The organism is Pelagibius sp. (assembly GCF_965227505.1).
Taxonomy (GTDB): Bacteria; Pseudomonadota; Alphaproteobacteria; order Kiloniellales; family Kiloniellaceae; genus Pelagibius.
Genome location: NZ_OZ245757.1, coordinates 1,687,636 through 1,802,978, shown reverse-complemented (window position 1 = coordinate 1,802,978; position 115,343 = coordinate 1,687,636). Strand labels below are relative to the sequence as shown.

Genomic DNA, 115,343 nt, shown 5'->3' with positions numbered 1-115,343 from the left:
GGTTGTCTTAATGGCGGGCGGAGAGGGTCTCCGCTTGCGCCCTCTCACCAACGAGACGCCAAAGCCCATGCTTCCTGTTGGCTCAAGACCGCTCTTAGAAACAATCTTGGAGAGCTTCATATCCGCTGGGTTCCGTCAATTCTTTTTCTCGGTTAACTACAAAGCAAAGCTGGTGGAGGAGTACTTCGGCGACGGCACTTCACGCGGCGTCGACATACAGTACCTACGCGAGGGTGCTGCTCTCGGTACCGCCGGCTCTCTGTGCTTGCTTCCCGAGATGCCATCCACGTCGTTCTTCGTAATGAACGGCGACATTTTAACGAATGCGAACTTTGGACATGTACTGGATTTTCATCGTGATCACGAAGCGGCAGCCACCATGTGCGTATACCAGTATAAGTTGCAGGTGCCATATGGTGTGGTTGCGATCGATGGTCATCGCTTAACTGCAATCGAGGAGAAGCCGACAATCCAACAATTCATCAATGCCGGTATTTATGTTCTGGAACCTCATGCCTTGAAGCTCGTTGCCGAGGGTGTACCCATGACAATGCCCAACCTGTTCGAAACTCTTATGTCGAACGGTCAATCCTGCAGCGTGTGCCCAATCAGGGAATACTGGCTCGATGTTGGACACACAGAAGACCTGCAACGTGCCAACACCGATTTTCAGTCTGTATTCGATGATTGACGGCCGTAGTGTTTTAGCTTTTATTCCTGCTCGCGGTGGTTCCAAAGGGCTGCCCGGCAAGAATTTATGCCGACTTGGTGGGCGCCCATTGCTCGAATGGACTGTTGCTGCAGCAAAGGGCGCAAAGGCCATTGACCACATCATTCTGTCGACAGAAGACGAGAGCATATTGGAATGTGGCAGAGCCCTTGGCTGCGACATTCCATTTCGCCGACCTCCGGCTCTCGCAACCGACACCAGCCGGACGATCCACGTCCTCCATCATCTCTTGGACAACATCGACACGCGATGGGATTATGTTGTGCAATTGCAACCGACTTCGCCACTTCGTTCTTCTATAGATATTGACGATGCCTTAGCACTGTGCATAGACGTTGCTGCGCCTTCTTGTGTGTCTGTTTGTCCTTCTGCAAAGAGTCCATCTCTAATCTGTACTGTTGATGAAGATTGTCGAATGAAGCCTGTTGTGTCGTTGCCACTGAACCTATCACGCCGTCAGGACGTTGGAGACTTCTATGAGATCAATGGCGCCATCTATATCGCCCGCACCGATTGGATTTCGGGACGCGAGAGCTTTCTCAGTGATAACACTGTTGCTTATGTGATGCCTCGCGACCGCTCCATTGACATTGATAGTGAGCTTGACCTTTTGATAGCCGAGTCACTTCTTTCCCGACGCTCCACACAGTGATGAGTCCTATGGCAGAAGATCCTCGCTCCCTGCTTTCCTCGGCGTTGTCCTTATGGTGGCTGCGCCCTGAGAACGGTCTCGCTATAGCTAGCTATATCCTCTACGGATACAACTTCGCCCCGAAGGCAGGACAGTGTGCAGCCGACTTTGCGTGCGGCGACGGCGTTAACACATTCTTCAAGGCAGGCGGGCGTTTTGATCCGGAGTTCGACATTTTTGGCTCCGCAGTGAGGCACGAGACAGCAAACCAAGTCGTTGGACAGAGTATCGACGTGTTCGATCATTTTGACGACAGCTACGGCCCGAAGACTGTGAAGCGTCCGTCGGAGCGGTTCCGATACGGAACAGATCGCAAGTCCAATCTTCTTCAGAAGGCGCGAGCACTAGATTACTATGTTGACCTTCTAGAAGTCGATTTAGCGGAGGAGCCAGCAATTGAGGATGAAAGCCTAGATATTGCGTATTGTAACAGTCTGTATTGGATTGCACAGCCTGAAGTGGCTGTTAAGCACATTTATCGGAAACTCAAGCCCAATGGCATAGGGGTTTTCGATGTCATGACCACACATCGCAGGGCTCTGCACTTCCAGAATCTGTTTCCGACGCTCCCTGCTGATTGGCATGATTTGATGAATCGGGGTCGGGACAGGAACAACCCGGGCCTCAGGTCAGGGAGCGATTGGCGTGCTCTGATTGCTGCCTGTGGTGATATCGTAATTGAGGATGAGCGGGACATATTTCCTTCAGCAATTGCGCAAGCGTGGAACTTTGGCCTGCGTCCTTTGTTTCCCGTTCTCAATCGAATGGCATCTGGACTATCTCTGATCAACCGAAAGGAAATCAAGGCCGAGTGGGTGGAGATCTGGACCAGAGTCTTGCTGCCTCTTCTGGTTGACCCGGCCCAGTTCTCCAACAACGGCGCACGCGTCCGCCTACAGTATGTTGTTCGGAAGAGGTGATCCGGTGGGCGGCTTTAAGATCGGGGAGCGCATGCTCGGACCCGGACATCCGCCTTTGCTACTGCCAGACATAGGCACTTTCTTTAACCAGGACCTTGCAGCGGCGTTCAGACTAGTTGACGGGCTTCAGGCCGCCGGCGCTGAGCTCATAAAAGGAGAACTGCTGCACGATCCCGATGTTTGCCTGGATGATCAGACTTTTGAGACCTACTACGCGCCAAACAGACGTCACACTGTCTCTGAGCGCTATAGAGCTCTTATTGAGAGAAAGGTCCTGCCTCTGTCCAAGTACGAGGAGCTTTTCTCAGAGTGCAATCGGCGGCAACTTTCCTTTGTGGTTTCGGTATATGATTTTGTCGGTGCTGATTTTGCTTACGACTTGAAAGCAGCGGCACTGAAGATTGCTACCTCAAACGTGGTTCACGAACCTCTGATCAGATATGTCGCTCGTATGGGACTACCTATGATCATTGATACCGGCCGTTCAACGATGGCTGAAGTTACACGTGCTGTCGGTTGGGCTCGTGAGGAAGGAGAACTCAAACTGATCGTGGAGCACAGTCCTCCTCCCCCTCCTACCGAAATTGACCAGCAAAATCTCCGTGTTCTGGATGTGCTATCCAACACATTTGATTGTCTGGTTGGTTTGTCCGACCATCACGCCGGGCCTGAGATGATGTATGCAGCTGCCGCTCTCAATGCCAGCGTGTTAGAAAAAGGAGTATATCCGGATGGCACGTCAGATGATCAGGACGTCGCTCATGCGATCCCGGTCAGTCAGTTCGCGGAAGTGCTGAGAACATGCAATACCATCTTCCGCGGTCTCGGTTGTCCGCAATTGCCGCCGGTGCAGCAGAAGAAGCTTTCCCGCATGGGGCTCGTTGCAAAGCGCGAGCTGGCAGAAGGAGAACTCATCACGTTGGATACCGCAGGCTTTGCTTTTCCAGCGAAAGGCATAGGCGTAGAACACTGGGGCATCATTGAGGGCTGGCGTGTACGCCGGGCATTGCCGCCGGGAACACCCATCACATGGCGCGATGTCGAACCATTGGCTGCCTAGAGAGCCAGCTTTCGGTTCTTTTGAGGGTGATGTGCCCATCTTTGAGGAGGCCAATGCTGCTACGGCAGATTGGCTGAAGGAGGCCACTGGCATCACTGGAAGGGTCTCTCGGCTGACGACCGCCGCAAAGCATCCATATGGACATTTTCGCGTGATTGGCCCCTCCCGCGCGGCATTCCTCAAGGTTCTTCCTGCAGAAGAACTCCAACAACACCAGTTTGCTGACCGCTTGTCTGCTGCCGCATTTGCGGCTGGCGCCGCGGTGTTACCGCCGGCTGAATGGATGCTCACGCCAAGGGGGCCGGTTATCGGTATCTATTCGTATGTTCCGGCCCGGTATTGTAACGCTGGCCAGAACGACATGAGCCAGTTGGGTCGGGCCCTGGCTCTTCTACACTGTGCCTGGCGCAACACTTCGCTTGATCGACAAGTGGAGGCAGCTTCAGCGGAACGGATGAGAATGCTTTCAGTTCGCCATGCAGAGATCATCGCTGGCTCCGGCCCTCTTGGCCCTGACCCTGCTGAACTGCAAGCATTGGCGCTCAGCATTGGAGAACCCTTTGCAATTCCAGCCAACGGGCAAATCGTGCATGGTGACTTGAACCGTGGCAATGTATTGTTTGATAACGATACGGCCGCGCCAACATTCATCGATTTCGAAACAGCCGCTGTGAGCTGGCTTCCTCCCATGGTTGATCTTGTTATGATTGTCCAGCGAATTTGCTGCGATGGCGTTCACCGGCTGGAAGACGCCGTGCCAAGCGTCGCAGCGTTTTTGGAAGCCTACTTGGCAGAGGCAGGCCATCAAACACTGCGTTCAGTTCAGGAGCTTTCCTCTGGCATTCGCTGGATTTGCTTGCGGAATCTCTGCCTATTGGCCGAAGTTGAGAGCCGAGGTGGTTATGTTGCTGAAGATGAGTGGAGAAAATTTCTAGCTGCGGCGAACGACTCGAGCGCTACAGCATTGCATCTATCTGCGGCCTTCAAATGCTGAACCGCTTCCGCAGCAATCCAGAGAGGGCTCTGCGTCGTGCACCTCACCTGCACGCCACCTTGCAGATCGATCGAAATGCCTTGCGTGCACGCTACAATGGACAGCTGGTGTACGATCTACTGGAAAAGGACATCGTTTTTGCATTAGAGAATCAGATACTCACTAATAAGTGGCACAGAGTGCTGTGGGGTTGCTTGCCGCATCGGATAAAGCGGCTGCTCAGGCGAAAGTCCACCTCCCGACGGACTATGACTAGTATACATGGAAAGGTATTGTTTGTTGCGTCAATCGAGAACAATCTGAACTCGATGTTGCCAGCCGCCCGTGCGCTTAAAGCACGTGGGATAGAGGCCTGTTTCCTTGTTAAGGCTGCTTTCATGCGCACCATCGCCCGCTCGAAGAAAGACGTGCAGGGCTTGCGGTTTGTTGGCTTCGACGACATTCCGATCTTGCCGTCAGAGAGTGTGAAAGCCGCACTAAGAATTTGGAACCAAGATCTCCAAGTGATTTGCAGCGTTTTGGCTGATTCTGGTTACACCAGGACGCAGTGTTTTGCCTTCACTACCTTCGCACGACGGATGGCCGAGGCGCACCTTGGCGCGACCGAATGGCTAGTGTATCAGTTTCAAGCAACTGCACCCTTATGCGTAGTTGCCCCACGCCCGAAGTCCCGCCTCGTCGTAGCTCCGGTGATTGCAGCGCGTGCAGCAGGTATCGAAACCATCTTTATGGCTCATACCTCATGGTTCAGGGAACTTGGCGATCTTTTTAAGCTATACGACCTATCTTGCTTTGATTCCGCGATAGTCTATTCAAACCTTTGTGCAGCTGATGTAAGACGCCGGAACTCCGATACCTCGATCTATGTGTCGGGGTGGCCACAGCTTTCCCAAGAACCGCCTTTCAGCAACGAAAGGCACGGCAGTCTCATAGTAGGATATCCCTGCAACCGGCAGTATGACTTTCTCCAAGATCTGGCAAAGGTCGTCAATGAAGTGGGCGGATGCTTCCTCGTGAAGGGGCACCCTCCTGGAAATGATAAAGAGCACATTGCTCGCCACCTCGAGTCATTTAACAATGTCGTGCTTTGGGACCACAATGAGATTTCTCTGCGGGAGTTTTTTGCCAGCATTGACGTTCTAGTCTGCGGCAAGTCGAATGTTGGGGTTGAGGCTTCTTCTCTAGGGGTTCCTACGATAAGCCTCTACACAGACGCAGAAGAAGCCGTAACGCAAGTGCGGCGTCGATCCGTAGAGGCACGCGATGTGGCGCTATGGTCGGTATCTGACCTGACCGAACTCCGCGACTTGCTTAGTAGAATTGCCCATCAGTCGCGGGCGTCATTGGCCATTTACGCAAAGCAACAAGCGGAGAAGTGCGAGACAATCTTCCCGAAATACGATTCGGCGCTGGTGGCAGACTTCATCATCGATCGGGCATCCGGGATAAGGCCTGTCTCTGATCAGCCAATGACGTTGCCGTAAGTGTCACAGTGTTGAACGTTGCCAAGTTGGTAGTCGTACGCTTCAGATTTCTTCCTTTCCCTTTCCGCTCAGGCTCGAGATTCTTTGGGATAGGGGTGACTATCATCCCATGATTGTCGGGATGCCCCGAGGCCAAAACCACACTTCGCCTTGTTTGTCCTTCTTCGTTCCGTATGCTCTCTCATAGTCCGCAAAAGGTTTCCGAGTTGTTTGCTTAGGAGATTGCAGACGAAAGCTTTGCGGCTTTGGCTACTCCGGCTGGATTGCTTGTGTTGGGCTTTGAACGGCCTCAGTCGGTCGGTCGGTTGGTCTGAGGCCCAATGTTCGAGTTGCAACGCCTACCTTGAGTGCATTGAAGCCGCAGAATAACATGTCATGGCAGAAAGGGGAGGCTACTACATGTGTAGGCTCAACCTGCCTTGACAGACTTCGCCGGGATTGCGACCTAATCGAGTCAACATACGAGTGTTGCGACCACAAAGCTTGCTCGTAGGAGAATGTCGGCGCATTTGTCTTAGCGCATGGAGATGCTGCGGAAGATCCTAAGTCGACGAAACATGCGCTTGATGAGGTCTCTACCGCAATATGCAAGCTGAAAGCCAGCGTGGCTGAAGGGGGGATCGGATCTGGTGGAATGACGGCTTGGCATACGCTCTCGACTAGCTAACCCCGGACCTATTGAGCACTTAAGGTGGGACCTGTGATTGAGCACTTAAGGTGGGACCTGTGATCAACTGCCGGGGTGTTGAGATGTGCTTCAGCGCAGTCTTCGACACGGTTCTGGCGACCGTCACCAACGTCGCCGGCAACCTCGATCAGGGCGACCTGAACCTTGGGACGCTGGTGTAGCCAGGCGCGCGCGCCCGGCATCGCCGGACCTTTGCCGCAAAGCGGCCGCTAAGGGGCGCCTGAATCCGGCGGCGCTGGATCCTAGGAAGAATACCGGGTGGCGCCGCGGCGGCGTTCATCGACGGGGCCGGACAGCACAAGAGCATGGTGCGCGCGCTGATCGCAGTCGATGCGGGGGCAGACCCGGCAGTTGATGCCGATCTTCGTCGTGTGCGCGGCGGGAACGCCCAGTTGGTCCGCATAGCAGATTGACCCGATGTGCTCGGTGCCGCAGCCCATTGCGACGGCAAGGCGCACGTCCTGATGCTGGCGGGCGAAGCTCGGCCGGTCGACGGTTCGGGAAATCACGAAGTACTGGCTGGAGTCCGGCATCTCGACAAGCTGGGAAAGAATGCGGCCGGGCGTCCGAAAGGATGTATGGACATCCAGCCGCGGGCAGGCACCGCCGTACTCCGCAAGGTGGAAGTCCGTGGCGTTGAACCGCTTCGTCACGTTCCCGGCCTTGTCGATGCGCAGGAAGAAGAACGGCACGCCCCTTGCGCCCCGCCGTTGCAATGTGGTGGCGCGGTGACAGGCTTGCTCGAAGCTGACACCAAAGCGCGTGGCAAGATGATCGAAGTCATACTTGCTCTCCAGCGCCTCGGTCATGAACGGCCGGTAGGGCATCAGGACGGCCGCCGCGAAGTAGTTGGCAAGCTCCACCCGGCAGCGGGCAAGGCCGTTGGCATTGTCGAGCCTGGACTTCGACAAGAGCCCATCGATGACATCGCGCTGCTCCAGAAGGGCGGAGACATGAACAAGCTGGAAGACCCGGTTCGGATGGTCGAGGGCTTCCGACAACCGGACCTCCCGCCGCTCCTCATCGTACTCGCGCAGCGTGGCCGGCATCTCGCTCACCGGGACGAGGCGCACATGCAGGCCCAGTTGGTCCTGCAGGCGTTTTTTGACACCGGCATAGACATCGTCGGCGGTGACACGCTGCCCGCCCCAAAAGCCCTCTGCGGCCTTCTCAAGATCTTCGAAGTAGTTCTGATGCTGTCGGAAAAAGTTGAGGACAGCGGCCTCCGGCGAGGTCGCCTGGAGCGATTGGGCCGGTTCTCCGGCGCCCGATACGCTCATCAGCTGGTCGGTCGCCGCCAGATAGGCGCGATGGAGCCTGAGAAAGCTGGTCGCCAGGTCAGGGCTGTGGGTCAGGGCCGCCCGCAGCTGCGGCAGATCGGGCCGCCCCGTATCGAAAATGGGGTCCTGCAGGGCGCCACGAAGGTCGGCGAGGACCGCGGAGCTGTCGTCCTCGGCGATCTCGCGCCAGTCCACGTCATAGCTTTCCAGCAGCTTCAAAAGCACCGGAACGGAAACGCTGCGCTCGTTCTTCTCCAGCAGATTCACGTAGGACGTGCTGATCCCCAGCGCCTTTGCCATCTGCGCCTGGGTCTGCCCGTTCTCGACCCGAAGGCGCCGCAGCCTGGGTCCGATGAAAGTCTTGAGCATGGCCGGTTATACCGGAGATTCCACAATTTTACAAATTTGTAAATTTGTGGAATTTCGCATCCACAGCAAGACCCGTTTTTGTTTCGCGTTTCGGCCCGGCGCGGGCATCGTCCGGCTGATAACAAGGAGGAAACGCCGTTATGCAGACTGGCCACGCCCACCTTTTCATTCCCGGACCGACAAATGTGCCGGAAGCCGTTCGTCAGGCGATGAACGTGCCGATGCAGGACATGCGCGCCCCCGATTTCGGGGCGCTGACCCTGGGGTTGTTCGCCGACCTCAAGGCGGTTTTCAGGACCACGTCCGGATCCGTGATGATCTATCCCGGATCGGGCAGTGCCGCCTGGGAAGCGGCGATCACCAACACGCTGAATCCTGGGGACAAGGTGCTGATGTCCCGCTTCGGCCAGTTTTCGACGCTCTGGGTGGAAATGGCCGAGCGGCTTGGCCTGGACGTCGAGGTGATCGACGTCCCCTGGGGCGAGGGTGTGCCCCAGGCGGAGTACGCCCGCCGCCTGGCCGCGGATGTCGCGGACGAGATCAAGGCCGTCTTCGTCACCCACAACGAAACGGCGACCGGCGTGACCGCGAACGTGGCGGCGGTGCGCCGCGCGCTGGACGAGAGCTTTCACGATGCCTTGCTGTTCGTCGACGGCGTGTCCTCCGTCGCATCCATCGATTTCAGGATGGACGACTGGGGCGTCGACCTTGCCGTGACCGGCAGCCAGAAGGGGCTGATGCTGCCCGCCGGGCTCGGTATCCTCGCTGTCAGCGAAAAGGCCCTCCAGGCCTCGAAGACCGCCACGATGCGGCGCGCCTACTTCGAGTTTTCCGACATGCTGAGGATGAACGCCGACGGCTACTTCCCCTACACGCCGCCGACCCAGCTGCTGCACGGACTGCGCAAATCCCTCGACCGCATCCAGGCCGAGGGCCTGGACAACGTCATCGCGCGCCACCGGCGGCTCGCCGAGGGCGTGCGCCGGGGCATTGCCGCCTGGGGGCTGGGCCTCGTGGCGGAGCATCCGTCCCTCTACTCCGACACGGTCTCCGCGGTGCGAACGCCCGAACACATCGATGCGCGCGAGGTGCTGCGGATCGCCTATGAGGACTACAACACCTCCTTCGGGTCGGGCCTCGGGCTTCTGGCGGGCAAGGCCTTCCGTATCGGGCATCTGGGCGACCTGAACGAAGGCATGTGCCTTGCGGCCCTTGGGATTGCGGAGATGGCGCTGTCCCGTGCGGGCTGTGATCTGCAGCTGGGGTCCGGCGTAGGCGCCGCTCAGGAATGGTATGCCCATGGCGCGCAGTTCGAGCCCCAGGCCGCGCTGGCGGCCGCATAACCCTGACCGCAGCGGGCGGGAGGCGTTCCATGGACATTCATGAGTACCAGGCCAAGGAGATCCTGTCGGGCCTTGGCGTTCCGGTGCCGCGCGGCGGCCTGGCCTACAGCCCCGAGCAGGCAGGCTACCGCGCCCGCGAACTGGGCGGCGATGCCTGGGTCGTGAAGGCGCAGATCCACTCCGGCGGCCGCGGGGCGGCGGGCGGTGTCAGGTTATGCCGGTCCGAAGACGAGGTGCGGTCATATGCGGCCACGTTGTTCGGCAGGCAACTGGTGACGCGGCAGACGGACTCGACCGGAAAAGGCGTCTATCGCGTCTGGGTCGAGGCCGCCACGGGTATCCGCCAGGAACTCTACCTCGGCCTCGTGCTGGACAGGAAGTCCGAACGGATCATGATCGTTGCCTCGGCGCACGGCGGCATGGAGATCGAGGAGCTGGCGATGGAAGATCCCGACAGCCTGCGGCGCATGGTGGTCGATCCGGCAGTCGGGCTTGCGGAGTACCAGGCCCGCGAACTCGCCTTTTCGCTCGGCCTGAAGGGAGGACAGATCGCGCAGATGGTCGCGGTGTTGCGGGCCTGCTACCGCACGTACCGCGACCTCGATGCGCTCATGGTCGAGATCAATCCGCTGGTCATCACCGAGGCCGGCGAGCTCGTGGCACTCGATGCCAAGATGAGCTTCGATACCAACGCGGTCTATCGCAGGCCCGAAGTCGCCGCCCTGCGCGACCCGAGCCAGGAAGACCCGCGGGAAGCCATGGCCGGCGACAGCGGTCTGGCCTATGTCGGGCTTGACGGGGATATCGGCTGCATCACCAACGGTGCCGGCCTTGCCATGGCCACCATGGACATGATCAAGCTTGCGGGGGGAGAGCCGGCGAACTTCCTGGACATCGGCGGCGGCGCGAGCCCCGAGCGGGTCTGCCAGGCGTTCCGCACGGTGTTGTCGGACCCGAAGGTCCGCGTGATTCTCATAAACATCTTCGCCGGCATCAATCGCTGCGACTGGATCGCCAACGGGATCATTCAGGCCTATCGCGACCTGAACGTGACCGTACCCGTGGTCGTTCGTCTGGCCGGAACGAATGTTCGCGAAGGCCGCGCGATCCTGCAGGGGTCCGAACTGCCAATCGTTGCGGCCGCCACGCTGGGCGAGGCGGCGACGGCCGCCGTCGCGGCCTGCGACCAGTCCGCCGCCGCCTGAGGGAGATCCGCCATGGCCATCCTGGTTGACGAGACGACGAAGATCGTGGTGCAGGGGATCTCGGGGCGCATCGGGCAGTTCCACACCCAGGAGATGATCGAGGCAGGCAGCCGGGTCGTTGCAGGCGTCACTCCGGGCAAAGGTGGAACGACGGTGCTGAACCGTCCGGTCTTCGACACCGTGCGTCAGGCCGTCGAGGCAACCGGCGCGGAAGCCAGCCTGCTCTTCGTGCCGCCCCCCTTTGCTGCCGACGCCATCATGGAAGCGGCGGATACCGGCATCCGCACGGCAGTCTGCGTGACCGACGGAATCCCGGCCCAGGACATGATGCGCGTCAAACGGTTCCTGCGCCGCTACCCGAAGGAGCGGAAGATGCGGCTGATCGGGCCGAACTGTGCCGGGGTCATCTCCCCCGGCAGGGCCTTCATGGGCATCATGCCGCCCCACATCTATGCGCCCGGCCGGGTCGGTATTGTCGGACGGTCGGGGACGCTTGGCTATGAGGCTGCGAGCCAGATGCAGGCACTGGGCATCGGCGTGTCGACGTCGGTCGGAATCGGTGGCGACCCGATCAACGGTTCGTCTTTCCGCGACATCCTCGAGCTGTTCGAAGCGGATGCGGAAACGGACGCGGTCATGATGATCGGGGAAATCGGGGGGCCGCAGGAGGCCGAGGCTGCAGCCTTCGTCCGCGATCACATGACCAAGCCCGTGGTCGCCTATGTCGCCGGGTTGTCAGCCCCGAAGGGCCGCAAGATGGGTCACGCCGGCGCGATCATCTCCGCTTTCGGAGAGAGTGCGCAGGAGAAGGTCGAACTGCTGAGTGCCGTGGGCATCACCGTCGCCGCCAACCCTTCGGTGATGGGCGAGACCGTTGCCGCCGTTTTGGTGAAGCAGGCCGCGGCATGAGCGAGGCCGCAGCGCTCCGCCCCGATGCGATCACGCAGGACGCACAGGCCTGGGTGGGGCGCCGGGAAGAGCGCCGGGGCGCGCTCACGCCCGAACTGGCCGGCATGCTGGGCGCCGCCGTCGGCCATCCGACGTCGGCTCCTGTCGAGATCCGACCCGGCTCAGCCATGCCCTGGCTGTGGCACTGGGCGGCCTTTCCGGACTTCGTGCCCCTTGCGGAACTGGGGCGGGACGGTCATCCCGCGCTCGGAAAGTTCCTGCCGCCGCTGGGGTTTTCACGGCGGATGTGGGCGGCAGGCCGCCTGACGTTTTCGGGTGATCTCAGGATCGCTGAACCGCTGCATCGGCAGTCCGAAATCCTGTCGGTCACGGAAAAGGCGGGCGCGGCGGGGCCGATGGTCTTCGTGCGTGTCGGCCATGTGATCGAAGGCGAGCACGGCGGGAGGATCGAAGAAACACAGGACATCGTCTATCTGAACATTCCCGATCGCTTCCGACCGCCCAAGGCGGTTCCGTTGCCTGAGGACACCGTGTTCGACGAGACCGTGGCGATCAATGAAGCGCGGCTGTTCCGCTACTCCGCAGCGACCGCCAATGCCCATCGCATCCACTACGACCTTCCCTATGCCCGCGACGTCGAGAAGTATCCGGCCCTCGTCGTGCACGGGCCGCTTCAGGCGACCCTGCTGATCGAAGCCGCCTGTCGTCACACCGCCATGCGACCGGCAGGCTTCGCGTTCCGCGGTGTGCATCCGATGTTCAACGACGGACCTCTGCGCCTCTTGGGATCGCGCCTGCCCGGCGAGCGGGCGATCGCCCTCTGCGCCGGCGCTGCAGCGGGGCATCAAGGTCTGCAAGCGAAGATGGAGTGGGACTGATGAACGGTGTTCTCCATGGAATGCGGGTGATCGAGAGTTCGGCCTTCGTTGCCGTCCCGCTGGCGGGCATGACGCTCGCCCAGATGGGCGCGGACGTGATCCGCATCGACCGGCCCCAAGGCGGGCTGGACTACAGCCGCTGGCCGGTGACGAGGTCCGGGGAAAGCCTGTTCTGGGCAGGCCTCAACAAGGGAAAGCGCTCCGTCGCCATCGACATAAAGTCGCCGCGGGGACGGGAGATCGCCAGTGAGATTATCGCCGCGCCCGGAAGGGATGCAGGACTGTTTATCACCAACCTGCGGGTTCCCGGTTGGACGGACTACGAATCCCTTTCTCAGGCGCGCCCCGACCTGTGCATGGTGTCGTTGCTTGGCGACCGCCATGGGCGCCCGGCCGTCGACTATTCGATAAACCCGTCCATCGGCTTTCCCGATGCAACCGGACCGGAAGGCAGCAGTGAGCCGGTCGCTCACGCGCTGCCGGCCTGGGACTGTATTGCCGGAAACATGGTGGTATCCGGCCTTCTTGCCGCCGAACGCCGCCGGCTTCGCAGTGGCGAAGGCCAGGCCGTCGACCTGACGCTCAAGGACGTTGCGGCCGCCATGCTGGGCAATCTCGGGATCATCGCTGAGGTGGCCGTCAACGGTGAGAACCGGGGCAAGTGCGGGAACGCGCTCTATGGCGCCTACGGACAGGATTTCCTCTGCAGGGACGGTCGCCGGGTGATGGTGATCGGCCTGACCGAGCGGCAGTGGCGCAAGATCGTCGAGGTCACGGGCACCTCGGAGAGCATGGCCGCCCTAGAGCGCACGCATGGCGTGGACCTCAGTGACGAAGGGGTGCGCTGGAAGATGCGCCATGAGATCACCGGCATTCTCGGCCCATGGTTCGCCGCACGCAGGCTGGCCGATTTCGAGGACGCCTTCAATGCCGCCGGCCTGACCTGGTCGGTCTTTCGCAGCTTTGCCGAAGCGGTCGAACAGGACCCTGATCTGACGACCGAGAACCCGCTCTTTTCAGAGCTCGATCAGCCGGGGATTGGACGCTATCCCGTCCCGGGTTCGCCTTTGTCGTTCTCGTCGCTGGAACGCCAGCAGCCCAAGGCCGCACCCAGACTGGGTGAGCACACCGAGGAGGTCCTGGCTGACGTCGCAGGCTTGCCGGCCAACGAGATCGCGTCGCTCTTCGACGACGGCATTGCGAGCGATGCGGGCCGGATAGAGAGGCTGGCCTCCTAGGGCAGATCTTCGGGGGCGTGTTCCGAACCCGGCGGTCGGCCGCAGTTTCCTGTGCGGACTCGACAGGCAGACGGGACGCGCGGGTCCCTATCTCGACAGGACTGCGGCCATCCCCTGCGCCAGGTCTTCCATCAGATCGTCGACATGCTCCAGGCCGGCGTGGAAGCGCGCGGCCGGCCCGGCCGGAAGCCGGTGGCCGTCAAGCCGGCCTTTGCGCGGGTCGATCGGCAGGGCGAGGCTCTCGAACCCGCCCCATGACGTCCCGATGGCGAAAAACCGAAGGCGATCCAGAAAGCCGTTGAGCGGGAAGCCCTCTTTGAAGATGACCGAAAACAGCCCGTTGCAGCCTCTGGCATCGCGCTTCCAGAGCGCGGCGCCGGGATGGTCGGGCCGGCCTGGATGGAGCACCGACATCACCTCCGGGCGCTCTGCGAACCAGTCGGCCAGGTCTAGGGCATTGCGCTCATGACGTTCCAGGCGCAGGTTGAGGGTGCGCATGCCGCGCAGGGTGGCGTAGGCATCGTCGGGGGCAAGCGTCTGGCCCGTGGCGATCACCGCTTCACGCAGCCGTGCGGCAGCCCTGCGGTTTGCCGTGGCGGCGCCCATCATGACGTCGGCGTGACCGCTGAGATACTTCGTTCCGGCGACCACCGAGACATGGCAGCCGAGTTGCAGGGGCTGATAGAGCCAGGCCGATCCGTAGGTGTTGTCGGCGATGACAACCAGGTCCCGCGTGTCCGCCCAGCCCGTCAGCCGCGGCAGGTCCATCACTTCGAAGCTGCCGGAGCCCGGCGATTCGACGAGGACCGCTTTCGTCTCGGGCCGCGCCCAGGCGCTCAGGTCCGTGGCGCCTGCGGGGAAATAGTCGACGGTAACAGCATTGCGGCTGAGAACGCGGTCGCACAGCGTTCTCGTTGCGTGAAATGCCGTGTCAACGACGAGGAGGTGATCCCCGCTGCCCAGAAAAGCCGACAGGCTCGACGCCAGCGCCGCCACCCCGGTGGGGAAGAGATAGCAGGCCTCCCCGCCTTCAAGGTCGGCAATGGCGGCCATCAGTTCATGCGCCGTCGTCGTGCCCCGGCGCCCATAGGACAGCACATGGTCGTCGCTCTCCCGCTTGGAGCGGGTGTCGCTGAAGCTGCCGACCGTGTCATGCAGTATCGTCGAGGCACGCATGACCGGTGGGTTGGCCGGCCCCGGCAGAGGCGGACGCCCGTAGTGCAGGAGTCTGGTTTCGCGGCGCACGCTTCAGGCCGTTTCCGCGCGCCGCACGCGCCGGGGATTGAGAACGGCGCGTTCTTGCGGGTCGAGCTGATCCAGCAGGCCCAGTTCCCAGGCCAGGTAACGGCGCGACGCCTCGAAGTTGTCGTCATGGCGGTCATGGACGAAAAAGAGATGGTCGATGCAGTCCGCCTCGCTCGGGACGCCTGGCGTCTGGGCCAGTGCCAGGCCGGCGGCCTGCCAGGACTCGGGCGTTCCCTGCACGCAATCGAGGCTGTCATATCCCATGGCCGTGAGGTCTTTCATCACACCGGCCATCAGGGTTCGTGACCGGCCCGTCACGACAATCGGGGTTCCCTTCGGCAGTTGGAGCCGGTCAAGCCGGGCACGCGTCGCCCAAAGGGCTCCGTCGACATGGGCGCTGCGATAGTCCATGCCGCGCGAGGCATCGAGAAGGACTGCGCCTGCGGAAGTCGCTGTTTTCAGGTCGTCCAATCCCATCGTGTTGCCGATGCCGCCGTCTGCTTCCTCCGGCCCCCTGGCGCTGCCCTTCGAGGCGTCTTCGTCGAGGATCCAGACGCGATGGCCCATGCCTGTCAGCCAGAGCGCGCTTGTCGCGGCCCGCAGGCGGGTGTCGTCGCTCAGAACGATGCGTGCGCCGCGCACCGCTACTTTCTCGTCGGTTGCCTGCACGAGCTGGCCGCCGGGCGCATGACGCGCGCCGGGCAGGTGGGCCCGTTCGTACTCCTCCTGCGTGCGCACGTCGAACAGGTAGGTGGTTAGTTCGTCATCGGCCTGCCAGGCCTGCAGCGTGTCGCGGTCGACCGTGGCGAGGCCGAAATCCTCGATCAGCTTGTCCGCCTGACGCCGGGTCGCGGAAAGCTCCGCGGCGGTCGGAACGGGCAGAGCGTCGGGAGTCATACCCCGATCGAGCTCGAAGCCGGCCAGGCGCCAGCCCTGGGTTCCGTTGCGTAGGGCGAAGACCGGGTTTGCGGTCCCCAGTTCGCGCAGGGTCTGCGCGCCGATGATGGAGCGCGTGCGCCCGGCGCAGTTGACCACGATGGGGGTGGTGGGGTCGGCGACGATCTGCTTCAGCCGGTATGCGAGTTCCGCATTGGGGCAGGAGCGTGCGCCGGGCAACGACATCCTGCGGAACTCATCGGGCGCGCGGCCGTCCAGCACCGTCACGGGTTCCCCGCGTTCCTGGAGGCGCCTGAGGTCTTCCGCCGAAATCGACGGCGTCCCCAGATCGTGTTCGACCAGTTCGCCGAAAGCCTTCGAGGGCACGTTGACGCCCTTGAACAGCGTGAACCCCGCTGCCGTCCATGCGGCGGCGCCACCCTGCAGGACCTGGACACTGGAATAATCCATGGCGCTCAGCACACTGGCCGCCTTTTCCGCCGTCCCGTCGCCGTCATCGAGAAGAACGCAGCGCACGGAGCGGCAGGGTAACAGCGCAGCGATCCGCGCTTCGAAAACGCTGTAAGGGATATTCACGGAGAAGAAGGGGTGCCCCTCGCCGTACTGCCCGTGCTCGCGCACATCAATGAAAGCGATCTCGCCGCCATCGGTCAGCTGAGGTTTCAGGGTCTCTGCCGAGATGTACATGACTGCCGCTCGCCTCAGGTTTTGGTCTTCACGCCAATGTCCATGGTCTTGCAGGTGCCCTGCTCGAGATCGAAGGTGATCCGCTCCGTCAGCGTCTCGAGCGGGCGCCCGTAGTAGTGCAGATGCCGGATGATCCGCTCGCCCTTGATCTCAACGCTGTGAATGTCGTCGGGCATCATGGCGATGGCGTTCCCGGGCTTGAGTTCGATGACCTCCCGGGCGCGAAGCTCGGCCTTTCCCGGCAGAGAGCCGTCGTCGACCCGGTCATAGAGCGTGTTGTGCTCGGAGCCTTCGACGGCTGCGACGCAGGCCCAGGTGGTATGGTTATGCGGCGGTATCTTCTTGCCCGGCCGCATGACGTTCAGATAGAGCGAAATGCCCTCGCCGGGCTCCTGCGCGATGAGAAAGCGGTTCTGCTGTTCTCCTGCGTCCGGTGCGGGAAAGTCGGTCTCGCCCCAAAGTTCGCTCCGTTGCGCCAGGGTATAGAGGCTGCCCTTGATGGCGGCGAGTTTGTCCCGGGTCAGCGCACCTTCCTGCAGGCTGGAGCGCGTATCGGCGAGAAGTTGCGCGGTCAGTGCATTGCGTATGTCGGCATGCGTGCTCATGAGACGGTCCTCTGCGTCGATCAGGATGATGAAGGGCCACTTTGAGGCGGCGGCGCAATGGGCCGCCTCCTACTCTGCCGCCACCAGCCGTGAATGGCCAGAAGCCAGAACAGCAGTGCAAGGGCCAGCATCGCTGCACTGATCGGATGGTTTACCGGATCGACGAAGACGAGCCAGCTTCCGCCCGAGATCGACAGAGCGTTGGAGAGGGAGCTTTCCAACTGCGGTCCGAGAACCAGCCCCAGAATCGCCGGGCCGAGAGGGATCTGCGCAAGGCGCATCCCATAGGCGACGAAGCCGGCGATGAGGGCGACCCAGATGTTGAAGCTGTTGGCGCCGTCGGCATAGGCGCCGAGCAGGCAGAGAAGCGCGATCACCCCGACCAGGGCTTCTTTCGGGATCGCGAAGACCGATCGCGAGACCGACTTGATGACGATGAAGGCCGCAGGCCAGAGGAGGAGGTTGGCGATCAGGAAGGCAACGATGATCATCCAGGCGATATGGCCGTGCTGGGTGAAGAGCAGGGGGCCGGGCACCATGCCGTGGATGGCCAAGGCCCCGATGAACAGCGCCGATGTCGAGTTTCCCGGAATGCCCAGGGAGAGGAGCGGAACCATGGAACTGGCCGTCACGGCGCTGTTCGCCGCCTCCGGTGCGGCGATCCCTTCCGGCGCGCCCTCGCCCCAGGGCTTTTCGCCGGCCTTTCCAGCGAAGCGGCGTCGAAAGCGGCGGGCGGCCTGGTCATAGGAGAGGAAAATCGCCATCAGCATGCCCGCGCCCGGCAGGACGCCGATCAGGTTGCCGATGGTCGCGCTCAGGGACCAGACCGGCATCAGACGCCGGGCAAGCGCCCGTCCGAGGTTCAGTGAGTCGATGAGCGGGAGGCTGCTTACGGCCTTTCCGCTGCGCCGCTCGTTCCAGATGTCGACCAGAAGCTCGAACATCGCGGCGACGCCGAAAAGGCCGACGAGAAGCGGGACAAAGGGAATGCCTTCGATGAGATTGATGTTGTCGAAGGTATAGCGCGGATAGCCGGTTACAAGGCTGAAGCCGACGGTGGCCGTAAGAAGGCCGATAAGCGCAGAGATCACCCCTTTGAGCACATTGGCCGACAGCAGCCCGACAACGCTGGACAGGCCGAGGATCGCCAGGGCGAAGTTTTCCACATAGCCGAAGCGCAGCGCGAAGAGCGCCAGGGTCGGCGCGAAGACAAGCAGGACGAGGGAACTGGCGATGCCGCCGACCACCGACGACGTGACCGCGATGGAAAGCGCCTTGCCGGCCAGGCCCTGGCGCGCCATGGCATTGCCGTCCACGGCGGTGAGAAGGGCCGAGGCCGTTCCGGGAACCTTGATCATGATGGCGGGAATGGCGCCCCCGGCAGCGGCGGCGCAGTAAACGCCGACCATCAGGGCAAGGGCCTGTTCCGGCGGCATGGCAAAGGAAAAGGGGATGAAGACCGCAAAGGCGATGTTGTCGTTGATACCGGGAATGGAGCCGACGACGAGGCCCGCGAGAACGCCGGCCGCCAGCATCAGGACAACGCTGGGCGCAAAGAGCGTGGAGAACCCGAGCGCGATTACCTCCATCGCCAGCGCCCTAAATCAACCCGGGAACGCGGGACCGGGGCAGCGGGACTTCGAGCCCGGCGACAAAGAGGGCGTAGGCTGCAACGGTGATCAGGAGCGCGGTGCCGAGAATGCGCAGGACGCCCCGCATGCCGCTGAGCCAGAGCAGGCCGATCTGCATCAGCAGCGTCGGCAGAAGAAAACCGAGGCCGAAGCCGAGCGCCGCCGCCCAGGCGGCAATGATCCCGCCGGCGGGAAGCGCTGCCCGAAGCGGCGCGGCGAGCGCGACCGGCGGCGCGCCGCGCACCAGGCTCATCCCCGCGATGCCCGCGCCCGATGCTGCAAGCAGACCGGCGACGATCATCGGATAGGTGCTTGACCGCGCGTCGAAGCCGCTCGCTTCCCAGAAGGCCCAAAGGCCGATGCCGGCGAGCACTGCGCCGATCCAGAGATCGCTGTGAGGTCTCATGACACCTTGCGCGGTCAGAAGTCGTTAAGGGCAGAAATCGCCGATTGAAGAAGTCGCCGGCGGCGGAAACCGCTGACGAGCGACCCGCCAGTCCGGGTATCCGCCCAGAACCTGGCGGGTCGCGCCGCTTTGTGAGGGGTGTGCTTACTGCGCCAGGCCGCTTTCCTCGATGATGGTCGAGGTCAGAGTGGCGTAGCTGTTGACGATCTGCAGAAAGCCGTCGGCGCCCCGAAAGACGGGTTTGTATCCGGCTTCCGACATCTTCTCTTTGTAGGCCGGCGTCTCGTAAGTCTTCCGCAGCAACCCGGAAAGCGCGGTCACCACCTCCGGCGGCGTGCCCTTCGGTACGGACCAGCCGCGGAAGGTCGCCCAGATCTCTATGTCGATGCCCGCTTCCTGATAGGTGGGCACATCCGGGAAGGTTTCGTCGCGCGCGTCGGAGGCGATCGCCAGAATGCGCACACTGTCGGTCTTTGCATGGTTGGCGGCTTCGCCGAGCGGCCAGAGCGCGCCGTCGGCATGGCCGCCGAGAACCGCCTGCAGCTGCTGTCCGAAGCCCTTGGTCGGAACATAGTTGAACTGGGCATCGGTCACCTGCTGGATGGCGAGACCGCCCATGTGGTGGGAGGTGCCGATGCCGGCAATGACGATGTTGAGCGGTGCCTGTTTTGCTGCGGCGATGAACTGTTCGGCGGTCTCGAAGGGCGAACCGGCAGGCACGACGATGACGCTGGGATCGAGATTGTAGAGGCCGACCGGCACGAAATCGTCGATGGAGTAAGAGGCCCCCTTGAGCTTGGGGTTGGTGACGACCGAGCTTGTCATGGCCAGGACGGTGTAGCCGTCCGGCGCCGCTTTCGAGGCGAAGGTCTGCCCGACAACGCCGCCGCCGCCGGCCCGGTTCACGACATTGAACTCAGCCCCTTCAATCAAAGTATTCGCGGTCTCCACGATGATGCGCGATGTCGTGTCGACCCCGCCGCCTGGCGCGAACGGCACGATGAGATCGATGTCCTTCGCGGGAAAGTCCGACGCCGCCGCGGCACCGACCGTGCCGGCCATCAGGCATGATGCGACGAGCGCGATTGCTTTTTTCACCCTTCTTCCTCCCGTCTTCTGCGTTCTTTCTTGCTTTCTTGTCCGTCCAAGCGTCTGCAACCCGGCTCGGCGAGGGGACAGGGGAAGGCTTAGCACCTCACAATCATTAGAAATAGTTAGAAATAATAAGAAATATATCAGGTTTAGTGATATTTTGAACCGACCTAACGTGCATGGTGAGGACCCCCGCATGCCCCGGGACATTCAGGTGAGCCATTTGAAGGCGTTGATCGCCATCGCCGAGGAGAACAGCTTCGAAGCCGCTGCGGCGCGCGTGGGGCGTACGCAGTCCGCGATCACCCAACAGATGCAGAAGCTGGAAGAACGGGTCGGCAAGCCGTTGTTCGAGACCGTCGGCCGGCGGCGGGAACTCACCTCTGCCGGCCGCACCCTGGTGACTTACGGTCGCGAAATCGTTTCCCTGGTCGGTCATGCCCTGGCGGCGACCGACCGGGCAACGGAAAGCGGGGTTGTGACGATCGGCGCGCCGCAGGAGGTGGCCGAGGAACTGTTGCCGCGGATCCTGGCCGATTTTGCCGAAGACTGGCCCCATATCAGGGTGATGGTCTATGTCGACCGCAGTCCCGCCCTGATGGCCATGTTGGGGGAGGGGCGGCTCGACGTGACCCTTTCGACGCGTCGCAACGACAAGTACGACGGCGCTTTGATCGCGACGCTCCCCTCCCTCTGGATTGCGGGCGCAGGCTACCGGCACGATCCGAAGATGCCGCTGCCGCTGATCCTGGCGGACGAGCCGAGCATGTTTCGTCGCATCGCCCTTGCGGCGCTCGACCTGAGTGGAATCTCCCATGTCGAGCGCTTCACCTCCCCCAGCCTGGCCGGTGTCCGTCTTTGCGTAGCTGCGGGCCTTGGCGTCACGGTGCGCACCGAGAGCTCGTTCTTCGCGGAAACGCGCATTCTGGGTGCGGAGGAGGGGCTGCCGCCGCTTCCTGACGTCAATTACTACGCCTATCGCACGCCGACGGCAGCCTCGCCCGCCGCTTCCGCGCTCTACACGTTGATCCAGTCCACGGCTGATCCCAAGTCGGCGCAAGGCCGTTAGCAGGTCTCAGACATGCTCTCCATGCTGAGGACCGCGTGGATGCGGGTGTTCCGTTCCGCGTTGCCGGCGAGCCGGCTGGCGCTCGTGCTTACGATGAGAATCCTATTCCCAAAACTCAGGTTTTGAGGCGCGGTTTTAGAACCTTCCAGCGTCTGTGATCGACCCATGGGAACCCGTTGTCAGCAGGTCGCGGCAACATGACCAAGGGAGACCAACGCAATGACAAGAAGACATCAGCTACAGCGCGCCGTTTGCGCCATCGTTTTGCTCGGGGTGGGATTCGGGAGTCCGGCCGGTGCCAACGCGATCGGGCAGTACGCCGAGAGCATTTCCCTGCACCGGGGGCCGGGGCTCAACCCGAGCGTGGTTCTGGAGAACCTGGGAGTGGTCAAGACCGTCGCGGGCGCGAATGTGCAGCCGACGGCCACACACGTCTATTTCGACATGATCGGTGAAGTCAAATGCATCGAGGATGCGAGATACATCCGATCGGAACATCACTTCGGTACGGCAAAAGTCAATCCGGACTGGAGCCTCAACGAGACGGAGAGCCTGTACAAGGTGGGATTCGAGCATCACGGTTCGCCCAACAAGAAGACCGTCACCCATACCCTCAAGGTGCCCCTGAGCCAGATCGAGAACGGGCCCCCTTCCGTCGCCTTCGATGCGGCAGCGATCTTCCAGGAAAAGCTTGAGGAGTTCGTTGCGCAGGGCGGCAGCGCGGCGGTCTTCCTGCGTGAAGACCGCTTTTTCAAGGTCCCCGTGCAGCTGTCCTTCGTCGCCTGGTGCAGTGAGCCGGAGAAGAAGACGTTCGGAAAGGTCAACACCATGGGTCTGGGCCAGGGCCGTCCCGCGGTGGCGCACTGGGCGGATGAGATCACCGTCAAGTACAAGGGCGATCCGGCAGTCGCGGGGATGAACACTGCCCTGAAGGGCCACAACCTGGGCCAGCTCAATCATGGCCAGCCCTTCGCGCTGACCACTGCGCGCTTTCAGCCGAACATGCCGCACTACACCGGTAAGTGTCCGCCGGTGCAGGATCCGAAGATCCGCATCCACTACAGCGGCAATGGCGAGGGTGAGCTTCAGTTCATCGTCAAGGATGGCATGACGAAGGTCGAGATTTCGCCGGTGATTGCCTATCAAGGCGGCGGCGCGCCGGGTCTTTACGATTTCAAGTATCCGCTGAAAGCCCGTCTGGCCCACCCGCTGAACAGCGATTGGAAGACCTTGAACAAGAGCATCGAACATCCGCTGAGCCTCCAGGCGCGGGTCCGGACGGCGGGCAGCCCGGCCTGGGGGCCCTGGAAGACACTCGATGAGGCTGTCTGGAAGCATCGCTGCACACCGCAAGCCAATGTCACCTTCGGCGGTGGCGCCGGTGGCTTCAAGTCCGGCAGCGGTGAGCCGGAAGAAAAGGAGATGCAGGTGGTTCCCGGTCTGACGAAGCCGGCCCCGGCCAAGCCGTTGCGACTTCAGGTCCCGGCTGGCAAGCCGCCGCGTGCGAACTGAACCCAAGCGCAGCACTTTTCCCGGCAACGCCTTATCGGGGGCGCCTGCTTTGACTTGCAATCATCAGGTCGCCAGATCGCAGGGCCTGGAAGGCTTTTGTGCCCGGCCAGGGCGTTACAGCCCTGGCCGGGTGTGCCCGCAGAGCGTTACCGCAAGCCCGGAATCATTGCCGTCAGTTCGGCGCGGCGGTGAATGCCCAGCTTGGCGTAGATGCGTTTGCGGTGGGTCTTCACGGTGTTGAGACTGATGCCGAGGGCCTGCGCCACCTCGCCTTCGTCGCGGCTGCTGGCCAGCCTGCGCGCCACCCGCCACTCGCCGCGTGTCAGGCCGAGTGCCTTACCCCACTCGCTGAGGCTCTTGATCGGGCGCGGATCCGGGTCGTTGATGGTGATGAGCGCCGTCGCGGCGACCCCAGTACTCCAGAAGACCTCGAACTCAAAGGGCGTGACTTCCGCCAGGTAGGGGCGCGCACCCGAAGGACGCTCCACGGCGATGACCGTCGCTGCGCTCGGCTTGTTGTTTTCATCCTCCCCCAGCCGCTGGGCGAGAGCCTGCTGCAACGCGCGCTGCACCTGGCCGTCGAGTACCAGCTTCCCGCCGCGCACCGTCAAGCCATCGGCGGTGGCACTGAGAGACTCCGCCAGGGCGTTCATGCGCACAACCTTGGCGTTCCGGTCCACCAGGAAGGCGGCGCGGCCGATCTGGTCGAGCGCTTCGAAGGCGGCATCCATGGTTGCGCCCATCTGCGTGACGTGACGCTCCACCTTCAGCCCGCGCATGACATGCGTGGTGAGGGAGTCGAAGCGCGCGATCTCCAGGTCGTCCAGGGGGACGCCGGTCTCGCTCCGGTTCAACGCGAACTTCAACTGGAGCTTCGAATCCAGACGCGAGGTGAATCGCGCCAGGTGGAAGGATTCTGCCTGTCGGGCGAAGTCCCGATAGTACTCGCTCTTTGCGAAATCCCGCGGGTCGCAGACGTCCTGCAAGCGCTGGATCGTCGGCGAAAAGGCGATTGGCAGGCTGACGCGGAACGGGTCGAGACGATGGTAATAATCGTAGTAGCGGTCGATGAAGTCGCCGAGGTCTGCGGAGAGGTGCGCGGCAACCGGCACCGGCGTGATCTCCGACGGGTCGAGGCGAAGCTGGGAGAGCTCGCAACGCTCGAGCGCCAGCGCTGCAAAGGACGCGTCGAAAGCAGAAGCGATAGACCGCAAGGCCGCGCCCCAGGTGATCTCACCGGTCGAAGCGCGGTAGACCTGCTCGACGAGGTCATCGAAAGCTTGGCGATCGATTACCATGCGCCGATGGCCGGGACGGACGCAGGCGTGCCGCGCGCATCGGGGCGAGCGCGCGCTCCTTCCATACCAAGCCGGGCCTGCGGACCGAAGAATGCCGGGTACGGAGATGTCTGTCTTGGGGCGGTCCTCGGCTGGAAAACGCTACCCGCCGCACAGACCTGTCCGGCGCCGTCCATCCAGGGACGCGCCGGCCCATAAGCCTCTGCAACAAGTATCAAAACGTTAAATTCCAACCCTCTACTCCCCGCCTGAAAGCTAGCGGTCAGGGAAGGGTCGGTGCGTCACCCTCAAGGGTGATTAGCTTGGCGCTGATACAACTCCCCATAGTCTATGCGACTACGGTTAATTGCTTATGCGACCTTGTTTGTTTGGCGTTCGGACCGGGTAATGCAAGCCGCCAAGCCACTTTGTTGGCGCCGCCCGATCCGAGCTGCGGAGTTGCGATCAGTGGCTACGTCCCTTCGCCTGATCGCTGGATGCCCGTTCGATCGACCATCCAGTACCATTTATTGTAAGTGTTAAAGTCTCTCGTTTTAAGTGCGTTTTATGTAGATTTATAATACTATTGTGATTCTTATGTGCGTAAATCAGATGTTTTATGATTCAAAATTGCCCTAATAGGACAATAAAGCCGACATAACGCCCTAATAGGGCGTTATGTCGATTCATTCAAGAATATACATCACACTGCAAGGCTATAGGCGCGGTTCTTCGGCCGTCCGGTGACTTCTTGGACAATCCCCTCGCCAATGAGTTCTTGAAGAAGCCAGTTGGAACCTTGCGCGGTCAGTTCGAGCCGACGCTTGATGAAGCCCGTCGAGATGGCCGGATAGTTCAGGAAAAGCCAGGCCAGGCGGGGCAGGCGGGACCCCGCCCCGTGGCGGGTAAGCAGTTCCACCAAGCGGGCGCGCCCGCGCGCGATCCTGTGGTGCTCGTCCAGGCCCAGGTTCGCGGCAACCTGAACGGCCTCGCAGAACTGCCGGATCCAGGCATCCAGTGGTGCCTCGCTATCCAGGCTCCGCCTGGCCTCCTGCAGGCCCGCCGCAAGGCAGACGGTCATGCCCTTTGTCTTACCCCAATGCCAAAGCAGCAAGGGTGCCAGCAGCAGGCCGATTTCCGTGCAGTGACGATCCAGCGGCTTGATCCGTTGCCAGACGCGCAGGGCCATGGCGGCGGCGGGTACCGCCGGCGTCGACTCGAGTTCGCCGACCACGTCGAGCCAGCGCCGCAGGCGTTCCATGCTGGCGGCACTGTGTGGTTCTTCGAGCACCTCGGTGGTTTCGTTGCCGCCGTCGAGGATCGCGGTCAGGCGGTGTTCCAAGGCGAGGAGGTTCTCGGCTGTGAGCGTCTTCGCCGGCCCGGCCCTGCCGATCTGCCGTCTTAGCGACAGCAGAGCCTTGGCTTTGGTCCAGGCTGCTGCCGGCCGGTTCGGCTGGCTCTGGGCATCGACCAGGGCCAAGTCCTCCAGTGCGACCGCGCCCCCATCGAGAGCGACAAGGGCCGAGACTTCCTTGAAATCCGCGCGGCAGATCCAGGAGTGGCGCAGATCGCTGGAGAGAAGCTGCTGCTCCAGGCGCGCGAGGCGGTCTTCAGCCAGGCTCCAGGCCCGTGCGAAGCTCTCCCACGGCAGGCCCAGGGCGTATCGTCTGCCGCTTCGTTCCGGCCCGCGCAGCTTACGCTCGTACTGCAGCTCATGGGTCAGAGCGTTGCCATTAACGGTAGCGGCTTGGCGGGTGGCCTGCATGGCTTGGTCCTTATCGTTAGAGAGTTTTCTGGAGGAAGCCTCGGCGAGTCAGATGGTTGGTTTCGTCACCTAGGCCGGCTCAGTCGCGATGGTTCGCCACAGGGCAAAGGGGCTTCCCGGTTCCTCACGTGCGACCCAGCGATACGGCAGGGCGCGCCACGGCATGACGTCGGCGCGGCGGTTGTCGAGCGCATAGGTCCCGCGGCTGGTATGCGCCAGGAGCACTGCGTGTCCCTGGCCGGTTTCCGCACGACAGGTTGCCAGGGTGAGCGACCGCCGCGGCCAGGCGAAGCGTTTGACAAGCAGTTCCAGCTTGCGGATCGCGAAGTCCTCGCAGTCGCCGGCGGTGGTCGCAGGTCTCCAGTTCTCCCGATCATCCAGGCGAAACTGCACCTGTGCGTTGACCAGGCGGTTCACGTGATCCAGCTCGGCCTCGCGGACCCTCGACGACGCCGTCGCGGCCAGGCTCTGCTTGCCGGGATGCAGGGAAGGATACCGCTTGATCATGCGCAGCCAGGCGCCGGGCGCGTTGGTGAACGCACCGCTGCCGATCGGTGTCGAAGGCGGCAGAGGCTCCGGCAGGATCGCAAGCTTGGCCTGCGAGGGTTGCGGCAGAAGGGCGAGCGCCGCAGCGCTTGCAGAGATGGCGAGGAAGCGGCGTCTTGCCGGAAGGTGTCGTCTTGACTGCATCCTTGGCTCCTTTGCTCGGCCCGGCGGCCGCCTGGGTCGCTGGCAACAGCGCGCAGGCATCTGTGGCGCGACCCGTGGTCCCGCGTCCGCCGCTGCCGTTTCCGGCCGGCCGTGTCTGCTGTCTCTTTCTGAGCTGTCCGCCGGAGCGTCCTGCTCCCCCGACTGCGGCTCCTCCTGACGGTTCCTCCGACTGGGGAGCCGCTGCTTCAGGCAAGCGCGGGTGCAATCTATGCGTTCAGACAGAGACCTGACGTCGTTGTCGTGACCCTAGATTTACGCCTCTGCAGAAGCCTTGCTGTCACCCTGGAAGGTGACGATATCCGCCTGATTTGATTAGGTATGGCTGGACGATTCGGTGTGGTTGGTTCGTGGATTTCACCCGCCGGGGTGACGCCTGACAGCAACCCCTGGTCCTATCTTCAATAGACGGGGATTTGCTCGTTGTGGAGAAAAGGGGCACACCAAAATGGAGCGAGTTGATGGCCATGGGCGCCGTGATGGCGCCCAGGAACACGACGCTGCGGGCGCGCAGTCCGCGTCGCATAGCGGACAAGACCAACTGCTCGGGCAGGCGCAGGCCGTCGTCGAAGTAGCCCCACCGGCAGCCGGCGAGACTGTCACCGTCGCCAGCGAACCGGGTGCTGTCTACGTCCTAACTTTCCTACCGGAAGACGCACGCTTTGAGGTGGAAGGCGAGAACATTGTGCTTGCCTTCGATGCGGACGGAGACGGTACCGCGGACTCGCGGATCGTCTTTCTCAAGCTCGCCGGCATGGCCGAGGACGGCGATGCGCCGATGCTGCAGGTTGCGGGCGTGGACTATGACGTCTCTGCTCTGCTCGATGCCGCAGTCTCCTTGTCGCAGACCCCCGCAGGACCGCCGGTAGATACCGCGGGCGGCCAGGACGGTGCGTCCGCCCAGGGTGGCGGCGCGACCCAGTACCAGGACAATCTTGGCGAGACGCCGGTGTCGGAGGCCATCGATGCGCTGGCCGGCGTCGGAGCGCCGACCGGCGCCGCAGAAACCACTTCCGGAAGCGTGCTGACGGGCCTGCCCCTGCTCGCCAGCGAGGCGCCGGAGATTTTCCTTGCGCCCCAGGGCGCCGGCGATTCCGGGCCCACGATCGAAACCGTCGCCGGCCAGTTGGTCGACGGCTACATCGCCAACGCCACCGTGTTCCGTGACGCCAATGGGAATGGCGAGCTGGACGACGGTGAAGTCTTCGGCACCACCGACATCAACGGCAACTTCTCGCTGACCGGCGGCAGCGGCCCGCTGGTCGCCTTCGGCGGCACCGACATCTCGACGGGCCTGGCCTTCGAAGGCGTGCTGAAGGCGCCGGAGGGCTCCACCGTCATCACCCCGCTGACCACCCTGGTACAGCAGTTGGTAGAGGGCGGCTCGGATGCCAGCACGGCGGAGACGCAGGTCAAGGATGCATTGGGGATCGATCAAGGTTTCGACCTGAACAATACCGATCCGGTGGCGGCCGCTGCTGGCGGCGACACTCAGGCGCTGGAGGTCGTCAAGGCCGGCATTCAGGTGGCCAACACGGCAACCCAGGTGAAGGCGGCGCTGGAAGGGGCCGGCGCAACCGACACGGAAGCGGCTTCCAATGCGGCCTTTCAGGCGATTGCGGAGAAGATCGCCGAGAACGTGGAAAACGATGTCGATACCGATCTCGGTAATGACAGCCAGATCGGCGATGTCCTGGAAGATGCGGCACAGACTCATCAGGACAACACCGGCGAAACCACCGCCGATGATCTCAGCGAAGATGACATTGATAACGCGACAAGCGTCATCGCCACGACCAATGAAGCCGTGGAAGACATCGACATCGATGAGAACAGCGATGCCATCGAGGTGCTGACCGATCTGGCCGAAGTTGCTCAGGTGGCTCAGAAAGAGGCGGCTGATGTTATTGAAGAGAGCGTCGAACAAGGCAGCAGTCAAGCCATCGACGACTTCGATATCGACGAAGCGATAGACAACGCAGATGTCGGCGACGTCGATGGTGCCGATGTGCTGACCGAAGGCGACGATAGTGTCGTCGGCACCGATGCCGGGGAGAGTTTTGACGGGCTGGGTGGGAACGACACCATCGATGGCGGCGGCGGCGCGGATGCCATAAACGGCGGCGCCGGCGACGATGTCCTCTACGGGGGCGATGGTAACGACGTTCTGTCCGGCGGTACCGGCGACGACCTGATTTTCGGTGGGGCCGGCAATGACGACATTATCGGCGGCCCCGGCAGCGATACCATCGATGGCGGTGAAGGTATAGACGTCGCACGCTTTGACGCGGAAGTCGGCGGTTTCACCTTCGCCGGCGGGCCGGATGGCGCGGTCCTGGTCACCGAGACGTCCAGCGGTGACACCGACACCATCACCAACGTGGAAAGCTTCACTTTCGGCGGTACCACTGTTCTGCTGGTCGGCACGGGGCACCCCTTCGCCTCCATTCAGGACGCCATCGATGCCGCCGACGACGGCGACGTCATCCTGGTGGCGGACGGTGACTACGGCCCAATCACCATCGACAAGTCCCTGACCCTGCTGGCGATTGGCGACAATGTCTCGATCACGGGACCCGGTCAGAATCAGCAGGCGGCTATCCGGGTTGAAAGCGGTGTCGATGACGTGATCATCGGCGGTGCAAACAACGGATTTGACATTGATGCCAGCGCCGGCGATCTGGCGGCGATTTATCTGGCCGGCGGGAACGACGACGTCGTCATTGAAGGTAACAATGTCGATGGCTCCACGGGCAGTGCGCTGCTCACCGGCGGGGACGGTGGAGGTGTCACCGACCTGACCGTGCGTGGCAACACGCTGTCCGCGGATGGTCCGAAAGCCGTGGTCTACAACAACGGTGAGGCCAGCCTGGGCCCTGCCAAAGCGTCCAGCGATGTCAGCATTGTTGACAACACCATCTCCGGCGGCGCCGATGCCGGCCTGCTGCTCGGCATCGAGGCCGACGACGCGGTGATCACCGGGAACACCTTCAATGGTGAGACCGCGACTTTCGGCCTGCTCGAGATCTTCGGCGAGAATGCCGTCATCACCGGTAACGATTTCAACGGCGGCGGGTTCGTGCCGGCGATCCGCGACTCCTTCGACAACTACAATGACGACGACCTTGTTGCCGGAAACACCTTCGACGGTGTGGCGGTGCCCGTTCTCAGCCCGAATGCTGCGATAACCATTGACGCCGACCAACTGGGTGATCAGGTAACGGCGCTGGATATCTCGAGCCTCAGCGGCGTTGCCGCCACCTTTACGAGTCTGGGCAGTCTGACCGAGATCGAGACGTCGGCTGGTCAAAGCGTCCAGCTGGATGGTGGCCAGATCGCCGCCGCCTTCCCGAACGCCAGTCCTCTGGCGACCGATCAGAGCCTGACCATCGTCGGCGATGCTGCGGTCGCGATCGTCAACTCCGGCCTAACGCTTCCGAACGACGGGACCGCGCCCAGCGTAAGCAATCTCCTGGCCCTGGAATTCGAGGGACTGGATGCCGAACAATCCCGGATTCCGGAGAACCTGACGGTCGACGGTAGCCATGCCAATGCCTTCGCAGCGTTCTGGATCTTCCTGGATCAGAGCTACGTGAGCGGCGGCAACTTCCTGAATCTGCCGGTGAACACCGACTTTGCGTATTTGGGCAACGACTACGTGCGCTATCTGAACGCGGGCGGCGAGGCGCTGCTGGATCTGGTGAAGGTGCCGGACGGCCGGCAGCAGACCCTGCATGACAACCTGCTCGGTAATCTGGGCGATGGGCCGATTGCGGACCGCTTTACCAACCTGGCACCCGAAAACCAGCCGGACCCCCGGACGGAAGCCGCCAAGGAGTTTGGCGACCGCCCCTATCACGCGGGCAACGTCACGGAGGTTAACGGCGAGTTCGTCTATTCCGACTTCCTGGCGGCCTCCGGGACCGTTGGCTGGGATCTCGCTCACGGTATCGACTATCCCGACGGTCTGCCGGCCCCCTACGACGTGCTCGATGGCGACAACGTCCTGACCGGCGCGAGCCAGGATTACTTCTTTGGCGGTGGCGGCAATGACACCATCACTGGCGACGATGGCGAGGACACGGCTGCCTACTTCGGCGAGCGGCTCGATTTCGACATCTCCGGCGACAGCGAAGGCGGCGTCACTGTAACCGACGGAAACGCGAACGACGGTGACGAGGGCAGCGACAGTCTTTCCGATATCGAGACGTTGCAGTTTTCGGACGGCACGGTGAGGTTCGAGGCGACCCTGCAGCGGGGTGTGCCGGAAACCGACCCCCCTGGTAATGAAAACAGCAACAACTTCCATGCCGGGACCGGCAACTCGAATGAAAACTTCGTCATTCATGACAATACCGAGGCGCAGATCGAGGTTGCCATCAAGGCCAAGGGTCGCGGCCACCTGCCTGATCCGCTTGATGTTGGTGTCGAAGGCGCGACCTACTTTGCTGAAACCGGCATCAGCTCCGGAGCTGCGGGGCTCTGGAACTTCGACTACAGCATTGTCGACTATGGCTCCGCTGACATCTCGGCAGAGACCTACAGCATCTCCATCGTGGCCGACTTTACGGACATTCACGGCAACACGACCGAGGCGGTTATGGTCTTCGACCCCATCGGCCATCGCGACGGCGGGGGAGAGGACTACTACCAAGATGCCAGCGGCAACACCGATGGCCTGCAGAATTCGCAGAACATCGGATGGTATGACAATGGTGATTATGACCCAGCGGCGCCGGGTGCCTATACTGTCGTTCTGACGGTGCGGGATGCTGAGACGGGCGAGATCGTTGCCCAGACCGAGATGCGCGTTGAGGTCGCGGCCAACATCACCGTGGGCGAGAACGGCATTGCCACAATCCAAGACGCCATCAATGCCGCCGAGGACGGCGATACGATCCTGGTGCCCGCCGGCATCTATGATGAGGATCTGACGATCGACAAGCAGGTCACCCTGATCGGCGCACAGACTGGGGTCGATCCCACCGGGGGTGCGGTTCGCGGCGACGAAACGGTGATCAACGGCAACATCACGGTGACCGATGCGGCCGATGGCGCCACAATCGACGGCTTCACGATCAACAAGGGTGCGGGCAATACCGGTATCAGTCTACAGGCCGGCGCCACCGACATTACAATCGAAAACAATGTCCTCAACGGTGGTGCGGTTGGCGACTTCAGTGCCGGTACGCGCGGCATCCTCAACGCAGATAACGGCGGCAACACGGGCCTGACAGTTAGCCAGAACAGTTTCAGCGGCTGGCGGACCGGCTTGTATGTGGAAGAGGGCGCGCCGGGGGCTGTCATCTCCGGTAACGACTTTGACGGCAATCTCGTCGGCCTGGCCTTTGAGGAGCCGGACGGTCAGGTGGTCACCGACAACAGCTTCACCAACAATCAGCAGGAAGGCATCGGGCTTGGCGCCAAGGACGGCAACCGTGAGGTGACCCTGGACGGCAACACCTTTGCCGGCAATGGCGGTCAGCCGGTCGGCGTTTACAGCGACGGCGACGGGATAACCGTTACGAGCAATGACGCCGGAACGGGAGGGGTTCTGGAGCTGCAGGCAGGTGCCACCAACGTCGAACTGCTTGGCGAAGGCGGACTCTCCGTTATCGGCAACGACGGCGACAACGAGATCACCGGCAACAACGGCGCCAACGCCCTCGACGGTGCCGGCGGCGCGGACACGCTCGCCGGTGGCGTGGGTAACGATACGCTGGCTGGTGGCGAGGGCAACGATGTTCTCTATGGTAATGGCGACGATATCGTTGCCACTTTCTCCACGGACTTCAGCGAGTTCGACACAGGGCCTATCACAGACGGGGAGAATGACTGGGTTCTGCGCAGCGCCGGCAACCGTGATCAGGAAATCGTCGATCTGGGCGGTGACAGAGGCAATGTGTTCAGGATCTCCAGCGACCCTTCCATCACTGACTTCGCCGGACCCTATTCTCCTGTTGTGAAGAACAGCTCGGGCGAGGCGGAAACCGTTGGGGAGCCGCTGACGTCTGCCGACTTCGATACCATTCGGGTCACCTACGACTTCAGACCGGTCAGTGATTTGCCGGACTCTTCCCGTGTCGAGGTGGACTTCGGCCGTGTCGGCAGCACCGACCGGATCAGCTTCATGGTCCTCGAGTGGGATGACAGCGTCGGCCTGCGGATTGCCACAAACGAGGCCACGACGACCAACGATCAGTGGTACACCAACGACTTTACCGCCTTCACCGGCAATCGGACGGTGGTCGAGGGTTTGGATGCCGATGGTGCGCAGTGGCACCAGTTGGAGATGGTGCTGCGCTTCAATGACGGTGCGGACAATGATGTGATCGAGATTTATCTCGACGGTCAGTTGATCGGCACCAGCACGACCTTCGAGAACTACTGGAATTGGCTTGACGACGATCACGACGCCAATGCCGAGGCCAATCAGGCGGTCGGCCTGTTCTTCCGGCCGAGCGGCAGCGGTGCCGCCGCAGACGGCGAAGGCGGTGACAACCAGGGCTTCTACTTCGACAACCTGGAGATCACCGCTACGAACTCTGCCACCGATCACGACGATCTGAGCGGTGGTGCGGGCGACGACACGCTCGTTGGCGGTGCCGGCGATGACACTATCGATGGCGGTGAAGACTTCGATACGGCCGTGTTCGGCGGCAACCGGGGTGACTACGACGTCAGCTTCGATGGAACGACGGTAACCGTCGAGGGGCCGGACGGCGCCGACAGCCTGACAGCCATCGAGGAACTGCGGTTCGACGACCAGTCCGTCTTCGTGGTGACGGACGGCCAGTCGATCCAGGCCGCCATCGATGCGGCCTCCGACGGCGACACCATTGTTGTGCGTCCCGGCACCTACGCTGAGACCCTGGACATCGACAAGCAGGTCACCCTGCTTGGCGTGCAGTCCGGTATCGATCCGAACGGTGACAGCCGTACGGGCGCTGAAACGACCATCACCGGCGGCATCCTCCTTCGCGACGGCGCTGACGGCACGACGATCGACGGCTTCACCCTCCAGGAAGGCAACGGCAATCTGCAAGGCCAGAAAGCGGGAATCTTCCTGGCCAGCGGCGCGGCGGACATTACGCTTCAGAACAATATCCTGACGCGCAGCGGCGCCGTAGATGACGACGGCTTCCGAGGTATGCTGACGACGTTCAACGGCGCCAACACCGGCCTGACCATTACGCAGAACAGCTTTACCGGCTGGCACTCGGGCGTGTTCATCAATCCCGGCTCCACGAACGCGCTGATCTCCGACAACACCTTCGATGGCAACTTCGTCGGCATGTCGATCGATGGGCCCGATGGCGCTGTCGTCACGAACAACAGCTTCACCAACAACCCCCACGAGGGACTGGGCCTCGGGCCGGGGGAAGCCAATCCGACGGTGACGCTCGACGGCAACAGCTTCTCCGACAACGGCGCGTTGAACGGTGGCCGCTCGATCGGTGTCTACGACGACATCCAGGTGACGAGCAACGTTGAAAACACCGACGCCGCACTTGAACTGATTGACGGTTACGCCAGTGACATCGTCCTGGCCGGTACTGCGCCACTCTCGGTCATCGGCAACGATGCGGCCAACGACATCGAAGGCAACGACGGCGCCAACCTGATCGACGGCGAGATTGCCGACGACACAATCGACGGCGGCGCCGGCGACGATACCCTGTTTGGCGGCCTCGGCAACGACGATCTGGCCGGCGATGAGGGGGACGATATCCTTTACGGCGGCGATGATGACGACATCCTCTTCGGCGACGCAGGCAGCGACACCCTCTTTGGGGGCGCGGGCGCAGATACCTTCGCCTATGAGAGCATTCTCGATGCCGGAGATCTGATCGACGGCTTCGACGCCGAGGGCGTAGACAGCATCGATCTGAGCGTGCTCTTCGACAGCCTTGGGGTTCTTGAGGGCGATCGCGGCGCGCGCGTCCAGGTTGACCAGGCCGGCGCCGACCAGGACGCGACGATCCTGATCGACAGCGATCCGGCCAGCGATGGTTTCGAGGTCACCCTCGCGACGGTGGTAAACGTCACCGGCGAGCTGACGGTCGACGACCTGATCCTGTCGGTGCCCTAGAACGGGCCGGCAATAGGGCTCTTGGCGGCGCGCGGCATCTGCCGGCCGCGCCACCGGGAACCGGGACGGCTTCACCCTCTGGGGTGATTGGCTGAACGGCGGCGGCTGCTACAAGACTTTGTGAGGCAAGCAAGCAGAACAGCCTCACAATCGCACCCAAGGCGACCGGGTGAACCTTTTGACCCCACTAGGCCCCTGGCGTCTTTCCTGGCGCCGGGCAGTGAGCCACCTCAAGCTCCTCAACTGCCCGGCGCTTCTCTCTTCACCTCCCCTTCTTCGGCCGCGTGTCCGGGTGCGCGACCGCTTTCCATGGCGCAGCGGTCATTTTTGAGGCACTGCACCATGACACTGGACTTTCGCGGTTATTTGCATACAAAGCGCTGCCTAACAACTCGCGTAGAACGAGTAGTCCGGCAGTGTCAGTAGAATGGTTGTTGTGGCGTAGATGGGTGTACCGGCTAAGCAGCGTCGTAGCCCCTGCAGTATGGCGGGTGTCGATGCGGAGCGCCGGACGGCACGCCGAATGATCCGACAGAGTCTGCGACCGGAATGTCAAACCTCCCGGCTTTGGGACGGAGGGGTGGCGAATGGACTGCTCTTCATGAGGAATGGGAGGGCTTCCGCGGCTTGGTGTTCGATCCGGAAAGTTTCGATAGGGCGCTGGATCAAGTATACCGCGCTACGACGGGGGAAGTGGACTGGCATGACGCGCTTCGAAAGGTCGCGTATGCTTTTGACGCCGCTTGTGCCGCCGTGGCGGTTGAGCGCAGCAACGTTACGCAGGTTCGTTGCGACCCGCTGAGCGTCGCCCCCACTCCCGAGGCTGTTCACACCAGCCTGCAGACCCGGGACATCGAGCAACTCTACTACGACCGATATCATCGGCTGGACCCTTTCAGAGCAAAGGTTGGGGTTGCGTTGACACCCTCGGTGCTGCGTATGCACGATGTCTGTGATGCGGCCGAATTCGCCCGCGGCGCTTACTACCAGGAGCTTTGCCGGCGTATCGACTGCTTTCACCTCGGCCGTTTCACATCCCGGTTCGATGCCGACACCCAACTCCGAATCGTCATCAACCGAAGCCGCAAGTCCGAACCTCTCGACGACCGGGAGATGACCCTCTTCCGGGCCTTGGGCGGCCATGTCGCCCGGGCTCTTCGCATACAGCGCCAGGTGACCCGCATGGGCGCAACGCTGCTGGCCGCGTTGGAGGCGCTTGGCCGCAACGGGCGTGCGGCCTTTCTGGTGGACCGCAACGCCAGGATCTCGCACATGAACGCAAAGGCGGAGGCGATCTGTGCCCTCGGCGACGGGCTGACCGCCCGCCACGGCCGGCTGCTTCCTCATGCATCGCAAGCACAGAAGCAGCTGCGCGCCGCGCTGTCCCTTCAGCTCGGCGAAGGTCCGAAGACGGCGCCAAGAGGGCCGACCTTCGTCGTCATCCACCGCTCCTGCGCCCCGATGCCCTATGTTGCGGAGGTGACGCCCTTTGCCTTTGATGTTTTCTGGAGCACCCCGATTGCGGCAACGGCTCTTGTGACGATTGACGATCCGGACTCCCAGCGTCCGGTTGTTTCGGAACGTGTGGCCGCGGCGCTGAGCCTGACGCGCAGCGAGGCGCGCGTCGCCGGCTTCCTGGTGGGCGGGCGCAGTGAGCGGGAGATCGCCGAAGCTCTGGCCGTCAGCCTCAACACGGTCAAGACCCACCGCAAGCGCATCTATGCCAAGCTCGGCGTCACCCGCAGGGCGGAACTGGCGGCGATCCTCAACGTCCGTTCCTAGGCGGGCCGCCCGGGAGCGGCCGGGTCGGGGAGCGGCCTTTGCCGTGCAACCGTCACCTTTTGGGGCTATGCTTGGGGGCTCCGGTGGCGGTTTCGCCTCAAGCCGGGGAAATCAGGCCTCCCAAGATCGCGTGGACAGAGTGCGGATGACCGTCGATCAGATCATTCGAGATATCCCCTCTCCAGACGACAAGGACTCGCCGCTGCGAGAGGACATCAGGCTGCTTGGGCGCCTTCTGGGCGACACCGTCCGGCATCAGGAAGGCCAGAGCATCTTTCATGTCGTCGAGAAGATCCGCCAGACGTCGATCCGCTTTCACCGCGATGACGAACAGCAGGCCAAGCGCGATCTTGAGGATATCCTGGCCAGCCTCAATCCTGACCAGGAGGTGCAGGTCGCCAGAGCCTTCAGCTACTTCTCCCATCTTGCCAACCTCGCCGAGGATCAGCACCACATTCGGCGCACCAGGGCCCATGAGATCGGCGGCTCGCCGCCAAGGCGGGGCACGATTGCCCGGGCCCTGCAGCACGCGGCCGAACTGGGTCTGACGGCAGGTGACCTGCAGGCGTTTTTCGAAACAGCGCTGATAAGCCCCGTGCTCACGGCACACCCCACGGAGGTGCGCCGCAAGAGCACCATGCGCTGGGAGATGACCATCGCCGATCTGATCAGCCGGCGGGAGCGTGAAACACTGACGCCCGAAGAGGCGGAGGATATCGACACCAAGCTCAGCCAGGCGATCCTGACACTCTGGCAGACCAACCTGCTCCGCCAGACCAGGCTCCAGGTCGAAGACGAGGTCGAGAACGGCCTGACCTACTACGACTACACCTTTCTCAGGGCGCTGCCGCGTCTCTATGCCCGGCTCGAGGACCGCATGTCCGCCATGGAGCCCTCGGCACCGCCGCTTCGTGTGTCCTCTTTCCTGCGCATCGGCAGCTGGATCGGCGGCGACCGCGACGGCAATCCCTTCGTGACGGCCGAGGTGATGGAGCAGACCCTGCGGATGCAGAACGACAGGGCCTTGCGGTTTTACATGGACGAACTCGAAGACCTCGAGTCCGAGCTGTCGCTGTCTCTGCGCATGGTTCAGGTCTCCGATGCGCTTTCCAGCCTTGCGGGACAGCCTGCCGAGAGCTCTCCGCATCGCCGCGTCGAACCCTATCGCCGCGCGGTCGCGAACATGCGGGCACGGCTGGCGGCCAGTTATGAGCGGCTCCAAAGCGAACCGGGCGCGAGGCTCCCTCCCGACGGGCCGGCCCCCTATGAGGCTTCAGGCGAACTGCTGGCCGACCTGGACATCATTCACGAGTCTCTGGCCGCCAACTGCTCGGGTGCGCTCACCAAAGGCCGGCTGCGCCACCTGCGCCGCGCCGTCGATTGCTTCGGATTTCATCTGGCGAGCCTCGATATGCGCCAGAACTCGGCCGTTCATGCTGCCACTCTGGCAGAGCTGCTGGACGCCGTCGCGCCGGGCACGGACTATCAGGCAATGGCCGAGGACGAGCGCATCGCCCGCCTGACCGCGGAGCTGACGAACACGCGGCCACTGATCCGCAGTTTCTGGTCCTATTCGGAGGAAACCTCGAAGGAACTCGCGATCTTCCGGACCGCCGCCTCCTGCCACAGCCGCTACGGCAGCAGGGCCATTCCGACCGCCATCGTGTCAAACACCCAAAGCGTTTCCGACCTGCTGGAACTGACGGTGCTCCTGAAGGAGGTCGGCCTAGTCACCCCCGACGGACGAAGCGCGGTGAACATCGTGCCGCTGTTCGAGACCATCTCGGACCTGCGGAACTGCATTGACATCATGGACCGGTTGCTGGCGATTCCCGCCTACCGGCGGCTGGTGGACAGCCTGGGCGGTGTCCAGGAAATCATGCTCGGCTACTCCGACAGCAACAAGGACGGCGGCTACGTCACCTCCGGGTGGGAACTCTACAAGGCGGAAATCGGCCTGATCGACCTGTTCCGTCGGCACGGCCTGCGCCTGCGCCTTTTTCACGGACGGGGCGGCACGGTCGGCCGTGGCGGCGGACCGAGCTTCGATGCGATCCTGGCCCAGCCGCCCGGCGCGGTCGACGGGCAGATCCGTGTCACCGAGCAGGGCGAAATCATCTCGAGCAAGTACACCAACCCGGATCTCGGCGGCCGCAACCTGGAAATCCTTGTGTCCGCCTGTCTGGAAACGTCCCTGCTGCGCCGCGAGCACAAGGATGTCCCGCAGTCCTACCTTGATGTCATGGAGGCCCTGTCCGACGATGCCTTTCGGGCCTACCGCGCCCTGGTGTACGAAACGCCGCGCTTTGACGAGTATTTCTGGTCGTCGACCGTCATCAACGAGATTGCGACGCTGAACATCGGCTCGCGTCCGGCGTCGCGCAAGGCCCTCGGCCGGATCGAGGACCTGCGCGCCATTCCCTGGGTGTTCAGTTGGTCTCAGTGTCGTCTGATGCTGCCCGGCTGGTACGGCTTCGGCACTGCGGTTCAGGCCTGGTTGGCGGAGAACACCGAGGACGGTCTTGCCCGTCTGCGCGAGATGTACAGCGATTGGCCGTTTTTCCGCGCCCTGCTGTCGAACATGGATATGGTGCTGTCCAAAACGAGTATCGCCGTTGCGTCGCGCTACGCCGAGCTGGTCGAAGATGAGGCCTTGCGGCAGGAGATCTTCCAGCGTATCCGCAATGAGCATCGGGCCTCGGTCGAGGCGCTCCTGACCATCATGGAGAACGAGGAACTCCTGGCCGCCAATCCCCTGCTGTCGCGTTCGATCTCGAACCGTTTTCCCTACCTCGATCCGCTCAACCATCTTCAGGTCAATCTTCTTCGCGAGTACAGGAAGAAGTCCGAGAACCCGAAGGTGCTGCGGGGCGTTCAATTGACGATCAACGGCGTGGCCGCCGGCTTGAGGAACAGCGGATAGCCCTTCGGCGGTGTTCGTCCGCGGACCGGCTTTGCGGCCTGAAGCGACGCGGTTTTGCGCCCGGTAGCGCTGCGCGCGCGGGCTCAATAACCCAGCTGATAGTACCACGGTGCGAAGAGGGAGAAGGCCACCCAGATCAGCAGCACGAGCGGCAGCCCGAGGCGGATGAAGTCGGCGAAACGGTAGTGGCCGGGCCCCATGATCAGCAGGTTCGTCTGATAGGCAATCGGCGTGGCGAAGGAGCAGTTGGCCGCGAGGAGGACAGCCAGGGCGAAAACCGTCGGCGACTCGCCGAGGCTCTGTGCAATGCTGACGGCGATCGGCGTAAAGATGATGGCGGTCGCATTGTTCGTCAGGATGTTCGTCATGAGAGCGACGATCAGGAACAGCAAGGAGAGCACCACCGCCGCGCCGAAGGCCTGGACTCCGAACAGAAGCTCCTGGGCAAGCAGTTCCGCGCCGCCGGATCTTTCCAGGGCGGCCCCGAGCGCCAAGGACGTGGGAACGAGGAGGACGATACGGCGGTCGAGCGCGCGGGCCGCCTGCTCGAAGGTGAGGACACCCGTGGCGATCATGGCGACACAGCCGAGCAGGGCGGAGACCACCACCGGCAACAGCCCTGTTGCCGCCAGGAGAATGACACCGACGAAGATCGCCGCGGCGCGCTTTGCCAGTTGAGGGGCCGGCAGTTCGACAACGGTTTCGTCCAGCGGAATGAGATTGCCGGTGCGGCGCAGGCTCTGGAGCTGCGGGCGGGTGCCCTGGACGACCAGGACGTCACCGGCCAGCAGACGGATCTTGGTCAACTGGTCGCGGATCATGTGAGAGCGTCTTTCGAGTCCCAGGACGAGGCACTGATAGGTCCGGTAAAACCCGATCCGTTCGAGCGATTCGCCGACCAGCCGGGAGCCCGGGGGAATCATAACCTCGGCCAGAACCTGATCTCCCGCCGCAAACTGCCCCTGATCCCGGTCGTCCGCGCCAAGGGTTTCGGCCGCCAGCGCATTGTGCAGCAGGCCCGGATAGCGCGCCGCCAGTTCGGTCAGCGCCGTGCGTGTCGCCAGCACGACGAGAAGGTCGCTGGAACGCAATCGAACATCGGTAAAGGGGGGCAGCAAGGCCTGCTCGCCGCGCTGAACCAGGATCAGTCTGGTGTTGGAAATGCCGAGCACGTTGGAGGCAGCAGGCTTGTCAACGAGGCCGGCTTCCGAGCCGACGGTGAGCTTGGCCACGAAACGCGGGATGCGGCCGGTCATCAATCGCTCCGGCAGCGACGGCCTGTCCGGGAGCAGGCGCGGCCCGAAGACGATCAGGTAGATCAGGCCAACGGCGACCAGCACCAGCCCGGGGACGGTCATGTCGAAAAAGCCGAGGGGCGCCTCGCCAAGCTGCGTAAGGGCGCCGGAAACGAGCAGATTGGTACTGGAGCCGATCAGTGTTGTCATTCCGGCGAGCACGGCAACGAAGCTCAGCGGCATCATGACCCGGCTGGCCGTGCGCCGCAGGCGATGGGCCAGCACCTGCAGGATCGGTATGAAGAGGACAACGACGGGTGTGTTGTTGAGAAAGGGGCTGAGCACCAGAACGCAGCCGAAGGCCAGCGCGAACGACAGCGTGACGTTCATGCGCGCCAGCGCCAGCACATATCCGGTCGACCAGCCGAGCGCATCGGTTCGGATGACGCCCTGCCCGAGAACGAGCAGCGCCAAAACAGCGATCAGAGCCGGGTTGGCAAAGCCTTGAAGCAGGACCGAGGCGCCCAGGAGATTTTCGCCTTGCGCGTCCAGTAAGGGGAAGACCTCAAAGAACAGCAAGAGAACGCCAAGAATGGCGATCGCCGAGAACTCGATTGGAATACGCTCGGTCGCGAAGAGCGCGATTGCGACAAGGACAATGAAGAATGTGAATGCTTCAGGAAAGTACGCTTCCATCGGCACCCGCCCGATGTTGCCTCATCAGCAATACTCCGCCGAGCTTCGCCGGACAAAGCTCGCGTTCCGGTAATTGTAGGGCCCTCTGCCGTGTGAGGGAACTCTCTCCCCCGATTTGGCCATCCGATGACATCGGCGGCTGGCCGGCTCTGCCTTCACCCTCCGGGGCTTCCTTGGCGGCCCGCGAAGCTGCCGGTACGACGCGCCGGCCGATGCCCCAAGAGTTGGAGCGTTTTCAGTGGCTTGAACGGACTGCCCCGGAGGTTCTATCCGGCGCGAGCCTATCTGTTCGTTTACGATTGGCTGAACACATCAATCGGGGCGCATCAATCAATTGTGACCGCCGCTTAGGCCAGATCATGTGTAGACTAGGCTTTACTGGGTGGTGTGCGTGGGAGCGCCCTTCTGGTGCAGAAGGTGAACTGGGACGATCTGCGGTTTTTCCTGGCTGTCGTGCGCGAAGGCTCGCTTTCGGCGGCGGCGCGGGCACTGCGGGTCTCCCAGCCCACCGTCGCACGGCGGATCGATCAGCTCGAACAGCAGATGGGGCAGACGCTCTTTGATCGGGACGGCCAGGGATTCCGCCTGAACGAAGCCGGTGGCGCGGTCCTGCGGTTCGTCGAAGCCATGGAGCGCGAGGCCGAGGGCATCGACAACTTCCTGGGCAGCGCGGCGCGGCTACCACGCCCAACGGTGCGGATCGCCACCACCTTCAACCTCGCCAACTTCTGGCTCACCGACAAGTTGGCCGCGCTTTCGCAGCGCGACCCCTCCCTGCGCTATGCCGTGCAGGTCGGCATCGAGAAGGCCGATGTGCAGCGCTACTGCGCCGACATCGCGGTCCGGATGGGTGACCCGGAAGACGAGACGCTCTTTGGCCGCCGGGTCGGCAAAGTGCACTGCGGACTCTACGCCAGCAGGCCTACCTGGCCGACCGGGGCATGCCGCAGAGCCAAGCCGCGCTTGCCCAGCATCGAATCATCGGGGCGGAGGGCGCGGTCGAGAACCTGCCCCAATGCACGGCGCTGCGCCAGATCAGCGGCAGCGATGGCTGCGACTTCTGCGCTGACAACACCAACATCCAGTTGGCCGCAGCCCGCGCGGGGCTCGGCATCGCCACGCTGCCCTGCTTCGTCGCGCAAAGCGAGAAGACCCTGCAGCGCATCCTGCCGGAGGACTTCGACATTCCCGTCGACCTCTGGGTCCTCGTCAATCATAACCTCAAGGAAAGCGGGCCGGTGCGCCAGACCTACGACTTCATTCTGCGCGAAGCGCTGCGCGATGCCGCGCTTTTCGAAGGTGTGGCTTCGCGACCCGAAGACGCAAGCGACGGCACGGTCGTTTCCCTCTCCGCCGTGCAGTAGGACGCCCGCTCAGTCCTGCAGTACCGCGAGGCGGCTGATATCCCAGGTGACCCAGACCTTGTCGTCGGCGATCTGCTCGGCCGCGCCGGCGTCCATGTAAGCGCGCAGCACGGCGTCGTCGTGCTCGCCGACCCGGATGTCGAGGGTGGTGCGGCTGCCCTTGAAGAGCTTGCTGACGACGCGCCCGGGCAGGGCATCCGCCTCAGCCGGGGGCGCCGGGTGGCAAACAAGGCTTTCCAGGCGCAGGGAAGCGGTGATGGGGCTGCCCGCCACAGGAACCGCGCCGGGTGCGGCGCCCTTCAGGTCCAGGCCGTTCCAGTCGATCACGACGCTGCCGTTGTCGGCACCCTTCACCCGGCCTTCGATCAGGTTGGTTTCGCCGATGAACTCGGCCACGAAGCGGCTGCGCGGACGGAAGTAGAGATCCTCGGGCGTGCCGTCCTGCTCCACCCGCCCGGCGTTCATCACCACGATGCGGTCGGACATGGTGAGCGCCTCTTCCTGGTCGTGGGTGACGAAGAAGAAAGTCTTGCCGGTGCGCTTCTGGATCTGCTTCAGCTCGACCTGCACCTGTCCGCGCAGCTTCGCGTCCAGCGCGCCCAGGGGCTCGTCCAGCAGCAGCAGCTTGGGGTCGGGCGCGAGGGCGCGGGCAAGGGCGACGCGCTGGCGCTGGCCGCCGGAGAGCTGGTCGGGCATGCGGTCGCTCAGGGCCGAAAGCTGCAGGAAGTCCATCAGGTCTTCGCTCTGGCGGGCGATCTCCGCCCTGGTCCGCCCCTTCAGTTCCAGGCCGAAGGCGATGTTCCGCGCCACGCTCATGTGGGGGAAGAGGGCGTAGTCCTGGAACACCATGTTGACGTCGCGGCGGTTGGGCGGCAGGCGTGTCACGTCCTGGCCGTCGATGACCACCCGGCCCTGCGTGGGCGTCTCGAAGCCGCCGAGCATGCGCAGGGTGGTCGACTTGCCGCAGCCCGAGGGGCCGAGAAAGGTGATGAACTCCCCGGCGCCGATACGCATGTCGAGATCGTCGACGGCGGTCACCGCGCCGAAGCGCTTGGTGATGCCGTCCAGGTGGACGATGGCCCTGCTTGAGTCGATGTTTTGGCTCGTATCGATATCTGGGGCAGCACTCATCCTCAGGACCCTTTGTTCAGACGCCGCATGGAGCGCTCGGCCCAGAGGCCGAGGACAGCGGTCAGCACCAGGACGACAGCGGAGATCGCATTGATCTCCGGCGACATGCCGGTGCGCAGCATGGCGAAGATCAGCACCGGCAGGGTGGGCTCGTAGCTGCCCAGGAAGAAGGAGCGCACGAAGTCGTCGAAGCTCAGCAGCATGCAGAAGATGCCGGCGCCCACCAGGGCCGGTACCAGATAGGGCAGGGTGACGCGGAAGAAGGCGACGATGGCATCCGCCCCCAGATCGCGCGCCGCCTCGATATGGCTGGGCGGCAGGGTCGAGAGGCGGGCCATGACCACCAGGGCGACGAAGGGCACGTTGTGCACCGTGTGGCCCAGGATGATGGCCAGCATGCCGGGCTCGATCTCCAGACCGCGGGCGAAGATGCGCAGGGAGATGGCCGAGATAATCCCCGGCACCACCGCCGGCAGGCAGGTCAGCGCAAAGACGAGGAGCTTGCCGCGGAATTTGTGAGGCCCCAGGAAGCAGGCGACCCAGGTGCCGATGGCCAGCGAGAGGACGGTGCTGGCGATGGCGATCGCCATCGAGTAGCCGAAGACCCCCAGCACCTCGGCATCCTGGAAGATGCCGGTGTACCACTCCAGGGTCCAGCTTCGGATCGGAAAGCCGATGAACTTCGAATCCTTGAAGCCCATCATCACCATCAGCACCAGCGGGACGAAGAGGTAGACGATGAAGGCCCAGTAGATGACCGACATCAGGATGCGGGTATGGCGCGTCATTCCGTCATCCCCCTCATTGAATCATGCTCCTCATTGCATCATTCCCCGGCCGCTGCGGCCCATGAGCTTCAGGAAGATCGCCGCCGCCGAGAGTGTGGTGATCAGCATGATGGAGGCGAAGGCCGCGCCCACCGGCCATTGGTCGCCGGCGACGTGGAAGAAGCCGGCGATGGTCTCGGCGAAGACGGTGGTGCTCGGTCCGCCCAAGAGCACCGGGGTGGCGTAGTAGCCGGTGGAAATGAGGAACACGAGGGTGCAGCCGGATGCGATGCCCTCCTTCGACAGCGGCAGCGTCACCCGCCAGAACCGGGTCCAGGAGCCGGCACCGAGATCGGCGGCGGCCTCCAGGTAGGTATTGGGGATCTTCTCCAGCGCCGAATAGAGCGGCAGCAGCATGTAGAGCGAGGTCAGGTAGATGATGCCGACGCCCAGGGAAAAGCTCGTGTACATGAAAGGGATCGGCCGGTCGATGAGGCCGAGGAACTTGAGGATCAGGTTTACCGCGCCGTTGTTGCCGAGCAGGATCATGATGGCGTAGGTGCGCACGATCTCCCCGACCCAGAACGGGATCAGCAGGATGAGCAGGAAGAGAAGCTGGCGGTTGCGGCGGACGTGCTTGGCGAGGAAATAGGCGACCGGATAGGTGATGATAAGGGTCGAGAGCGTCAGCACGAAGGCAAAGCCCAGCGTGCGGAAGTAGGGCATGACGAAGATCGCGTCCTCGAAGAACTTCGCCCAGTTCTCCAGGGTGAGCTGCGGTACGGTGCCGGCGGTGGGCGGATAGGAGTCGAGGAAGCTGATCCAGAACATCCTGATGATCGGGCCGAGATGGGCGAAGACCACCCAGAACAGCGGGAAACTGGCCAGCAGCCAGAACTGCCGCCGCGGGGTCTTGAACAGCACCGCGGAGACCGCCTGATAGAGGTCGCTGGTGAGCAGCCGGCCCCAGAGACTGCGGCCATTGCCGCCGGTTCCCGCGCGCTCGACGCCGGCGAGTTTCGAATCGCTTTGTGCCATACGGCCTTTCCCGCTGCCTGTGGCGTGGCGGTGAAGAAGGGGCGTCCGCCGCGGACGCCCCCGCCTCACATGGTCCGGCGCCTCAGGCGGCCTTGATCTGTTCGACCGCCGGGTCGATCAGCTCGTACTTCATCTTGTTGGCCTCGGCGCGGAAGAAGCGCAGGCCCTCAAGCTCTTCCTCAGTGAAGGAAGCGGCCTTTTTCTCCAGCTCGCTCAGGTGCGTGTCGGCGCCCTTGAAGGTGGAGATGAAGCCGGAAGCCTTGGTCATTTCAGCGCCGACCTGGGAAGAAGCGAGCAGCGCGTCGAGCAGCTTGTAGGCATTGTCCGGATTGGGCCCGTTGTTGGCGACGTTCAGCGTGTAGACGAAGCCGTAGGAGCCTTCCTTCGGAATGGTCATGCGCACAGGAAAGCCGTCCATGATCAGCTTGGAGATCGGGCCGTTCCAGGCATGGGCCAGGACCACGTCCTGGTTGATGAACATCTGCTGGATCTCGGCGCCGGATTCGTAGAACTTGCGCACCTTGTCCTTGTGGGAAATCAGGAAGTCGCGCACCTCCTCGACGATCGAGGCGGCCTGGGCCGGGTTGTCCATGTACTCGATCATGTTGCCGTCATAGCCCTTGGCCAGAATCATCACCGACATCATGTCCTGAATGATGTAGGCGGTGCGGCCGGCGTACTTGTCATCGAACATGATGTCCCAGGACTTGGCCTCCTCCGGCGTCACTTCTTCGCTGTTGTAGGCCATGATTTCGGCGCCCGAGAGAATCGGCGCACCCCACTTGTTGCCGTTGATGGTGGCCCAGTCGCTCTCCGAATAAACCGGGTTGATGGTGCCCCAGTTCGTCAGGCGGCCCGTATCCATCGGCGCCAGCAGCTCCGAGTCGATGAACTGCAGGAAGCGGTGGCCGGCCACGGTCACCACGTCGGCGGTCGGGTTGGGGGCCTCGGCGGCCAGCAGGTTGAACTGCTTGCCCTGGTCGTCGACGAGGCGGATGCGGACCTCGATGCCGGTCTCCTTCTCGAACTCGGCCTTGAAGTCGTCGGGGATGAAATTGGCGTAGGTCCAGACGTTGACCACGCCGGAGGCCCGTGCGGAACTACGCCAGACCGCCGGTGCGGCGAGCACTGCAGCGCCCGCGGCGGCGCCTTTGATGAAGCGGCGTCTGTTCGTCGTAATCTTGGTCATCTCTCTTTTCCCCTCTTTCTTGGTTTTCACTGATTGCCGAACGTTTCGGGTGCGCGGTGTTATCCCGCGCTTTGCGGGCGGGACTGCGGCCGGTCTTCCGCCAATCTCGTCTCACCCGTCGGGTAACCGTCCCTGGCGAGCCGTTTGAGCTCCTCCAGCGACATGTCAGCGAGCGCCAGCGCGTCGAGCAACTGGTTCTCGCGGAAAAAATCGCGCCCGTAGAGCGCGGAGAAAATCTCGATGCCCGCGCGGTGCAGGGTGGCCGGACGGCCCGCCAGCTCACCGAGCTTGACGGTCATCAGGAGGCCGTAGGGCGCATCCTCGGTGACGTAGCGGCTGTCCGCGGTCGCCGGGCCGGTCCCGCCGCGGCCCTCGCGGTGCATCTCCTGGTTCATGGCCGAGACGCTGTTCAGCGGCACGTGAAAGGAGAGGTGGAAGTGCTCGAAGATCGTGCGCACCGAAAGGCCGAGGGCCTCGCAGATCGCCAGGCGCTCGCGGTCCAGCGCCTCCAGCAGGCGCCCGACGTTGGGCGTGACGTTGAGGCCCTGGCCCCAGGTCTCGCCGTGCTCCATGCGTGTCATGTTGCAGAGCGCGATGCCCATGTGGTTCTGCGGGTTGAGGTTGCTGAGGGTGATGGCCAGCAGACCGTCGCGCTCGACAAAGCGGTCGCCGAACAGCACCTGGCAGCAGGCCAGTCCCTCCGCGCTCAACGACTCCGGCAGGGTACAGATGTCGACCTTGCTGCGGATCGTGTTGACCTGGGCCTCGACATGGCTCGGCTGCCGGCCCGAGGTGACGGTGGTGCCCCAGGCGACGATGGGCAGCACCAGCCCGCGTGCGGCCAGCAGCCTGGAGAGATAGAGCGCCCCGAGGGAGGCGTGGGAGGAGATCAGCACTGTCTGTCCCGCGCGTAGATGGGGCGCCAGGGCGTCGAAGACGGCCTTGTGGCCATAGCCGGGCAGGGCGATGAGGATGACCTCCGCTTTCTCGGCCAGGTCGGCGGCGGAGGTCGCGATGCGGGGATGGAACGCGCCTTCGACCGCACCGCTGGCGACGAGCGGCTCGCCTGCTGCCAGGCGTTCGGTACGCGCGCCGGAGGGAGACCAGAGTGCGGCCTTGTGGCCGTTCTGTTCCAGCAAGGCGGCCGCACCATAGGCGATGGCACCGGCACCGGCAATGCCGACGGAGAGGCTGTGCGGCGCTTTGGCCATCACGCTTCCTCCCCTTGCGGAGCCACCGGGTCGCCCAACAGGTGCATCAGCCGGTTGGCCCAGCCGAAGAGGGCGGTGGAGAGAACGAGGTCGAGGATCTCGGCCTCCTCCAAGCCGGCCTCGCGCAGCGCCAAAACATCGGCCTCTGTCGCTTCGCTGGGTGTCTTGGAGAGTTTCACGGCAAAGGCGAAGATGGCTGCCTCGCGCGCCGGCAGCGCCGCGGCCTCGCCGGCGGCGAAGATCTGCTCCATCTGGCCTGTGTCCTTGGTCAGCTGGTTGTAGCGGCTGGCGTGGACGGCGGCGCAGTAGACGCAGCGGTTGACGACGGAGGCACCGACGGCACCCAGTTCCCGCCCGCTGCGGCCGAGGCCGCCGCGGTTGTACATGATGGCGTTGAACAGCGGCGTGCGCGCTTTCAGCGTCTCCACGTCGTTGGCCAGCACCAGCACGTAGTCGGAGACCTTGGTGTTGGAAGGTGTGACCTTCAGGGCATCGCGCTGGGCCGGCGTTGCCTCGGCAAGGTCGATGGGCTGCACGCGGGGGCGCCACTGCGGCACCTCCACGGTGAAGTCATGAATCACCTCGGGGTCTGAGAGCGCCGTGCTCATGCCGTTGCCTGCATCAGCTTCAAGCCGGCTACCACGCGAAGCTGGTAGGCGAGGAAGGCCGTCAACTCGGCCAGCCGGACGATGTCGGCGTCGCCGATACCGGCAGCCTTCAGGGCTTCGATGTCATCAGCCGTCGCATCCTTGGGCGAGGTCGAGGCGAGGTCCGTATAGGCGGCGAAGGCCGCGACCCGGGGATCGGCGAAGTCCTGTGTGGCGGGATCGGCGAGAGCCGCCAACGCACCGTCGGCGCCGGCCGCCGTCAGCAGACCGCGGTAGTGGTCGGCCAGAGACTCTTCTTTGTGGAGGAGGGAGGCCCGCAGCGCCAGAGCGGCGCGCAGGGCGTGGGAGAGGCCGCCCGGCTCTTCCGGAACGAGGGCGGCGTCGTGGGCCTGCTGGGTCATCGCCAGGATATCGGCCCGGCCCGCCAGTGCCGCCTGAAGCGGACTGTTGGCCGGAAGGGCCGCTGCGCGCATGACCACGTCGTTCCCTTCGGACGTTTCTGCCGTCGTGGATTCTACCGTCATGGATCAGCCCCCCACCTTGCTGAGCGGTGCCACGGCGTCGGTGTCGATCTCGCTGGCGGTCCACTCGTCGCCCTGCAGTTCCGGCTTGTCGTAGTCGATCATGCCCTGGAAATAGGCGGCGACATCTTCCTGGTAGAGGGTGGCTGCCAGCGCGCGGGCAAGCCAGGATGCGCCCTCGCTGATGCCCGGAATGTCGCCGCTGACCTTGCCCAGACTGGCGGAGGCGCCGTAGTTGAAGCAGTAGATATGCTTCAGCCAGGGCGCCTCGCCGGCCTTGCGCTCGCGGAAGGTGAAGTCGGTATTGAGGTAGGGGAACCTGGCGAGATCGTCGTTCTGCTCGTTGGCCGGCGGCGTGTAGCGGTCGCGCCAGAGCTCGATTTTGTCGGCGTAGCCGTCAAGCTCGGTGCGGGCCATGGGGTCGGTGGTGAAGCCGGTGGCGAGAATGATGTAGTCGGTTGCCAGGCGCAGGCCGTCGACCGTGTCGATCACCAGTTCTCCCCCGTCGAGCCGCACCCCTTCGATCCCCTTTCCGAAGTGGAAGTAAACGTTGTCGTTGCGGCTGGCCCGCAGGGTGGAGCCACGCGGCGCCGGTGTCTGGGTGGCGAAGGAGTACTGCATGAAGCGCCAGCGCCATTCGTCCGGCAAGTCCGCGAAGCCGGCGGTGAAGCCGAAGGAGCCGATGCCCATCATCTTGTTGATGGTCGGCATCTCGCGGCGGCGGATCAGGTGACGCACTTCCTTGGCGCCGTGTTCCGCGGCCTCGGCGGCATTCTCAACGGCGGAGGCGCCGGCGCCGATCACCACCACGCGCTTGCCCTTCAGCGCGGCGAAGTCGATGTCTTCCGAAGTATGCGCCCAGTGGCTGCGCGGCAGGTCGCCGATGAAGGCGGGGATCTGCGGGTGACCGGTGCCCTCGCGGCCCGTGGCCATGATGCACTTGCGGGTCAGAAGGCTCTGTTCCGCCGCGGCGCCGGCGAGTTCGAGGCGCAGGTAGTCGCCCTCCGGCAGGATGCGCTTCACCGCCACGCCGTTTTCGACCGGGATGTCCAGCACCTTGCGGTACCACTTCAGATAGTCCATCCACATCGGACGGGGGATCTTGTCCAGTGTTTCCCAGTCCGCCTCGCCGTACTGCGCCGTGTACCATGCCCGGAAGGTGAGGGCGCCGTAGCCGTAGGCCGGGCCGGTGAGCTGCTTGGGCGAGCGTAGAGTTTCCATGCGGGCGTAGGTCATCCAGGGGCCCTCCAGGCCCTCCGGGCTGCGGTCGAGAATGCGGATGTTGCGCATGCCGCCGCTGGTCAGCGCGAACCAGACAAGCTGCCCGCACATGCCGCCGCCGATGATAACGGCGTCCAGAACCCGCTCGCCGCCGTGGTCGTGCGGCAGCACCCAGTTCTCCGGCGGGCGACAGAGATACTGCTGATCCTGGCGCACCCGCGCTTCGAGCGCCGCCAAGGATCCTGTCTGACCCTCTTCTGCTTTCCCCTCTTTCTGCATCTGCGGTCCCATCTCCTAAGGTTCCGGGTATCGGCTGTCGTTCGCTTTCAGCGGCTTTGTTCCTACATCGACCAGACCGGATGATGGTCGTCGATCAAATACACATGACGATGACCATGGCTGGCATGGCGGTGCGGATGGCTGTGGGGCTCCGGCCCCTCCCAGCCCTCGTGTTCGTGCTGGTGATGCTCGTCGTGGACGTGCATATGCTCGTGGTCCAAGGCGGGATGGACATGGTAGCGCTCGGCCTCGTCCTCGACCGGCCAGAGGATCCAGGCCACGCCGGCCGCCGCCAGCGCGCCACAGGCCATGACCACGAAAGACAGCTCCAGGCCCAGGTGCAGCCCGAGCCAGCCCGCCAGCGGGTAGGAGACCAGCCAGCCGGCATGAGACAGCGAGAACTGGGTGGCGAAGAGCGCGGGCCGGTCCGCAGGGCGCGCCGAGCGCTTCAGCAGCAGACCGGCGGGGGTCATCACCGATGCGGTCGCAGCACCGAGGGCGAACCACAGGATCAGGCTGGCCGTGAAGCCGGGCGCCGTGAGGATTGCCAGAGGGGCCAGGCCCAGCAGTAGCCCGCCGCCGCCCATGACAACGCGGGGGGCGAGCCGGTGAAGCACGCGCGGCAGGCTGAGGGCGACCAGCATCGACCCGGCGCCGAAGGCCATCAGCAGGGCTGTATAGGTCTGTTCGCTGCCGCCCAGGACCTCATGGGCGTAGACCACCGAATTCACCAGGACCCAGGCGCCACTGCAGGCGACGGCGAGGCTGAGCGCGAAGAGCGCCCGCAGGCGCGGTGTCCGGCCGTAGATGGCAAAGCCCTTGGTGAGCCGCCGCCGGAACGACTCCTGGGTCAGGGCGCGCGAGCGCTCGGGCAGCCGCGCCATTACCACCAGCGCGGCCGAGCCGGCGAGCCCCAGCGCCGTGCCAAAGAACAGCAGCCCGGGCTCCATCACGGTCAGAAGCAGGCCGACCACGAGCGGGCTCAGCAGCGTCTCGACATCATAGGCAAAGCGGGAGAGAGAAAGCGCCGCGGTATAATCCTCCTCCTCCGGCAGAACCTCGGGGATCAGGCTCTGGAAGGCCGGCGTGAAAGCCGCAGAGCAGAGCTGGATCACGAAGACGATAAGGTAGATTTGCCAGACCTGGTCGATGAACGGCAGCGCCAGAACAAGGGCCACGCGCAGCAGGTCGAGCGCGACCAGCAGAGGTTTGATGGGCAGGCGCTGAACCAGTGCGCTGGCCAGGGGCGCGAAGCCCACATAGGCGATCATCTTCAGCGCCAGGATGGTGCCGACGACCATACCTGCGCTGGCGCCGGAAAGATCGTAGGCAAGGATCGCCAGGGCCAGAGTCATCAAGCCCGTACCGATCAGAGAGAGGACCTGGGCGGAGAACAACCGCCGATAGGTCTTGTGGCGCAGAATTGCTAGCATTCTTGTCCGTTCTTGTCGGATGCCATTATGAGCATCTCCGCAAGCCGGAGTCGAATGCCAAGCGTGACGGTTGCTTCAGGCGACATTTCTTCAGATCGACCGGCCCGCGGCGAAGGCTTGGCTGCGCATCTCGGAAAGTGCATTGCCGTGTGCATCGAAGCCTTCGTAGCGGGCGAACTTGAGGGCATAGGGTGCGAGGTGGTCGTAGCCCTTCTTCGTGACGTGGCCGATGGAGATCCGCTTGGTGAAGTCGAAGACGCTGAGCGGCGAGCAGGTGCGCGCCGCGGCGTTGGTCGGCAGCACGGCGTTGGGGCCGAGCACGAAATTACCGATGGAAACCGGCGTGTGCTCGCCCATCAGAATCTCGCCAGCGTTGCGGATCATGCCGAGGTACTGGTGCGGGTCCTTGGCCTGGATCTCCAGGTGCTCCGGCGCGTAGTCGTTCACGAAGGCAATCGCGTCGTCCATGGTCTCTGCCAGGACGATGCCGCCGCGCGGCCCACAGAGCACGTCGGAGGAGAACCCGACCCGCTGTTCCCCCATTTCCTGCCAGAAGTCCGGAATGGCGTCCCGCGCCGCCTCTGCTACCGCAGCGGAGTCCGTCACCAGATAGGCCGAGCTGTCGGAGCCGTGCTCCGCCTCGATCAGCAAGTCGAGCGCGCAGACCCGGCCGTTGGCGGTGCTGTCGGCCAGGATGATGGCCTCGCTCGGGCCGGCGGGAACGCCGGGGTCGATGCGCCCGGCGAGCAGGCGCTTGGCCGCCACCACCCAGGGACTGCCGGGGCCGACGACTTTCAGGCAGCGCGGCACGGTTTCGGTCCCGTAGGCCACCGCCGCCACCCCCTGGGCGCCGCCGCACTTATAGACCCGCTCGATCCCCGCCAGCCGCGCGGTGACGAGCGTGGCGGCATCGACCTTGCCGTCGGGGCCTGGCGGCGTGATGATCACCGCTTCCGGCACGCCGGCCACTACGGCCGGAATGGCGGTCATCATCACCACACTGGGAAAGGCGCCCTTGCCGCGGGGCACGTAGCAGGCGACGCTGTCGATGGGAACGATGCGGTCGCCGGCGAAGACGCCCGGGTGCATCTCCTTCATCCACATTTCCTCGGGCATCTGCGCTTCGTGAAAGCGCCGCACGTTGTCGCAGGCGAAGGTGAGCACCTCGATCATCTCATCGTCGAGCGTGTCGAAGGCCTCGTCGAAGTCGCGTTCGCTGGCGGCGATGGCATCGGGCGCGACCGGGCTGTTGTCGAACTCCCGCGCGAAGCGGGCGAGGGCGGCATCGCCTTCGGCCTCGACCGCCGCGATGATCGGCCCGACCTTTTCGAGATAGGGATCGAGGTTACCTTCCGTGCGCAGCAGCAGCGCGGCGCGCGCCTCGGCGCTGAGGTCGGAGAGCTTGTGAAAACTGATATCGCTGGGCAAGGGGTCTTACTCCGGGTTCACTTTGAGCGCAGGAAAATCTCGAGCCCGACCAGGCGGTCCAGCAGCCAGACCGCCAGCACGGCGATCAGGATATAGACGACGGAGACCGCCGCCAGGTCAGGAGTGATGACGCTGCGGATCGAATTGTAGATCTGCACCGGCAGGGTGACGATCCGCGAGTCGACGAGGAAGAGGCTGACCAGGAACTCGTTGAAGGCGAGGATGAACATCAGCAGGGCGCCGGTGATCACGCCGGGCATCACGGCCGGCAACGTGACGGTGAAAAAGACCACCACCGGCGGCGCGCCGCAGTTTGCCGCGGCGTTCTCCAGCTCTGAGTCCAAGGCATTAGCCGAGGCGCTGACCGCCCAGATCATGAAGGGCAGGTTGATCACGCAGAGTGCCACGCCGACCGGCCAGAGCGAGCCCAGGATGCGAAGCTCGCCGAAGAAGATCAGCATGCCGAGGCCGGAGACCACCAGCGGGATGGTGAAAGGCAGCAGCAGATAGACCTGCAGGCTGCGGCGGAAGCGGATGCGGTAGCGCAGGATGCCGAGGGCCGCCAGGGTGCCGGCGGGGATCGACACCAGGGTGCAGACGATGGAGACATAAAAGGTGCGCAGCAGCGCGTCCTTGAAACTGTCGAGCTGCCAGAGCCGTTCGTACCAGCGCAGGGAGAAGCCTTCCGGCGGAAAGCGGATGATGTCGCCCGCCGTGAAGGAAGCGCCGATGATGATCAGGGTCGGAAAGCTCAAAAGAATGAGGCTGAAGACCGTCAGCCCCCAGAGCACCACCGCCTTGGAGCGTCCTCCGCTCATGACTTCCGCTCCGCGAAGCCCAGCGTGCCGGTGCCGGCGATCATCAGCATCAGGGCGACCAGCGCGCTGCCCACCAGGGTCAGCACGATGGAGAGCGCCGAGCCGAGGCCGATGTTGGAGATCTGGAAATAGCTGTCATAGATCGCATTGGCGATGAAGTCGGAGGTGCCGCCGCCGAGAATCTCCGGCATCGCGAAGTCGGTCAGGGTCAGGGTGAAGACGACGATGGCGGCACCGATGATCCCGGGCTTGGCCATGGGAAGGACCACATGGCGGAAAGTGCCGATCCAGGTAGCACCAAGGCTTTCGGAGGCCAGCTCGATGTCTTCGCCGATCGCGGCCACGGCGGGCGTGAGCAGCAGCACGGCGAAGGGCAGCATGTACTGCACCAGGCCCAAGATCACGGCCGGGTAGTTGTAGATCAGGTCCAGGGGCGGCAGGCCGATGCCGGTGACGACACTGTTCAGCAGTCCTTCCTTACCGAGGATGATCAGCCAGCCGTAAGCGCGCACCACCTGGCCGATGAAGAACGGCAGGAAGAGCGCGACGAGCAGAAACTTGCGCGTCGCAGCCGAGGCTGTGCGGACCATGAGATAGGCGTAGGGGAATGCCAGAACGAGCGTGATCAGGGTGACGATGGCGGCGGCCAGCAGGCTGCGCCAAAGCACGCGGAGATAGACGGGCCGCTCGAAGAAGGTCTGATAGTTGGTGAGGCTGTAGGCCTCCTTCAGGCGATAGGTGGCGAGGTCCAGCTCGTGCAGGCTGTACTCGAGCATGTAGCCGAGACCGACGACCAGGATGAAGACCAGCGCGACCGCGGGGAACAGGAAGAGATAGCCGTTCATGCCATGCAGACCGCGCGGCCAGGCGGTCGCGACCAGGCGGTCGACGCCGTCGATCAGGCGCCATGACAGCGGTTTGCCACCCGCGGCGGTATCGGCCATCTCTTGCTCTGCTCTCCCCGGAGGTTTGCGCGACCGGCGCGGGACGGAATCCCGGCCGATCGCGCCATAGGCATCAGCCCTGCATGATCTCGCTGAATTTGGCGAACCAGATTGGCTGGTTCTCCACGAGGACCGGCGAGGGCACGCTGACCAGCTTCTCGAAGTCGGCGGGGGCCGTCGGATAGGCCGGATCGCCGGCCAGATCGGCCGGCGGCTCGAGACCCGGATAGACCGGCGGCAGGCCCAGCAGCGAGCACCACTTCTCCTGCGCTTCGCGGGTGATCGCGAACTCGATGAAGCGCTTGGACCAGTACTCCTCGTTGGCCGGCAGGCCTTTGGGAATCCAAAGACCGTCGGTATCGACCTTGCAGCCTTCCTTGGGCACGGTCCACTCGACGTTGATGCCCTTCTGCTTCGCCGCGCGGGCGTTCACCGAGATGGTGCAGGCGATGTCGATCTCACCGTTCTGGAACCAGGTTGTGAAGTCGGCATCCTCGCCCAGCAGCGGCTCGTTCTTCTTCAGGTCGCGGTAGAACTGATAGCCGGGCTCCATGTTGTCGGGGATGTCCGACATGCTGCCGCCGCCGGCGATGACGGCGATGGGGTTGAAGCCGATGCCGTCGTCGTAGAGCGCCACGCGTCCCTTGAACTTCGGGTCCAGCATGACACGCCAGGACTCGGGCGGGCCGTCCGGAAAGGCCTCCGGCCGATAGGCGCAGACATAGACATAGGAGTAGGTGTTGACCAGCGGCCAGCCGTCGATGCCGGTCGGCTTGGCGATGGACAGCAGGCCGTCCAGGCCCTTGAGGTCGCCGAGGTCGACAGTGACGCCGCGCAGCGCAGAGATGGTGGCGTTGGTCGTCGTGTCCCAGTTGACGTGGATCGGCGGCACGCGGCCCTGATCGACGGCAGCCCAGATCTTGGGCTTGATCTCGTTGTCCTCCGTGAAGTCGAGCCTGACCGGAATGCCGGTCGCCTCGGTGAAGGGGTCGGCAACGCCGGCCTGCAGGGATTCGCCCCAGGCGCCGCCCCAGGCGCGCACGATAAGCTCGCCGGGTTTTTTCGTGTGGCCGTCCGCGAAGGCGAACTGCGGCATCGCGAGGGCGCCGGTCGCCAGGGCCGAGCCCTTGAGAAAGCGCCGGCGGTTCAGCCTGAATGGGTCACGGTTATCCGACATGAGAGCCTCCTTCTTCTCGTTCACTCCGTTATTGGTTGACCAGACGATCAGGTTCGATCGCTGGGAAAGGCAAAGAAGTCGCGGGCGTTCCAGCCGAGCGTCACCTGGCTCTGCGGCCGGTGCTCGGCATGGTGCAGGGGGTCGTGGTCGAAGGCGAAGAGCACGGCGTTAGCCAGGGCCGGCACGGAGATCTCGTAGACCATGCGGTCGCCTTCGAAGATCCGCTGACGCACCTCCCCGGTCACCACGTTCTCGAAAACGGCCGCTTCGCCGTTCGCAGGGTCGTCCAGGATGCGCACCTGCTCGGCCCTGAGCGCACAGTCGACGGGGGTGCCGTTGCCCAGTTCCCCTTGTGCGCGGGCCTTCAGCGCCGTATCGCCGACGCGCACCAGGATGCCGCCGTCGCCGCTGGCTTCCACCGCACCCTTGAACATGGCGGTGAGGCCGATGAAATTGGCAACGAAGCGGTTGGAGGGTGCGCGGTAGACCGCCTCCGGGCTGTCGGACTGCTGAATGCGGCCCTCGCTCATCACCACGATCTGGTCCGACATCACCAGCGCCTCGCGCTGGTCGTGAGTGACGTTGATGGTGGTGACGCCCAGTTCCTGCTGGATGCGGCGGAACTCCAACTGCATCTCTTCGCGCAGTTTCTTGTCGAGCGCCGAAAGCGGCTCGTCGAGCAGCAGCAGATCGGGGCTGAACGAGAGCGCCCGGGCGATGGCGACGCGCTGCTGCTGTCCGCCGCTCAGTTCCTGCAGGCGCCGCTTCTCGAAGCCGTCCAGCCGCACCAGCCGCAGGTACTCGGAGACACGGTCGGGAATCGTCGCCGGGTCGAAGCCGCGCATCTTCAGCGGGTAGGCGACGTTCTGGGCGGCGGTCATATGAGGAAACAGCGCGAGGCGCTGAAAGACCATGCCAATGGAGCGCCGGTAGGGCGGCACGTTGTCGACGGCCGCGCCGTTGATCAGAATCTCGCCCGCGTTCGGACGGATGAAGCCGGCGATCATGCGCAGCAGCGTGGTCTTGCCGCAACCACTTGGCCCGAGGATGGTGAGGAACTCGCCTTTGGGCAGCGTCAAGGAAGCGTCGTCGACGGCAAGGACGTCACCAAAGGCTTTCGAGACGTCACGGATCTCGACCATGCAGGCTTGTGCGGCCACTTCCCTGCCTTCCAGAAGCTCACTTTTTTGCGAGAGGCAAAACCGTTGCAGGCACCCCTTCGGCTGTCAAGTGTTGTATATACAACTTGCGGACTCTTGCCCGCTGGTTGTTTTCAAGCGAACAAGCTGCGGCACAGAATCACTGCGTAGAGTTGTGCGGTCGCTGTCTCTATCGCCCCAGAGAAGCGGCGCGCTGCAACCCGGCGAAGGCGCCGTCAGATCGACGCCAGATAGCCGCCATCGACGAAGACCAACTGTCCGGTGACGTAGGCCGAGGCCGGCGCGGTCAGAAAAACGCAGGCGCCCACCAGGTCGTCCAGCTCGCCGAAGCGTCCCATGGGGATCTTCGTCAGCATGGCCGCGCGCCAGGCCTCGTCCTGATAGAAAACCTCCGTCAGTTCGGTGCGGAAGTAGCCGGGGCCGATGCCGTTGACGCGGATACCCCTGGGCGACCACTCGCTGCTGAGGGCCCGGGTCATGCCGAGCAGCCCGGTCTTGGATGCGGTGTAGGGCACCGCTGTCGGCACGCCGACGGCCGAGGTGAGCGAACAGGTGTTGACGATGGAGCCTGAAAGGCCGGCCGTCAGCAGGCGCTCCGCGAAGTGCCGTGCGACAAAGAAGGCGCCCTTCAGGTTGGTGTCGAGGATGCGGTTCCAGAGCGCTTCGTCGACATCGACGGAGGCCCGCACCTCTTCCATGCCGGCGTTGTTGATCAGGACATCGGCCCGCAGGCCGGCGTCATCCATCTGCCGGAAGAGCGCGCTGATGTTTTCGGGGTCCGAGACATCTGCTGCAAAGACTTGCGCCTGGCGGCCGTGAGCGCGCACCGCTGCAGCTGTGCCCTGCAAGGCGTCTTCCGAGCGGGCGGCAAGGACCAGATCGGCGCCGGCGTCCGCCAGGCCGATGGCAAGGGCCCGGCCGATCCCGCGGCTGGCCCCGGTGACCAGGGCTGTGCGGCCCTCAAGGCTGAACAACGACATTGCGCATCTACCCCCCCCGGCTCCCGCTCTTCAGTCTGCAATCGCAGCGACTGGGGATCATAGCGGCTGGCGCAGCGCGGGATAGCCCTTGTCTGGTTAGAGACCGGCGGCTGCCAGTGATGCCGGGGCGGGGCCGGTGGACTCGCGGACGATCAGGGAGGTCTCGATCTCCACCGCCCGCGGCGTCTCTTCGCCGTTGAGACGCGCAAAGAGCATGTCGGCAGCGCGGCACCACATCTCCTGCGTCGGCACGCGGATGGTGGTGAGCGAAGGTTTCAGGTGGCGGGAGAGCACGAGATCGTCGAAGCCGACCACGGAGACCTGCTCGGGGATGCGAACGCCGCTGTGCTGGGCTTCCAGGATTGCGCCGAAGCCCTGTACGTCGTTGCCGCAGATGATCGCCGTCGGCGGCTCCGGCAAGGACATCAGGTCGCGGAAGGCGGCGCGGCTCTCGGCAATGTCGTAGCGGCGTTCCAGAACCCGGTCGTCCGGCAGGATCAGGCCGGCATTGGCCAGCTCCGCGCGCACGCCGCGGACGCGCCCGATGGCGCGGTCGTTGTCGGCGGTGATGCCGGCGATCATGGCGAAGCGCCGGTGGCCGAGCTGCAGCAGATAGCGCACCGCCTTGGTCGCAACGCCGGCATTGTCGAATCCCACGCAGTGATAGGGCCGCTCGGGCGAGTAGACACCGGTATTGACGAAGGGTGTACCGTGGCGCGCCAGCAGGGCGAGGCAGTCGCGGGTATGGGTCTCGCCCATCATGATGATCCCGGCGGCCCGCTGCTCCAGGAAGCTGCGGACGACCTGGTGCTCTTCTTCCGGGTCGTAGTTGCTCGATCCGATCAGCAGATGGTAGCCGCGGTCGTTCAGATGAGCCTGCAGGGCCTCCACGCCGGCGGCGAAGATCGAGTTGTCGATGGAGGGGATTATGGCCCCGATAATGCGGCTGGAGCGGCTCGACAGCGAACGCGCGGCGCCGTGGGGGATGTAGCCCAGGGCCGCGATTGCTTCCTCCACCGCGCGGCGGGTTTCCGGTTTCACGTAGTCCGCCTTGTTCAGAACCCGCGAAACGGTGGCGGTGGAGACCTGGGCCGCCGCCGCCACCTCGGCAACGCTCACGCGCGCTCCGCGGTTCTGTAATCGTTTACGCATATTGATCCGTAACTCAGGCCGCCATCAGAAAACATACCGTAAAAGTCAAGCTTACAGGGAAATTCCTGCTTGCAGCAAGACCGGACTTATGTAAAGGCTTACATAAACAGCGACAGTGTTCGCATGAAAAGCGTCTTGCGACTGTCGGTGGGGGATTGTGCCTCGATGGCCGGATTGGATGGAACCATAGCGATTACCGGGGCCGCCGGGGGCATCGGCCAGGCGCTCTGCGCGCTGTTGTCCGAAGCCGGCTGCCGTCTCCATCTGATCGACCGGGAGGAGAGCGGCCTGCAGGATCTGGCCGGGCGGCTGGGTGCGACCGCCGGGGTTCAGGCGACGGACGACGCTGCGGGCGCGCGGGCGGCGCTCGCGGCTGCTGAAGGGCCGATCCACGGTTTCGTCCATCTCGCAGGCTCGATGGAAGACGATCCCGATCTGGGCGACGACCCCGCTGTCTGGGACCGCACCATGAACGACAATCTGCGCAACGCCTACGATTTTGCCACCGCGGTCGGCGAGCGGCTGCCGGAGGGAACCATGGGGCGCCTGGTCTTCACCTCCTCCCTGGCTTTTCGCCGCGGTGCGGTGGATGCGGTGGCATACTCCGCCGCCAAGGCTGGGCTGGTTGGGATTACCCGGGCGCTGGCCCGCAGGTTCAAGACGCGCGCCACGGTCAACGCCATTGCCCCCGGCATCATTCTCACCCGCATGCCGGAAAAGGTGATCGAGCGCCGCGGCGACTTCCTCTTGAAGGAGATTCCGCTCGGCCGCTTCGGAGCACCACGGGAGGTTGCAACCGTGATACGGTTTCTGCTGAGCGAAGACGCCAGCTACATCACCGGGCAGTGCATCAACGTCGATGGTGGCCAGGTGATGAACTGAAGGACTTTGGGCGCCGCGCCGGGAGAAGCGCGGGCCGGGAGGAAGTGAATGGTTGTCATGCTGACTCGCGCGATCGGCTTGCTGCGCCTTATAAACCGCGGCTTCGAAGCGATGCTGCGTCCGATCATCATTGTCACCGTGATCGCCATGCTGGCCACGGTCGTCTGGACGGTGGTGGCGCGCCTGTCCGGCATCAGTGCGCCCTGGACGGAAAAGGTGATGCTGATCCTGCTGCCGGCCCTGGCCTTTATCGTGGCGCCGATCGCTTATCGCCGTGCGTCCAACGTGGCGCTGGACATGCTGCACGACATGCTCCCGCATTTCCTCCAGCGGGTGCATTCGCTGCTGCTCCACGTGCTCATTCTGAGCCTGCTGTTGATCGCCCTCGATCTGACGCTGCGCAAGATCGGCCTGAAGTGGGACGGGCTGACCCTGGTTCTCGACGGCATTTTCGGCCTCGACCTCAACTCCATCCGGCCCTTCAAGGCCAAGATGCGCATCCCCGTGCTGGGGTTGGAGTGGCGCTACGTCTTCATGGTGATGCCGGCGGCCATCGCCCTGATGATCATCGTCAATGTGGAGATGCTGCTGCGCTACACCCTGGGCCTCTTCGATCCCGACAACCGGCTGGTGCGCCCCGTGCGTTCCTTCGAGGATGTCGCAGCGAACGTGGAGGAATAGGCGATGCAGACCGCTTTTCTCTGGCTCTTCCTCGCCTCGCTCGCCCTTTCGATCCCGGTGATCTTCGGCCTGCTGGGGGCCTCCGGCATCGTCGTCGCCAACGATCTGGGTGCCGAGTTCGATCCGCGCGATCTCAACTCCCTGCTCAGCCAGGTTTTCTCCGGCATGTCCTCGGTGCCGCTGATGGCGCTGCCGATGTTCATCCTGGCCGGCGAACTGATGAACGCCGGCGGCATCACCGAGCGCCTCGTGCGCTTCAGCCAGTCGCTGATCGGCCATCTGCGCGGCGGCTTGGCGCAGGTGAACATCCTGAGCTCGATCCTCTTCGCCGGGCTGTCCGGTTCGGCGGTCGCCGACACCTCTGCGCTGGGGTCCATGCTGATCCCGGCAATGGAGAAGCAGGGCTACACCCGGCGTTTCGCGGCGGCGGTGACGGCGGCCTCCAGCGTCATCGGGCCGATCATTCCGCCGTCGGGCATCATGATCATCTACGCCTTCATCATGGGGGTGAGCCCCGCCGCCCTCTTCGCCGGGGGCATCGTTCCCGGGTTGATGATCGGCAGCGGGCTGATGTTCGTCACCTGGCGCCTGGCCAAGAAGTACAACTTCCCGGTTGCCAGCCGCCGTGCCTCGGCCCGCGAGGTCGTGGCCGCGGGGCGCGAGACCTTCTGGCCGCTGCTGACGCCGATCATCCTGCTGGGCGGCATCCTGACCGGTTTCTTCACGCCGACGGAAGCCGCAGGGGTCGCCGCGTTCTATGCGCTGATCGTTTCGGTCTTCGTGATCCGTGCGCTCCGCATCGGCGATCTGCCGGCGACCTTCTACCGCGCCGCAGTGGCCTCGGGCATCATCCTCATGCTGATCGGCGCTTCGAAATCGTTCTCCTGGGTCGCCGATCAGGTCGGCGCAGCGCAGATGCTGGCCGACTTCGTGCTGTCGCTGACCGACAACCCCTATCTGCTGCTGATCCTGCTCAACCTGATGCTCTTCGTCGTCGGCATGTTCCTCGACGCCGGCCCGGCGATCCTGATTCTGGGCCCGATCCTTTCGAAGGTCTTCGTCGGGATCATCGGCCTCGATCCCGTCCACTTCGCCATCATCATGTGCGTCAACGTGACCGTCGGCTTGGCGACGCCGCCCATGGGGCTTGTGCTTTTCGTCGCATCGTCGATTTCGCGCGAGCGCGTCGAGGCGATTACAAAGGCCATCCTGCCGTTCCTGGCCGTGGAGGCCGGCGTGATCTTCCTGATCACCTTCTTCGAAGACCTGGTGCTGTTCCTGCCCCGCGTGATGGGGCTTCATTCGTGAGACATCCAAAACCGAACAATAACGCGAACAAGGAGGAAAGAATGAGCTTCTGGAAAACCCTCGCGGCCGGTGCCGCCGCCGTCACTCTGACAATGGGAGCGGGTGCCGCGCTGGCGGCCGACACCACGCTGAAGATCGCCTTCCTGGGATCCGAGGACGACGAGGATTTCGACGGCTCGCTGGTGTTCAAGAACTACGTCGAAGCCACGTCGAACGGGGCGCTGGCGGTGGACATCTTCCCCAACGGGCGCTTCTGTTCCAATGCGGACGAATGCTCCGAGGCGCTGCTCGACGGCCGGCTCGACATCTACATCACCACCAACGGCGGCCTGGCGGGCTGGTATCCCCCGGCCCAGTTTCTCGACCTGCCCTATCTCTTTCCCAACGACCGCGTAGCCGAGTGCGTCTTCGACGGACCGCTCACCGCGAAGATCCGCGAAGCGGTGCTGGAGGATGTCGGTGCGGCGCGTCTGATGGCCATCTCCAATACCGGCGGCTGGCGTAACATCGCCACCACCAGCAAGCAGGTGAAGAGCCCGGAAGACGTCGAGGGGCTGAAGCTGCGCACCATCGGCGCCGACATCCAGATCGAGCTGGTGAAAGCGCTCGGTGGTTCGCCGACGCCGATCGCCTGGCCGGAGGTCTATACTTCGCTCGGCACCGGTGTCGTCGAGGGCACCAAGAACGGCATCACCGACATCGTCAACATGAAGTTCCAGGATCATCTGAAGTACATCTCGCTGGACGGCCACGCCTACATGGGCGCGCTCTGGTGGATGAACGAGGATGTCTTTCAGGGCCTGCCGGACGACCAGAAGCGGATCGTCTATGACGGCTTCCAGGAGTTGAAGATGACCGCCCGGGTGCTGCCCAAGCGCAAGGCCGTCGATGCCTTCCAGGCCTTCGTCGATGCCGGCGGCACGATCTACACCCCCACGGCGGAGCAGAAAGCCGCCTTCCAGGCGGCCGCCAAGCCGGTCTGGGATTGGTATGAGGAGAACTTCGGCCGCGAATGGATCGACGCGGCCCAGGGGGCGGTGTCCGCCTGCGAGGCCTCGCTCGAGGCGGAGTTCGAGGCGGCTTCGCAGTAGCCGTCTTGTAAGACCGTGTTCGGGACCGGCAGCGTGCCGGTCCCGCGGTGACCGATCCGGGCGCCCCAGGTTCGTTCTTGGGGGCGCCCGGATTGCGCCGGGACCGTTGGAACCTTTTGGAGTGATGTAAGGAGCCTATGCCGCAGCCTGTTGTCGTTGTCTCCGAGTTCATGGCCGAGGCGGCCGTGGCCCGCCTGGCGCAGAGCCGCCAGACCTTTTACGACCCGACCCTGGTCGATCGCCCCGCGGACCTGCAGGCGCTGCTGGGTACCGCCGAGGCGCTGGTGGTGCGCAACCGCACCCAGGTGATGCCGGACCTTCTTGCCGCCGCGCCGGCCCTGCGCGTCGTCGGGCGGCTGGGCGTCGGCCTGGACAACATCGATCTGGCCGCCTGCGCGGCGCGCGGCGTCGCGGTCCGCCCCGCGCGCGGGGCGAACGCCGATGCGGTGGCCGAATACGTCATCTCGGCAGCGCTGCAACTGCTGCGCGGCCGAGCTTTTTTCGCGACCGAGGACCTGCGCGCCGGCGGCTGGCCGCGCGCCGCCTGCCAGGGCCGGGAGGTGGCCGGGCGCAGCCTGGGCCTTCTCGGCTTCGGCGACATCGCCCGGCGCACGGCGCGGCGCGCGCAGGCGCTCGGCATGACCGTGATTGCGCATGATCCCCTGGTGGAAGCGGCGGAGGGCGTGGATCTGGTTTCTCTGGACGCGCTGCTGGAGAGGGCCGACGTCCTCAGCCTCCACGTGCCGCTGACGGAGACGACCCGTTGGCTTTTCGATGCCGGCGTCTTGGGCCGCATGAAGCCCGGCGCCGTTCTGATCAACACCGCTCGCGGGGGTATCGTCGACGAAGTTGCCCTGGCCGAGACCTTGAAGGCCGGACGCCTGGGCGGGGCTGCGCTCGATGTCTTCGCCAAGGAACCGCTGGATGGAGTCTCTGCGGCGGTGTTTCGCGAGGTGCCCAACCTGATCCTGACGCCGCATATCGCCGGTGTCACCGAGGACTCCAATGAGCGTGTCAGCGAAATGATCGTCGATGCGGTGCTGGAGGAACTGGCATGACCCTGCGCGTCGTCTGCGCCGGCATTGCCGTGCTCGATCAGGTGTTCCAGGTCGAAGGCCTGCCGGTTGACGCCACCAAGTACACTGCGGTGTCGCGCCGCGAGGTGGCCGGGGGCATCGCCGCAAACGCCGCCATGGCGGTGGCACGGCTCGGTGGTGCGGCCCGGCTGGTCAGCCGGGTGGGTGCGGACGCCGCCGGTCAAAGCCTGCGCGCCGTGCTCGCCGCTGCCGAGGTCGACTGCTCGGGGCTGCACACGCCGCCCGAAGGTGCCACCGCGACCTCCGCCGTCTTCATCGACCCCCGCGGGGAGCGCATGCTGATCAATCACAAGGACCCGGCCCTGTTCCGGGGCGCTCCGGACAGCGCCTCCTTTGCCGGGGCCGATGCGGTGATGTGCGACCTGCGCTGGCCCGAAGCGGCGCGCATGGGGCTGCAGGCAGCGGCCATTGCCGGCGTGCCGGGCGTGCTCGACTACGACACCGCACCGGAAGAGGCCCGCGATCTGGTGGCCCGGGCGAGCCACGTCATCTTCAGTGCCGCCGGCCTGGAGAGCCTGCAGCCGGGGGATCGCCGGGCCGCGCTTGCGGCCGTCGCCGAGCGCTATCCCGGGGTTGCCTTTGCGGTGACCGCAGGGGCAGAGGGCGCCTTTTGGATCGCGGCCGGGCAGAGCGGTAAGGTGCCGGCGGTGCCGGTGCAGGCCGTCGATACGCTGGGCGCCGGCGATGTCTACCACGGCGCTGCGGCGCTTGCGCTGGGGGAGGGCAAGGCCTTCCCCGAGGCCCTGCGCTTTGCCTCTGCGGCGGCGGCCCTGAAGGTCGCCCAGCCCAGCGGCCCCGGCGCCTTTCCGACGCGACAGGAAGTAACCAGCTTGTTGGAGACCAGATTATGAGCGCCCCCCAAGCCGCCCCGTCTCAGTCTGTTCGGTCTATTGTGTTGAGCCCCGGCAAGTTCTGGGGCCTGCGCCGCATGGCCGACGGTGGCGGCCGCTTCAAGATGCTGGCGGTCGATCAGCGCCCGCCCATCAAGAACCGGGTCGCCGAGGCGCGCGGCGAAGATCGTTCGCGCTACGCCGATGTGCGGGCGGTGAAGCGCGCCCTGATGGCGGCGCTGGCGCCGCATGCCACGGCGGTGCTGGCCGATCCCACCTACGCGTTGAGCGACGCTATGACCGTCCTTGCGCCGCACCACGGGCTCGTAGTTACCCTGGAGGACTCGGTTTTCGGTGAGGGCAGGGACGGCCGTCTGTCCAAGGCCATCGACGACTGGTCGGTCTCCAAGATCAAGCGGGCCGGCGGCGACGCGGTCAAAGTGCTGACCTGGTATCACCCGGACCAGGATGCCGCCTCGCGCCAAGCGCAACTCGATTTCACCAAGCGGGTGGGCGAGGCCTGCGCGCGTTACGACATTCCCTTTCTGCTGGAGATGCTGCTCTATCCGCTGGCGGGTGATGTCGGGCAGACCAAGGACTATGTGGAGCAGGCCGGCAAGCGGACCGACCACGTTCTGAAAACGGTGGAGACTTTTGCCGCGCCGGACTATGGCGTCGACGTCTTCAAGCTGGAAAGTCCGATCCCCGCCAAGGATGTGCCGCCGCCGGGCGATGCGGCGACGGCTGCGCTCTTCGCTGAGATGGATCGCCTCGCCGGGCGGCCCTGGGTCATGCTCTCCGCCGGCGCCAGCCAGGCCGCCTTCCGCAACGTCCTGCATTATGCCTTCGACGCCGGCGCCAGCGGCTTTCTCGCGGGCCGGGCAATCTGGTGGGACGCCTTCCAGCACTTCCCGGATATGGCGGCGATGGAGGCGGCGTTGTCCGGCCCGGCGGCCGACTATATGAAAGAGTTGAACGCCCTCGCGGACGCCAAGGCCCGCCCCTGGACCGGCTGGTTCGACGATGGGATCGAGGGCCTGCCGCGGCCGGTGGGCTGGGAGAGCGAGTGGATGCAAGGCGCCTACGCCGATCTGGAAGGGAGGCTCTGATGCGGATCGCAGTCTTTTGCCTGGCGCGCCCGACCTTCGACGTGGACTTGGCGTCACAGACGGCCGAGACGGCCGTAGCCTCGCTGGCGGCGAGCGGCGCCGAAGTTCTGGGCGATGCCCAGCTGTTGATGGATGCGCCTGCCGTCGAAGCGCGCCTGGACGCCGTAAAGGAACAGCCGCTGGACGGTGTCCTGATCGTCCAGGCCACCTTCTGCGATGCTGCCATGACATCCGCGATCGGCGCCACGCTCGCGGCGCCGGTCGCGATCTGGGCCTTTCCGGAACCACGGGACGGCGGGCGTCTGCGGCTGAACTCCTTCTGCGGTCTCAGCCTCGCCTCCCACGCCCTGGGCAAGATCGGCCGGCGCTGCGGCTGGCTGCATGCCCCGGCGACGGCCAGTCCTGACCTGGCCGCGCTCTTTGCGGACAGTGGTGCGGGCCCGGCGCCGCGTGCGGCCCGGCCCGGGGCGGCGCCGGGCCTGGCCTGCCGGGTCGGCCTGGTGGGCGAGCACCCGGCGGGCTTCGACACCTGCGGCTTCGACGAGGCGGAGCTGACCTCCCGCTTCGGCGTCGATGTCGAGCGCATCGACCTGGAGACGCTGTTCGCCGCGGCCAGGGCCGCCGACGGCGCGCGGATCGGCGCGCTGAAGAGCCAGGCCGCCGAGCGCCTGGAGGGCATCGAAACCCTTGATGGCGAGCAGGTCGAGCGCTCGCTGCGCTGCTACAGCGCCCTGCGCGACATGGCGGAGGAACGCCAGCTCGACGGCTTCGCGGTGCGCTGCTGGCCGGAGACCTTTACCGAGTACGGCTGCGCGGTCTGCGGCGCCATGGCGACCCTGAACGGCGAGCGCATTCCGGCCTCCTGCGAAGCGGACATGCTGGGGACGGTGGGTTCGCGCCTGCTGCAGAGCCTGGCCGACGGGCCGGCCATGCTGACCGACATCGTCGACTTCGATGCAGAAGACGACACCGCGGTGCTTTGGCACTGCGGCCTTGCGCCGCTCGATTTCTGCGACCCCGACTTCGCGCCGCGGGCAACCATTCACACCAACCGGCGCATGCCGCTGCTGCACGAATTCCCCCTGAAGCCCGGGCGCGTCACCGTGGCGCGCATCAGCCAGGCGCAGTCGGAACTGAAGATGGTGGTGGGGCGCGGGGAGATCCTGCGCCGGCCGATGTCCTTCACCGGTACTTCGGGGGTCATCCGCTTCGACTGCGGGGCGGAGGTGGCGCGCCGCGCTCTCATCGATGCTCAGTTGGAGCACCACGTCTCCATCACCTATGGCGACGTAAAGTCCGGGGTCGAGGCCGCCGCCGCGGCAGCCGACCTCCCGCTTCTGGACCTTGACGCCCTGTGACGGCTGCGGAGACGCTGCGCTACGGCGTCATCGGCGGCGGCATGATGGCGCGCGAGCATATCGCCAACCTGGGGCTGATCCCCGGCTCGGCGGTGACTGCCATTGCCGACCCTGACAGCGGCCAGCAGGCGCTCAATGCCGAGGCGGCCCCCGATGCCGCGCTGCTCGACGATGCCGCGGCGCTGGTGGGGCGGGACGACGTTGACGCGGTCATTGTCGCCAGTCCAAACCACACTCACCTGGACGTCCTGGAGCAGGTCTTCGCCGGGCCGCCGCGCCCGGTGTTGGTGGAGAAACCGGTCGTCACCACGCCGCACCTCGGGGAGCGGTTGAACGCGCTGGCGGCCTCCTGGCGGGCGCCGCTCTGGGTTGCCATGGAATACCGCTACATGCCGCCCATCGCCGCCCTCCTGGAGGAACTGCGCAAGGGCGTGGCGGGGCCCCTGAAGATGCTGACGATCCGTGAGCACCGCTATCCCTTCCTGGAGAAGGTCGGCCACTGGAACCGCTTCAATGCCAACACCGGCGGCACCATGGTGGAGAAGTGCTGCCACTTCTTCGATCTCATGCGCCTGATCCTCGACGACGAGCCGCGGCGCATCTTCGCTTCCGGCGGCGCCGACGTGAACCACCGGGAGGAGCGTTACGGCGGGCGGCGCCCGGACATCATCGACAACGCCTATGCGGTGGTCGACTTTGCCGGCGGTGCGCGGGCGATGCTGGAACTCTGCATGTTCGCCGAGGGCGCGTGGTTTCAGGAGGAGATCACCGCGACCGGTGTGAAGGGCCGCGTTGCCTGCAGCATCCCGGGCCCTGAGCGGCGGATCGGCGGGCATGCCCGCGAGGCGATGCTGGAGGTCTCCCCCCGCGATCCGATCGATCCACGGCGCCGTCCGGTGCCGGTCGATCCGGCGGTGCTTGGGGCCGGCGAGCACCACGGTTCCACCTACTACCAGCACCTGCGCTTCCGCGAGGCTGCGCTGGGGCGCGGTGCCGTAGAGGTCACCCTCGCCGACGGCTTGAAAGCCGTTGCCATGGGGGCGGCCGCGGAACGCTCCATCGCCGAGGGCGTCCCTGTCGACCTCTAAAGCAGATTCGGGCTTGACGGAACCGCACTGGAGGTTCGGGAAGACGGCCGGCGCCTACGCACGCCAAGCTGGGACTCAGGCGCCCATTGCGGGTGAGGCAATGGTTCTAACCCCGTACTTCCTTGCGGTAGCGCCCGGGGGTGACGCTGAGCTTCTGGCGGAAGACGTCGGTCATATGACTTTGTGACGCAAAGCCGCAGGCATAGGCGATCTCGACGATTGGCATGTCGCCCGCGGCCAGCAACTCCTGAGCGCGGGCAATGCGGCGTGCGAGAACGTACTGGTGCGGGGTCTGGCCGGTCGCGGCCTTGAAGGCCCGGGCGAAGCGCAGCTGCGGCAGGCGCGCGAGATCGGAAAGATCGGTGTTGGAAAGGTTCTTGCCGAGGTTCACCTCGATGAAGTCGTCGATTGCCTGAAGCGTTCGCGACGGCATCGCGCTTACGGTTTCGTTTTCCGCTGCCGACTTGCGCTCCGACAAGCTCGACAAGATGGCGATCATGCTTACGAGCGCTCCTTCCACAAACAGATTGCCATTGGGGTTTCCTGCCTCGCTCTCGCGCCAGAGCTTCATGCAGAGCTGTTCGAGGAAGGCATCGCGAAACGGCTCGGCGTGCAGCCGCCCGAAATCGCCGCTGAAGCCCGGACGACGGTCGTCCAGCACCTCGCGCACGGCCTCGATCGGCAGGATGAAATCGATGACTTCGTGGTGCCCTTCCGCAATGATCTCGTTGGCGACGCCGGGGCCCTGAAGGTCGAAGTCGCCATTGCGAAATCTCCGCCTTATGCGGCCGGCCCCCAGATCCCTGACCGTGTGGCCTTCGGATCGCAGGATCTTGTAGAGAATCAGGTCCGGTTGGGCCGGGTCCGAGAAGTCGCCTGGCGGTTGTGCTGTGCGGAGCATTCTGAGCGGCCGCTGTCCGACCGAGCGTTTCTCCACGACGAACTGCGCATAGGGGCCCCGTGACAGAAAGTCAAAATGGTCGGCGTAGTCTCCTCTCACCCACACACCTCCTTTCGACAGCGCTGCTGCGCTGTTCCTTTGGCGACCGGACCCGCGTGCCTCCGTGCCTGGCGGGCTTCTCCGTTGCGGACACCGGGTGCGTCTTTTCCGGAAATGCTCCGCCGTTGCCCGGCGTGCTCAGCGTGACCGCCACGCAAGGCCAAAGAAGTCCGAAAACTTTGTACAGACATTAAGGTCAGGGCCGTCAGCGGCCTGCACGCGCCTCCCAGAGCGCTCAAGTTGTTCGGCTTTGCAAATAGTGGTCGATCTGCGCCAAGTCCAGGGCAAAGATATGTGCTTTTGCAACTATAGCAGAGTGTGATGGTTCGAAAGGAGACGCCGATTAATGCTCGGCCTCTATTCCGCACTGGCTGCGAAGCCTCATGCACCCAGAGGCAGCGCGGCTGCTCGGCCGGCCCGTCTGTGCTGTGGTGGGCTAGCTGAGAACCGTCACCTCCGGCACGCCGCTCTTGATGATGCCGCGCATGACGCCGGCCAGGGAGGCGAATTCGTCGCTGCGGGCCGAATGCCGGCGCCAGACGAGGCCTATGCTGCGGCTCGGGGGCCGGCTGCGCAGCGGGCGGACGACGACTTCTTCGTCCTTGGGAATCTCCGAGCGGACGTAGAGCGCCGGCAGGAACGTCAGCCCCATACCCATGCCGACCATCTGGCGGAGAGTATCGAGGCTGGTGCCCTCGTAATCCAGCGACAGCCTGGCGCCGTAGACTTCGCAGAGCTCACGAACCTGGGCATGAAGCTGGTAGCCGCGCTCCAGGCCCAGGACGGTTTCGCCTTTCAGGTCGGCGCGCTCCGCGAAATCCTTGACCGCCAGTCCATGATCGCTCGAGGCTGCGATCAGCAGCGGCTCGCGGAACAGCCGCGCAACTGTCAGATCCGCGCCCTTTACCGGCAGCGCGAAGATCAGAAGATCGAGGCGTCCTTCGTCGAGATCCTGCAGCAGTGCGTTGGGGGAACCCTCGCGGATATAGAGTTTCAGCTTCGGGTAGCTCAGGTGCAGCTCGGGCAGGATGTGGCGCAGCAGGTAGGGGCCGAGTGTAGGGAGAACACCCAGACGCAGGGTTCCCCCCAGAACGCCCTTATCCTGTTCGGCGAGCTCAACCAGATCCTGCACATGGCGGAGCACGACGCGTGCGCGGGCGGCGATCTCCTTGCCGATGGGGGTGAGGACCACCTTGGCGCGGCTGCGCTCGACCAATTGTACGCCGAGGCGTTGTTCCAGTTCGCGCAGCTGGCCGCTCAGGGTCGGCTGACTGACGTGGCTCAGCTCGGCCGCCCGCCGAAAATGGAGGGTATCGGCAATAGCCACCAAGTAGCGCAGCTGCTTGAGCGAGGGGATCACGGGTCCGGCTTCCCTTACAGAACAGGAATCGATTGAAAAGACCTATCAAAGACGGCGTACATATCGTGCTTGACGATGAGGCTTTCAACCTCCGCGGTGCCGCAGGGCGCCAGGAAGATCGGGAATTCCTATCAACGGCTCATTGAAGGGCGATTGGATCGTCGCCTTGGCGATCCCCAGATCATCAGGTGACCTTAGACAGAGCCTGGGACGGAGGAGAAAAAGGATGGTGTGGCGCTTCCTGAAGCACTACGGCATGAACAAGGCGACCGGCGTGCTGGAAGACTTTACCGCAGCGGTCGTGGCCTTCGATCCGGAGACCGCAAGCCGCGCTCAGATCGACATGATGCAGGCCGAACTGCACAAGCTGGGCGGGCGCCTTGCCGAGGCGGAGGCCGAGGTGCGCCGCGAACACCAGGAGACTGAGGCGCTGCGCCGGACTTATGAGGAGTACCTCCAGGCCGCCCGGACGCTTGAAGCCAGGCTGAGGGATGAAGAAAACGATCAGGCGAGGGCCGAGATCGAGGCCAGCCTGACCAAGGCGGTCACCAAGCTTGAGCAACTGAAGCCCGAAATCGAGCGGGAAGAGCAGGAGGACCACGAGGTAGAAACCTGGCGCGCAGAGCTGCGCCGCTCCTTCGAGGAGCTTGGCCAGAAGCTGCGGCAGGCGCAGGGCGAACTGACCACTGCAAAGCGTCAGCTGGAGATGGCCCGCCTGCGCAAGGAGCGCGCCGAGGTGCAGGACAAGAGAGCCCGCGAGGCGGCGGGCGTCACGGGGTCGATCTCGGCCCTTAGTGTGGCACTCGATGCCATGAACCAGCAGACCGCGAAGTTGCGGGCGGAATCGGAGACGCTGCAGCTGAAGGCGGGGCTCTTTCAGACCGAGCAATTGGAGAGCGATCCGCATTTCGCGGCCGCCCTCACGGCCGCGCGCGGCACCGCCGGAAAAGAGAAGAAGAGCCTGTCGGAGCGTTTGGCGGCGTTAAACGGGCGGTCGGCGCCTCACCACCTGAGCGCCGCTGAGTAGCGTTCCGCTTCCCCCGCCGGGCCTGTCGGGACCCGCAGTGCCCACGGCACGCACTGCGGACCCGGCAGGCCCGGCCAAAGGCGGGCGGGGAGATCGGTAAAGCCCTGACCCGCAGATGTCCTGAACGGTAACCTTATGGGAGACCTGCACTATGCGCGTAGCTCAAGCCAGAAAAGCCAAGACCCGTCCTGGCTCGGGTATCGCCAGTCGCTACAGGGCGCTGCTGATGACGCATCGAAGCCTGGATGAGAAACTTGAGGCGGAGTTGAAGCGACCGATGCCCGACACGGCGATCGTGCGGCGCATCAAGCGGCGCAAGCTCAGCATCAAGGACGAGCTGGGGTCGATCCAGCGGCTTTTCGAGGCCATGGGAACCGGAGTCGAGCGGGCGACCGCAAAGGCAGGCGCCCTGCGCTGACGGCTCCAGCGCTGAAGGTTGACGTCAGTCCGCGGCGATCCAGGCCGCTTGGTAGGGGCCAAGCGCGAACCTGATCGTCTCTTCGCGCGGGTGTGCGACGGCCTTGTCGGCGATGAGGTCAATCAATCCTGTATCCGCGGCGAAGCCCAATGCCGCGCGCATTGCTTGGATCTGAACCGGCTCGCCGGAGACGTTCACGGTGACCCATATTCTGTCGCCAAAGCCGCTGCGCAGAATACTGAACACAGACCGCGGGGCCGGCACGACGGTCTGATCTGCGTTCGGGTGAAAAGCCGACCGGCCCCGTCGCAGCGTGAGGAGAGACAGGTGGGCGTCCAAGATCCGCCGCCGCAGGCTGGTCTGCTCCGCAAGCGCTTCCTCCAGAGTTTCGAAGTCCAGCCTGGCCCGATTGATCGAGCGGTTGCGCCCAGTCCTTGCCACGCCCGCCAAGTCGTTGCGTGACCCCAGCAGACTGTGGATGTAGATCGCCGGAACGCCGATGACGGAGAGCAGGATGGCCTCCGCCGCCTGAAACCTGGCGGCGCGGATCGCGTCGTCATCTCCGGGCGCCGAAACCGCGTCGACGAAGGACACGTTGAACTCGTAAGGGGCCTCCCTGCCGTCCGGCAGTGTTCTCAGGGAGACCAGCCCGCCGACCTCCTCGATCCTCGATGCCATGGCATCGATCTGCGCCGGGGTCAGAAGGCCTTCTGCGGGGCGCAGCCCGATTCCGTCATGAGAGGCGAGGAAGTTGAGGAAGGTTGTGCCCGGCCTGGGCGGTTCCAGCGCCGCTGCCCAGTCGGACAAGGGGCGCGCATCGCCAGTCTGAAAGGCGTAGAGCGTGAGCGGCGGCAGCGGAAACTGATACACCATGTGCGCTTCGTTGCTGCCATCGCCGAAGTAGCTGACGTTGTCGGCGTGGGGCACGTTGGTCTCGGTGATCAGCAGCGTACCCGGAACCGCAGCATCCACGACCAGGCGCATGATCTGGATGAGGGCATGGGTTTCCGGAAGGTGCATGCAGGTGGTGCCGAGCCTCTTCCAGAGAAAGCCAATGGCATCCAGGCGAATGAAGCGCGCACCCTGGTCGGCATAGAACAGCAACAGGTCGAGGATCTCCAGCAGGACCTCGGGCGTTTCATAGTTCAGGTCGATCTGGTCGTCGCTGAAAGTGGTCCAGACGTGCGCGCGGCCCTCGGTTGTTTCGACCGCCGTCAACAATGGGAGCGCGCGCGGTCGCGTGATCCGGCTGTAGTCGGCCTGCGGATCGCAGCGGTGGAAGAACGCCCTCCGTTCCGGGTCGCCGGCCAGAAAACCCTGGAACCAGGCGCTTTGCCGGGACACATGATTGATCACCGCATCGAACATCAGGTCGAAGCGCCGGGCCAGGCGGTCCAGGTCGCTCCAGTCGCCTGCCGACGGATCGACAGCGCGGTAGTCGATCACGGAAAAGCCGTCGTCCGAACTCGCCGGATAGAACGGCAGCAGATGCACCGTTGAGATGGCGTCGCCGACGTGGGCCGCCAGAAACGCCTCCAGCGTGGCGAGGGGTGTGGTGCTGCCCTTGCGGTCGCGGATGCTGTCGGCGTAGGTGATGAGCACGACATCGCTCTGATCGACCCAGCGCCCGGGGTGCCGGCGGCGTCGTGTTGCGACCATCGCCGTGATGCCTTCGACGAGGCGGTCCGCCCTGTCGCTGTCATAGACTTCCAGCAGGCGTGCGCGCAGCGCTGCGCCGAAAGCCGCATTTGGGCGCTTCGGCAGGATCTCCGGATGGGTCTCGTCGGCTGGCTGTCGACGCTCCGGATGGCTCATTCTTGCCCTTTTCTCTTTTGGCTGTTCCATGCTTTCACCGTTGCAGGCGGGCCCGGCCCGCCGGTGAGGCGCAGGCGCCGTGCAATCAGATCCTCCCATTTGAGTATGTATCGATCGGCGCAGATAAATGGTAGCGAATTCGGTTTCGGAAAGTTTCGTTGCAATTGGTTCCGATGCGGGACTACGGTTGTGCAAACAAGAAAACTCAGGGAGGAACCGCGGAGGCCATGGGCTCGCGCGGAAAAGTGACGATCGACGTGCTTGCGCGCGAACTCGATCTGGCCAAGAGCACCGTTTCACGGGCGCTGAACGGCTATCCCGATATCGCCGAAACCACGCGGGCCCGGGTGCAGGCCGCCGCTTTGGCTTCCGGCTATGCGGCTTCCAGCATGGCGCGCAACCTCAAGCGCGGTCGGGTCGATACGGTCGGTATCGTGTTGCCCGGCGAACAGCTCGATATCTCCAGCCCTTTCCTCGTGCAGTTCCTGCGAGGCGCCACCCGTGTCCTGGAGGGGCGCGGGATCGATCTGCTGGTCGCCAGCGCAACGGCGCCCGAGAAGTGGCAGGAGACCTATGACCGCCTCATCGTGACCCGCAAGGTCGACGGTTTCATCCTGACCCGCACACTGTCCAATGATCCGCGCGTCGCCTATCTGCGCGAGAAGGCAGTGCCCTTCGTCGCCTTCGGCCGCACGGCCACGTCCGAGAACTTTGCCTGGCTGGACGTGGACTGCGGTGCGGCGGCGGCGGAGGCGGTCGCCCATCTCGTTGCCCTCGGCCACCGCCGGATTGCCCACATCACGGCTTCGCCGACCGTGAACTTCGCACGTATCCGGCGCGAAGCGATCTGCGAGAAGCTGCTGTCCCTCGACCTCTACGATCCCGCGCTGGTAATCGAAGTCGGGCTGACCGCCGATGGCGGACGCAGCGCAACCGACGAACTGATGCGCCGCGACGAGCCGCCGACAGCCTTGATCTGTGATCTCGACCTCCTGGCTTTCGGCGCCATGGGGGCGCTGCGGGACCTCGGCCTCGACGTCGGCAAGGATGTCTCGGTCTTGGGATATGGGGACGTGCCGATGGCCCCGGTGCATTCGCCGCCGCTGAGCACCTGGTCGCAGGACGCCGACAGCGCCGGGTCCTGGGTGGCTGAAATGCTGATGGCCCTGATCAGCGGCACGGCGCCGGAAATCCTTCAAAGGGTCAGGCCTGCCGGCTTTGTGCGCCGTGCTTCGGACGGCGCCCCGGCACTCGACCCCACCGCCTTGCGGCGGCGTCTGGCCGATGGGCCCAACGCCGCCTTTCCATCTTAGGTCAGACGCGAAGAAGAACACCACAACACGGAAGGGAGCCCAGTTATGTCGATTCTCAGACCTCTCGGCCTGATGACCGCGGCGGCAATGATGTTCGCCGCGCAGACAGCCGCGGCCGAGACGATCCGCTTCTGGACCACCGAAGAACAGCCCGAGCGCCTTGCCAAGCAGCAGGCCCTGGCGCAGGAGTTTGAGGCCAAGACCGGCGTGACGGTGGAGGTCATCCCCGTCTCGGAAACCGATCTCGGCAAGCGCGCGACCGCTGCCTTTGCCGCGAACGACCTGCCGGATGTCATCTATCACACCCTGCAGTACGTGCAGCCCTGGGCCGAGGCCGGCATCCTGGACATCGACGCCAACACCGAGGCCGTCGAGGAACTCGGTCTCGATACCTTCGCGCCCGGCGCTCTGGCCATGGCGGACGTGGACGGAGATACCGCCGCGGTTCCGGTCGACGGCTGGACCCAGATGGTGGTCTATCGAAAGGATCTCTTCGAGGCCGCCGGGCTCTCCGCACCGGACAGCTATGCCGACATCGTCGCGGCGGTGGAGAAGCTGCACAACCCGCCGGAGATCTACGGTTTCGTCGCGGCGACCAAGATCGACGAGAACTTCATGAGCCAGGTGCTGGAGCATGTTCTGCTGGCCAACGGCGCGACCCCGATGTCGGCGGACGGCATCGCCGGCTTCGAAGAGCAGAGACTGGTCGAGGCGCTTGAGTTCTACAAGACAATCGCCAAGGCCTCGCCACCGGGCGAGTTGTTCTGGAAGCAGTCGCGCGAACTCTATTTCGCGGGCAAGGCGGCCATGATCATCTGGTCGCCCTTCATCCTGGACGAGCTGGCCGGCCTGCGCGATTCCGCTCCGCCGACCATCAACGACGACCCGACCTCGACCGAGCTTGCTTCAAAGACCGGGGTGGTCACCACCTTCGCCGGCCCCTCGAACCCCGACGGCGCGGCCTGGGCGGACATCCGCTACTTCGGCGTCACCAGCTCCGCCGACACCGACAACGCCATCGAGTTCGTGAAGTTCTCCATGACCGAAGGCTATGGCCAGACTCTCTCCATCGCGCCGGAGGGCAAGTTTCCGGTGCGCCGGGGCGATGACGGCAATCCCGACAAGTATGTCGAGCTCTGGTCGACGCTGCCGGTCGGTGTCGACCGCAAGGCGCCGCTGACCGAGCTCTACCCGCCCGAGGTGATCGACTCGATCGTGACCGGTCTCGATTCCGCTCAGCGCTGGGGCGTCGAGGAAGGGCAGCTTTCGGCGGCCTCCAAGGTGGTCAACAGCCAGGTCATCAACCAGATCACCCGGCGCTTCATCGACGACGAGATCTCGGCGGCCGAGGCGGCCAAGGCGATCAACGAGGAGCTCGGCAAGCTCTGATCGTTCCCCCGCGCGGGTCGGCGCAGCCGGTCCGCGCGACCAGGGGACAGGAAGAAGGGAGACTGGGGGAGGAAGGCGAAATGGCAGAAGTTGCGCAAAGCGGCGTCGTTCGGCGCGATGCGGAAGCGGCAGCCCCGCCGCAAGGTGTCGGCCCCCTGCAGAAGCGCGAGGCGCGGCTGGCCTGGACGATGCTGGCGCCGACCTTCCTGATCGTCGCCCTGATCGTCGCTCTCCCCCTCATTGCGAACTTCTGGATCTCCGCCAAGCCGATCCAGCTGGCCGATCTGCGCCCGCCCGAGGCCACTATCAACGAAAGGGTGAGCGGCGAGGCCGTGGCCGCGGGCGAGACCTTCCGCGTCACCTACACACTGCGTAATTCCTCACCCAACCTTCCGGTGCGCGGTGCCGCCTTCACCGATACCCTGCCTGAAGGCGTCGATCTGGCCGTCGACGACGAGCGCTGCGTGCTCTCCGGCCGCAACCTCACCTGCACCTTCGGCGATCTCGAGCCGCGCGGCCGGGAGCGGCTGCGCTTCGAGGCGACGGCGCAAACCGACATCTCCAACGTTGAGGCCCTGCTCGAGGGCACGGCGGCCATTGCCCAGGGCAGGGGCGAGAACGCGCTGACCAGCCTTTCCTTCACGGGGGAGAATTTCCGCAAGGTCTTCAATGCCACCGAGTTCTGGGATGTTCTCTGGACCTCGATCCTCTACACCGTCTTCGGCACCGGCGGCGCCCTGATCCTGGGCCTCTTCGCCGCCTTGCTGCTGGACCAGGCCTTCCGCGGGCGGGCCTTTCTGCGCGGCCTCTTCCTCTTTCCCTATGTCGCGCCCGTCATTGCCGTCGCTTACACCTGGGTGACCCTGCTGGACCCGAACTCGGGCGCGCTCAACGCCATCCTCATGCAGATCGGCGCAACGGAGGGCCCGATCAATTTCCTCGGCCAGCGCGCCGCAGGCGAGATCAGCCTCTTCGGTCTGACCGTCGAGTTCCCGTTGGCCCTGACGACGGTCATCGTCTTCGAGGCTTGGCGCTACTTCCCGCTTTCCTTCCTCTTCATCCTGGCGCGCATGCAGTCGATCAACACCGACATGTACGAAGCGGCGGAGATCGACGGGGCGACGCCCTTCCAGCAGTTCTGGCACCTCTCCCTGCCGCAGCTCGCGACGATCCTGGCGATCCTCTTCCTGCTGCGCTTCATCTGGACCTTCAACAAGTTCGACGACATCTTTCTCTTGACCGGCGGCGCGGCGGGCACGCGCACCCTGACGGTCAACGTTTACGAGCAGGCGATTGCGCTTTCGAACATCGGCGCCGGTGCGGCGGTCGCCGTGGTGGTGTTCTTCGTGCTGCTGGCCTTCGCCCTGGTGTTCTTCCGCTTCTCGCCGAAGGAGGATTGAGATGGCTGCTCTGACCCAGACCGGCGGGCACGGCCTGCGTTCGGGCCTTGCGGTTGCCGCGCTCGCCGGGCTTTCCTTCGGCCTTGTCTTCATGATTGTCGTGGGCGTGACCCTGGCCTTGGTGACCGGCTTGCCGGCGCGCCCGCCGGTCGGCACGGCGGCCCTGGCCGGCCTGGCCGCGGCCCTCTTCGTAACCTTTACGCCGGTCGAAAGGCGCAGCAACCGCACGCGCAGCTACGCCGCTTCGATCATGTTTCTGGTCCTGGTGATCTTCTCCCTCGGCCAGGTCTTCGGTCTGCCGCTTAGCGAGGGCAGCGTCTGGCAGCTCATCGGTCTTGCGGTCTTTATCGGCGTCACCGTGCAGTCGATCTGGCTCTGTGTCGGGGACGCGCCGGCGGGAACGGTGCGGCGCTATGACTTCGAGAAACTGGTGATCCGGGTGCTCAAAGGCCAGGGCTACATCTTCTTCACCGTTTTCGTGGTGCTGCCTTTCTACGTGATGGTGATGACGAGCTTCAAGAGCCAGGCGGAGCTTCTGGCCAATCCGCTCGACTTCTCCATCGATCTGGGCAAGGCGAACCTCTTCGGGAGCTACACCGAACTTTTCACCAAGTTCAACTTCGGCACCTACATCCTCAATTCGGCCTTTGTCTCTGTCAGTACCGTTTTCGTCACCCTGCTGATCGCGGTGCCGGGGGCCTATGCGGTGGCGCGGCTGCGCTTTCGCGGCCGCGATGCCTTCGCCCGCTCGATCCTGCTGATCTACATGGTGCCGGCCATCGTTCTGGTGTTGCCGCTCTACGCCGTCTTCAGCCAGCTCGAGTTGCGCAACACCATTCTGGGCCTGCTGATCGTCTATCCGGCGACAACCATCCCCGTCGCGCTCTACATGCTGCAGGGCTACTTCCGCGGTCTGCCGGCGGAGATGGAGGAGGCCGGCCTGATGGACGGCCTGACCCGCATCGGCGTGATCATCAAGATCACGCTGCCGCTCAGCCTGCCAGCCCTGGCCTCCGTCGGGCTCTATGTCTTCATGATCGCCTGGAACGAGTTCCTCTTCGCCTTCATGTTCCTGGACGACCCGGCCATCTTCACCCTGCCGCGCGGCGTCGCCTCGCTGAACTCCTCGGAGCTGCCGCGCGAACTGATGATGGGCGGCGCCGTCATCGCCACCGTGCCGATCATGGCGATCTTCCTCTGGCTCGAACGCTTCATGGTTCAGGGCCTCTCCGCCGGTGCCGTGAAGGGCTGAGTGCCGTGAGCGACCTCGACAAAGCGGCCGAGGCGGTGCTGCGGGCCAACGACCGCGGCGGCTATACCGTTCCCACCGCGGGGCTCTATCCCTATCAGTGGAACTGGGATTCCGCCTTCGCGGCCCTGGGCTTCGCCGAGTTCGACATCGACCGCGCCTGGCGCGAGCTCGAGACCCTTGCCGAGGGCGCCTGGCCGAACGGCATGTGGCCGCACATCCTCTTTCGTGCCGACGATCCGGACTACTTCCCCGGGCCATCGGTCTGGGGTGCCGGCACGAGCGTCGGCGCCCCCATTGCCTCTTCCGGCGTGTCGCAGCCGCCGGTGGCGGCCACGGTGGCGCGCATCCTCTACGAGCGCGATCCGGAGGCGGGGCTGGCGCGCCTGCGCGCGCTCTTCCCCAAGCTGCTGGCCTGGCGCGACTGGTTCCACCGCGACCGCCGGGGGCAGAGCGGCGCCATCCTGGTCACCCATCCCTGGGAATCCGGCCGCGACAATTCGCCGGATTGGGACGGCGCCATGGCCCGGGTTCCGATCCGGGATCTCGGTTCCTTCCAGCGCCGCGATACCGGCCATGTCGATCCCTCCATGCGCCCCACGAAGGACGACTATGACCGCTACCTGTCGCTGGTCGCCTGGGGCCGCGAAGCGGGCTGGGACACCCATCGTATCGCCGCCGAGGGGCCCTTCGCGGTCGCTGATCCGACCATGACCTTCATCCTGCTGCGCGCCGACCGCGATCTCCGCGTCCTGGCGGAGGCTCTCGGCGAGACCGAGGCCGCGGCCCGTCTGGGCGCCGACTGTGAAGCGGGTGCGGACGCCGCCGCAGCGCTGTGGTCCGAGGACCTTGGCGCCTATGCCGCCCGTGACGAGCGCAGCGGCGTCTTTGCCGACGGTGTCTCCTCAGCCGCCATGCTGGCCTGGTACGCCGATCTGCGCGATCCGGTCCATGAGCAACGCCTGCTCGCCACTCTGCACGATCTTCTCGATGCCGCGCCGCTCGCCGTGCCCAGCTTCGACCCCCGTCACCCGAAGTTCGACGCGCGACGCTACTGGCGCGGTCCGGTCTGGGCGGTGGTGAACTGGATGGTGGCCCGCGGCCTCCACGAAGCGGGCCACCAGTCCGAAGCGGAGCGGCTGCGCCACGACACCCGCCGCCTGATCGAAGGGGCCGGCTTCTACGAGTACTTCGACCCCTGCGACGGCTCCGGGGCAGGCGGGCCTGATTTCACCTGGACCGCAGCGATCTGGCTCGCCTGGGCGAGCCCAACGAAAAAAGAGGGATGGAACTGATGGGCGCTATCAGACTGCAGGCCGTCGAGAAATGGTTCGGCGATGCGCAGGTGATCAAGGGAGTCGACCTCGACATCGCTGACGGTGAGTTCGTCATCTTCGTCGGCCCTTCGGGCTGCGGCAAGTCGACCCTGCTGAGGCTGGTCTCCGGCCTCGAAGAGATCAGCCGCGGCAGCCTCTTCATCGACGACCGCGATGTGACCGCAGAGCCACCCTCGGGCCGCGGCCTTGCCATGGTGTTCCAGTCCTACGCGCTCTATCCCCACATGACGGTGGGAGAGAACATGGGGTTCGGTCTCAAGACCGCCGGGGCGCCGAAGACGGAGATCGAAAGCAAGGTGGCCGAGGCCTCGCGGGTTTTGAAGCTGGATGCGCTGCTCGACCGTCGGCCCAAGGACCTCTCCGGCGGCCAGCGTCAGCGTGTCGCCATCGGGCGTTCCATCGTCCGCGAGCCCACGGCCTTTCTGTTCGACGAGCCGCTGTCCAACCTCGATGCGGCGCTGCGCGTGGAGATGCGCTTCGAGATCGCCAAGCTGCACCAGTCGCTGGGCGCCACCATGATCTACGTGACCCATGACCAGGTGGAGGCCATGACCCTGGCCGACAAGATCGTGGTCTTGCAGGCCGGGCGGATCGAACAGGTGGGCAGCCCGCGCACGCTCTACGAACGGCCGGATAATCTCTTCGTCGCCCAGTTCATCGGCAGCCCGAAGATGAACGTGGTACCCGGCGGCGTGACCGACAGCCGCTTTGCCCTGCAGGGGCAGGGCGGCGGCCCTGCCCCCGCCTCCGCGGGCGGTGCCAACCGGGTCGGCATCCGCCCGGAGCATATCGCGCTGACCAACCCCGGCGAGGGGCACTGCAACGGCAAGGTGGAAGTGGCCGAGTATCTCGGCGCCGACGTGATGCTGTTCGTCGACTGCGATCCCTTGGGGGTCATGACAGTGCGCCACGTCGGCGATACCGCCGTGAAGCCCGGTGAGCAGGTCGGCCTGCGCTTCGACGAGCAGCGCATCCACTTTTTCGACGGTGACGGTCTGGCGGTGGGGCGCGCCTGACGGCGCAGGACTTCAGGCCGACTCCGCGCCGCGGAAGGCCCAGCCGACAAAGCGGCGCTCGATCAGGGCGAAGATCGCGTACATGCCCACACCCATGACCGCGATCACCAGCAGCCCGGCAAAGACCAGGGGCACGCGGAAGCTGGAGGAAGCGGTCAGCATCAGGTGACCCATCCCGGCGTTGCCGGCCACGGTCTCCGAAATCACCGTGCCGACGAAGGCCAGGGTGACGGCAACCTTCAGCGAGGCGAAGAAGTAGGGCATCGAGCGGGGAACCCCCACCTTCAGCAGGATGTCGATCTTGCGTGCCCCGAGGGAGCGCAGCACGTCGCGCAGCTCCGGCTCCAGGGTCGCCAGGCCGGTGGCGACATTCACCACGATGGGAAAGAAGGAGATGGTGAAGGCTGTGAGGATGGCCGGGATCGTGCCGATGCCGAACCACACCACCAGGACCGGCACGATGGCCACCTTGGGAATGCTGTTGAAGCCCACCAGCATCGGATAGAGCGCGGCATAGGTCAGGGCCGAGGCGCCGGTGACGAGCCCCAGCGCCAGGCCGAAGACCACCGCCATGCCGAAGCCCACGAGGGTCACCCAGAAAGTGTAGAAGGCGTTCTGCCAGATCGCCGGCCAGTACTGGATCAGGGCCGCCATCGCCTTGCTGGGGGCGGGCAGCACGAATTCGGGAATCGTAAAGAGGTGGACCGCGCCCTCCCAGAAGACGAAGAGCCCGATGGTGGCGAGCCAGGGGGCGAGCTTGGTGGAGGAGATCATGCCGCCCGCACCTCGCCGATGTGGTCGCGCAGACCGTGCACCAGGTCGACGAAGTCCTGATCGAAGGTGGACTCCAGGGTGCGCGGCCGCGGCAGGGTGATGGGGCGCTCGTAGACGATGCGCCCGGGGCGTTTGCTGACCACGTAGACACGGTCGGCGAGATAGACGGACTCGCGCAGGTCGTGGGTCACCAGAATCACCGTGAACTTGCGTTGCATCCAGAGGTCCTGCAGCACGCCCCAGAGCTCCTCGCGGGTAAAGGCGTCCAGCGCCGCAAAGGGCTCGTCCAGCAGCAGCAGGTCGGGCGCATGGATCAATGCCCGGCAGAGCGAGGTGCGCTGCTGCATGCCGCCGGAAAGCTCGTGCGGGGCATGGTTTTCGTAGCCTTCCAGCCCGACGATCCGCAGCAGCTCGTGGGCCGTCTCTATGTGCTCGGCCTTCTTGCGCCGGAAGCTGCCGCGGTGGCTGCGGCTCACCTCCAGCGGCAGCAGGACGTTCTCCAGCGTGGTGCGCCAGGGCAGAAGCGTGGCGTTCTGAAAGGCCATGCCGACCATGGTGAGCGGGCCGGAAACGGTCTCTCCGGCGACCCGGGCAATCCCGGAGTCGACCGGCATGAGGCCGGAGACGATCTTCAGGATCGAGGACTTGCCGCAGCCGGAGGGGCCGACCATGGCGACGAACTCGCCGCGGCGGATCTCCAGGGAGGCATCCGCGACCGCCGGCGGGCCGTTGCCGGCGCCGCCGTAGGTCATGGTCACCTGATCGAGCTCAACGAAGGCTGTCACGACTGAAAACGCAATCCACTAAAACCAAAAAGGATTGCGGTCAGGGTGTCAGCATTCGCTCTTCGGCCGGCGGCAGGAACTCCGAGGTCCAGACCGCTGCCGGCTCCGGCGTGGAGGAGAGGTCGTAGGCGATGGCAAGCTGGGCAATGGAATTGCTCAGCCGTGCCTCGTCCACGTCGCCGATGCCGTTGGCTTTCACGTGGTCTGTCAGCACGTTGACGTCGAGGGCCAGTTGCAGGCGCTCCAGCTCAAGCCCCTTGTCGATCAACGGATCGCTCTTGGCCACGACATCGATGGCGCCTTCAGGATCTGCGATGATGTCCTTCCAGCCGCGAATGGTGGCACGGATGAAGCCGGCAACGGCTTCGGGGTTGTTCTCGATGAAGTCACCCGAGGCGATGACCGCGTTGCCGTAGAAATCCATGCCGAAGTCGGCATAGAGGAAGTAGCGGATGTCTTCCTCCGCAACGCCCTTGGACTTCAGGTCCAGCATGGACGAGAAGTAGTGGCCGGAGATGAAGTCGACCTGACCCTGGACCAGCATGGTCTCGCGCAGGGCGGGGTCCATGTTCACCCGCTCGACCGCGGCCTCGTCGATACCGGTCTCATGGGCGAAGGCGGGGAAGAGCTTGTAGGAGGCATCGAAAACCGGCGCCCCCAGCTTGCGGCCCACCAGGTCTTCGGCCTTTTCGATGTTGTTCTTCTTCAGGGTGAAGAGCGAGAAGGGTGGCGCGTCGTAGGCCATCATCACGGCTTTCACCGACTGGCCGGGGTTCTGGACGTTGAAGTCCACCAGCGCGTTGATGTCGGCAAAGCCCATCTGGTAGGCGCCGCCCGCGACCCGGGTGACGGCCCCCGCCGAGCCGTTGCCGCTGTCGATGGAGACGTCCAGACCTTCTTCGGCGTAGTAGCCTTTGTCGTTGGCCACCAGGAAGGCGGCCGTGGGGCCCTGGAATTTCCAATCGAGGGTGAACTTGATATCCACCTCGGCCCGGGCCGGGACGGCGGCCAGGGTGAGCATCAGCGCACAGGCGCCGGCCAGCACCGCGGGGTGTAAAGCCTTGGATTTGAACATGCCTCTTAATCTCCCTGTTCTTCTTGGGCGAACCCACAGTCGCCAAAAGCAGCAATTCCCATGCCAGCCACGGTCCGGCAGTTCTCCGCCTGTTCTCTTCCCGTGCCGGCTTTCCGCGCTTGGGCGGCAGACCAGAAATTAGGCAGTCTGCGTGCCGCGTGATCAGGAGCGCCCGCAGTGACAAGCGCCTGCGACCACAGGCGCCGGGCGTTGATCGGCGAGGAATGGGCCGGCGCGCGGCCAGCGCCCCAAGCCTAGTCCATCTCCCGGGTCTTGGAAACTCCTCGGCGCCCGCCCCCGTCGCGGAGCCTCTGGTTCAGGCGAGCAGGCTGCCCGCGGTAATCTCGTCGGTGATGAAGACCGTCGGCTCCAGCAGGCTGATGGCGCCTTGCAGGACGGGGATCTTCTCCGGCCCGCCGGAGATCAGGACCCTTTGCGGCGTTCGTTTCAGACGGTCGATCCCCACCGCGATGGCGCGTTCGTTTACCGGATGGTCGACCAGCGCCCCAGTCTCGTCGATGAAGTTGTAGAGAATGTCACCGACGGCCCCGGCCTCGATCAGCGAGCGGCGCTCCGCCTCAGAGAGGTGGCCGACCCGGTAGGAGGTCGTCAGGGTCGAGATGCCGCCGACACTGAGCAGGGCGATGTCCAGGCTGTCGGCCATTTCGAAGACCTGGGCGATGCCGCAGCGTTCCAGCAGAGCGTACTTGGTCTCCGGGCTGTCGACCAGCGCCGGGGCCGGAACCAGATAGCCCTCGCCCTGGAACAGCTCGTTGAACTGCCAGGCAAACTCCGCCGGGTTGAAGCGGCGGGCCTGGGAAATGCCCCCGAGCAGGGAAACGACGCGGAAGTTCTCCAGCGTGCGCCCGGTGATGAAGGGCAGCGCCGAATAGAGCGTCCGGCCCCAGCCGACACCCACGGTCATGCCGGAGCGCATGGCCTGGGAGATGAAGCTGCCGGCGGCAGCGGCGATGACCTGGCCGGGATCGCTCTCGGCATCCGACAGCGGGGCGACGATGGCCTGTTCGATGCCGAAGCGGGTTTCGAGCTCGCGCTCGATCTCGGTGACCTCGACCAGCGGGGCCTTGATGGAGATCTGCACCTCCCGCCGGCGGCGCGCATCGGCCAGCAGGCGCACGATGGTGACCCGCCCGACGCCCAGGATCTCGGCAATCTCGCTCTGGGTGCGGCCTTCGATAAAATACATCCAGGTGGCCCGCACCCGCATGCGGTGGCTGGCGTCCGGCAGGTTCAGCTGCTGGGCGGCGGAGCGTCTGCGTCCCTGGGGCTTTTCCTGGCGGGCCAAGTGGCACCCTCCTGAGAGTCGATGACCGGAGTTCTACCTTTCGTCTGCGGACGCTTCAAGCCGCGGGCCGCCAAGCCGGGTCATCAGACTGTCGTGGTGACGGGTTGGCCGACTGCCGGCTTGAGGCGACCCGCGATCACCGCCGCCACCTCTTCCGGGGCTTCGAGGTGCGGCATGTGGCCGATGTCGTGCAGCAGGTGGAGTGCCACCCGGCCCGGCGCCTGCAGGGCCTGTTTCCAGGGGAACACCCGGTCCTTGCGGCCCCAGACGATCTGCGCCGGAATCGCAAGGCGGTCAAGTGCGGGGGTGAGGTCGAAGCTCTGGACGGAGTCGGGGAAGAGAGTCTCGGCCAGATCCTGCTGGTAGGCCCGCAGGGCCGGGTCCCTGCGGGCCTGCATGGCGGCCATGACGAAGCTCTCGGTGACGATCTGCGGTTCCGCCGTCAGCTGTTTCAGCCAGGGGGCGAGGCTTTCCTTGCGGCCGGCGCGGGCAAGGCCGGCGAGGACACCGCCGTTCATCTCCGGGCCCAGTCCGGCCGGGGCGAGCATGGTGAGGGAGGCGACCCGCCGCGGGCGGATGTCCGCCAGCGCCAGCGCCAGCGCGGCGCCCAGGGAGTGGCCCACCAGGTGCGCATCCTCGAGGCCTTCGGCGTCGAAGGCCTCCACGACCATGCGGGCGAGGCTGCGGAAGGAGTCCACCGGGCGGCGTGGCGACTTGCCGTGGCCGGGCAGGTCGATCCTCACCAAGGGCCGGGCTGCCGGCAGGCAGGCTTCCAGCTTCTGCCAGCCGGCGGAGTCAGCCGCAAAGCCGTGGATCATGACCAGCGGCGCTCCGGTGTCGCCGCCTGAGCGGTACACCACGAGCGGGCCGCCCTGTGGCTGCCAGCCGGATCCGGCGGAAGATGGCCTGTCCTTCGCCTGGCGCAAGGCGCCTTCCACGTCGCCGCGCGCGATCCGGCCCGCGGGCCCGGACCCGGTAATCCCCGAAAGATCCAGAGCGTTCTCCCGCGCCAGGTGCCGCGCCGCCGGGGTGGCGCGCTGCTTTGCCTGATGATCCGGAGAGATGGTGAGGGCAGGCTTGGCGGGCAGCGATGCGGTTGCATCTTCACCCGCTGCGTTGTCGGGCGCTACCGGAGTTGGGCCCGCGCTGCCGCCTTCCGGCGGCGCTCCGACCTCCTCGTCCGGCGCGTAGATCCAGGCGATGGCCTTGCCGATGGCGACTTCGCTGCCGGCCTCGGCCAGGACGTGATGGAGCCGTCCGCTGGCGGGGCTTTCGACCTCCATGGCCGCCTTGTCGGTCTCGATGTCGAAGAGCGGCTCGCCGCTTTTCACCTCGGCGCCCTCCGCGACATGCCAGGCGGCGATCGTCCCGCTGGTCATGTCCATGTCCACCTTGGGCATGATGACCTCGACGGGCATGTCAGCGGGCCCCGCGCACCACGCCCCGAACCGCGGAGAGGATGTCGGCCACCTGCGGCACCGCCGCTTTTTCCAGTTCGGGGTTGTAAGGAATCGGCGCCTCGGCGCCGCCCAGGCGGACGATGGGGGCGTCGAGGTAGTCGAAGGCTTCGCTCTCGACGATGCTGGCGCTCACCTCCGCCCCGATGCCGAGGGTGCGCACGCCCTCGTAGACGACGACAAGCCGCGACGTCTTGGCGACGCTGGCGACCACTGTTTCCCGATCCATGGGGCGCACGGTGCGCAGGTCGATCACTTCCGCATCGATCCCCTCTTGCGCCAGGGTCTCGGCGGCTTCGAGGGCGCGGTGCACCATGATCGCTGTAGCGACGATGGTGACATCGCTGCCGGTCCGGCAGACTTCGGCCTTGCCGATGGGCACGGTGTAGCGGCCCTCCGGCACCGGCCCCTTCATCTTGTAGAGCAGCTTGTGCTCGAAGAGCATCACCGGGTCGGGGTCGTCCAGGGCGGCCAGCAGCAGGCCTTTGGCATCATAGGGCGTGGCGGCCTGCACCACCTTCAGACCCGGCACATGACCGAACCAGGCCTCCAGGCTCTGGCTGTGCTGGGCCGCCGCGCCGGTGCCGGAGCCGGCGGGAAAGCGCATCACCAGCGGTACGGAGACGGCGCCGCCGAGCATGAAGCGCAGCTTGGCCGCCTGATTGACGATCTGTTCCATCGCCAGGGTGGCGAAGTCCGAGAACTGAAATTCGTAGATCGGCCGGAGGCCGGTGAGGGCGGCGCCGACCGCCATGCCGGCGCCGCCCAGCTCCGAAATCGGGGTGTCGATGACCCGGTCCTCGCCGAAACGATGCACCAGATCGCCGGAAACCTGAAAGGCGCCGCCATAGACGCCGATGTCCTCGCCCATCAGCACGACGCGCTCGTCCTCGGTCAGGGCGATGGCCAGGGCATCGCGGATTGCCTCTGCGTAGCTGAGCTCGCGCAGCGGACTGTCCAGCACGGCGGCCGGGGCTGTCATCCGGCACCCTCTGTTTGGGTCGTATAGACGTCGCGGGTGAGGGCGGCCGGGTCCGGATCGGGGCTTTCCTTGGCGAAGGCGATGGCTGCAGTGATCTCCTCTGCGACCTCCTCCTCCATCCGGGCAAAGCCCTCTTCGCTGAGGATGCCGTGCTCGCTCAGCAGGCCGGCGAAGCGGCGGATCGGGTCGCGGGCGATCCAGGCTTCGATCTCGTCCTTGCTGCGGTAGCGGTTGCGGTCGGACTTGGAGTGCCCGCGCCAGCGGTAGGTCACCGATTCGATCAGGCTGGGTCCTTCGCCGGCGCGCGCCCGTTCGATGGCCGCATGGCAGGCCTCGGCAACGGCGGAGAGATCGTTGCCGTCCACGGTCACGCCCGGCATGGAATAGGCAGCGGCCCGGTCGGAAACCTGGCGTACCGCGGTCGAGCGCTCGACCGAGGTGGACATGCCGTAGTGATTGTTCTCGCAGATGAAGATCACCGGCAGTTTCCAGATCGCCGCCATGTTGAGGGACTCGTGAAAAGCCCCTTCGTTGACCGCGCCGTCGCCGAAGAAGCTGGTCACCACCGTTCCGGTCTTCAGCCGCTTGGCCGAGAGGGCAGCGCCAACGGCGATGGGAATGCCGCCGCCGACGATGCCGTTGGCGCCCAGATTGCCCTTGTCGACATCGGCGATGTGCATGGAGCCGCCGCGCCCGCGGCAATAGCCGCTTTCCTTGCCGAAGAACTCGGCGAACATGCGTCCGACGTCTGCTCCTTTGGCGATGCAGTGCCCGTGACCGCGGTGGGTCGAGGTGATCTTGTCCTGATCGGTCAGCTCCAGGCAGGCGCCGACGGCGCTCGCCTCCTGACCGATGGAAAGATGCATGGTGCCGTGGATCAGACCGCGCATGTAGCTGTCTTCGGCGCCTTCCTCGAAGCGGCGGATAAGCAGCATCTTGCGCAGGGCCTCGCGCAGCACCTCCGGTGTGTAGTGGCAGATTGCAAAGGGTTCGTTTCCGGCGGCAGTCTTACCGGCGCGCCGGCCTGCCGGGCGGGCGATCCCGCCGCTGCCCTTACGGCCTGCGGCCGGCGCCTGTGCGCCGCAGCGTTCAGTTTCCGAAGAGATGCTCATCCTGTTTGGCCCTCAATGCCGCGATCTTTGATCCCTCGGGCGTGGCGGCGTTGTCGTAGGTGATGAGCGTGCCCTTGGGGATGGGTTGCGTGACCCGGCTGTCGGTCAGCAGACCGCAGGGAATGGCCCGTTCGGCACGCGCTTCCTCGGCCCGCATGATCCAGGCGCGGTAGCAGTACTCGCCGATGGCATCCAGGGTCTCGCCGGGTGCCAGATCGCGCTTGGCGACCGCGCAGACCTCCGCCACCGGGCGGTCCAGCGGCACCATGTCCGCCTTGCCATAGAGCACGGCCCGCGCGCAGGTCAGCGGGACTTCCAGCGAGGTCAGGTGATAGGGACGGATGAAGGTGAAGTAGGGGCCGTCCCCCAACTTCAGGTCGGTCATGCGCTCCGACACCCGCGGATGGGACATCTCGGCGACCACGAAGACGCCGGGGGCGACGCCGGCGCCGACGGAATAGTCGACCCGGCCGACGTCCGACAGAACGCCGCCGTCCTTCTTCGGCACCAGGACCTTGGAGAGATCCTCTTTCGTTGCCCGCGGCCCGTGCAGTCCGGGCTTGTCGGGAACCAGGCCGGTGGCGTTGGCGATGGCCGCCATCTCGACCATGGTCTTCGAGCCGTCGATGAACTCCACCAGCATCCGCGGGCTCATGTTGCGACGTTCGGCCTCTTCGACGTATTCGTCCGGCGTCGCCTCGATGTTCAGCGGATTGTTCTTGCCCTTGCCGGCACAGACGATGGGATGGCCCATGGCGGCCACGAACTCGATCAGCTCCATGCAGGACGAGGGCTCGTCGCCGGCCCCCAGGGTGTAGACCACGCCCAGCCGGTCGGCCTGCGCCTTCAGGTAGGCGCCGATGGTGACGTCGGCCTCGACGTTCATCATCACCAGATGCTTGCCGCGCTCCATGGCTGCCAGTCCGATCTCGGCCCCCACGGCGGGCACGCCGGTCGCGTCGATGACCACGTCGATGAGCCCGCTTTCGAGAAGCTTGTCGGCGTCGTCCGTCACGGCGATGGCGCCGTCTTCCATGGTGGCGTTCAGATCGTCCTGGGAGGAAACTTCCTTGGCCCGGCCATCGCCGTCGAAGGCGCTGTTGGAAGCGCCACTGGAAGCGATCGCGACGGCTTTGAGTGCTGCGGGCACGTCCAACTCGGCGATGGCGCCGATGCGGATGCCCGGCATGTGGGCGACCCGGGTCACGATGTCCGTGCCCATCTCTCCGGAGCCGACAAGCCCAATGCGCACGGGCCGGCCAGCGTCGGCGCGCGCTGCCAGGTCCTTGGCCAGGCCGGTCAAAGCGACATTGGTGGGCAAGGGCGGTTCTCCTTTAAATCGCTCGCATTCTCAGTCTAATGAACATGTGTTCTATGGTCAATACGCATGTTCTGGCGTACACTGCCAAGAGCAGCCACAAAGACCTTGACATCTAGCGAACTGGCTTGAACATTTGGTTGATAAAGAATAACATTGTTCAAAAGCGGGTGGGGGAGGAAAAGAACGCCGTGGTCTCAGTACCTTCCCGAAAAGCACCCTGACCTGTCTCTCGCGCTGCGCTGGCGCGCGATTGCCCGACCGGGCCATGCGCCGGCCGGGCCCGCCCAAGGCCCAGGATCGGCTGGCCGGTTCTTGAGGGTTGGGCGGGGACAAGAACGAACACAAGGGAGGAAACAGCGATGCGCAGTACCACTCACGGGTTCACCCGCCGGACATTCCTGAAATCGAGCGCCGCGGCCGGTCTTGCGACCGGGGTCGGAACGTCGCTCGCCGCCCCCGTCTTCGCCCAGTCCGGGCTGCCGGATCCGGCCAGCGTGCTGGCCGACATCTCGGTGCCGAAGTACGTGCGGGAAGATTACCGTAAGCTCTACAACATGTCCGACGAACCGCTGTGGGATCCCAACAAGGACTGGATCCGAACGGTGGACTGGGAAGCCGTGCGTGCCGAACAGGCCGGCAAGACCGTGCGCTTCGCCATCGGCGCTGCCGACCAGGAGTCCGCCGCCGAAGGCCTGGTGCCCTTCGAGAAGCTTTCGGGGATCGAGGTGGAACTGGTTCCCATTCCCGACGACAGCTTCTACGACAAGGCCATCGCCGAGTTTATTTCCGGCAATGCCAGCTTCGACGCGCTGCAGTTCTTCTCACCCTGGCTCGGCGACTTCGCCGCCCCGGGCTTCCTGGCGCGCCTGGACGACTACGCGGAGAAGTGGAAGCTGCCGCTGGATGACTTTTACGACACCTACCTGCTGAACTACGGCCACTTCGGCGACAAGGGTATCTACGGCATTCCCTTCGACTGCGACATTCAGATGGTGCATCTGCGCAAGGGTTTCGTCGAGCAGGTGACCGGCGGGCCGATCGACAAGTGGAAGACCGTCGAGACCTACGACGATCTGATCCGCCTTTCCGGCGAACTCGACAAGATCCAGCCGGGTGTCGCCGGTGTCGGCCTGATGGCGGCGCGCGGCTTCTGGTCGACCTACACCTGGGAGCATGTTGCAGCCCAGTGCGGCATGGACCTCTTCGACAGCGATTGGAACCCGATCTTCAACAACGACGCCGGCATCAAGGGTCTGGAGATCATTCTCGATCTGCAGAAAAACGCGGCACAGGGCGTCGCCGGCTGGGGCTGGCCGGAAAACCGGGCTGCCTGGCTCGGAGGTCAGCTCGCAACCAACATTTCCTGGCAGGACAGCGGCACCCAGGCCATGCGCCCGGACCAGAGCCAGATCGTCGACGACTTCGTCACCATCTACGAACCGCGCGTCGATATCGCAGGCGCCCGCTTCGCGCCGCCGAACATCGCCGGCTCCACCTCTTGCGTCGCCTCGACTTCGCAGAACCCGGAAGGCGCCTTCCTCATGCTCGCCTTCCTCACCACCGCCTCGATCATGGCCATGAACGAGGCCAACGCCAACGGCGTGGCCCCGGGCTACAAGTCGGTGCTGACCAATCCACGGCTGGAAGCGGTCTCGCAGCCGGCCAAGGTCTGGGCGGACAGTCTCGAATACGCCTGGTGCGCGCCGCGCATCCCCGGCATGTTCGAGATGGAGCAGGTCCTCGGCAACGAGATCAACAAGGCCGTCGTCGGCCAGACCTCCGCAAAGGAGGCGCTCGATGCCGGCGCCGAGGCCTGGCGGTCCATCATGAAGAGGAACGGCTTCTTCACCAGCCGCGAACCCTTCCCCTACTCCGCGGTGGAGGCGGGCACTTGGGTGGGGCGCGGCAAGCCTTCGCCGATTTGATTTTCCCGGCTGAAGTGCGATCCTTGCACTGATGACGCAAACCACGCTCAAGGCTGAAGGGGCGGCGCTTGCCGCCGCCCCTCGGCGCGCGCGCCGCAGCCCCTTTCAGCGCAAGATCTTTCCCTACCTGCTGGTCGCCCCGGCGGTGATCTACCTCCTGGGGATCACGCTCTATCCCGGCGTCTTCGCGATCTACCAGTCATTCTTCGTGGTCACTTTCACTGGCTGGGTGCCCAATGGGGTCGGCAACTATGTCGACCTGTTCCAGGACGACGAGTTCTGGGCGGCCCTGTGGAACACTCTGGTCATCGGCGGCATCTCGCTGACGCTGCAGTGTGTCATCGCGCTGATGCTGGCGTTCTTCGCCTACCGCGACCCGCTGATCCGCGGCTGGCGCATCATCTTCCTGATGCCGATGCTCTTCATGCCCTCGGCGGTGGCCTTCATCTGGAAGCTCGCCTTCATGGACGGTCGGGTGATCTCCGATCTCCTGATGCGGGTCGGCTTGATTTCCGAGAACATCGACTTCCTGGGCGTCGTCTGGAACGCCCGCCTGACCCTGATCGTCGCCGACGTCTGGCAGTGGACGCCCTTCCTTTTCATCATCTTCGTCGCCGGCCTGCAGGCGCAGGACAAGGAGATCGAGGAGGCAGCGCGCCTGGACGGCGCCAGCTGGCCGGCGATCTTCTGGAACATCTCGCTGCCGCTGATGCGGCCGGTGATCGCCGTCGCCGTCATCCTGCGCGGCATCGACATCACCACCATGTTCACCAACGTCTTCATCATGACCCAGGGCACGCCCGGCGGCACGACGGAGACGATCAGTTACTTCATCTATCGCACCGGCTTTCGGCTGTTCAATTTCGGCTACGCCTCTGCGGCCTCGGCCATCATGCTGATACTCACCATCATCATCGCCCAGGTACTGCTGAAGCGGTTCTTCCGCTCCGGGAGAGCGTGATGGCGGCGCGACGGAAGTCCGGCGAGAACCTCTTCCTGCGCTACTGCGTGCTGGCGGCCTGGGCGCTGTTCTGCCTGGTGCCGATCCTCTGGTTCCTCTCGATCGGCTTCCGGCCCCGCACCGAGATCATCACCCCGCAGCCGATCTACTGGCCGACCTTCTCCCTCGATGCCTGGCATATGATCTGGGACGACTGGCCCATGGGCAGCTACCTGCGCAATTCGCTGCTGGCCATCGTCGGATCGGTGATCATCGACCTCGTGCTGGCCATTCCGGCGGCCTATTCCCTGGCGCGCTATGAGTACAAGGGCCGTGAGGACATCGGCTTCTACATTCTCTCGACGCGCATGATGGCGCCGGCCATCGTCGCCATTCCCATCTTCTTCCTGTTCAAGAACGTCGGCCTGCTGGACACGGTCTGGGGCCTGATGCTGGTCTACGCGGCGATCAACCTCAGCGTCGTCACCTGGATCATCCGCTCCTACATGCAGGATATTCCCCACGAGTTGGAGGACGCGGCGCGCACCGACGGTGCCTCGGACCTGCGCATTCTCTGGGAGATCATCATCCCGATCTGCCTGCCGGGGATCATCACCGCGGCGGTCATCGCGGCGATCTTCGCCATCAACGAGTTTCTCTTCACGCTGCTGATCGCCTCCACCAAGAACGCCTACACCATGTCGGTGGCGCTGGCGAACTTCACCGGCGGATCGGACGGCAAGATCTACAACGCCATCGCCCTGGTCTCCTTCCTGGCCTTCATACCGATCTTCCTGCTGGTGATTCTCATCCAGAAACACCTGTCGCGGGGGCTGACCCTGGGCGCATTGAAGGGATAGGCCGTGGCTGAGATCGAACTGCGCAACATCTCAAAGAAGTGGGGCCACTTCGTCGGGGTCAAGGATGTGAACCTGACCATCTCCGACGAGGAGTTCGTGGTTTTTCTCGGCCCTTCGGGCTGCGGCAAGACCACCACCATGCGCATGATCGCCGGACTGGAGGACCCCAGCGGCGGCGAGGTGGTGATCGACGGGGAGGTGGTGAACGAGGTGGACGCCCGCGACCGCGACGTGGCGATGGTGTTCCAGAGCTACGCGCTCTACCCCAACATGACGATCTACGAGAACATCCGCTTTCCCCTGCGCATGCGCAGGGTGCCGAAAGAGCAGCACGCCGCGTTGGTGCAGCGGGCGGCGGAGATGGTGGAACTCGGCGACTACCTCGAGCGTAAGCCGGGCGCGCTGTCCGGCGGTCAGCGCCAGCGCGCCGCGCTGGCCCGCGCTGTCGTGCGCCAGCCCCATGTCTTCCTGATGGACGAGCCACTGTCGAACCTGGATGCCAAGCTGCGCACCGCCATGCGCGTCCAGCTGAAGCATCTACAGCGGCAACTGAAGATCACCACGGTCTATGTGACCCACGATCAGGTCGAGGCCATGACCCTGGCGGACCGTATCGTCATCATGAACGGGGGCGAGATCCAGCAGATCGGCACCCCGCATGAGATCTATGGCGACCCCGCGAACACCTTCGTCGCCGGCTTCATCGGCTCGCCGCCGATGAACCTGATTGCCGGCCATCTGGAGGGCGGGGTTTTCAGCGCGGCGGGACTCCGCGTCGAGGGGCTTGCCCTGGACGTCAGCCGCGAAGCCGTTCTCGGCGTGCGCCCGGAGGACTGCCATGTCAACGGCACCGCCGGCCATCTGACGGGCAGGATCTTCGGCATCGAACCGACAGGCGACCAGACCTTCGTCAGCCTGCGCAGCGACGACACCCTCATCGAGATCAGGGCCGACCGCGATTTCCGGGCGCCGCTGGACAGTACGGCCCAGATCAGCTTTGATCTCGACCGTCTTTACTTCTTCGATGCCGCGTCGGGCGAGCGGCTTCGGTGACCTGCGTGGCTCTATGACTTTCGACTATACTTCCCTCGGGTTCTATACCTTCGACTGTCTGGGCCGTCCGGTGACGGACATTCCCCCCGGCGGCGGCACTTATTTCATCGACGAACTGACCCTGGCGGTCTCCGGCGCGGCCGGCAGCGCGGCCATCGTCGCGGCCAAGCACGGCCTGAACGTGCAGGCCGTGGGCGGCGTCGGCGACGACGACATGGGCAAGTGGGTCCTGGAGAAGCTGCAGAGCTTCGATGTCGACACCGTCAACATGGAGCTCTGTGCGGGCGTCGCGACCTCTTCCTCCATAGTGACCACCCGCCCGGACGGGGCACGCCCGGCGCTGCACAAGAAAGGTGCGACCGGCGCCTTCTTCGTCACCGAAGACCGCCTCGACCGGGTTCTCGACACCCGCATCTTCCACATCGGCGGGGTCGGGCTGATGGACCGTATGGACGGCGCCCCCAGCTTTGCGATGATGCGCAAGGCGAAAGAGCGCGGCTGCATCACCACGCTGGACGTTTTCGCGAGTACGCAGGACGACATGCCGCTGGTGGAAGGACTGCTGCCCTACACGGACTATTTTCTTCCCTCGGAAGAGGAGGCGATGGCCCTTTCGGGCCTCAATGACTACGACGACGTGGCCAAGTTCCTCTTGGACAAGGGCGTGGGCTGCGTGGTGCTGACGTTGGGGGCGGAAGGGGCGCTCTACCGGCATAGCGACGGCACCCGGTTTCATCTTCCGGCCTTCGACATCGACGTGGTCTGCACCTGCGGTTGCGGGGACTGCTTCAATGCGGGTTTCGCAACGGGCCTTCACATGGGCCTGGACCCGGAGGCCTGCGTGCGCCTCGGGCAGGCATCCTCGGCCCAGAACGCCATGGGTCTGGGTTCGCAGGCGGGCGTCACTTCGCTGGAGGCGACCATGGCGTTCATCGAAAAGACACCGGTCAGGTCCATGCTTGTGAAAGTCTGATCGCAGCGCTGGTCTCCAGCGCGGGAATCACTACATAATGAAGGTGACAGCTGGTCCAGGCCATGCCCACGACGCAACGAAGCTTCACCCCTTCGGCCGCCCGTCTGCCGCTGAAGGATGCTCTCAGGATGCTGCGCTTCACCATGAAGCGCGGCCGCACTTTTCTTGACCCGCCGCTGGACCCGATTCCTTCACCGATCAGCGACGTGGCGCGGTCGGTGCTGCGGGACTTCGATCAGATCGCCGATCGCGTGAATGACGTCGCCGCGGGCCTGTCCCGGCGGTTCCTCGACAGCGACTCCGGCGAAGGCCTGACCACGGCGACCCTGGAAGAGATCGAGCACATCGGCCATGCCGAAATCGCTTTCGCCCAGGCGGCCTATCACGGGCTGACCCGGGCGCTGCCCCACCTGGGCGCAAGCGAAGGGCTGGTGAGCGAAGTGCGTAGCGCAGAGGCTTACAAGGCGGCCATTCAATCCGGTGCGGCGGAGAAAGACCGCTTTGCCCTGGCCGCGGCCCTGATGCAGGAGATGGTCGATCGCGGCGTCATCCGCGACCTGCTGCCGGCAGCCAGGGAAGAGGAGAGTGAGCCTCTTACCGAGGAAGAACTGGAGAAGCTCTCCATCTTCGCTCTGATCCTGTGGTTTCTGGCCGAGCGGCAGGACGGGCCGGAGGATGCCGAAGCGCTGTTGCTCACCTGCTGCGACATGGCCGAGGCGCTGAAGACCGAGGTGGCCGAGTGCATGGGCGACGCCGAACGCCTGCGGGCACTTCTTTCCGCTTACGCAGACAAGATCTGAGGCGACCATGGCGCTGCCGCTGCCCGATTCCCTGCCGCAGACCGACCGCCCGATCCGCCGCGCGATGCGCCGCATGCGGTGGTTCAAGCAGTCGTTCGCGCGGCAGGTGGAAGCGATTTCGGCGGCCAGCGGTGTCGACTACCAGATCCACAATGACCGCCTTGCCCAGGTCTTCATTCATTGGCTGAGAGCCTTCGAAGCGCAAAAACCGAAAGACCCGGCGGCGCGGCGCGCCTTCACCAACTTTGCCTCCGGTCTGATGCTGCAGCAGTTGATCCGCGACGTACCGCTGGAGGTGGTCAGCGTGCCGGTGGGCTCCGACGCGTCCAACCCGGCCTTCTACTGGCCGGAGGGCTATGCTTACGTCGCCTACTGCCTGAACGTGCGCGCGGCGGTGCTGGCGCAGGATTTCGACGAGACGCTGACGCTGGCTCCGGATCTCTCCAACATCCGCACCTGGTGGTCCTTCAAGGAGAACGTGACGCAGGACCCCGCGCTGGCGATTGCCTTCCTTGATCTCTTTTCCAGTGAGGACCCCAACTGGTCGACGCCGACCCTGTTCTATGAGCAGACCGCCCAGCTGGAAGGGCCGTCGGATTCTGAGCAGATCGTTTAAGCGCTGCCTGCCGGACTGCGGTCCAGCGTCTGGCGGTACTTCTCCGCATCCCAGTTCAGGAGTTCGGCTTCGTCTTCCGCCGTCAGGCGGGTGAGCGCTGCCTCGGGGTCGAGCCGCTGGGCGACATCGCCCAGGCAGCGGGCCATGGCCTGCATAGCGGGCGACGCGTCGGCCGGCAGGGCGACGCCGCGTCCCGGAAACACGACGAGCTTCTGGCGGGGTTCCTCGGTCGCCCTTGCCAAGGCTACGTCCGGGGACTCGTCGGGAGCGGCGACGAAGACACCCGGTCCCAGAAAGATGACATGGTCCGGGTAGAAGCTGCCGCCGCGCAGCCGCCCCAGGAGCGCGGGATCGAAAGCGAGAGCGGTCGTTGCCGGGTGTTCGACGGCCCGCCATCCGTGGTCGCCCAGGGACTGCGGAAGGTCGGGCGTTGCCGGCTCCTGCCCGCAGAGGGCAGGCGTCAGGCGGCCGGCCACCTCGCGGATGAGCCTTTCAGCCTCCTCAGCCGTTTCGGCACCGGCGGCAAGCCCATGGTTGCCGAGCACGAGAACCCGGGTCTCCGGACCGGTCACGGAATCGATGGCCTGGGCGAGGGCGAGACCGGGCTTGGTGTAGGGGACGAAAGCCGCGCCCAGGTCGGCCAGGCGTTCGGCGACGACCTGCCCTGCATCCGCGCGCAGAGCGGTGGCGATGGTCGCGACGCAGTGGGTGTGCAGGACCACCGGCCAGTCGAAGATCGCATGAACGGAGGTTTCGATCGAGGGGCGGAGATCGCCGGCGTTCTCATCCTCCGGCACGAAGACGGCGCCGTTGTCGGCCTTGGGGTCGCCGGCCTTCAAGGCCTCGCGCAGCCGTGCAAGGTCGACCGGCACCATGATGTCCTCGGTCTCGGCCTCGGCCAGCCAGGTGCCGGAGGCTTTCACCAGCATGGCGACACCGTCCTTCAGGGAGGCGTTGCCGCCGGGTCCCTGGACCTGCAGAGGATCTCTGCCGAGGCGGGCGGAGACCCGGCAGAGGTCGGTAAAGGCAGACGTGTTGCGAAGGCTTTGGTAGGGGCTCATGCGACGGCATCCAGTCTCAGCCATTCTTGAAACGCTGCCTGCTCCGCCTCGGTCAGGAAGAGACCGTGTTTGGTTCGGCGGGTCAGGATGTCCTCGGCGCTGCGCGCCCATTCGCGCGCGATCAGCCACTTGGCCTCGCGTTCATAGAACAGCGCCCCGAAGTGACGGCCGAGGTCGGCGAGAGACTTTGCCTCGCCCAGCATCTCGGCGGCCTCGCTGCCGTAGCAGCGCCCGTAGTGGTGGGCGAGGTCGGCAGGCAGCCATGGCCGGGCCGCCCGGAAGTCATTCAGCCAGGCCTCGAAGTCGGCATTCTCGATGGCGCCGCCGGCAAGCGGTGCCGAAGCGGTCCAGGCCGGCCCCATCTGCGGGAACCACGCGGCAAGCTTCTCCAAGCTGTGCTCCGAGAGCTTGCGATAGGTGGTGAGCTTGCCCCCGAAGGCGGAGAGGATGGGTGCCCGGCCGTTGCCGCCGTCGATCTCCAGTTCGTAGTCCCGGGTCACGGCGGAGGCGCCCTTGGCCGTATCGTCGTCGTAGAGCGGCCGGACGCCGGAGAACGAGGCGACGACATCCGACGGGTCCAGCGTTGTCTTGAAGTAACGGTTCAGGATCGCCAGGAGGTAGTCGGTCTCGCCGCGGTCGATGGCGACATCCTCCGGACGGCCGTCGAAGGGAATGTCGGTGGTGCCGACCAGCGCCAGGTCGTCGAAGTAGGGATTGACGAAGATCAGCCGCTTGTCATGGGCCTGCAGCACGTAGCCGTGGTCGCCCTGCCACCAGCGCTTCAGGATGATGTGGCTGCCCTTGACCAGGCGCACGCTGCGCTTGGCGTTCACGCCGGCCACGTTGCCCAGCACCTTCTCCACCCAGGGTCCCGCGGTGTTGACGATGGCGCGGGCCTGGATATCCCGCAGGACTCCGGTTTCCGCATCCTTCAGGCTCGCGTGCCAGATCTCCCCATCGCGGCGGGCCGAGAGACATTCGGTGCGCGGCAGGATTTCGGCCCCACGCCGCGCGGCATCGACGGCGTTGAGGACCACCAGGCGGGCATCGTCGACCCAGACGTCCCAGTATGCGAAGGCCCTGGTGAAGGCCTCGCGCAGCATTGTTCCCTCCGGTGCGCTGCGCAGGTCGAGCGCGCGGGTGGCCGGGATTCGTTTGCGCCCGCCCAGGTGGTCGTAGAGGAAGAGGCCGAGGCGGATCAGCCAGCGCGGCCGCTGCTCCGGGCTGTGCGGCAAAACGAGCTGCAGCGGCCAGGTCAGGTGGGGCGCCACTTCCAGCACCACTTCCCGTTCGATCAGGGCTTCGCGCACCAGGCGGAACTCGTAGTACTCCAGATAGCGCAGGCCGCCATGAATGTACTTGCCGGAGCGCGAGGATGTGCCTTCGGCCAGATCGCCCTTCTCGCAGAGCACGACGGAGAGACCGCGCCCGGCGGCATCGCGTGCCACGCCCACGCCGTTGACCCCGCCACCGATGACGAGAAGGTCGACAGGGTTGTTTCGGAGGACTGATGGCATAGTGGCGTCAACAGGGATTCAGTGGCGGTTCGCCCTGCAGCCAGCGGCGCACCTCCTCGGCGGCCTTGGCGGCGGCGATCCGCACGGTTTTCACCGAGGCACCGGCAATGTGCGGGGTCAGCGTGACGTTGGGCAACTGCAGCAGGGGCCAGTCCGGCGGCGTCGGCTCGATGGCGAAGGTCTCCAGCATGGCCCCGCGCAGATGGCCGGAGACGAGCGCGTCGTAAAGCGCGTCATAGTCCATCAGCGGGCCGCGGGCGGTGTTGACGACGATGCTGCCGGGCTTCATCGCGGCGAAAGTGGCGGCATCCATCATGCCGCGGGTTTCCTCCGTCACCCGCGGGTGCAGGCTCAGCACATCGGATTCCGCCAGCACCTGGTCGAAGCCAACCATGGTAACGCCGGCGGCGGCGTCTTCCGGCGAAAGCTGCACATAGGGGTCGTTCACCAGGATGCGGCAGCCGAAGGCGCGCAGCAGGGGGACCACGCGGCTCCCGACATTGCCATAGCCGATGATGCCGACGGTGAGTTCCGAGAGTTCCTCACCGGTGACGTCGGCGCGATAGAGGTCGCCGCGGTACTCGCCGCGCCGCAGCGCGTCGTGGCCCAGGGTGATGTTGCGCGTTTGTGCGAGAATGGCCCCGATGGTGAACTCGGCGACCGCCGAAGCGTTGCGGCCGGGCGTGTTCACCACCGTGACGCCGTGTTCTGCCGCGGCGCCCATGTCGATGTTGACCGGGCCGCCACGCGAGACGGCGACCAGTTTCAGGTCGGGCAAGGCGGCAAACATGGCGGCGGAGAGCGGGGCCAGGTGGGTCACCAGCACCGGCGCCGGTCCGACGTGGGCGATCACGTCCGCCGGGTCGCCCATGTATTCCTTCAGTCCGTCCATGCCCGGCGTCTGATAGCCGTGTTCCATCGGTTCGTCCGGCCAGGGCAGATCGAGGCTGCGGCAGGTGACGGCTTCGCCGCAGGCTGCCTCCAGGGCTTCCTCGAAGAGGGCCGAGAGCATGAAGCGGTCGCCGATGATGGCGATCTCCGTCTTGGCGCCGTTTCCCTTGGAATTGCCGCTCATGACACGGCACCCCGTGCGGCGACCATGGCGTGCCAGGCCGGAACCAGGGCCCGGCGGGTGTCGAGGTAGACGCCGAAGAGCGCGTCGTAGACGGCACCAAGGCCGGTGTCGGGCGCTTCGGCCGGCTGCAGCAGGGGCGTGACCCAGGCCTCGGCACAGGCCGCCATGTCCGGGTAGAGGCCTTGCTGGACCGCGGCCATCATCACCGCGCCGGCGGCGCCGGCTTCTTCCTGGGCGACGCTGCGCACCGGTGTCCCCAGGGCGGCGGCGAGAATGGTCTTGAGGGCAGCCGAGCGGGCGGCGCCCCCGGTCAGGCGGATCTCGCCCGGTGTCGGCCCCATCGCGGCGTAGCAGTCCCGCGCCGCCAGGGCGAGGCCTTCGCAGACCGCGCGGACGATGTCGAACCATCCGGTGGTCTGGTCGAGCCCGGTGAAGCTCGCCCTTGCACTGGGCTCGGCGAAGGGCCCGCGCTCGCCGGCGAGGGAGATGTAGGGGTGGAAGAGGGCCGCGCCCGGCCGCGCCGCCATGACCCGCTCGTCCAGGCTGGCGAGCAGATCGTGCAGCTCGCGCTCGACTCCCTCGCTTGCCAGCACCTCGCGGGCGAGCCCGAGCACCCAGTCGATGTTCAGGGTCGCGGCCATGTTGGTTTGCATCTGGGCATAGGCCGGGCTGGGGAAGGCCATGGTGTAGCCGCTGCGCTCCGCGTTCAGCACCACGGAGTCCACATCCGGCACGAAGCGCATGTGCATGCCGGTGGAGCCGAGCACGGTCAGGCCCGGACGAACGGTGGCGTCGTGCAGCCCGGCGCCCATGGCGCAGCACATGATGTCCACATAGCCCAGCGAGACCGGCAGGCCGGCGGGCAGGCCGGTCGCCGAGGCGGCGGCCGCACTCAGGCCATGGGCCTCCGCGGCGCCGTCGACGATCGGCGGCAGCAGGCGGCGCAGATCGGCGAGTCCCAGGGCCTCCAGCACCTCCTCGGCGTAGGCGCGCGTGCGGTAGTCTCCGAAGGTGAAGACCGCTTCGGTCGGATCAGAGGCACGCTGGCCGGTGAGGTTGAAGTAGAGCCAGTCCTTGCAGTGCATGGCCGTCGCGGCGCGCTCCAGCAGTGCCGGCTGGTGCCGCTTGATCCAGGTGAGGTGGGTACGCATCTGGCAGACGTTCACGCCCGAACCGGTGGTCCGGTAAATCACGTCGATCCCTTCGGACTCTGCAATCTCCCGCGCTTCCGCCGCGGCCCGCGCGTCCAGCCAGAGCCAACCGTCGTGGATCGGCGCACCCTCCGCATCGATCAGCCAGCAGCCGTCGCCCTGGCCCGTCACCGAAAGCGCAAGGGCCCGCTCCTCCAACCCCTGCACCCGTTCGCCCAGGTCCTTCAGTACGTCGACCGTGTCCTGCCAGGTGCGGCGCATGTCCTGTTCGACGCCCCCATTGGGCAGGGTTTTGTAGTGGTTGCGCCGGCTGGTCATGGCGACCTGGCTGCCGGTGAGATCGAAAGCCACGGCCTTGATGACCGAGGTCCCGGCATCGACGCCGATCAGCAGATCCCGCGTCACGCCAGCGCCCCTCCGTGGCTGATCGCCGCGCCGGTCTGGCTGTCGAAGACGTGCAGATCCGCCGAGCCCAGGACGACGCCGATGGTTTCGCCCTTTGCATAGGGGGCATGATGGTGTTCGACTGTCACGATGGAGCCGCCGGCAAAGCGCGCCGCGATGTGAGTCTGATCGCCGAGCCACTGGTTCGCGGTCACTTCTGCTGGTGCTCCCTCAGGGGCGAGGCGGACTGCATGGGGCCGCACGCCGAGAGTGACGTGGGGTTTCCGCGCCAGGGTTCGACGCAGGGCTTCGGAAAACTCTTCTTCGGCGTAGTCCAGGACGACGCCGCCGGAAAGGCCGAAGCGCAGGCGGCCGCCGTCGGCGCGCACCTCGGCTTCGAAGACGTTCATCGGCGGTTCGCCGATGAAGGTCCCGGTGAAGAGGTTGGCCGGCCGGTCCTTGAGGTGGGCCGGGCTGTCGAACTGCTGCAGGACGCCGTCTTCCATGACCGCGATGCGGTCGGCCAGGGCATTGGCCTCGGTCTGGTCGTGGGTCACGAGGATCGCGGTCAGGCCGCGCTCCTTGATGTAGAACTTGATGCGCCCGCGCAGCAGGGCGCGCAGCTGCGGCTCCAGCTGGCCCATGGGCTCGTCCAGCAGGTAGAGCCCGGCATCGCGGATAAGGGCGCGGCCCAGGCTCGCCCGCTGCTGTTGTCCGCCGGAAATGGAGCTCGGGTAGCGGTCGAGAACGTCCTCGATCTCCAGCATCTGGGCCATCTCGGCAACGCGCTCTGCGACCGCGGTCTTGCTGAGCGAGGAGGACTTCAGCGCAAAGGCGATGTTTTCCCGCACCGTCAGCGGCGGATAGAGGGAGTAGCCTTCGAAGGCCATGGCGACGTTGCGCTTGGCCGGCGCCAGGCGGTGAATCGCGCGGCCGTCCAGGCGGATGCTGCCCTTGGTCGCCTCCTCGAAGCCGGCAATCATGCGCAGGGTCGAGGTCTTGCCGCAGCCGGACGAACCCAGCAGGGCGACGATCTCGCCGGGCGCGACCGTCATGTCCAGGTTGCGCACCGCATGGACCTGCCGGGCGCCGCCGGCGTTGTAGATCTTGTCGACCGCGTCAAGCTGCAGCTTGGCTTCGCTCATGCCGCGGCCTCGCTGCTACTGCCGCCGTCGCGGTCCGGCGCGATACGGGCCTGGGTGGCGCGGTCGAAGAGCAGCGCGTCCGTGGCGTCTACCGCGATCTGTGCGGCACCGCTGGCCGGCGCGGGCGTACCGGCCGGGCGGGAAACCAGGATCTCGCGGCCGCGTGCGGTGACAACCAGGGTCACGGTCTTCTCGTTGAAGGGCGTTTCCGCCTCGATCATCACCGGGATGCCGTCCTCGCTGGCGGAGAAGCGCAGCGCCTCCGGCCTCAGGCCCAGAACGCAGTCGCGCCCGACCGCGGCCTCCAGGCCGGCATTGAGGGGCACACGCTGATTGGACAGGCGGGCGAAGACGCCGGCGCCATCCTTTTCCGGCACGACGTCCAGCAGGTTGATGGTCGGATCGCCGAAAAGGCGGGCGATCTCGATGGAGGCCGGGCGCCGGTAGATCTCCTCCGGCGTGCCGACCTGGGCGATGGTCCCGCCGGAGAGCACGGCGATGCGGTCGCCCAGCGCCATGGCTTCCTTGTAGTCCTGAGTGACGTAGATCACCGTGGCGCCCTGGTCCGCCAGCAGCCGCGGCAGCTCCAGGCGCATCTCGAAGCGCAGCTTGGCATCGACGTTGCGCAGGGGATCGTCCAGCAGCAGCAGCCCGGGGGAGGCGGCCAGCGCCCGGGCCAGGGCCGTGCGCTGCTTCTGCCCGTTGGAAAGCGCGCGCGGCGCATGGCTCAGCACGTGGTCGATCTTCAGGAGCTTCGCCACCCGCTCCACGCCCTCGCGCACCGCATCGCGCGGGCGGCGCTGGGCCGTCAGCGGGCTGGCGATGTTGTCGAAGGCGGTCATATGCGGGAACAGCGCGAAGTTCTGGAAGGCCATGCCGATGCCGCGGTGCTCCGGCGGAACGTCCTGCATGTCCTCGCCGCCGATCAGGATGCGGCCGTCTTCGGGGTCGACAGCCCCGGCGATGCAGCGCAGGAGCACCGTTTTGCCGGCGCCGGAGGGGCCGAAGAGCGTGAGGGTCTCGCCGTCCTCGACGGTCAAGCTGATTCCGTCCAGCACCGCTTCGCCCTTGAAGCGTTTGGTCAGATCTTCGATGCGCAGCTCCGGCATGGCCCTATCCCTTCACCGCGCCGAGGGAGAGACCCTCGACCAGATAGCGTTGGGCATAGAGCGCCAGCGCCAGGGTCGGCGCGATCGACAGCACGATGGCGGCGGCGATCTGGCCGTACTGGATGCCGGACGCGGTGACGAAGGCGAGGGCGCCGACGGTGACCGGCTGCTTGTCGGCGGAGGCCAGCACCAGGGCGAAGATGAAGTTGTTCCAGGCGAAGATGAAGGCGAGCAGCCCGGCGGCGGCGATGCCCGGACCGGCCAGCGGCAGGGCGATGCGCCGGAAGGTCGAGAGCCAGGAGTGGCCGGCGATGCGGTAGGCGTGTTCAAGGTCCGGACTGATGTCCTCGAAGTAGCCGCGCACGATCCAGAGGATGAGCGGCAGGCAGATGAGCTGATAAACCCAGATCAGCCCGAGATAGGTGTTGGCCAGACCGATCTGCTGGAAATAGAGCGACAGTGGCAGCAGCACGAGGAGCGGCGGCGCGAAGCGGAAGGAGAGCAGCGTGAAGGCGACTTCCTCCGAACCGCGAAACTTGTGACGCGCGAAGGCGTAGGCCGCCGGCACGCCCAGCAGCAGGGCCACGGCGACCGAGCCGACGGACAGCAGGATCGAGTTCCAGAGGTTGTCCATGAAGGCGATGCCCATGGAGGCGACGTTGGAGTCCAGCCGGCCGGCGATGATGGCGACGTAGTTGCCGAAGGTCGGTTCGAAAACCATGGAGGGCGGACTGCGCAGGATGGTCTCGTTGGTCTGCAGGCTCATGAGCACGATCCAGAAGATCGGGAACATGAAGAACAGCACCACGGCGGTCAGAGCGATCCCCCGTAGCCAGCGTTCGATCGGAGACATGTGATCCATGGCTCAGACCTCCCCTCTGGCGCGCTCGCGCAGGCGCAGCCAGTTCTTGATGAAGATGTTGGAGAGGAAATAGGTGATCACCCAGAGGATCATCAGCAGCGCCGCCGAGCGGCCGACGTTGGTCGACTGGAAGAAGTTCAGATAGGCCTCCACCTGGAAAACCATCAGCGTGTCGCCGGGCCCGCCCTGGGTCATGGCGTAGATGATGTCGAACTGCTGGATCGAATCCAGCAGACGGAACAGGGAGGCGGTGAGGATGTAAGGCATCAGCATCGGCAGGGTGATGCGCCAGAATTGCTGGAAGCGCGGCACGCCGTCGAGCGCCGCCGCCTCGAAGGGCTGGGTCGGCAGGGAGCGCAGACCCGCCAGCAGCAGGATCATGATGAAGGGCGTGTAGACCCAGATGTCCACCAGCACCACGGTGAAGAGCGCCGTGTCGGGCGAGGAGCCCCAGCGGAAATCGGGAAAGCCGAGCTGGGCGGCGAAATAGCTGAGGATGCCGAAGTTCGGGTTGGTCATCAGCTTCCACATCAGCGCGGCCAGGGCCGGTGCCGTCATCAGCGGCATCAGCAGCATGATCGAGATGAAGTTGTTGAGGCGCGTGCGCTTTTTCAGCAGCAGTGCGATGCCGAGGCCCAGCAGCAGCTCCAGCCCGACGGTCAGGAAGGCGTAGGTGAGGGAGACCTGAAGCGTGTTCCAGAAGTCCGGATCAGTCAGGAAGTTCAGGTAGTTCTCGCCCCAGTTCATGCCCCGGTTCCAGGGCTGGGAGAGGCGGAAGCGCTGCAGCGAGTAGTAGACCGCGGTGAAGAAGGGGATGAGGATGCCGATGCAGACCAGAAGGGCCGGCAGGCTCAGGAGATAGGGCAGCAGACGGCGCGACACCGCAAACCGGCGTCGGGGTATCGAGATGTCGCTCGCCGCTGCCATAGGGGTTTCCTTACCGGGCTTTCCTCAGTCGCCCCCCGATCCTGCAGGCCCTTCGGTCCGGGGACAAGACATCCAAAGGGCAGCGGCCCGCGGGAAAGCGGGCCGCTGACGCCAGGGAATCAGCCGAGACCGGCGTCCTTGAGCTGACGGTTGACGCTCTCGGCCAGCTGGTCGAGGCCTTCGTCCACGGGCAGTTCCTTTGCCACCATCTTCTGCAGGCTGGAGGCCCACTCGGTGGTCAGGTCGAAGAACAGCGGCTGTGCCGTGAACTTGATGCTGGCGCCGGGCGCGGAGACGTCGTGCATGGCGACGTAGCCCGGATAGCTCTTGTCCAGCCTTTCGCGGAAGCCGCTGTCGGCCCAGACCGACTCGCGCACCGGATTGACGAAGTCCATCTGCGTCGCGCCGAAGAGGCCGTGCTCCGGACCGGAGGCCCACTGCATGAAGTACCAGGCCGCGTCCTTCTTGCTGGAGAAGTTGGACATGGAGAGCGACCAGATCCAGATGTTGGGCGTCGGCGCCGAGGCGGCGGGGTTGGCGGCGAAGGGCGCGTAGGCCAGCTTGCCGGCCATGGCGTTGTCGCCGCCGTTCATGAAGTAGCCCAGGATGTCGGCATCGAAGATCATCGCCGACTTGCCGGCGCCCAGGTCGGTGCCGACCTGATACCAGGTGTGGGATGACCAGTCGGCCGCGCCGCTTTCCTGGATCATGCGCACCCAGTCGGCATGGAAGGCCTTCGAACTGGCGGTGTTCATCGCCGCCGAGAGCTTGCCGTCACCGGAGAGGTTCAGATCCTGCTCGCCGAAGTTGGCATAGGCGGAGAGGAAGCCCGGGTGGATGGTGGCCCAGCTGCGCGAGCCCCGCACGCCGATGCCGTAAACGCCGTCGATATCCTTGGTGGCCTTGGCGGCGACCTCGATCAGCTCGCTCATGTTGGTGGGCACCGAGGCGCCGATCTGCTGCAGCATGCCAGCGTTGTAGGCAAGGTTGTTCTGCTCGTAGCCCCAGGGGATGCACCACTGCTTGGCGTCGTCGGAGCCCAGCTCGCCCCCGGGCCGGCCATTCCAGGCGCAGGACTTGCGCACGCCCTCCAACATGTCCTCCCAGTTATAGGTGGGCGAGGTCTTGTCGCTGTCCTGGATCCACTCGTTGAGGTCGGGAATCCAGCCCGCCGGGCCATAGGTCCAGGTCATGTAGGCGCCGGTCATGAAGGCGTCGTACTCGCTGGAGCGCGAAGAGAGGGCGGCCGTCACCTTGTCGAAGTAGACGTCCTCCGGGAAGATGTCATAGGCCACCTCCATGCCGGTCAGGGCCTTGAAGTTGTCCAGGTTGGCGATCATGGCGTCGGTGTAGGGGTGCTTGTTCAGCAGCAGCTTCACCCCGGTGCCGGCGTGCTTCTTCCAGTCGAAGTCTGCGGCCATGGCCTGGGTGGACACCATGTTCACAAGGACCCCGGCGGTCCCGGCGGAAACGCCCAGGGCACCGAGGGCGCGGATCAGGCTGCGGCGGCTCATCTGTCCGCGGCGGAACGCGTCAATGAGATCCTTTTCTTTCTCGTACATTGTGTTCCTCCCGTTTGCTCTTGTTTTGCTGGTCTGTGGAAGTCGTTGCGCCTCACAGTTCTTCGACAAGGCGTCGAGCGGTCGCCTCGTCGACAATCAATCCGCTGAGCAGGCCGCTGCGCAGGCCGGCGCGAATGGCGGCCAGCTTGCTCTCGCCGCCGGCGATGGCGACGACCTCGCGGCCGCGCAGGCTTTCCAGGGCAGGCGCCATCACCCGCTCGTCGTAGGGGGTTTCCAGCGCCTCGCCGTTTGCCGTCAGGAACTGGCCGAGGATCTCGGCCGCGGCGCCCTGGCGCTTCAGCGCATCGATGGCGTCGGGCTGGTCCAAGGCCGCGGCCGAGGCGCCGCCGTCGGCGCTTTCGGTGTTGCCGATGCCGGCGATCACCAGCGAGGCCTCGCCGATCAGGTCCATGGTGGCCGCAAGGCCGGACTGCGCCATCATCACCCGCTTGTCCTCGGCGGAATTGGCGAAGAGCGGCGCCGGCATCAGATAGGCCTCGGCATTGGTCTTGCGGGCCAGGTTGTGGATCACGTCATAGGGATTGGCCGCGTAGCTGCGGGTCAGGCCCCCCAGCATCGACACGAAGCGGATCCGCTCGCCCGGCGTACGTCCCATGGCGTCGACCGAGGCCGCGATGGTGCGGCCATGGCCGATGCCGATGACACGGTGGGCGCCGGAAGCCACCACCTGCATCAGATAGTCGGCGCCCACGGCGCTGAGGGCGCGCAGCGGGAGCGGCCCGGGTTCCAGGGCGTCCATGGCGACGCGGCACAGCGAGAGACCGTAGGCCGCCATCAGGCGGGTTTCCAGATCGACGCAGTCGGCGGATTCGATGTCGACGAAGACACGGACCAGCCCCTCGCTCTGGGCGCGGGCGATGTAGCGGTGGGCGCGGGTATTGGGAACGCTGAGGCGCTTGGCGACCTCGCTCTGGGTCAGGCCGCCGACAAAATGCAGCCAGGCGGCACGCGCCGCCATCTCCGCCTCCTGACGGGCGTTCGCTCCCCCAAATCGTGCCGGCGTGGACATCGCGGCCTTCGTTGAAATTATTTTCAGCTATGGAATATTTTTCGAAACCGGCGCGAATGTCAACCGCTGCGGTGCCCCACCGCGGTTGAGGACCGGGGATCTCTGCAGACTCACGGGGGGTTTTGAAGGCTAGGGCGCGCGCCCGGAGGCCTGCGCAGCGACGCGCCCGACAGCTTCGAAATCGGGCCCGGAGGTCGGAACGGCGATGCCGAAGACCTCTGCAATGACCTGGGTCCAGCCGTGCAGGAAGTAGGTCCAGCCGTCCTCGACCTGCAGTCCGGCGGCTTTGGCCTGGCCGCGCGCCTGGTCGAGGAAGACGAGGTCGCCGCGGTAATTGAGATCCCAGGCGATGGCCCCCTGGGGGAAGCGGGCGGCATCCCCGAGCGGCGAGCCCGGTGCGTCCTTGCCGAGGCCCGTGGCGTTGATCACCAGCGATGCGGGCGGCAGGCCGGCAAGCGCCTTGTCGTTGTCCTCCGTGCCGGAAGCCGGCAGGTAGTCGACCGGAACATCCGCGCCCATCGCCCGGTGAATGGCGCGAATGTGGCGGAGCCGTCCCGGGTCGCGGTCGGAAACAACGATCCTCGATGGGCGGTCCGCGCCGCGCGATCCCTGCAGAAGATGCCAGGTGATGGCAATGCTGGCGCCGCCGGCCCCCATGCAGAAGAGTGCGCCCGCCGTCTTTGCGAAGTGCCGCGGCGGCAGAAAGCCGTCGATGGCGAGGCCGGCGGTGATGGGATCTTTGGCGTGGCAGGCGAGGGCGCCGTTCTTCTTGGAGAGGCAACTGGTCTCCGCCGTCAGCGCTGCCAGAGGATCGATGATCTCGAAGAGATCGCGGCAGGCGGCGAAGAGGTCCAGCTTATGCGTGGTCACCAGAGCGCCGCGAGACAGCGGGTCATCGCGGATGAAGGCGACGGCCCGCCGGTAGGCCTCCGGCTCCGAAGGGATCGCGAAATCCATGCCCTTGATGCGCGCGTCCTTCAGACCGAGGTGCGATGCCCAGGCTGGGAACACACGCATGATGGAGCTTTGCGCCGTGGTGACGCCGATGAAATAGAGCGTCGGTTGTTCCGCAGGCTGGAAGGTCATGCTGTCTCCTCTTATCCGCTGCGCAGCGGCATACTACGCCGGCTACGCCACATCTTCGAGGCATCCTGGCGCAACAGGCGCTATGCTCTCGGGATGAATCGATGCAATCTCCCAACGTCGCCCCTCCTTGGACCGGGGCTCTGAATGGCGCGCGATCTCTATCTGGCCATCGATGTGGGGACCGGCGGCATCCGCTCGGCCCTGGTCGACCGGCAGGGCAGAATTCTGGCCTTCAGCCATCAGGAGCACGAGCAGATCGTGCCGCACTATGGCTGGTCGGAACAGCGTCCGGCGGACTGGTGGGACGGGGTCACGGCGACACTCCGCGCCGTGGTCGGCGAGGTCGAGGGTGCGGCTGACCGGATCACCGCAATCTGCGCCTGCGGGCAGATGCACGGGTCAGTGCTGATCGATGCGGAAGGGCGGCTCACCCGCGATACCGCGCTGCTGTGGAACGACAAGCGCACGGCGCCCCAGGTCGACGCCTTTACTGACGCTCATGCGCTGGAACGCTATCTGACCGTCACCGCTAACCTGGCGACCCCCGCCTGGCCTGCCTTCAAGCTGCGCTGGATCGCCGAGAACGACCCGCAGGCCTACGACAAGGCCGCCACGGTTCTGATGCCGAAGGATTACATCGGCTACCGTCTCACCGGGGAGCGCGCCTGGGACACGACCGAAGCGTCCATGAGCTTCCTCATGGATGCGTCCTCGGGTGATTGGTCGAAGTCCCTTCTGGAGATGACGGGCCTGCGGCGTGATCTGCTGCCGGAGATCAAGGCGACCCACGCCGTTCTGGGGCCGCTGAGCGAGGCCGCGGCGCGGGAGACGGGGCTCACCGCCGGCGTTCCGGTGCTGGTCGGTGGCGGCGACTATCCGGTCGCGCTGCTCGGCTCCGGCGTCGCCGAGCCCGGCATGGCCTCAGACGTGACCGGAACCTCGACCATCGTCTCGGTGCTGCACAGAGCACCGGTCATCGATCCCCAGGTCTCCAACGTGGCGACGGTCGAAGGGCACTGGGCCAGTTTCGCGCTCCTGGACGCCGGCGGGGACGCCGTGCGCTGGGCCCGGCGCGCCTTTCACGAGAACGCGCTCAGCTACGATGCGGTCACGGCGGCTGCGGAGCGGGCGGATTGCGGTGCGAGTTCGCTGTTTTTCCTGCCTTATCTCTCCGGCGAGCGCTTCGGGGCAGCCGCGAACGCCCGCGCCCAGTTCTTCGGCCTGACGGCGGGTCACGGCCTGCCCGACCTCCATCGCGCAGTGCTGGAGGGTGTGGCCTTCGCAGTCCGCCGAAAACTCGACATGTTGCAGGGCGGCGGCAAGCGGCCTGAACGCTTCGTGGCGGCCGGCGGCGGTGCAAAGTCGGCGCTTTGGGTTGCCATCAAGGCCAGCATGCTGGGGACGCCCTACCTGGTTCCCGAGGAACTGGAGTGTGGGATCGTCGGTGCGGCCTGCATGATGGCTGTGGCCAGCGGCGACGCCCCGGATCTGAAAACCGCGGTGGCCCGCATGGTACGCTTCGAGAAGGAGGTGGTGCCCGACCCAGCCTGGTCCGAGCGCTACGACCGCATGGCGCCGGTCTTCGACCAGATCTTCGACGCATCCGTCGGCCTTTATGGTTGTCTGGACGCGCTGGACGGAGACATCGAACAGTTGGTCGAAGACCGGCAATCAAGGGATTGCTGATGCGCGGTGCGGCCGTGCGGTCTTGCGACCTTCGTAGGGTTTTCGCGGCCCCGCGGCCTCCCTAGACTTGCACCATGGGGTGGACCGGCCTTCCGCGCTTCTGTCGCTTTGCCTTGGCGCTCCTGGCGGTGGTCCTGCCGCTGGGCAGTGCTGCGGCTGCGCTGGAGCGCGATGATCTGGCTGCACTCATCATGCCGCCCTTTTCCCTCGGCGAACCGCTCAACGACAAGGGCGTCTGGTCGCTGCTGAACTCGGGCGGGGCGGAGGCCGGATACGTCTTCGAGACCCAACCCCTGGCGCCGCTGCCCGGCTTCTCCGGTGCCCCGATCAACGTGCTGGTAACCCTCGACCTCGAGGGCCGTTTTCTCGACGCCCGGCTGATCGAGCACAACGAACCGATCTTCGTTTCCGGCCTCGGCGAGGGGCCCTTCCGCAAGTTCTTCGAGCAGTATCGCGGGCATTCGATCTCCTCGACCCTGGTGGTTGGCGTACCCTACGGGCGCGACGACGGTGCCTCTTCGCTGGTCTATCTCGATGGTGTCACCAAAGCGACCGCCAGCGTGCGCATCGCCCATGAGAGCATCCTGGCCGCCACCCTGGCGGTGGCGCGGGAGAAGATGCAGGGGTTGGCGAAGGGGCCGCCGGCGCATCCCGACCCCGACTATGACGAGGCCCTGACCTGGCAGGACCTGGTGGATCAGGGGCTCGTCACCCGCCGCCTTTTCACCAACGGCGAGGTGCAGCAGGGCTTTGCCGGGACCGTCTGGGCGGATGACGACCCGGAAGCGCTGGACGACCCGGACGGCGCCTATCTCGATCTTTGGGTGGCCGACCTGGGCCCCCCGGCGATCGCCCGGGCTGTCCTGGATGACGACAGCTTCGCGGAACTGCAGGACTTCCTCACCATATCGCCGAACGACGAGCCCATTCTGGTCATCGACGCCGGCCGCCACGGTCTGGTGTCGGAGGATTTCGTGCGCAACACCAGCCCCGACTGGATGTCGGCGGAGCAGGACGGCCTGCCGGTGGCGCTGCGCGATGCCGATCTCTTCGTCGAGCTTCGCGACGGTCTGCCGGAGGGCACGGCCATGATTCTGCGCACCGACCGCAGGCTGGGCTTCGATCCGACCCGGGAGTGGACCCTGAACGTCCTGGCGGTGCGCGAACACGGGTCCTTTCAGCCGCAGGTCGGCATCGCCACGCTGGCGGCGGTTCACAAGACCGACGAGCGGTTCTTCACCCGTCCCGGGGTCGTCGAACCGGTGGCGCCCTGGGTCGAGGCGCTGCGCAACCGCGCTTCCGACCTCGTCGTGCTCTCCGTTTTTCTGGCCGTCCTGGTCGCAGTGCTCGGCTTGAGCATGAACCGTTTCGCTGCGCTTTCCGCCTTCACACCGCTGCGTCTCGCCATCCTCGCCTTCATGACCGTCTTTATCGGCTGGTGGGGCCAGGGGCAGCTCTCCATCGTCACAGTGCTCGGGGTGATCCGAGCGGCCTTTGACGGCGGCAGCTTCGCCTTCCTGCTCTACGACCCCTTCTCGCTGGTGATCTGGGCGGTGGTGATCGTCAGCTTCGTGCTCTGGGGCCGTGGGTTGTTCTGCGGCTGGCTCTGCCCCTTTGGCGCACTCCAGGAGTTCGCGCATCAGATGGGCGTGAAACTGGGACTGCGTCAGATTGAACCCAGCGCCCTCTGGGACCAGCGTCTCAAGGCGCTGAAGTACGTGCTGCTTGCGGGCCTTGTTCTTTCGGTCTTCGTTGCTCCCTCCATGATCGACACCTTCGCGGAGGTCGAGCCCTTCAAGACCGCGATCACGGTCTATTTCGTGCGGGAGTGGTACTACGTCGTCTATGCCGCCTTCTGGCTGGTGTTGGGGCTCTTCCTCTTCAAGGGGTTCTGCCGCTATGTCTGTCCGCTGGGGGCCGTCATGGCCATCGGCGGCCTGCTGCGCGGCCGCGACTGGATCGCCCGGCGGGAGGACTGCGGCAGCCCCTGCCAGCTGTGCCGCGTGCGCTGCAAGTACGGCGCCATCGCCAAGACCGGCGAGATCCAGTACTCCGAGTGCTTTCAGTGTCTGGACTGCGTGCAGATCCACGACGACGCGGCACAGTGCGTGCCGCTGGTTCTGGCCAACCGCAAGCGGGGGACGGCATGACCGCCAAGGGGCTGTCCCG

Annotated in this window: 92 protein-coding genes and 1 pseudogene (2 of these 93 only partly in view); 44 read left to right on the top strand and 49 right to left on the bottom strand. The window is 64.9% G+C overall.

From position 1 onward, the window contains the following. The 6 genes in view from ACO06P_RS08470 to ACO06P_RS08445 are tightly spaced (at most 8 nt apart) and all read left to right on the top strand, a layout consistent with a single transcriptional unit that may run on beyond the window. Window positions 1–691: the 3' portion of a nucleotidyltransferase family protein gene (locus ACO06P_RS08470; protein WP_420349572.1), read on the top strand. The gene continues 353 nt to the left of window position 1, outside the view; the window shows 691 of its 1,044 coding nt (coding positions 354–1,044); its start codon lies beyond the left edge, outside the window; it ends in the stop codon at window positions 689–691. Beyond that, window positions 654–1,382, top strand: coding sequence for a cytidylyltransferase domain-containing protein (locus tag ACO06P_RS08465; protein ID WP_420349571.1), 729 nt, complete (start codon window positions 654–656; stop codon window positions 1,380–1,382). Before ACO06P_RS08470 ends, ACO06P_RS08465 begins: the two co-directional genes overlap by 38 nt. Before the next feature lie 8 nt (window positions 1,383–1,390). Next, window positions 1,391–2,341, top strand: a complete 951-nt coding sequence (locus ACO06P_RS08460) for a methyltransferase domain-containing protein (protein ID WP_420349570.1) — start codon at window positions 1,391–1,393, stop codon at window positions 2,339–2,341. Window positions 2,342–2,345: 4 nt separating this feature from the next. Then, the gene (locus tag ACO06P_RS08455; RefSeq protein ID WP_420349569.1) at window positions 2,346–3,401 is read left to right on the top strand and encodes an N-acetylneuraminate synthase family protein; all 1,056 of its coding nucleotides are present in this window, start codon (window positions 2,346–2,348) and stop codon (window positions 3,399–3,401) included. Further along, window positions 3,379–4,395, top strand: coding sequence for a phosphotransferase (locus ACO06P_RS08450; protein ID WP_420349568.1), 1,017 nt, complete (start codon window positions 3,379–3,381; stop codon window positions 4,393–4,395). Before ACO06P_RS08455 ends, ACO06P_RS08450 begins: the two co-directional genes overlap by 23 nt. Next, a complete protein-coding gene (locus ACO06P_RS08445; protein WP_420349567.1) occupies window positions 4,389–5,879 on the top strand; it encodes a hypothetical protein in 1,491 nt (496 codons plus the stop codon). The genes ACO06P_RS08450 and ACO06P_RS08445 overlap by 7 nt, the downstream gene beginning before the upstream one ends. A 930-nt stretch (window positions 5,880–6,809) precedes the next feature. Here ACO06P_RS08445 and ACO06P_RS08440 read toward each other — a convergent pair. After that, window positions 6,810–8,216: a helix-turn-helix domain-containing protein gene (locus ACO06P_RS08440; RefSeq protein WP_420349566.1), complete on the bottom strand. Its 1,407-nt coding sequence runs from the start codon at window positions 8,214–8,216 to the stop codon at window positions 6,810–6,812. Window positions 8,217–8,356: 140 nt separating this feature from the next. Here ACO06P_RS08440 and ACO06P_RS08435 point away from each other — a divergent pair, with 140 nt between their 5' ends. The 5 genes from ACO06P_RS08435 to ACO06P_RS08415 are packed head-to-tail and all read left to right on the top strand — an operon-like array spanning window position 8,357 to window position 13,789. Next, window positions 8,357–9,559 carry a pyridoxal-phosphate-dependent aminotransferase family protein gene (locus ACO06P_RS08435; protein WP_420349565.1) on the top strand — a complete coding sequence of 401 codons (1,203 nt, stop codon included), beginning with the start codon at window positions 8,357–8,359 and terminating at the stop codon, window positions 9,557–9,559. A 29-nt stretch (window positions 9,560–9,588) separates the two neighbouring features. After that, complete coding sequence (locus ACO06P_RS08430; protein ID WP_420349564.1) at window positions 9,589–10,764, top strand: malate--CoA ligase subunit beta; 1,176 nt, start codon at window positions 9,589–9,591, stop codon at window positions 10,762–10,764. A gap of 12 nt (window positions 10,765–10,776) precedes the next feature. Then, window positions 10,777–11,673, top strand: coding sequence for a succinate--CoA ligase subunit alpha (sucD, locus tag ACO06P_RS08425; RefSeq protein ID WP_420349563.1), 897 nt, complete (start codon window positions 10,777–10,779; stop codon window positions 11,671–11,673). Next, window positions 11,670–12,551, top strand: coding sequence for an FAS1-like dehydratase domain-containing protein (locus ACO06P_RS08420; protein ID WP_420349562.1), 882 nt, complete (start codon window positions 11,670–11,672; stop codon window positions 12,549–12,551). The genes sucD and ACO06P_RS08420 overlap by 4 nt, the downstream gene beginning before the upstream one ends. Next, complete coding sequence (locus ACO06P_RS08415; RefSeq protein ID WP_420349561.1) at window positions 12,551–13,789, top strand: CoA transferase; 1,239 nt, start codon at window positions 12,551–12,553, stop codon at window positions 13,787–13,789. Before ACO06P_RS08420 ends, ACO06P_RS08415 begins: the two co-directional genes overlap by 1 nt. Before the next feature lie 87 nt (window positions 13,790–13,876). On the opposite strand, the gene metC is transcribed toward ACO06P_RS08415, so the two are convergent. The 6 genes from metC to ACO06P_RS08385 all read right to left on the bottom strand — a co-directional run bounded on the left by metC (window position 13,877) and on the right by ACO06P_RS08385 (window position 20,358). Beyond that, a complete protein-coding gene (metC, locus tag ACO06P_RS08410) occupies window positions 13,877–15,034 on the bottom strand; it encodes a cystathionine beta-lyase (protein WP_420349560.1) in 1,158 nt (385 codons plus the stop codon). A 3-nt stretch (window positions 15,035–15,037) separates the two neighbouring features. Beyond that, window positions 15,038–16,618 carry a rhodanese-like domain-containing protein gene (locus ACO06P_RS08405; RefSeq protein ID WP_420349559.1) on the bottom strand — a complete coding sequence of 527 codons (1,581 nt, stop codon included), beginning with the start codon at window positions 16,616–16,618 and terminating at the stop codon, window positions 15,038–15,040. Window positions 16,619–16,632: 14 nt separating this feature from the next. After that, entirely contained in the window at window positions 16,633–17,223 is a 591-nt protein-coding gene (locus ACO06P_RS08400; protein ID WP_420349558.1) for a hypothetical protein, read from the bottom strand. A gap of 20 nt (window positions 17,224–17,243) precedes the next feature. Beyond that, on the bottom strand, window positions 17,244–18,812 hold the full coding sequence (locus tag ACO06P_RS08395; RefSeq protein WP_420349557.1) for a tripartite tricarboxylate transporter permease: 1,569 nt from the start codon (window positions 18,810–18,812) through the stop codon (window positions 17,244–17,246). Window positions 18,813–18,822: 10 nt separating this feature from the next. Then, entirely contained in the window at window positions 18,823–19,227 is a 405-nt protein-coding gene (locus ACO06P_RS08390; RefSeq protein ID WP_420349556.1) for a tripartite tricarboxylate transporter TctB family protein, read from the bottom strand. Window positions 19,228–19,404: 177 nt separating this feature from the next. Then, the gene (locus ACO06P_RS08385) at window positions 19,405–20,358 is read right to left on the bottom strand and encodes a Bug family tripartite tricarboxylate transporter substrate binding protein (protein WP_420349555.1); all 954 of its coding nucleotides are present in this window, start codon (window positions 20,356–20,358) and stop codon (window positions 19,405–19,407) included. 190 nt (window positions 20,359–20,548) lie between these two features. Between ACO06P_RS08385 and ACO06P_RS08380 the strand changes: the two genes are divergently transcribed. Beyond that, the gene (locus ACO06P_RS08380) at window positions 20,549–21,421 is read left to right on the top strand and encodes a LysR substrate-binding domain-containing protein (protein WP_420349554.1); all 873 of its coding nucleotides are present in this window, start codon (window positions 20,549–20,551) and stop codon (window positions 21,419–21,421) included. A gap of 219 nt (window positions 21,422–21,640) precedes the next feature. Further along, complete coding sequence (locus ACO06P_RS08375; protein ID WP_420349553.1) at window positions 21,641–22,933, top strand: hypothetical protein; 1,293 nt, start codon at window positions 21,641–21,643, stop codon at window positions 22,931–22,933. A gap of 146 nt (window positions 22,934–23,079) precedes the next feature. Here the strand turns inward: ACO06P_RS08375 and ACO06P_RS08370 are convergent, their stop codons facing one another. The 3 genes from ACO06P_RS08370 to ACO06P_RS08360 form a co-directional block, all read right to left on the bottom strand. Further along, a complete protein-coding gene (locus ACO06P_RS08370) occupies window positions 23,080–24,231 on the bottom strand; it encodes a helix-turn-helix transcriptional regulator (protein ID WP_420349552.1) in 1,152 nt (383 codons plus the stop codon). Window positions 24,232–24,913: 682 nt separating this feature from the next. Next, the gene (locus ACO06P_RS08365) at window positions 24,914–25,975 is read right to left on the bottom strand and encodes a DUF1612 domain-containing protein (RefSeq protein ID WP_420349551.1); all 1,062 of its coding nucleotides are present in this window, start codon (window positions 25,973–25,975) and stop codon (window positions 24,914–24,916) included. A 69-nt stretch (window positions 25,976–26,044) separates the two neighbouring features. After that, on the bottom strand, window positions 26,045–26,665 hold the full coding sequence (locus tag ACO06P_RS08360; RefSeq protein WP_420349550.1) for a transglutaminase-like cysteine peptidase: 621 nt from the start codon (window positions 26,663–26,665) through the stop codon (window positions 26,045–26,047). A 466-nt stretch (window positions 26,666–27,131) separates the two neighbouring features. Between ACO06P_RS08360 and ACO06P_RS08355 the strand changes: the two genes are divergently transcribed. The 3 genes from ACO06P_RS08355 to ppc all read left to right on the top strand — a co-directional run bounded on the left by ACO06P_RS08355 (window position 27,132) and on the right by ppc (window position 39,480). After that, complete coding sequence (locus ACO06P_RS08355; protein WP_420349549.1) at window positions 27,132–34,775, top strand: right-handed parallel beta-helix repeat-containing protein; 7,644 nt, start codon at window positions 27,132–27,134, stop codon at window positions 34,773–34,775. 630 nt (window positions 34,776–35,405) lie between these two features. Further along, window positions 35,406–36,557 (top strand): helix-turn-helix transcriptional regulator, encoded by a 1,152-nt coding sequence (locus tag ACO06P_RS08350; RefSeq protein WP_421935203.1) that lies wholly within the window; start codon window positions 35,406–35,408, stop codon window positions 36,555–36,557. 145 nt (window positions 36,558–36,702) lie between these two features. After that, window positions 36,703–39,480 (top strand): phosphoenolpyruvate carboxylase, encoded by a 2,778-nt coding sequence (gene ppc, locus ACO06P_RS08345; RefSeq protein WP_420349547.1) that lies wholly within the window; start codon window positions 36,703–36,705, stop codon window positions 39,478–39,480. An 83-nt stretch (window positions 39,481–39,563) separates the two neighbouring features. Here ppc and ACO06P_RS08340 read toward each other — a convergent pair whose 3' ends face one another. Further along, window positions 39,564–41,411 carry an SLC13 family permease gene (locus ACO06P_RS08340; protein ID WP_420349546.1) on the bottom strand — a complete coding sequence of 616 codons (1,848 nt, stop codon included), beginning with the start codon at window positions 41,409–41,411 and terminating at the stop codon, window positions 39,564–39,566. 387 nt (window positions 41,412–41,798) lie between these two features. Between ACO06P_RS08340 and ACO06P_RS08335 the strand changes: the two are divergent. After that, window positions 41,799–42,775, top strand: a pseudogene (locus tag ACO06P_RS08335) (LysR family transcriptional regulator). A gap of 9 nt (window positions 42,776–42,784) precedes the next feature. On the opposite strand, the gene ACO06P_RS08330 reads toward ACO06P_RS08335, so the two are convergent. The 16 genes from ACO06P_RS08330 to ACO06P_RS08255 form a co-directional block, all read right to left on the bottom strand. Continuing rightward, window positions 42,785–43,906, bottom strand: a complete 1,122-nt coding sequence (locus ACO06P_RS08330; RefSeq protein ID WP_420349545.1) for an ABC transporter ATP-binding protein — start codon at window positions 43,904–43,906, stop codon at window positions 42,785–42,787. Window positions 43,907–43,908: 2 nt separating this feature from the next. Next, complete coding sequence (locus ACO06P_RS08325; protein ID WP_420349544.1) at window positions 43,909–44,694, bottom strand: ABC transporter permease; 786 nt, start codon at window positions 44,692–44,694, stop codon at window positions 43,909–43,911. A gap of 30 nt (window positions 44,695–44,724) precedes the next feature. Then, on the bottom strand, window positions 44,725–45,711 hold the full coding sequence (locus ACO06P_RS08320) for an ABC transporter permease (protein ID WP_420349543.1): 987 nt from the start codon (window positions 45,709–45,711) through the stop codon (window positions 44,725–44,727). A gap of 82 nt (window positions 45,712–45,793) precedes the next feature. Next, on the bottom strand, window positions 45,794–46,900 hold the full coding sequence (locus ACO06P_RS08315; protein WP_420349542.1) for an ABC transporter substrate-binding protein: 1,107 nt from the start codon (window positions 46,898–46,900) through the stop codon (window positions 45,794–45,796). 59 nt (window positions 46,901–46,959) lie between these two features. Then, window positions 46,960–48,111, bottom strand: coding sequence for an NAD/NADP octopine/nopaline dehydrogenase family protein (locus ACO06P_RS08310; RefSeq protein WP_420349541.1), 1,152 nt, complete (start codon window positions 48,109–48,111; stop codon window positions 46,960–46,962). After that, window positions 48,111–48,719, bottom strand: coding sequence for a peroxidase-related enzyme (locus ACO06P_RS08305; RefSeq protein WP_420349540.1), 609 nt, complete (start codon window positions 48,717–48,719; stop codon window positions 48,111–48,113). The genes ACO06P_RS08310 and ACO06P_RS08305 overlap by 1 nt, the downstream gene beginning before the upstream one ends. Next, window positions 48,716–49,243, bottom strand: coding sequence for a hypothetical protein (locus tag ACO06P_RS08300; protein ID WP_420349539.1), 528 nt, complete (start codon window positions 49,241–49,243; stop codon window positions 48,716–48,718). Before ACO06P_RS08300 ends, ACO06P_RS08305 begins: the two co-directional genes overlap by 4 nt. Window positions 49,244–49,246: 3 nt before the next feature. Continuing rightward, on the bottom strand, window positions 49,247–50,740 hold the full coding sequence (locus ACO06P_RS08295; protein ID WP_420349538.1) for an NAD(P)-binding domain-containing protein: 1,494 nt from the start codon (window positions 50,738–50,740) through the stop codon (window positions 49,247–49,249). Window positions 50,741–50,802: 62 nt separating this feature from the next. After that, window positions 50,803–52,173 (bottom strand): MFS transporter, encoded by a 1,371-nt coding sequence (locus tag ACO06P_RS08290; RefSeq protein WP_420349537.1) that lies wholly within the window; start codon window positions 52,171–52,173, stop codon window positions 50,803–50,805. 90 nt (window positions 52,174–52,263) lie between these two features. Beyond that, a complete protein-coding gene (gene hisD, locus ACO06P_RS08285; RefSeq protein WP_420349536.1) occupies window positions 52,264–53,601 on the bottom strand; it encodes a histidinol dehydrogenase in 1,338 nt (445 codons plus the stop codon). A 17-nt stretch (window positions 53,602–53,618) separates the two neighbouring features. Continuing rightward, complete coding sequence (locus ACO06P_RS08280; RefSeq protein WP_420349535.1) at window positions 53,619–54,419, bottom strand: ABC transporter permease; 801 nt, start codon at window positions 54,417–54,419, stop codon at window positions 53,619–53,621. Next, entirely contained in the window at window positions 54,416–55,363 is a 948-nt protein-coding gene (locus ACO06P_RS08275; protein WP_420349534.1) for an ABC transporter permease, read from the bottom strand. Before ACO06P_RS08275 ends, ACO06P_RS08280 begins: the two co-directional genes overlap by 4 nt. A gap of 73 nt (window positions 55,364–55,436) precedes the next feature. Next, window positions 55,437–56,540, bottom strand: a complete 1,104-nt coding sequence (locus ACO06P_RS08270) for an ABC transporter substrate-binding protein (RefSeq protein WP_420349533.1) — start codon at window positions 56,538–56,540, stop codon at window positions 55,437–55,439. A 47-nt stretch (window positions 56,541–56,587) separates the two neighbouring features. Then, entirely contained in the window at window positions 56,588–57,700 is a 1,113-nt protein-coding gene (locus ACO06P_RS08265; protein WP_420349532.1) for an ABC transporter ATP-binding protein, read from the bottom strand. Window positions 57,701–57,915: 215 nt separating this feature from the next. After that, window positions 57,916–58,680: an SDR family NAD(P)-dependent oxidoreductase gene (locus ACO06P_RS08260; protein ID WP_420349531.1), complete on the bottom strand. Its 765-nt coding sequence runs from the start codon at window positions 58,678–58,680 to the stop codon at window positions 57,916–57,918. 96 nt (window positions 58,681–58,776) lie between these two features. Next, the gene (locus tag ACO06P_RS08255) at window positions 58,777–59,799 is read right to left on the bottom strand and encodes a substrate-binding domain-containing protein (protein WP_420349530.1); all 1,023 of its coding nucleotides are present in this window, start codon (window positions 59,797–59,799) and stop codon (window positions 58,777–58,779) included. A gap of 198 nt (window positions 59,800–59,997) precedes the next feature. Here ACO06P_RS08255 and ACO06P_RS08250 point away from each other — a divergent pair, with 198 nt between their 5' ends. From ACO06P_RS08250 to ACO06P_RS08210, 9 genes are all read left to right on the top strand, one after another. Then, window positions 59,998–60,714, top strand: coding sequence for an SDR family NAD(P)-dependent oxidoreductase (locus tag ACO06P_RS08250; protein ID WP_420349529.1), 717 nt, complete (start codon window positions 59,998–60,000; stop codon window positions 60,712–60,714). Between the two features lie 48 nt (window positions 60,715–60,762). Beyond that, window positions 60,763–61,395 carry a TRAP transporter small permease gene (locus tag ACO06P_RS08245; protein ID WP_421938192.1) on the top strand — a complete coding sequence of 211 codons (633 nt, stop codon included), beginning with the start codon at window positions 60,763–60,765 and terminating at the stop codon, window positions 61,393–61,395. Window positions 61,396–61,398: 3 nt separating this feature from the next. After that, window positions 61,399–62,703: a TRAP transporter large permease gene (locus ACO06P_RS08240; protein WP_420349527.1), complete on the top strand. Its 1,305-nt coding sequence runs from the start codon at window positions 61,399–61,401 to the stop codon at window positions 62,701–62,703. Between the two features lie 41 nt (window positions 62,704–62,744). Beyond that, window positions 62,745–63,794, top strand: a complete 1,050-nt coding sequence (dctP, locus tag ACO06P_RS08235; RefSeq protein ID WP_420349526.1) for a TRAP transporter substrate-binding protein DctP — start codon at window positions 62,745–62,747, stop codon at window positions 63,792–63,794. A 137-nt stretch (window positions 63,795–63,931) separates the two neighbouring features. Then, window positions 63,932–64,852 (top strand): hydroxyacid dehydrogenase, encoded by a 921-nt coding sequence (locus tag ACO06P_RS08230; RefSeq protein WP_420349525.1) that lies wholly within the window; start codon window positions 63,932–63,934, stop codon window positions 64,850–64,852. Beyond that, a complete protein-coding gene (locus tag ACO06P_RS08225; protein ID WP_420349524.1) occupies window positions 64,849–65,742 on the top strand; it encodes a PfkB family carbohydrate kinase in 894 nt (297 codons plus the stop codon). Before ACO06P_RS08230 ends, ACO06P_RS08225 begins: the two co-directional genes overlap by 4 nt. Then, the gene (locus ACO06P_RS08220) at window positions 65,739–66,830 is read left to right on the top strand and encodes a tagatose 1,6-diphosphate aldolase (RefSeq protein ID WP_420349523.1); all 1,092 of its coding nucleotides are present in this window, start codon (window positions 65,739–65,741) and stop codon (window positions 66,828–66,830) included. Before ACO06P_RS08225 ends, ACO06P_RS08220 begins: the two co-directional genes overlap by 4 nt. After that, window positions 66,830–68,188 (top strand): L-fucose/L-arabinose isomerase family protein, encoded by a 1,359-nt coding sequence (locus tag ACO06P_RS08215; RefSeq protein ID WP_421935170.1) that lies wholly within the window; start codon window positions 66,830–66,832, stop codon window positions 68,186–68,188. Before ACO06P_RS08220 ends, ACO06P_RS08215 begins: the two co-directional genes overlap by 1 nt. After that, window positions 68,185–69,276 (top strand): Gfo/Idh/MocA family protein, encoded by a 1,092-nt coding sequence (locus ACO06P_RS08210; protein ID WP_420349519.1) that lies wholly within the window; start codon window positions 68,185–68,187, stop codon window positions 69,274–69,276. Before ACO06P_RS08215 ends, ACO06P_RS08210 begins: the two co-directional genes overlap by 4 nt. A 106-nt stretch (window positions 69,277–69,382) precedes the next feature. On the opposite strand, the gene ACO06P_RS08205 is transcribed toward ACO06P_RS08210, so the two are convergent. Together ACO06P_RS08205 and ACO06P_RS08200 are read right to left on the bottom strand one after the other, a co-directional pair. Further along, on the bottom strand, window positions 69,383–70,276 hold the full coding sequence (locus ACO06P_RS08205) for a helix-turn-helix domain-containing protein (protein WP_420349518.1): 894 nt from the start codon (window positions 70,274–70,276) through the stop codon (window positions 69,383–69,385). Between the two features lie 436 nt (window positions 70,277–70,712). Beyond that, complete coding sequence (locus tag ACO06P_RS08200) at window positions 70,713–71,636, bottom strand: LysR substrate-binding domain-containing protein (RefSeq protein ID WP_420349517.1); 924 nt, start codon at window positions 71,634–71,636, stop codon at window positions 70,713–70,715. A gap of 226 nt (window positions 71,637–71,862) precedes the next feature. Here ACO06P_RS08200 and ACO06P_RS08195 point away from each other — a divergent pair, with 226 nt between their 5' ends. Both ACO06P_RS08195 and ACO06P_RS08190 read left to right on the top strand, forming a co-directional pair. Beyond that, window positions 71,863–72,663: a hypothetical protein gene (locus ACO06P_RS08195; RefSeq protein WP_420349516.1), complete on the top strand. Its 801-nt coding sequence runs from the start codon at window positions 71,863–71,865 to the stop codon at window positions 72,661–72,663. A 226-nt stretch (window positions 72,664–72,889) separates the two neighbouring features. After that, entirely contained in the window at window positions 72,890–73,081 is a 192-nt protein-coding gene (locus tag ACO06P_RS08190; protein WP_421935169.1) for a YdcH family protein, read from the top strand. A 24-nt stretch (window positions 73,082–73,105) separates the two neighbouring features. Here the strand turns inward: ACO06P_RS08190 and ACO06P_RS08185 are convergent, their stop codons facing one another. Then, complete coding sequence (locus ACO06P_RS08185) at window positions 73,106–74,896, bottom strand: sugar phosphorylase (protein ID WP_420349514.1); 1,791 nt, start codon at window positions 74,894–74,896, stop codon at window positions 73,106–73,108. A gap of 227 nt (window positions 74,897–75,123) precedes the next feature. On the opposite strand from ACO06P_RS08185, the gene ACO06P_RS08180 reads away from it, so the two are divergent. From ACO06P_RS08180 to ACO06P_RS08155, 6 genes are all read left to right on the top strand, one after another. After that, window positions 75,124–76,209: a substrate-binding domain-containing protein gene (locus ACO06P_RS08180; RefSeq protein ID WP_420349513.1), complete on the top strand. Its 1,086-nt coding sequence runs from the start codon at window positions 75,124–75,126 to the stop codon at window positions 76,207–76,209. A gap of 45 nt (window positions 76,210–76,254) precedes the next feature. Then, window positions 76,255–77,598, top strand: coding sequence for an ABC transporter substrate-binding protein (locus ACO06P_RS08175; protein ID WP_420349512.1), 1,344 nt, complete (start codon window positions 76,255–76,257; stop codon window positions 77,596–77,598). Window positions 77,599–77,678: 80 nt separating this feature from the next. Beyond that, window positions 77,679–78,998: a carbohydrate ABC transporter permease gene (locus ACO06P_RS08170; protein ID WP_420349511.1), complete on the top strand. Its 1,320-nt coding sequence runs from the start codon at window positions 77,679–77,681 to the stop codon at window positions 78,996–78,998. 1 nt (window position 78,999) lies between these two features. Next, complete coding sequence (locus ACO06P_RS08165) at window positions 79,000–80,250, top strand: carbohydrate ABC transporter permease (protein ID WP_420349510.1); 1,251 nt, start codon at window positions 79,000–79,002, stop codon at window positions 80,248–80,250. A 5-nt stretch (window positions 80,251–80,255) separates the two neighbouring features. Further along, window positions 80,256–81,542: an MGH1-like glycoside hydrolase domain-containing protein gene (locus ACO06P_RS08160; RefSeq protein WP_420349509.1), complete on the top strand. Its 1,287-nt coding sequence runs from the start codon at window positions 80,256–80,258 to the stop codon at window positions 81,540–81,542. Then, window positions 81,542–82,600, top strand: coding sequence for an ABC transporter ATP-binding protein (locus tag ACO06P_RS08155; RefSeq protein ID WP_420349508.1), 1,059 nt, complete (start codon window positions 81,542–81,544; stop codon window positions 82,598–82,600). The genes ACO06P_RS08160 and ACO06P_RS08155 overlap by 1 nt, the downstream gene beginning before the upstream one ends. Before the next feature lie 12 nt (window positions 82,601–82,612). On the opposite strand, the gene ACO06P_RS08150 is transcribed toward ACO06P_RS08155, so the two are convergent. The 8 genes from ACO06P_RS08150 to ACO06P_RS08115 form a co-directional block, all read right to left on the bottom strand. Further along, complete coding sequence (locus ACO06P_RS08150; RefSeq protein ID WP_420349507.1) at window positions 82,613–83,374, bottom strand: ABC transporter permease; 762 nt, start codon at window positions 83,372–83,374, stop codon at window positions 82,613–82,615. Further along, a complete protein-coding gene (locus ACO06P_RS08145; RefSeq protein WP_420349506.1) occupies window positions 83,371–84,159 on the bottom strand; it encodes an ABC transporter ATP-binding protein in 789 nt (262 codons plus the stop codon). Before ACO06P_RS08145 ends, ACO06P_RS08150 begins: the two co-directional genes overlap by 4 nt. A gap of 40 nt (window positions 84,160–84,199) precedes the next feature. Then, complete coding sequence (locus ACO06P_RS08140) at window positions 84,200–85,234, bottom strand: ABC transporter substrate-binding protein (RefSeq protein WP_420349505.1); 1,035 nt, start codon at window positions 85,232–85,234, stop codon at window positions 84,200–84,202. Window positions 85,235–85,550: 316 nt separating this feature from the next. Next, window positions 85,551–86,540, bottom strand: coding sequence for a sugar-binding transcriptional regulator (locus ACO06P_RS08135; RefSeq protein WP_420349504.1), 990 nt, complete (start codon window positions 86,538–86,540; stop codon window positions 85,551–85,553). 83 nt (window positions 86,541–86,623) lie between these two features. Further along, on the bottom strand, window positions 86,624–87,958 hold the full coding sequence (locus tag ACO06P_RS08130) for an acetoin dehydrogenase dihydrolipoyllysine-residue acetyltransferase subunit (RefSeq protein ID WP_420349503.1): 1,335 nt from the start codon (window positions 87,956–87,958) through the stop codon (window positions 86,624–86,626). A 1-nt stretch (window position 87,959) separates the two neighbouring features. Next, the gene (locus ACO06P_RS08125) at window positions 87,960–88,979 is read right to left on the bottom strand and encodes an alpha-ketoacid dehydrogenase subunit beta (protein ID WP_420349502.1); all 1,020 of its coding nucleotides are present in this window, start codon (window positions 88,977–88,979) and stop codon (window positions 87,960–87,962) included. Beyond that, the gene (locus ACO06P_RS08120) at window positions 88,976–90,091 is read right to left on the bottom strand and encodes a thiamine pyrophosphate-dependent dehydrogenase E1 component subunit alpha (protein WP_420349501.1); all 1,116 of its coding nucleotides are present in this window, start codon (window positions 90,089–90,091) and stop codon (window positions 88,976–88,978) included. Before ACO06P_RS08120 ends, ACO06P_RS08125 begins: the two co-directional genes overlap by 4 nt. Then, on the bottom strand, window positions 90,069–91,412 hold the full coding sequence (locus ACO06P_RS08115; protein WP_420349500.1) for an NAD(P)H-dependent oxidoreductase: 1,344 nt from the start codon (window positions 91,410–91,412) through the stop codon (window positions 90,069–90,071). Before ACO06P_RS08115 ends, ACO06P_RS08120 begins: the two co-directional genes overlap by 23 nt. Before the next feature lie 359 nt (window positions 91,413–91,771). Between ACO06P_RS08115 and ACO06P_RS08110 the strand changes: the two genes are divergently transcribed. The 7 genes from ACO06P_RS08110 (at window position 91,772) to ACO06P_RS08080 (ending at window position 98,579) form a co-directional block, all read left to right on the top strand. Further along, a complete protein-coding gene (locus ACO06P_RS08110) occupies window positions 91,772–93,337 on the top strand; it encodes an extracellular solute-binding protein (RefSeq protein ID WP_420349499.1) in 1,566 nt (521 codons plus the stop codon). A gap of 31 nt (window positions 93,338–93,368) precedes the next feature. Next, window positions 93,369–94,298: a carbohydrate ABC transporter permease gene (locus ACO06P_RS08105; protein WP_420349498.1), complete on the top strand. Its 930-nt coding sequence runs from the start codon at window positions 93,369–93,371 to the stop codon at window positions 94,296–94,298. Next, entirely contained in the window at window positions 94,298–95,137 is an 840-nt protein-coding gene (locus ACO06P_RS08100; protein ID WP_420349497.1) for a carbohydrate ABC transporter permease, read from the top strand. The genes ACO06P_RS08105 and ACO06P_RS08100 overlap by 1 nt, the downstream gene beginning before the upstream one ends. A gap of 3 nt (window positions 95,138–95,140) precedes the next feature. Then, window positions 95,141–96,190 (top strand): ABC transporter ATP-binding protein, encoded by a 1,050-nt coding sequence (locus ACO06P_RS08095; RefSeq protein WP_420349496.1) that lies wholly within the window; start codon window positions 95,141–95,143, stop codon window positions 96,188–96,190. 13 nt (window positions 96,191–96,203) lie between these two features. Next, a complete protein-coding gene (locus ACO06P_RS08090) occupies window positions 96,204–97,163 on the top strand; it encodes a carbohydrate kinase family protein (protein WP_420349495.1) in 960 nt (319 codons plus the stop codon). A 62-nt stretch (window positions 97,164–97,225) separates the two neighbouring features. After that, window positions 97,226–97,963, top strand: coding sequence for a hypothetical protein (locus tag ACO06P_RS08085; protein ID WP_420349494.1), 738 nt, complete (start codon window positions 97,226–97,228; stop codon window positions 97,961–97,963). Between the two features lie 7 nt (window positions 97,964–97,970). Further along, window positions 97,971–98,579: a hypothetical protein gene (locus ACO06P_RS08080; RefSeq protein WP_420349493.1), complete on the top strand. Its 609-nt coding sequence runs from the start codon at window positions 97,971–97,973 to the stop codon at window positions 98,577–98,579. Here ACO06P_RS08080 and ACO06P_RS08075 read toward each other — a convergent pair. From ACO06P_RS08075 to ACO06P_RS08025, 11 genes are all read right to left on the bottom strand, one after another. Then, the gene (locus tag ACO06P_RS08075) at window positions 98,576–99,640 is read right to left on the bottom strand and encodes a class II aldolase/adducin family protein (RefSeq protein ID WP_420349492.1); all 1,065 of its coding nucleotides are present in this window, start codon (window positions 99,638–99,640) and stop codon (window positions 98,576–98,578) included. The genes ACO06P_RS08080 and ACO06P_RS08075 overlap by 4 nt on opposite strands. Next, a complete protein-coding gene (locus ACO06P_RS08070) occupies window positions 99,637–101,157 on the bottom strand; it encodes a glycerol-3-phosphate dehydrogenase (protein ID WP_420349491.1) in 1,521 nt (506 codons plus the stop codon). The genes ACO06P_RS08075 and ACO06P_RS08070 overlap by 4 nt, the downstream gene beginning before the upstream one ends. A 7-nt stretch (window positions 101,158–101,164) precedes the next feature. Then, a complete protein-coding gene (locus ACO06P_RS08065) occupies window positions 101,165–102,232 on the bottom strand; it encodes a 2-hydroxyacid dehydrogenase (RefSeq protein WP_420349490.1) in 1,068 nt (355 codons plus the stop codon). Then, window positions 102,229–103,788, bottom strand: a complete 1,560-nt coding sequence (locus ACO06P_RS08060) for an FGGY family carbohydrate kinase (protein WP_420349489.1) — start codon at window positions 103,786–103,788, stop codon at window positions 102,229–102,231. The genes ACO06P_RS08065 and ACO06P_RS08060 overlap by 4 nt, the downstream gene beginning before the upstream one ends. Then, window positions 103,785–104,912, bottom strand: a complete 1,128-nt coding sequence (locus ACO06P_RS08055) for an ABC transporter ATP-binding protein (RefSeq protein ID WP_420349488.1) — start codon at window positions 104,910–104,912, stop codon at window positions 103,785–103,787. Before ACO06P_RS08055 ends, ACO06P_RS08060 begins: the two co-directional genes overlap by 4 nt. After that, window positions 104,909–106,021: an ABC transporter ATP-binding protein gene (locus tag ACO06P_RS08050; protein WP_420349487.1), complete on the bottom strand. Its 1,113-nt coding sequence runs from the start codon at window positions 106,019–106,021 to the stop codon at window positions 104,909–104,911. The genes ACO06P_RS08055 and ACO06P_RS08050 overlap by 4 nt, the downstream gene beginning before the upstream one ends. Before the next feature lie 4 nt (window positions 106,022–106,025). Continuing rightward, complete coding sequence (locus ACO06P_RS08045; RefSeq protein WP_420349486.1) at window positions 106,026–106,883, bottom strand: carbohydrate ABC transporter permease; 858 nt, start codon at window positions 106,881–106,883, stop codon at window positions 106,026–106,028. Window positions 106,884–106,886: 3 nt separating this feature from the next. After that, window positions 106,887–107,810: a carbohydrate ABC transporter permease gene (locus tag ACO06P_RS08040; protein ID WP_420349485.1), complete on the bottom strand. Its 924-nt coding sequence runs from the start codon at window positions 107,808–107,810 to the stop codon at window positions 106,887–106,889. Window positions 107,811–107,929: 119 nt separating this feature from the next. Next, on the bottom strand, window positions 107,930–109,372 hold the full coding sequence (locus ACO06P_RS08035) for an ABC transporter substrate-binding protein (protein WP_420349484.1): 1,443 nt from the start codon (window positions 109,370–109,372) through the stop codon (window positions 107,930–107,932). 52 nt (window positions 109,373–109,424) lie between these two features. Further along, complete coding sequence (locus ACO06P_RS08030) at window positions 109,425–110,351, bottom strand: sugar-binding transcriptional regulator (protein ID WP_420349483.1); 927 nt, start codon at window positions 110,349–110,351, stop codon at window positions 109,425–109,427. Window positions 110,352–110,531: 180 nt separating this feature from the next. Then, window positions 110,532–111,488 carry a shikimate dehydrogenase family protein gene (locus ACO06P_RS08025; RefSeq protein ID WP_420349482.1) on the bottom strand — a complete coding sequence of 319 codons (957 nt, stop codon included), beginning with the start codon at window positions 111,486–111,488 and terminating at the stop codon, window positions 110,532–110,534. A 144-nt stretch (window positions 111,489–111,632) separates the two neighbouring features. Between ACO06P_RS08025 and ACO06P_RS08020 the strand changes: the two genes are divergently transcribed. The 3 genes from ACO06P_RS08020 to ACO06P_RS08010 form a co-directional block, all read left to right on the top strand. Beyond that, on the top strand, window positions 111,633–113,174 hold the full coding sequence (locus ACO06P_RS08020) for a xylulokinase (RefSeq protein WP_420349481.1): 1,542 nt from the start codon (window positions 111,633–111,635) through the stop codon (window positions 113,172–113,174). Between the two features lie 74 nt (window positions 113,175–113,248). Further along, entirely contained in the window at window positions 113,249–115,324 is a 2,076-nt protein-coding gene (locus tag ACO06P_RS08015) for a 4Fe-4S binding protein (RefSeq protein ID WP_420349480.1), read from the top strand. Then, window positions 115,321–115,343 carry the 5' end (the start) of an FAD:protein FMN transferase gene (locus tag ACO06P_RS08010; protein ID WP_420349479.1) on the top strand. The gene runs 910 nt beyond the window's last position, so 23 of the gene's 933 nt are visible here — the first part of the coding sequence; its start codon is at window positions 115,321–115,323; its stop codon lies off the right edge, out of view. Before ACO06P_RS08015 ends, ACO06P_RS08010 begins: the two co-directional genes overlap by 4 nt.

Coding starts and splice junctions, on each gene's coding strand:
- ACO06P_RS08450 (WP_420349568.1), top strand. CDS start 3,379: ATGTCGAACCATTGGCTGCCTAGAGAGCCAGCTTTCGGTTCTTTTGAG.
- ACO06P_RS08020 (WP_420349481.1), top strand. CDS start 111,633: ATGGCGCGCGATCTCTATCTGGCCATCGATGTGGGGACCGGCGGCATC.
- ACO06P_RS08085 (WP_420349494.1), top strand. CDS start 97,226: ATGCCCACGACGCAACGAAGCTTCACCCCTTCGGCCGCCCGTCTGCCG.
- ACO06P_RS08435 (WP_420349565.1), top strand. CDS start 8,357: ATGCAGACTGGCCACGCCCACCTTTTCATTCCCGGACCGACAAATGTG.
- ACO06P_RS08240 (WP_420349527.1), top strand. CDS start 61,399: ATGCAGACCGCTTTTCTCTGGCTCTTCCTCGCCTCGCTCGCCCTTTCG.
- ACO06P_RS08030 (WP_420349483.1), bottom strand. CDS start 110,351: ATGGCGGCGCGTGCCGCCTGGCTGCATTTTGTCGGCGGCCTGACCCAG.
- ACO06P_RS08340 (WP_420349546.1), bottom strand. CDS start 41,411: ATGGAAGCGTACTTTCCTGAAGCATTCACATTCTTCATTGTCCTTGTC.
- sucD (WP_420349563.1), top strand. CDS start 10,777: ATGGCCATCCTGGTTGACGAGACGACGAAGATCGTGGTGCAGGGGATC.
- ACO06P_RS08375 (WP_420349553.1), top strand. CDS start 21,641: ATGACAAGAAGACATCAGCTACAGCGCGCCGTTTGCGCCATCGTTTTG.
- ACO06P_RS08180 (WP_420349513.1), top strand. CDS start 75,124: ATGGGCTCGCGCGGAAAAGTGACGATCGACGTGCTTGCGCGCGAACTC.
- ACO06P_RS08120 (WP_420349501.1), bottom strand. CDS start 90,091: ATGAGCATCTCTTCGGAAACTGAACGCTGCGGCGCACAGGCGCCGGCC.
- ACO06P_RS08310 (WP_420349541.1), bottom strand. CDS start 48,111: ATGGCCAAAGCGCCGCACAGCCTCTCCGTCGGCATTGCCGGTGCCGGT.
- ACO06P_RS08365 (WP_420349551.1), bottom strand. CDS start 25,975: ATGCAGGCCACCCGCCAAGCCGCTACCGTTAATGGCAACGCTCTGACC.
- ACO06P_RS08165 (WP_420349510.1), top strand. CDS start 79,000: ATGGCTGCTCTGACCCAGACCGGCGGGCACGGCCTGCGTTCGGGCCTT.
- ACO06P_RS08420 (WP_420349562.1), top strand. CDS start 11,670: ATGAGCGAGGCCGCAGCGCTCCGCCCCGATGCGATCACGCAGGACGCA.
- ACO06P_RS08305 (WP_420349540.1), bottom strand. CDS start 48,719: ATGAGCACGGCGCTCTCAGACCCCGAGGTGATTCATGACTTCACCGTG.
- ACO06P_RS08105 (WP_420349498.1), top strand. CDS start 93,369: ATGACGCAAACCACGCTCAAGGCTGAAGGGGCGGCGCTTGCCGCCGCC.
- ACO06P_RS08250 (WP_420349529.1), top strand. CDS start 59,998: ATGGCCGGATTGGATGGAACCATAGCGATTACCGGGGCCGCCGGGGGC.
- ACO06P_RS08170 (WP_420349511.1), top strand. CDS start 77,679: ATGGCAGAAGTTGCGCAAAGCGGCGTCGTTCGGCGCGATGCGGAAGCG.
- ACO06P_RS08195 (WP_420349516.1), top strand. CDS start 71,863: ATGGTGTGGCGCTTCCTGAAGCACTACGGCATGAACAAGGCGACCGGC.
- ACO06P_RS08245 (WP_421938192.1), top strand. CDS start 60,763: ATGGTTGTCATGCTGACTCGCGCGATCGGCTTGCTGCGCCTTATAAAC.
- ACO06P_RS08415 (WP_420349561.1), top strand. CDS start 12,551: ATGAACGGTGTTCTCCATGGAATGCGGGTGATCGAGAGTTCGGCCTTC.
- ACO06P_RS08315 (WP_420349542.1), bottom strand. CDS start 46,900: ATGACCAAGATTACGACGAACAGACGCCGCTTCATCAAAGGCGCCGCC.
- ACO06P_RS08140 (WP_420349505.1), bottom strand. CDS start 85,234: ATGTTCAAATCCAAGGCTTTACACCCCGCGGTGCTGGCCGGCGCCTGT.
- ACO06P_RS08295 (WP_420349538.1), bottom strand. CDS start 50,740: ATGCAGAAAGAGGGGAAAGCAGAAGAGGGTCAGACAGGATCCTTGGCG.
- ACO06P_RS08270 (WP_420349533.1), bottom strand. CDS start 56,540: ATGTCGGATAACCGTGACCCATTCAGGCTGAACCGCCGGCGCTTTCTC.
- ACO06P_RS08395 (WP_420349557.1), bottom strand. CDS start 18,812: ATGGAGGTAATCGCGCTCGGGTTCTCCACGCTCTTTGCGCCCAGCGTT.
- ACO06P_RS08150 (WP_420349507.1), bottom strand. CDS start 83,374: ATGATCTCCTCCACCAAGCTCGCCCCCTGGCTCGCCACCATCGGGCTC.
- ACO06P_RS08025 (WP_420349482.1), bottom strand. CDS start 111,488: ATGACCTTCCAGCCTGCGGAACAACCGACGCTCTATTTCATCGGCGTC.
- ACO06P_RS08175 (WP_420349512.1), top strand. CDS start 76,255: ATGTCGATTCTCAGACCTCTCGGCCTGATGACCGCGGCGGCAATGATG.
- ACO06P_RS08280 (WP_420349535.1), bottom strand. CDS start 54,419: ATGAGCGGAGGACGCTCCAAGGCGGTGGTGCTCTGGGGGCTGACGGTC.
- ACO06P_RS08100 (WP_420349497.1), top strand. CDS start 94,298: ATGGCGGCGCGACGGAAGTCCGGCGAGAACCTCTTCCTGCGCTACTGC.
- ACO06P_RS08230 (WP_420349525.1), top strand. CDS start 63,932: ATGCCGCAGCCTGTTGTCGTTGTCTCCGAGTTCATGGCCGAGGCGGCC.
- ACO06P_RS08015 (WP_420349480.1), top strand. CDS start 113,249: ATGGGGTGGACCGGCCTTCCGCGCTTCTGTCGCTTTGCCTTGGCGCTC.
- ACO06P_RS08400 (WP_420349558.1), bottom strand. CDS start 17,223: ATGAGCACGCATGCCGACATACGCAATGCACTGACCGCGCAACTTCTC.
- ACO06P_RS08275 (WP_420349534.1), bottom strand. CDS start 55,363: ATGGCCGATACCGCCGCGGGTGGCAAACCGCTGTCATGGCGCCTGATC.
- ACO06P_RS08445 (WP_420349567.1), top strand. CDS start 4,389: ATGCTGAACCGCTTCCGCAGCAATCCAGAGAGGGCTCTGCGTCGTGCA.
- ACO06P_RS08380 (WP_420349554.1), top strand. CDS start 20,549: ATGCCCCGGGACATTCAGGTGAGCCATTTGAAGGCGTTGATCGCCATC.
- ACO06P_RS08440 (WP_420349566.1), bottom strand. CDS start 8,216: ATGCTCAAGACTTTCATCGGACCCAGGCTGCGGCGCCTTCGGGTCGAG.
- ACO06P_RS08065 (WP_420349490.1), bottom strand. CDS start 102,232: ATGAGCGGCAATTCCAAGGGAAACGGCGCCAAGACGGAGATCGCCATC.
- ACO06P_RS08050 (WP_420349487.1), bottom strand. CDS start 106,021: ATGCCGGAGCTGCGCATCGAAGATCTGACCAAACGCTTCAAGGGCGAA.
- ACO06P_RS08125 (WP_420349502.1), bottom strand. CDS start 88,979: ATGACAGCCCCGGCCGCCGTGCTGGACAGTCCGCTGCGCGAGCTCAGC.
- ACO06P_RS08370 (WP_420349552.1), bottom strand. CDS start 24,231: ATGGTAATCGATCGCCAAGCTTTCGATGACCTCGTCGAGCAGGTCTAC.
- ACO06P_RS08430 (WP_420349564.1), top strand. CDS start 9,589: ATGGACATTCATGAGTACCAGGCCAAGGAGATCCTGTCGGGCCTTGGC.
- ACO06P_RS08110 (WP_420349499.1), top strand. CDS start 91,772: ATGCGCAGTACCACTCACGGGTTCACCCGCCGGACATTCCTGAAATCG.
- ppc (WP_420349547.1), top strand. CDS start 36,703: ATGACCGTCGATCAGATCATTCGAGATATCCCCTCTCCAGACGACAAG.
- ACO06P_RS08090 (WP_420349495.1), top strand. CDS start 96,204: ATGACTTTCGACTATACTTCCCTCGGGTTCTATACCTTCGACTGTCTG.
- ACO06P_RS08225 (WP_420349524.1), top strand. CDS start 64,849: ATGACCCTGCGCGTCGTCTGCGCCGGCATTGCCGTGCTCGATCAGGTG.
- ACO06P_RS08155 (WP_420349508.1), top strand. CDS start 81,542: ATGGGCGCTATCAGACTGCAGGCCGTCGAGAAATGGTTCGGCGATGCG.
- ACO06P_RS08220 (WP_420349523.1), top strand. CDS start 65,739: ATGAGCGCCCCCCAAGCCGCCCCGTCTCAGTCTGTTCGGTCTATTGTG.
- ACO06P_RS08300 (WP_420349539.1), bottom strand. CDS start 49,243: ATGACGGTAGAATCCACGACGGCAGAAACGTCCGAAGGGAACGACGTG.
- ACO06P_RS08320 (WP_420349543.1), bottom strand. CDS start 45,711: ATGGCACAAAGCGATTCGAAACTCGCCGGCGTCGAGCGCGCGGGAACC.
- ACO06P_RS08185 (WP_420349514.1), bottom strand. CDS start 74,896: ATGAGCCATCCGGAGCGTCGACAGCCAGCCGACGAGACCCATCCGGAG.
- ACO06P_RS08075 (WP_420349492.1), bottom strand. CDS start 99,640: ATGAGCCCCTACCAAAGCCTTCGCAACACGTCTGCCTTTACCGACCTC.
- ACO06P_RS08035 (WP_420349484.1), bottom strand. CDS start 109,372: ATGTACGAGAAAGAAAAGGATCTCATTGACGCGTTCCGCCGCGGACAG.
- ACO06P_RS08040 (WP_420349485.1), bottom strand. CDS start 107,810: ATGGCAGCGGCGAGCGACATCTCGATACCCCGACGCCGGTTTGCGGTG.
- ACO06P_RS08055 (WP_420349488.1), bottom strand. CDS start 104,912: ATGAGCGAAGCCAAGCTGCAGCTTGACGCGGTCGACAAGATCTACAAC.
- ACO06P_RS08460 (WP_420349570.1), top strand. CDS start 1,391: ATGGCAGAAGATCCTCGCTCCCTGCTTTCCTCGGCGTTGTCCTTATGG.
- dctP (WP_420349526.1), top strand. CDS start 62,745: ATGAGCTTCTGGAAAACCCTCGCGGCCGGTGCCGCCGCCGTCACTCTG.
- ACO06P_RS08405 (WP_420349559.1), bottom strand. CDS start 16,618: ATGTACATCTCGGCAGAGACCCTGAAACCTCAGCTGACCGATGGCGGC.
- ACO06P_RS08355 (WP_420349549.1), top strand. CDS start 27,132: ATGGAGCGAGTTGATGGCCATGGGCGCCGTGATGGCGCCCAGGAACAC.
- ACO06P_RS08330 (WP_420349545.1), bottom strand. CDS start 43,906: ATGAGTGCTGCCCCAGATATCGATACGAGCCAAAACATCGACTCAAGC.
- ACO06P_RS08215 (WP_421935170.1), top strand. CDS start 66,830: ATGCGGATCGCAGTCTTTTGCCTGGCGCGCCCGACCTTCGACGTGGAC.
- ACO06P_RS08360 (WP_420349550.1), bottom strand. CDS start 26,665: ATGCAGTCAAGACGACACCTTCCGGCAAGACGCCGCTTCCTCGCCATC.
- ACO06P_RS08045 (WP_420349486.1), bottom strand. CDS start 106,883: ATGGATCACATGTCTCCGATCGAACGCTGGCTACGGGGGATCGCTCTG.
- ACO06P_RS08190 (WP_421935169.1), top strand. CDS start 72,890: ATGACGCATCGAAGCCTGGATGAGAAACTTGAGGCGGAGTTGAAGCGA.
- ACO06P_RS08080 (WP_420349493.1), top strand. CDS start 97,971: ATGGCGCTGCCGCTGCCCGATTCCCTGCCGCAGACCGACCGCCCGATC.
- ACO06P_RS08290 (WP_420349537.1), bottom strand. CDS start 52,173: ATGCTAGCAATTCTGCGCCACAAGACCTATCGGCGGTTGTTCTCCGCC.
- ACO06P_RS08260 (WP_420349531.1), bottom strand. CDS start 58,680: ATGTCGTTGTTCAGCCTTGAGGGCCGCACAGCCCTGGTCACCGGGGCC.
- ACO06P_RS08070 (WP_420349491.1), bottom strand. CDS start 101,157: ATGCCATCAGTCCTCCGAAACAACCCTGTCGACCTTCTCGTCATCGGT.
- ACO06P_RS08130 (WP_420349503.1), bottom strand. CDS start 87,958: ATGCCCGTCGAGGTCATCATGCCCAAGGTGGACATGGACATGACCAGC.
- ACO06P_RS08325 (WP_420349544.1), bottom strand. CDS start 44,694: ATGACGCGCCATACCCGCATCCTGATGTCGGTCATCTACTGGGCCTTC.